Source organism: Mycolicibacter sinensis (assembly GCF_001667945.1).
GTDB classification, from domain to species: Bacteria; Actinomycetota; Actinomycetes; order Mycobacteriales; family Mycobacteriaceae; genus Mycobacterium; species Mycobacterium sinense_B.
The window spans coordinates 1-115343 of record NZ_LZJK01000020.1 but is presented as its reverse complement, the minus strand read 5'-3'; the positions used below and the strand labels follow the sequence as shown (position 1 = coordinate 115343).

Annotated in this window: 111 protein-coding genes, 2 tRNA genes and 1 pseudogene (1 of these 114 running past the window's edge); 61 read left to right on the top strand and 53 right to left on the bottom strand. The window is 67.8% G+C overall.

Annotated features, from left to right (window positions below):
• The 6 genes in view from A5694_RS01890 to A5694_RS01865 are tightly spaced (each overlapping or abutting the next) and all read left to right on the top strand, a layout consistent with a single transcriptional unit that may run on beyond the window.
• Positions 1-1036, top strand: the 3' end of a protein-coding gene (locus A5694_RS01890) for a Na+/H+ antiporter subunit A (RefSeq protein ID WP_064920152.1). The gene continues 1868 nt to the left of window position 1, outside the view; only the last 1036 of its 2904 coding nucleotides appear in the window; the start codon falls outside the window, past its left edge; its stop codon occupies positions 1034-1036.
• Positions 1033-1476: a Na(+)/H(+) antiporter subunit C gene (locus A5694_RS01885; RefSeq protein ID WP_064920151.1), complete on the top strand. Its 444-nt coding sequence runs from the start codon at positions 1033-1035 to the stop codon at positions 1474-1476. The genes A5694_RS01890 and A5694_RS01885 overlap by 4 nt, the downstream gene beginning before the upstream one ends.
• Entirely contained in the window at positions 1473-3071 is a 1599-nt protein-coding gene (locus tag A5694_RS01880; protein ID WP_234786475.1) for a Na+/H+ antiporter subunit D, read from the top strand. Before A5694_RS01885 ends, A5694_RS01880 begins: the two co-directional genes overlap by 4 nt.
• On the top strand, positions 3068-3595 hold the full coding sequence (locus tag A5694_RS01875; protein WP_064920150.1) for a Na+/H+ antiporter subunit E: 528 nt from the start codon (positions 3068-3070) through the stop codon (positions 3593-3595). The genes A5694_RS01880 and A5694_RS01875 overlap by 4 nt, the downstream gene beginning before the upstream one ends.
• Entirely contained in the window at positions 3592-3870 is a 279-nt protein-coding gene (locus A5694_RS01870; RefSeq protein ID WP_064920149.1) for a monovalent cation/H+ antiporter complex subunit F, read from the top strand. The genes A5694_RS01875 and A5694_RS01870 overlap by 4 nt, the downstream gene beginning before the upstream one ends.
• A complete protein-coding gene (locus tag A5694_RS01865; RefSeq protein ID WP_064920148.1) occupies positions 3867-4214 on the top strand; it encodes a monovalent cation/H(+) antiporter subunit G in 348 nt (115 codons plus the stop codon). The genes A5694_RS01870 and A5694_RS01865 overlap by 4 nt, the downstream gene beginning before the upstream one ends.
• Here A5694_RS01865 and A5694_RS01860 read toward each other — a convergent pair.
• From A5694_RS01860 to A5694_RS01835, 6 genes are all read right to left on the bottom strand, one after another.
• Entirely contained in the window at positions 4199-4828 is a 630-nt protein-coding gene (locus A5694_RS01860; RefSeq protein WP_064920147.1) for a class I SAM-dependent methyltransferase, read from the bottom strand. The two genes, A5694_RS01865 and A5694_RS01860, sit on opposite strands and share 16 nt — an antisense overlap.
• A gap of 23 nt (positions 4829-4851) precedes the next feature.
• Complete coding sequence (locus tag A5694_RS01855; RefSeq protein ID WP_064920146.1) at positions 4852-5358, bottom strand: LpqN/LpqT family lipoprotein; 507 nt, start codon at positions 5356-5358, stop codon at positions 4852-4854.
• 18 nt (positions 5359-5376) lie between these two features.
• On the bottom strand, positions 5377-5604 hold the full coding sequence (locus tag A5694_RS01850) for a hypothetical protein (protein WP_125226059.1): 228 nt from the start codon (positions 5602-5604) through the stop codon (positions 5377-5379).
• 90 nt (positions 5605-5694) lie between these two features.
• Positions 5695-7170, bottom strand: a complete 1476-nt coding sequence (locus A5694_RS24435) for a hypothetical protein (RefSeq protein WP_064920144.1) — start codon at positions 7168-7170, stop codon at positions 5695-5697.
• Positions 7167-7484 carry a DUF2563 family protein gene (locus A5694_RS01840; RefSeq protein ID WP_064920143.1) on the bottom strand — a complete coding sequence of 106 codons (318 nt, stop codon included), beginning with the start codon at positions 7482-7484 and terminating at the stop codon, positions 7167-7169. Before A5694_RS01840 ends, A5694_RS24435 begins: the two co-directional genes overlap by 4 nt.
• An 81-nt stretch (positions 7485-7565) precedes the next feature.
• Positions 7566-8477: an oxygenase MpaB family protein gene (locus A5694_RS01835; protein WP_064920142.1), complete on the bottom strand. Its 912-nt coding sequence runs from the start codon at positions 8475-8477 to the stop codon at positions 7566-7568.
• 77 nt (positions 8478-8554) lie between these two features.
• Here A5694_RS01835 and A5694_RS01830 point away from each other — a divergent pair, with 77 nt between their 5' ends.
• Positions 8555-9181: a TetR/AcrR family transcriptional regulator gene (locus A5694_RS01830; protein WP_109535563.1), complete on the top strand. Its 627-nt coding sequence runs from the start codon at positions 8555-8557 to the stop codon at positions 9179-9181.
• On the opposite strand, the gene A5694_RS01825 is transcribed toward A5694_RS01830, so the two are convergent.
• Genes A5694_RS01825 through A5694_RS01795 form a run of 7 tightly spaced genes read right to left on the bottom strand, consistent with a single transcriptional unit; the run spans position 9178 to position 18237 of the window.
• A complete protein-coding gene (locus tag A5694_RS01825; protein WP_064920140.1) occupies positions 9178-9777 on the bottom strand; it encodes a DUF1707 SHOCT-like domain-containing protein in 600 nt (199 codons plus the stop codon). The genes A5694_RS01830 and A5694_RS01825 overlap by 4 nt on opposite strands.
• Positions 9778-9833: 56 nt before the next feature.
• Positions 9834-10613 carry an enoyl-CoA hydratase family protein gene (locus A5694_RS01820; protein ID WP_064920139.1) on the bottom strand — a complete coding sequence of 260 codons (780 nt, stop codon included), beginning with the start codon at positions 10611-10613 and terminating at the stop codon, positions 9834-9836.
• The gene (locus A5694_RS01815; protein ID WP_064920138.1) at positions 10613-11791 is read right to left on the bottom strand and encodes an acyl-CoA dehydrogenase family protein; all 1179 of its coding nucleotides are present in this window, start codon (positions 11789-11791) and stop codon (positions 10613-10615) included. The genes A5694_RS01820 and A5694_RS01815 overlap by 1 nt, the downstream gene beginning before the upstream one ends.
• Positions 11788-13779, bottom strand: a complete 1992-nt coding sequence (locus A5694_RS01810) for an acetyl/propionyl/methylcrotonyl-CoA carboxylase subunit alpha (RefSeq protein WP_064920137.1) — start codon at positions 13777-13779, stop codon at positions 11788-11790. Before A5694_RS01810 ends, A5694_RS01815 begins: the two co-directional genes overlap by 4 nt.
• Before the next feature lie 8 nt (positions 13780-13787).
• Positions 13788-15377 (bottom strand): acyl-CoA carboxylase subunit beta, encoded by a 1590-nt coding sequence (locus A5694_RS01805; RefSeq protein ID WP_185746735.1) that lies wholly within the window; start codon positions 15375-15377, stop codon positions 13788-13790.
• Positions 15377-16525 carry an acyl-CoA dehydrogenase family protein gene (locus A5694_RS01800; RefSeq protein ID WP_064920135.1) on the bottom strand — a complete coding sequence of 383 codons (1149 nt, stop codon included), beginning with the start codon at positions 16523-16525 and terminating at the stop codon, positions 15377-15379. The genes A5694_RS01805 and A5694_RS01800 overlap by 1 nt, the downstream gene beginning before the upstream one ends.
• Entirely contained in the window at positions 16522-18237 is a 1716-nt protein-coding gene (locus A5694_RS01795) for an acyclic terpene utilization AtuA family protein (protein ID WP_064920134.1), read from the bottom strand. Before A5694_RS01795 ends, A5694_RS01800 begins: the two co-directional genes overlap by 4 nt.
• 250 nt (positions 18238-18487) lie before the next feature.
• Between A5694_RS01795 and rpmF the strand changes: the two genes are divergently transcribed.
• The 6 genes from rpmF (at position 18488) to A5694_RS01765 (ending at position 23489) form a co-directional block, all read left to right on the top strand.
• On the top strand, positions 18488-18661 hold the full coding sequence (gene rpmF / locus A5694_RS01790) for a 50S ribosomal protein L32 (RefSeq protein ID WP_064920133.1): 174 nt from the start codon (positions 18488-18490) through the stop codon (positions 18659-18661).
• Between the two features lie 63 nt (positions 18662-18724).
• Positions 18725-19417: a response regulator transcription factor gene (locus A5694_RS01785; protein WP_064920132.1), complete on the top strand. Its 693-nt coding sequence runs from the start codon at positions 18725-18727 to the stop codon at positions 19415-19417.
• On the top strand, positions 19417-20871 hold the full coding sequence (locus A5694_RS01780) for a HAMP domain-containing sensor histidine kinase (protein ID WP_064920131.1): 1455 nt from the start codon (positions 19417-19419) through the stop codon (positions 20869-20871). Before A5694_RS01785 ends, A5694_RS01780 begins: the two co-directional genes overlap by 1 nt.
• 45 nt (positions 20872-20916) lie before the next feature.
• Positions 20917-22284: a S1C family serine protease gene (locus tag A5694_RS01775; RefSeq protein ID WP_064920130.1), complete on the top strand. Its 1368-nt coding sequence runs from the start codon at positions 20917-20919 to the stop codon at positions 22282-22284.
• Positions 22285-22332: 48 nt separating this feature from the next.
• On the top strand, positions 22333-22827 hold the full coding sequence (locus A5694_RS01770; protein WP_064920129.1) for a MogA/MoaB family molybdenum cofactor biosynthesis protein: 495 nt from the start codon (positions 22333-22335) through the stop codon (positions 22825-22827).
• A gap of 230 nt (positions 22828-23057) precedes the next feature.
• Positions 23058-23489 carry an MscL family protein gene (locus A5694_RS01765; RefSeq protein ID WP_064920128.1) on the top strand — a complete coding sequence of 144 codons (432 nt, stop codon included), beginning with the start codon at positions 23058-23060 and terminating at the stop codon, positions 23487-23489.
• A gap of 4 nt (positions 23490-23493) precedes the next feature.
• Here the strand turns inward: A5694_RS01765 and A5694_RS01760 are convergent, their stop codons facing one another.
• The 3 genes from A5694_RS01760 to A5694_RS01750 form a co-directional block, all read right to left on the bottom strand.
• Positions 23494-24138, bottom strand: a complete 645-nt coding sequence (locus A5694_RS01760; RefSeq protein ID WP_064920127.1) for an SAF domain-containing protein — start codon at positions 24136-24138, stop codon at positions 23494-23496.
• Between the two features lie 66 nt (positions 24139-24204).
• The gene (locus tag A5694_RS01755) at positions 24205-24552 is read right to left on the bottom strand and encodes an FmdB family zinc ribbon protein (RefSeq protein ID WP_064920126.1); all 348 of its coding nucleotides are present in this window, start codon (positions 24550-24552) and stop codon (positions 24205-24207) included.
• 44 nt (positions 24553-24596) lie between these two features.
• Complete coding sequence (locus tag A5694_RS01750) at positions 24597-25223, bottom strand: 5-formyltetrahydrofolate cyclo-ligase (protein ID WP_082952463.1); 627 nt, start codon at positions 25221-25223, stop codon at positions 24597-24599.
• A gap of 77 nt (positions 25224-25300) precedes the next feature.
• Between A5694_RS01750 and A5694_RS01745 the strand changes: the two genes are divergently transcribed.
• From A5694_RS01745 to A5694_RS01725, 5 genes are all read left to right on the top strand, one after another.
• Positions 25301-26212 carry a UTP--glucose-1-phosphate uridylyltransferase gene (locus A5694_RS01745; RefSeq protein ID WP_064920125.1) on the top strand — a complete coding sequence of 304 codons (912 nt, stop codon included), beginning with the start codon at positions 25301-25303 and terminating at the stop codon, positions 26210-26212.
• Positions 26213-26259: 47 nt separating this feature from the next.
• A complete protein-coding gene (gene glp, locus A5694_RS01740; protein ID WP_064920124.1) occupies positions 26260-27528 on the top strand; it encodes a molybdotransferase-like divisome protein Glp in 1269 nt (422 codons plus the stop codon).
• 10 nt (positions 27529-27538) lie between these two features.
• A complete protein-coding gene (locus tag A5694_RS01735) occupies positions 27539-28201 on the top strand; it encodes a GNAT family N-acetyltransferase (protein ID WP_019735458.1) in 663 nt (220 codons plus the stop codon).
• Between the two features lie 146 nt (positions 28202-28347).
• Positions 28348-29430 (top strand): divisome protein SepX/GlpR, encoded by a 1083-nt coding sequence (sepX, locus tag A5694_RS01730; protein ID WP_064920123.1) that lies wholly within the window; start codon positions 28348-28350, stop codon positions 29428-29430.
• A gap of 50 nt (positions 29431-29480) precedes the next feature.
• Positions 29481-29553, top strand: a tRNA-Ala gene (locus A5694_RS01725).
• A 34-nt stretch (positions 29554-29587) separates the two neighbouring features.
• Here A5694_RS01725 and A5694_RS01720 read toward each other — a convergent pair.
• Entirely contained in the window at positions 29588-30160 is a 573-nt protein-coding gene (locus tag A5694_RS01720) for a TetR/AcrR family transcriptional regulator (RefSeq protein ID WP_019735460.1), read from the bottom strand.
• 184 nt (positions 30161-30344) lie between these two features.
• Between A5694_RS01720 and A5694_RS01715 the strand changes: the two genes are divergently transcribed.
• A complete protein-coding gene (locus A5694_RS01715) occupies positions 30345-31556 on the top strand; it encodes a cytochrome P450 (protein ID WP_064920122.1) in 1212 nt (403 codons plus the stop codon).
• Between the two features lie 6 nt (positions 31557-31562).
• On the opposite strand, the gene A5694_RS01710 is transcribed toward A5694_RS01715, so the two are convergent.
• The 3 genes from A5694_RS01710 to A5694_RS01700 form a co-directional block, all read right to left on the bottom strand.
• Positions 31563-32387 (bottom strand): hypothetical protein, encoded by an 825-nt coding sequence (locus A5694_RS01710; RefSeq protein WP_064920121.1) that lies wholly within the window; start codon positions 32385-32387, stop codon positions 31563-31565.
• Positions 32384-32992, bottom strand: a complete 609-nt coding sequence (locus A5694_RS01705) for a TetR/AcrR family transcriptional regulator (RefSeq protein ID WP_064920120.1) — start codon at positions 32990-32992, stop codon at positions 32384-32386. Before A5694_RS01705 ends, A5694_RS01710 begins: the two co-directional genes overlap by 4 nt.
• A 76-nt stretch (positions 32993-33068) precedes the next feature.
• Entirely contained in the window at positions 33069-33635 is a 567-nt protein-coding gene (locus A5694_RS01700; RefSeq protein ID WP_064920119.1) for a hypothetical protein, read from the bottom strand.
• 540 nt (positions 33636-34175) lie between these two features.
• Between A5694_RS01700 and A5694_RS01695 the strand changes: the two genes are divergently transcribed.
• Entirely contained in the window at positions 34176-35213 is a 1038-nt protein-coding gene (locus A5694_RS01695) for an EcsC family protein (RefSeq protein WP_064920118.1), read from the top strand.
• Between the two features lie 25 nt (positions 35214-35238).
• Here the strand turns inward: A5694_RS01695 and A5694_RS01690 are convergent, their stop codons facing one another.
• Both A5694_RS01690 and gdhA read right to left on the bottom strand, forming a co-directional pair.
• Positions 35239-35568, bottom strand: coding sequence for a DUF732 domain-containing protein (locus A5694_RS01690; protein ID WP_064920117.1), 330 nt, complete (start codon positions 35566-35568; stop codon positions 35239-35241).
• Between the two features lie 89 nt (positions 35569-35657).
• Positions 35658-37007: an NADP-specific glutamate dehydrogenase gene (gdhA, locus tag A5694_RS01685; protein ID WP_064920116.1), complete on the bottom strand. Its 1350-nt coding sequence runs from the start codon at positions 37005-37007 to the stop codon at positions 35658-35660.
• A 155-nt stretch (positions 37008-37162) separates the two neighbouring features.
• On the opposite strand from gdhA, the gene A5694_RS01680 reads away from it, so the two are divergent.
• A complete protein-coding gene (locus A5694_RS01680; RefSeq protein ID WP_064920115.1) occupies positions 37163-38176 on the top strand; it encodes a GNAT family N-acetyltransferase in 1014 nt (337 codons plus the stop codon).
• 43 nt (positions 38177-38219) lie between these two features.
• Positions 38220-38876, top strand: coding sequence for a DUF5642 family protein (locus tag A5694_RS01675; protein ID WP_064920114.1), 657 nt, complete (start codon positions 38220-38222; stop codon positions 38874-38876).
• Between the two features lie 4 nt (positions 38877-38880).
• Here A5694_RS01675 and A5694_RS01670 read toward each other — a convergent pair whose 3' ends face one another.
• On the bottom strand, positions 38881-39480 hold the full coding sequence (locus A5694_RS01670; RefSeq protein ID WP_185746634.1) for an alpha-ketoglutarate-dependent dioxygenase AlkB: 600 nt from the start codon (positions 39478-39480) through the stop codon (positions 38881-38883).
• 40 nt (positions 39481-39520) lie between these two features.
• Positions 39521-41080: a dolichyl-phosphate-mannose--protein mannosyltransferase gene (locus A5694_RS01665; RefSeq protein ID WP_064920112.1), complete on the bottom strand. Its 1560-nt coding sequence runs from the start codon at positions 41078-41080 to the stop codon at positions 39521-39523.
• Positions 41081-41104: 24 nt separating this feature from the next.
• Between A5694_RS01665 and rsmI the strand changes: the two genes are divergently transcribed.
• A complete protein-coding gene (gene rsmI / locus A5694_RS01660; protein ID WP_064920111.1) occupies positions 41105-41941 on the top strand; it encodes a 16S rRNA (cytidine(1402)-2'-O)-methyltransferase in 837 nt (278 codons plus the stop codon).
• A 9-nt stretch (positions 41942-41950) separates the two neighbouring features.
• Here rsmI and A5694_RS22310 read toward each other — a convergent pair whose 3' ends face one another.
• Entirely contained in the window at positions 41951-42331 is a 381-nt protein-coding gene (locus A5694_RS22310) for an ESX secretion-associated protein EspG (RefSeq protein WP_234786473.1), read from the bottom strand.
• Between the two features lie 638 nt (positions 42332-42969).
• Between A5694_RS22310 and A5694_RS01645 the strand changes: the two genes are divergently transcribed.
• Positions 42970-43980, top strand: coding sequence for a hypothetical protein (locus A5694_RS01645; RefSeq protein ID WP_131809476.1), 1011 nt, complete (start codon positions 42970-42972; stop codon positions 43978-43980).
• A gap of 27 nt (positions 43981-44007) precedes the next feature.
• Here A5694_RS01645 and A5694_RS22305 read toward each other — a convergent pair whose 3' ends face one another.
• The 6 genes from A5694_RS22305 to metG form a co-directional block, all read right to left on the bottom strand.
• The gene (locus A5694_RS22305) at positions 44008-45864 is read right to left on the bottom strand and encodes a PPE domain-containing protein (RefSeq protein WP_082952461.1); all 1857 of its coding nucleotides are present in this window, start codon (positions 45862-45864) and stop codon (positions 44008-44010) included.
• Positions 45865-45874: 10 nt separating this feature from the next.
• Entirely contained in the window at positions 45875-46174 is a 300-nt protein-coding gene (locus A5694_RS01640; protein ID WP_064920107.1) for a PE domain-containing protein, read from the bottom strand.
• A 90-nt stretch (positions 46175-46264) separates the two neighbouring features.
• Positions 46265-47506, bottom strand: a complete 1242-nt coding sequence (locus A5694_RS01635; protein ID WP_064920106.1) for an aminodeoxychorismate synthase component I — start codon at positions 47504-47506, stop codon at positions 46265-46267.
• A 12-nt stretch (positions 47507-47518) separates the two neighbouring features.
• The gene (gene sigJ / locus A5694_RS01630; RefSeq protein ID WP_234787893.1) at positions 47519-48382 is read right to left on the bottom strand and encodes an RNA polymerase sigma factor SigJ; all 864 of its coding nucleotides are present in this window, start codon (positions 48380-48382) and stop codon (positions 47519-47521) included.
• A gap of 152 nt (positions 48383-48534) precedes the next feature.
• Entirely contained in the window at positions 48535-49713 is a 1179-nt protein-coding gene (locus A5694_RS01625) for an NAD(P)/FAD-dependent oxidoreductase (RefSeq protein ID WP_064920105.1), read from the bottom strand.
• A gap of 213 nt (positions 49714-49926) precedes the next feature.
• Positions 49927-51465 carry a methionine--tRNA ligase gene (metG, locus tag A5694_RS01620; RefSeq protein WP_064920177.1) on the bottom strand — a complete coding sequence of 513 codons (1539 nt, stop codon included), beginning with the start codon at positions 51463-51465 and terminating at the stop codon, positions 49927-49929.
• Between the two features lie 18 nt (positions 51466-51483).
• Here metG and A5694_RS01615 point away from each other — a divergent pair, with 18 nt between their 5' ends.
• The 3 genes from A5694_RS01615 to rsmA all read left to right on the top strand — a co-directional run bounded on the left by A5694_RS01615 (position 51484) and on the right by rsmA (position 54523).
• Complete coding sequence (locus A5694_RS01615; RefSeq protein ID WP_185746632.1) at positions 51484-52329, top strand: TatD family hydrolase; 846 nt, start codon at positions 51484-51486, stop codon at positions 52327-52329.
• A gap of 119 nt (positions 52330-52448) precedes the next feature.
• Positions 52449-53567, top strand: a complete 1119-nt coding sequence (locus A5694_RS01610; protein ID WP_082952459.1) for a resuscitation-promoting factor — start codon at positions 52449-52451, stop codon at positions 53565-53567.
• A complete protein-coding gene (rsmA, locus tag A5694_RS01605; RefSeq protein WP_082952467.1) occupies positions 53540-54523 on the top strand; it encodes a 16S rRNA (adenine(1518)-N(6)/adenine(1519)-N(6))-dimethyltransferase RsmA in 984 nt (327 codons plus the stop codon). Before A5694_RS01610 ends, rsmA begins: the two co-directional genes overlap by 28 nt.
• Here the strand turns inward: rsmA and A5694_RS01600 are convergent.
• The gene (locus tag A5694_RS01600) at positions 54469-55287 is read right to left on the bottom strand and encodes a serine/threonine-protein kinase (protein WP_109535562.1); all 819 of its coding nucleotides are present in this window, start codon (positions 55285-55287) and stop codon (positions 54469-54471) included. The two genes, rsmA and A5694_RS01600, sit on opposite strands and share 55 nt — an antisense overlap.
• 162 nt (positions 55288-55449) lie before the next feature.
• Here A5694_RS01600 and A5694_RS01595 point away from each other — a divergent pair, with 162 nt between their 5' ends.
• The 3 genes from A5694_RS01595 (at position 55450) to A5694_RS01585 (ending at position 59811) form a co-directional block, all read left to right on the top strand.
• The gene (locus tag A5694_RS01595; RefSeq protein ID WP_064920102.1) at positions 55450-56928 is read left to right on the top strand and encodes a PE-PPE domain-containing protein; all 1479 of its coding nucleotides are present in this window, start codon (positions 55450-55452) and stop codon (positions 56926-56928) included.
• 35 nt (positions 56929-56963) lie between these two features.
• Positions 56964-57926 (top strand): 4-(cytidine 5'-diphospho)-2-C-methyl-D-erythritol kinase, encoded by a 963-nt coding sequence (locus A5694_RS01590; RefSeq protein ID WP_064920101.1) that lies wholly within the window; start codon positions 56964-56966, stop codon positions 57924-57926.
• Positions 57927-58176: 250 nt separating this feature from the next.
• Positions 58177-59811 carry a fatty acyl-AMP ligase gene (locus A5694_RS01585; RefSeq protein WP_064920100.1) on the top strand — a complete coding sequence of 545 codons (1635 nt, stop codon included), beginning with the start codon at positions 58177-58179 and terminating at the stop codon, positions 59809-59811.
• 87 nt (positions 59812-59898) lie between these two features.
• Here A5694_RS01585 and pth read toward each other — a convergent pair whose 3' ends face one another.
• The 9 genes from pth to glmU all read right to left on the bottom strand — a co-directional run bounded on the left by pth (position 59899) and on the right by glmU (position 66634).
• The gene (gene pth / locus A5694_RS01580; protein ID WP_064920099.1) at positions 59899-60483 is read right to left on the bottom strand and encodes an aminoacyl-tRNA hydrolase; all 585 of its coding nucleotides are present in this window, start codon (positions 60481-60483) and stop codon (positions 59899-59901) included.
• A gap of 12 nt (positions 60484-60495) precedes the next feature.
• Positions 60496-61128, bottom strand: coding sequence for a 50S ribosomal protein L25/general stress protein Ctc (locus tag A5694_RS01575; RefSeq protein ID WP_064920098.1), 633 nt, complete (start codon positions 61126-61128; stop codon positions 60496-60498).
• A 137-nt stretch (positions 61129-61265) separates the two neighbouring features.
• Complete coding sequence (locus tag A5694_RS01570; RefSeq protein WP_064920097.1) at positions 61266-62138, bottom strand: oxidoreductase; 873 nt, start codon at positions 62136-62138, stop codon at positions 61266-61268.
• A 199-nt stretch (positions 62139-62337) separates the two neighbouring features.
• Entirely contained in the window at positions 62338-62604 is a 267-nt protein-coding gene (locus A5694_RS01565; RefSeq protein ID WP_064920096.1) for a hypothetical protein, read from the bottom strand.
• A complete protein-coding gene (locus tag A5694_RS01560) occupies positions 62604-62972 on the bottom strand; it encodes a heme-binding protein (RefSeq protein WP_064920095.1) in 369 nt (122 codons plus the stop codon). Before A5694_RS01560 ends, A5694_RS01565 begins: the two co-directional genes overlap by 1 nt.
• A gap of 59 nt (positions 62973-63031) precedes the next feature.
• Positions 63032-63691 (bottom strand): LpqN/LpqT family lipoprotein, encoded by a 660-nt coding sequence (locus A5694_RS01555; RefSeq protein WP_234786477.1) that lies wholly within the window; start codon positions 63689-63691, stop codon positions 63032-63034.
• Entirely contained in the window at positions 63691-64035 is a 345-nt protein-coding gene (gene arsC / locus A5694_RS01550) for an arsenate reductase (glutaredoxin) (RefSeq protein ID WP_064920094.1), read from the bottom strand. Before arsC ends, A5694_RS01555 begins: the two co-directional genes overlap by 1 nt.
• Complete coding sequence (locus tag A5694_RS01545; RefSeq protein ID WP_064920093.1) at positions 64036-65016, bottom strand: ribose-phosphate diphosphokinase; 981 nt, start codon at positions 65014-65016, stop codon at positions 64036-64038.
• A gap of 109 nt (positions 65017-65125) precedes the next feature.
• Positions 65126-66634, bottom strand: coding sequence for a bifunctional UDP-N-acetylglucosamine diphosphorylase/glucosamine-1-phosphate N-acetyltransferase GlmU (gene glmU, locus A5694_RS01540; RefSeq protein ID WP_064920092.1), 1509 nt, complete (start codon positions 66632-66634; stop codon positions 65126-65128).
• A 450-nt stretch (positions 66635-67084) separates the two neighbouring features.
• Here glmU and A5694_RS01535 point away from each other — a divergent pair, with 450 nt between their 5' ends.
• The 12 genes from A5694_RS01535 to A5694_RS01480 all read left to right on the top strand — a co-directional run bounded on the left by A5694_RS01535 (position 67085) and on the right by A5694_RS01480 (position 82887).
• Entirely contained in the window at positions 67085-67384 is a 300-nt protein-coding gene (locus A5694_RS01535; protein WP_064920091.1) for a PE family protein, read from the top strand.
• An 18-nt stretch (positions 67385-67402) separates the two neighbouring features.
• The gene (locus A5694_RS01530; protein WP_064920090.1) at positions 67403-68869 is read left to right on the top strand and encodes a PPE family protein; all 1467 of its coding nucleotides are present in this window, start codon (positions 67403-67405) and stop codon (positions 68867-68869) included.
• 53 nt (positions 68870-68922) lie between these two features.
• Positions 68923-69219 carry a WXG100 family type VII secretion target gene (locus A5694_RS01525; RefSeq protein WP_064920089.1) on the top strand — a complete coding sequence of 99 codons (297 nt, stop codon included), beginning with the start codon at positions 68923-68925 and terminating at the stop codon, positions 69217-69219.
• A gap of 16 nt (positions 69220-69235) precedes the next feature.
• The gene (locus tag A5694_RS01520) at positions 69236-69520 is read left to right on the top strand and encodes a WXG100 family type VII secretion target (RefSeq protein WP_064920088.1); all 285 of its coding nucleotides are present in this window, start codon (positions 69236-69238) and stop codon (positions 69518-69520) included.
• A gap of 30 nt (positions 69521-69550) precedes the next feature.
• Positions 69551-71071, top strand: coding sequence for a sugar transferase (locus A5694_RS01515; protein WP_064920087.1), 1521 nt, complete (start codon positions 69551-69553; stop codon positions 71069-71071).
• A gap of 80 nt (positions 71072-71151) precedes the next feature.
• Complete coding sequence (locus A5694_RS01510) at positions 71152-71763, top strand: SIS domain-containing protein (RefSeq protein ID WP_064920086.1); 612 nt, start codon at positions 71152-71154, stop codon at positions 71761-71763.
• Complete coding sequence (locus tag A5694_RS01505) at positions 71760-72365, top strand: D-glycero-alpha-D-manno-heptose-1,7-bisphosphate 7-phosphatase (protein ID WP_125225552.1); 606 nt, start codon at positions 71760-71762, stop codon at positions 72363-72365. Before A5694_RS01510 ends, A5694_RS01505 begins: the two co-directional genes overlap by 4 nt.
• A complete protein-coding gene (locus A5694_RS01500) occupies positions 72346-73077 on the top strand; it encodes a transaldolase (RefSeq protein ID WP_064920084.1) in 732 nt (243 codons plus the stop codon). Before A5694_RS01505 ends, A5694_RS01500 begins: the two co-directional genes overlap by 20 nt.
• Positions 73078-73135: 58 nt before the next feature.
• Positions 73136-74158 (top strand): GDP-mannose 4,6-dehydratase, encoded by a 1023-nt coding sequence (gmd, locus tag A5694_RS01495; RefSeq protein ID WP_064920083.1) that lies wholly within the window; start codon positions 73136-73138, stop codon positions 74156-74158.
• Positions 74159-74166: 8 nt separating this feature from the next.
• Positions 74167-75129, top strand: coding sequence for a GDP-L-fucose synthase family protein (locus A5694_RS01490; protein WP_064920173.1), 963 nt, complete (start codon positions 74167-74169; stop codon positions 75127-75129).
• Entirely contained in the window at positions 75126-76496 is a 1371-nt protein-coding gene (locus tag A5694_RS01485; protein WP_082952458.1) for a glycosyltransferase family 4 protein, read from the top strand. Before A5694_RS01490 ends, A5694_RS01485 begins: the two co-directional genes overlap by 4 nt.
• A 49-nt stretch (positions 76497-76545) precedes the next feature.
• The gene (locus A5694_RS01480; protein ID WP_064920081.1) at positions 76546-82887 is read left to right on the top strand and encodes a type I polyketide synthase; all 6342 of its coding nucleotides are present in this window, start codon (positions 76546-76548) and stop codon (positions 82885-82887) included.
• 19 nt (positions 82888-82906) lie between these two features.
• Here A5694_RS01480 and A5694_RS01475 read toward each other — a convergent pair whose 3' ends face one another.
• From A5694_RS01475 to A5694_RS01465, 3 genes are all read right to left on the bottom strand, one after another.
• Complete coding sequence (locus tag A5694_RS01475; RefSeq protein WP_234786557.1) at positions 82907-83551, bottom strand: acyltransferase; 645 nt, start codon at positions 83549-83551, stop codon at positions 82907-82909.
• A gap of 224 nt (positions 83552-83775) precedes the next feature.
• Positions 83776-84507 carry an acyltransferase gene (locus A5694_RS01470; protein ID WP_234786556.1) on the bottom strand — a complete coding sequence of 244 codons (732 nt, stop codon included), beginning with the start codon at positions 84505-84507 and terminating at the stop codon, positions 83776-83778.
• A 117-nt stretch (positions 84508-84624) separates the two neighbouring features.
• Positions 84625-86364, bottom strand: coding sequence for a PE-PPE domain-containing protein (locus tag A5694_RS01465; RefSeq protein ID WP_131809472.1), 1740 nt, complete (start codon positions 86362-86364; stop codon positions 84625-84627).
• A 232-nt stretch (positions 86365-86596) separates the two neighbouring features.
• Between A5694_RS01465 and A5694_RS01460 the strand changes: the two genes are divergently transcribed.
• A complete protein-coding gene (locus A5694_RS01460) occupies positions 86597-87337 on the top strand; it encodes an FkbM family methyltransferase (RefSeq protein WP_064920077.1) in 741 nt (246 codons plus the stop codon).
• Positions 87338-87427: 90 nt separating this feature from the next.
• Positions 87428-88171, top strand: coding sequence for a class I SAM-dependent methyltransferase (locus tag A5694_RS01455; RefSeq protein WP_064920076.1), 744 nt, complete (start codon positions 87428-87430; stop codon positions 88169-88171).
• A 29-nt stretch (positions 88172-88200) separates the two neighbouring features.
• Here the strand turns inward: A5694_RS01455 and A5694_RS01450 are convergent, their stop codons facing one another.
• The gene (locus tag A5694_RS01450) at positions 88201-88821 is read right to left on the bottom strand and encodes a hypothetical protein (RefSeq protein WP_131809470.1); all 621 of its coding nucleotides are present in this window, start codon (positions 88819-88821) and stop codon (positions 88201-88203) included.
• Positions 88822-89010: 189 nt separating this feature from the next.
• On the opposite strand from A5694_RS01450, the gene A5694_RS01445 reads away from it, so the two are divergent.
• From A5694_RS01445 to A5694_RS01415, 7 genes are read left to right on the top strand one after another with little or no spacing between them, the layout of a single operon-like run.
• Entirely contained in the window at positions 89011-90150 is a 1140-nt protein-coding gene (locus A5694_RS01445; RefSeq protein ID WP_082952457.1) for a glycosyltransferase family 4 protein, read from the top strand.
• A gap of 30 nt (positions 90151-90180) precedes the next feature.
• Positions 90181-91128 (top strand): NAD-dependent epimerase/dehydratase family protein, encoded by a 948-nt coding sequence (locus A5694_RS01440; protein WP_207515893.1) that lies wholly within the window; start codon positions 90181-90183, stop codon positions 91126-91128.
• A 25-nt stretch (positions 91129-91153) separates the two neighbouring features.
• Positions 91154-92011 carry an SDR family NAD(P)-dependent oxidoreductase gene (locus A5694_RS01435; protein ID WP_064920072.1) on the top strand — a complete coding sequence of 286 codons (858 nt, stop codon included), beginning with the start codon at positions 91154-91156 and terminating at the stop codon, positions 92009-92011.
• Between the two features lies 1 nt (position 92012).
• Entirely contained in the window at positions 92013-92990 is a 978-nt protein-coding gene (locus A5694_RS01430; RefSeq protein WP_064920071.1) for a Gfo/Idh/MocA family protein, read from the top strand.
• 17 nt (positions 92991-93007) lie between these two features.
• Positions 93008-93970, top strand: a complete 963-nt coding sequence (locus A5694_RS01425; RefSeq protein WP_207515891.1) for a hypothetical protein — start codon at positions 93008-93010, stop codon at positions 93968-93970.
• On the top strand, positions 93967-94683 hold the full coding sequence (locus tag A5694_RS01420) for a nucleotidyltransferase family protein (RefSeq protein ID WP_064920069.1): 717 nt from the start codon (positions 93967-93969) through the stop codon (positions 94681-94683). The genes A5694_RS01425 and A5694_RS01420 overlap by 4 nt, the downstream gene beginning before the upstream one ends.
• Before the next feature lie 3 nt (positions 94684-94686).
• On the top strand, positions 94687-95034 hold the full coding sequence (locus A5694_RS01415) for a hypothetical protein (protein WP_064920068.1): 348 nt from the start codon (positions 94687-94689) through the stop codon (positions 95032-95034).
• On the opposite strand, the gene A5694_RS01410 is transcribed toward A5694_RS01415, so the two are convergent.
• The 3 genes from A5694_RS01410 to A5694_RS01400 all read right to left on the bottom strand — a co-directional run bounded on the left by A5694_RS01410 (position 95020) and on the right by A5694_RS01400 (position 98964).
• Positions 95020-96213, bottom strand: coding sequence for an NHL repeat-containing protein (locus A5694_RS01410; protein ID WP_064920067.1), 1194 nt, complete (start codon positions 96211-96213; stop codon positions 95020-95022). The genes A5694_RS01415 and A5694_RS01410 overlap by 15 nt on opposite strands.
• A 261-nt stretch (positions 96214-96474) precedes the next feature.
• Positions 96475-97746, bottom strand: a complete 1272-nt coding sequence (locus tag A5694_RS01405; RefSeq protein WP_064920066.1) for an O-antigen ligase family protein — start codon at positions 97744-97746, stop codon at positions 96475-96477.
• Positions 97747-97758: 12 nt separating this feature from the next.
• A complete protein-coding gene (locus tag A5694_RS01400; protein ID WP_065019444.1) occupies positions 97759-98964 on the bottom strand; it encodes a YveK family protein in 1206 nt (401 codons plus the stop codon).
• Positions 98965-99077: 113 nt separating this feature from the next.
• Between A5694_RS01400 and A5694_RS01395 the strand changes: the two genes are divergently transcribed.
• Both A5694_RS01395 and A5694_RS01390 read left to right on the top strand, forming a co-directional pair.
• A complete protein-coding gene (locus A5694_RS01395; protein ID WP_065019445.1) occupies positions 99078-99701 on the top strand; it encodes a YveK family protein in 624 nt (207 codons plus the stop codon).
• Positions 99701-100747: a beta-galactosidase gene (locus tag A5694_RS01390; protein WP_064920063.1), complete on the top strand. Its 1047-nt coding sequence runs from the start codon at positions 99701-99703 to the stop codon at positions 100745-100747. Before A5694_RS01395 ends, A5694_RS01390 begins: the two co-directional genes overlap by 1 nt.
• Positions 100748-100771: 24 nt before the next feature.
• On the opposite strand, the gene A5694_RS01385 is transcribed toward A5694_RS01390, so the two are convergent.
• The 4 genes from A5694_RS01385 to A5694_RS01370 form a co-directional block, all read right to left on the bottom strand.
• The gene (locus tag A5694_RS01385; RefSeq protein ID WP_064920062.1) at positions 100772-101527 is read right to left on the bottom strand and encodes an SGNH/GDSL hydrolase family protein; all 756 of its coding nucleotides are present in this window, start codon (positions 101525-101527) and stop codon (positions 100772-100774) included.
• A complete protein-coding gene (locus A5694_RS01380) occupies positions 101524-102687 on the bottom strand; it encodes a lipopolysaccharide biosynthesis protein (RefSeq protein ID WP_131809700.1) in 1164 nt (387 codons plus the stop codon). Before A5694_RS01380 ends, A5694_RS01385 begins: the two co-directional genes overlap by 4 nt.
• 91 nt (positions 102688-102778) lie before the next feature.
• Positions 102779-103627, bottom strand: coding sequence for a glycosyltransferase (locus A5694_RS01375; protein WP_234787892.1), 849 nt, complete (start codon positions 103625-103627; stop codon positions 102779-102781).
• 122 nt (positions 103628-103749) lie between these two features.
• Positions 103750-103821, bottom strand: a tRNA-Gln gene (locus A5694_RS01370).
• Between the two features lie 87 nt (positions 103822-103908).
• On the opposite strand from A5694_RS01370, the gene A5694_RS01365 reads away from it, so the two are divergent.
• The 3 genes from A5694_RS01365 to A5694_RS01355 are packed head-to-tail and all read left to right on the top strand — an operon-like array spanning position 103909 to position 109189.
• Entirely contained in the window at positions 103909-104511 is a 603-nt protein-coding gene (locus A5694_RS01365) for a TetR/AcrR family transcriptional regulator (RefSeq protein WP_064920059.1), read from the top strand.
• A gap of 59 nt (positions 104512-104570) precedes the next feature.
• On the top strand, positions 104571-108248 hold the full coding sequence (gene mfd / locus A5694_RS01360; protein ID WP_064920058.1) for a transcription-repair coupling factor: 3678 nt from the start codon (positions 104571-104573) through the stop codon (positions 108246-108248).
• Positions 108245-109189, top strand: coding sequence for a nucleoside triphosphate pyrophosphohydrolase (locus A5694_RS01355; RefSeq protein WP_064920057.1), 945 nt, complete (start codon positions 108245-108247; stop codon positions 109187-109189). Before mfd ends, A5694_RS01355 begins: the two co-directional genes overlap by 4 nt.
• Positions 109190-109349: 160 nt before the next feature.
• Here the strand turns inward: A5694_RS01355 and A5694_RS01350 are convergent, their stop codons facing one another.
• Positions 109350-110876, bottom strand: coding sequence for a PPE family protein (locus A5694_RS01350; protein ID WP_064920056.1), 1527 nt, complete (start codon positions 110874-110876; stop codon positions 109350-109352).
• Positions 110877-110981: 105 nt separating this feature from the next.
• Between A5694_RS01350 and A5694_RS24430 the strand changes: the two are divergent.
• The 5 genes and pseudogenes from A5694_RS24430 to A5694_RS01330 all read left to right on the top strand — a co-directional run.
• Positions 110982-111668 (top strand): annotated as a pseudogene (locus A5694_RS24430) (DUF2275 domain-containing protein); the annotation flags it as partial.
• A 135-nt stretch (positions 111669-111803) separates the two neighbouring features.
• Positions 111804-112364, top strand: a complete 561-nt coding sequence (gene sigC, locus A5694_RS24425) for an RNA polymerase sigma factor SigC (protein ID WP_234786559.1) — start codon at positions 111804-111806, stop codon at positions 112362-112364.
• A gap of 123 nt (positions 112365-112487) precedes the next feature.
• A complete protein-coding gene (locus tag A5694_RS01340) occupies positions 112488-113222 on the top strand; it encodes a lytic transglycosylase domain-containing protein (protein WP_064920055.1) in 735 nt (244 codons plus the stop codon).
• A gap of 86 nt (positions 113223-113308) precedes the next feature.
• Positions 113309-114598 carry a phosphopyruvate hydratase gene (gene eno, locus A5694_RS01335; protein ID WP_064920054.1) on the top strand — a complete coding sequence of 430 codons (1290 nt, stop codon included), beginning with the start codon at positions 113309-113311 and terminating at the stop codon, positions 114596-114598.
• Between the two features lie 18 nt (positions 114599-114616).
• Positions 114617-115343 (top strand): FtsB family cell division protein (locus tag A5694_RS01330; RefSeq protein WP_109535558.1); only part of this gene is annotated, 727 nt, incomplete at its 3' end.

The following is a 115343-nucleotide window of genomic DNA, read 5'->3' as shown; positions in this document are numbered from 1 at the left end:
CCGGTTGTCGGCGGTGCTGATGGTCGGTGTGACCGGCTACGGCTGCGCCGCGGCGTTCGCCTTCCACGGCGCACCCGATCTGGCGTTGACCCAGTTGCTCGTCGAGACCGTGACACTGGTGATCTTCGTGCTGGTGTTGCGCACGCTTCCCGCGGAGTCGGAGCGGCCCACGATGGCGCGCAACCGGCTGCCGCGCATAGCGCTGGCGGTGTCGGTGGGCATCAGCGTCGCGGTGCTGGCGGCCTTCGCGATGGCGGCCCGCAGCCAGGACGGTGTCTCGGTGGCGTTGGGGGAGGCCGCGTATGTCCGCGGCCACGGCGCCAACACCGTCAACGTGCTGCTGGTCGACGTCCGGGCCTGGGACACCCTCGGCGAGATCTCGGTGTTGCTGGTGGCCGCGACCGGGGTGGCCTCGATGGTCTTCCGAACCCGGCGGTTCGGCCGGGCACCACGCATCGCCGATGCCGGTGCGCACCGCACGGCCGGCCTGGTCGTCCCGGCCACCCCGTACAGTCCGGCGATCGGATCCACCACCTGGCTGCGCGGCAGCGCCTACCACGATCCCAACCAGCGGTCGCTGGTGTTGGAGGTCGCGACCCGCGCCATCTTCCCGCTGATCATGGTGGTCTCGCTGTATTTCCTGTTCGCCGGGCACAACTATCCGGGCGGTGGTTTCGCCGGCGGGCTGGCCGCCGGGCTGGGGCTGGTGCTGCGTTATCTGGCGGGCGGGCGATACGAGCTCGGCGAGACGCTGCCGCTGGACTCCGGGAAGATTCTCGGCGTCGGGCTGAGCCTGGTCGGCGGCACGGCGCTGGGGTCGCTGCTGCTCGGTGCTCCGGTGCTGTCCTCGGCGGTGCTGTCGTTCAGCCTGCCGGTGGTGGGCGACGTCAAGATGGTCACCGCATTGTTCTTCGACATCGGCGTCTACCTGGTGGTGGTCGGCATGGTGCTCGACGTGTTGCGCAGCCTGGGCGTCCGGCTCGACCAGGAGCTGGAATCGCAGGCCCGCGCCCGATCGCTGGCAGGAGTGTCATGACCGCGCATCTGGTTCCGCTGCTGATGGCCGCCGGCCTCACCTCGTGCGGGGTGTACATGCTGCTGGAACGCAGCCTCACCCGAACGCTGCTGGGCCTGATGATGATCGGCAATGCCATCAACCTGCTGATCATCGATGTCTCCGGGCCGGGCGGCAGCCCGCCGATCTACAACAGCACCGAGGGCATGGAGACCGACGCCGACCCGTTGGCGCAGGCCATGGTGCTGACTGCCATCGTCATCACCATGGGCATCGGCGCGTTCGTGCTGGCGCTGACCTACCGCTCCTACCACCTGACGACGACCGAGGACATCGGCGACGACTGGGAGGCGACCCGGGTGTCTCAGCTCTCCGACGAGGAGATCATCGCCGCCGAGGAGGACCCCGGTGTGCTGGTGCCCGCCGGTGAACTGGACGCCGTCAGTGAGGAGCCACGGTGAGTCTCGCCGCCGTCTTGATGCCGCTGCCGGTGCTGCTACCCACGCTGGGTGCCGCCCTGACCCTCATCGTCGGCCGGCGTCCCAGGGTGCAGCGCCCGATCACCATCGCGGTGCTGTGCGCGGTGGCCGCCGTCAGCGCCGCCTTGCTGTACCTGACCGACCGGGACGGGACGCTGGTGTTGCACGTCGGCGGCTGGGGGCCGACGGAGCAGAAGCTCGGCCCGCTGGGCATCACCCTGGTGGTCGACCGACTCTCGGCGCTGATGCTGGTGGTGTCGGCGATCGTGCTGCTGACGGTGATGGTCTACGCGATCGGGCAGGGCGTGCGCGACGGCGACGACCGCCAGCCGGTGTCGATCTTCCTGCCCACCTATCTGACCCTGGCCACCGGCGTCTCGCTGGCCTTTCTGGCCGGTGACCTGTTCAACCTGTTCGTCGGCTTCGAGATGCTGCTGGCCGCGAGCTTCGTCTTGCTGACCATCGGGGCCAGCGCCGAACGGATCCGGGCCGGCATCGGCTACGTGATGGTGTCGATGGCGTCATCGTTGATCTTCCTGTTCGGTATTGCCCTGGTCTATGCCGCGACCGGCACGCTGAACCTGGCCGAGCTGGCCACCCGCACCGGCGACCTGCCCGCCGGGACCCGCAGCGCGGTGTTCGCGGTGTTACTGGTGGCGTTCGGCATCAAGGCCGCCGTCTTCCCGCTGTCGGCGTGGTTGCCCGACTCCTATCCGACCGCGCCGGCACCGATCACCGCGGTGTTCGCCGGGATCCTGACCAAGATCGGTGTCTACGCGATCATCCGCGCGCATTCGCTGCTGTTCCCCGATGGCGGACTGGACTCGGTGTTGTTGGTGGCGGCGTTGTTGACCATGCTGGTCGGAATTTTCGGCGCCGTCGCGCAGAGCGACATCAAGCGGCTGCTGTCCTTCACGTTGGTCAGCCACATCGGCTTCATGATGTTCGGAGTGGCGCTGTCGAGCCGGTTGGGCATGACCGGCGCCATCTTCTACGTGATGCACCACATCATCGTGATGACGACACTGTTCCTGGCGGCCGGATTGATCGAACGCCAGGGCGGTGCATCGTCGATGCAGCGCCTGGGCGGCTTGGGCGCCAATCCGCTGCTGGCGTTCGTGTTCTTGATTCCGGCGTTCAACCTCGGTGGTATCCCACCTTTTTCAGGTTTCATCGGCAAGACCGCGGTGCTGCAGGCCGGAGCCGACGACGGTTCGGTGCTGGCCTGGTGTCTGGTGGGCGGCGCTGTGGTCACCAGCCTGCTGACGCTGTATGTGCTGGCTCGGGTGTGGACACGGGCGTTCTGGCGCCGGCGGGTCGATGCCCCCGAGGCTGCGCTGGTCAACGCCACTCCGCCGGTGCTGCTCGACGACGTCGCCGAGGTCGCCTACGACGACCGCGACGACGTGGGCCGGATGCCGACCTGGATGCTGGCCCCCACCCTCGCCCTGATCGGGTTCGGGCTGGCGATGACCGCGCTGGCCGGCCCGATCTTCGCCTACAGCGAGCGTGCCGCGGCCGAGGTCCTCGACCGGGGCGAATACATCTCGGCCGTGCTGTCGGGGGGTGACTCGTGAGGGCGATAGCGCTGCGGATTTTCGCGGTGTCGGCGTTGGCGACCATCTGGACGCTGTTATGGGGCCGGTTCACCATCCCCAACATCGTCGTCGGGGTGGTGGTCGCGACGCTGATCCTGGTATTGCTGCCGTTACCGCCGGTGCCGGTCCAGGGCCGCGTGCATCCGCTGGCGATGCTGCAGTTGGCGGGGCTGTTCGCCTGGTATCTGCTGGTCTCGAGCTTCCAACTGATGTGGTTGGCGATCAAGCCCGGCCCCCCACCACTGACCGGGGTGCTGCGGGTGCCGGTGAATATCAAATCCGATCTGGTGCTGGTGCTGGCTTCGGCCATCACCACGTTGATCCCCGGGTCGATCGTGCTGGAGATCGACCAGGTGCGCCGGATTCTGTATTGCCACGTGATCGATGCCGGATCGGCGCGGTCGGTCGAGCGGTTCCTCGCGCAGGTCGCCCAGGTAGAGCGACTTTTGATAGCCGCTTTCGAGCGCGACGACGAATGGCAGCCGGCGGGAGGAACTGCATGACCGTCATCTGGGCAACCGCGGGCGTGTTGCTGGGGGCCGCCGCGATCATCACCATGTATCGGCTACTGGCCGGGCCCAGCACGCTGGACCGACTGGTGGCGCTGGACACGCTGGCCGCGATGACCATGTGCGGTATCGGCATCTGGGCCGCGGTCAGCCGGGACACCACGGCGACCTACAGCCTGGCGGCACTGGCGCTGGTCGGCTTCATCGGATCGGTGAGCGTGGCCCGGTTCCGGGTGCCCGACGATCCCGAACTGCGGAGGCAGCCATGATCGTTCTCGACGTGATCGCCGGAGTGCTGGTGCTCGCCGGGGCCGTGCTGGCGCTGACGGCGGCGATCGGGGTGGTGCGGTTCGGCGATACGTTGGCGCGAATGCACTCGGCCACCAAACCGCAGGTGCTGGGCCTGCTGTTAGTGCTGGCCGGTGCGTTGATCCGGCTGCGCGGCAGCCACGACGCGGGGATGGTCACCGTGAGCATCATCTTCACGCTGATCACCGCGCCGGTCGTTGCGCACCGGGTCGGCCGGTTGGCCTACCAGGAACAGGACATGACCGAGGTGCTCAGTTTCGACCAGTTGGGCGAACTCAGCGAGGAGGATCAGGCCTCGCGCTGAGGGCGGCGCTGACCTGGCCGCAGCACCGCGACCAGAAAATCCGAATCGCCGGTGAAGGGCCGCAGGTCCCAGGTGCCCAGCAGCAGATCGGTGGTGAGCCCGGCGGCCGCGGCGTCGTCGAAGAACTGGTCGAACCCGTAGTCGCGGTCGGCGCCGAAACCGATGACGACGCGCCCGTCTTCGGCGCAGTGGCGGTGCAGCCGGCGCAGGATCTCGACGCGGGTGCTCGGGGCGACGAACGTCATGACATTGCCGGCCGACACGATCACGTCGAACGGCTCGGCGATGCCGCGGGCGGGCAAGTCGAGTTCGGCCAGGTCGCCGACGAGGTAGCGCGGCCCGGGATGATCCTGCTCGGCGGCCGCGATGAGCTCCGGGTCGACATCGACACCGACCACGTCATGACCGGCCGCCGCCAAGACGCCCGCCACCCGGCCGGGACCGCAGCCGGCGTCGAGGATGCGGGCGCTGCGCGGGGCCATCGCGTCGACGAAACGCGCTTCGCCCGCCAAATCCTTACCGGCACGGGCCATTTGGCGGAAACGTTCGATGTACCACTGGGAGTGCCCGGGATCGGCGGCGACTTTCTGCATCCAGAGGCTCTGCTCGACCATGGGTGCATTGTCGCAGGGCGGGGTCACTGGACGGGCAGGCGGACTTCCAGCGAATCGAGGATGGCCTGCTTGGCGGCGATGTAGTGCGGGTTATCCGGGTCGGTGGTCTGGATGGTGAGGGTGAGCGCCCAGATCCGGTCCTTGGCGTTCTGCACGGCGATGATCAGCCCGGTCGCCGGCCGGCCCTGCAGGTTGTAGGTGATCGTTCGGCTCGCAAATCCCGACACCGTGCCGGGGACATCGGTGTCGAGTTCGCCGACGACGTTGGCGACCGCGGCGCGCTCCTTGGCCAAAGCCTGCGCGGGAAGCCCGACCTGGCCGGTGAGTTCCTCGAGGGTCACCACCGCGTTGGGGGTGAAGCCGTGCCGGCGCAGCTCCTGGTTGAACAGCACCCCGCGCAGCGGCGGGGAGTCGTTGCTGGGCATGAACTCCCAGCCGGGCGGGCGGGGGAGGGTGATCGTCGGTTCGTCGGCGTCGCGGGGATCCAAGGTGATCGATCCCTCGCCGGGCGGCTGGTCGACGGCTTCCATGAAGGTCCTTTCGGTACGTCAAGAACGAGAACCAGGCCAGCGCCCGATCGGCCAGCGCTTGCGGACGTAGCCAGCGCCGAAGCCCAGGTAGGCGAAGATCGCCCCGGCGACGACCGCACCGATCAGGTCCGTCGTCTCGGACTTGTTCATCGAGCTGTAGAACGCAATCGCCAGGAATGTGGCGGACACCATCGGCCCGACGACCCAGTAGAGCCACTTCGACCTTGCGTCCTTGTGAGGGTCCACCGGAATCCCGATGAAAAGCATGACCAGCAGGGCGACCCCGATGAAGCCGTTTGCGTTACTGATGGTGATCGATCTCCCTTGCCGTGCAGGTCAGCCGAACAGGCCGTGCCAAGCATTCGAAATGCCCTCGCCCACATTCTTTCCGAACTCGCTGCCGACGAAGCCGCCGACCACCGCCCCGGCACCGGCACCGACGACCGCCCCGATGGCGGTTCCGGGCCCGGGGCCGAAGAAGGTACCGATCGTCGCGCCGATCTCTGCGCCGGTCTGGGCTCCCAGGCCGGCGCCCACCAACCCTCCGGTGACATCACCCGCGGTTTTGGGAACGACATCGACCAGGGCGGTGCTCAAGGAGGCTCCGTTGCTCACATCGTTCTGGATCTCCATCGCCCCGTTCGCCACCGTGATGAGGTTCCCCGCGAAACCCAAACGTTTGCCGAACTTCTCGACGCTCTCCATGGCTTGCGGCATCGGCAGGCCGCCACCGGGAATCCCGGGGTTCGGTGAGCCGCCCGGCGCGAAGGCGGGCAAGTCGGGACGGACCCAGGGGGCGTTGGCTTGGCCACCTGCCGCCGCCAGGCCGTCGCCGACGTTGCCCCACTTGCCGTTGATCTGGGTGGGTTGGCTCGGCGGCGCCGGTGGGGCACCGGGGCGGGTCATCACCGGTGTACCGGGCGGAATCCAGGGCGGGATGGGCCCGGGGGCGCCGGCGCCACCGTCACCCGCTTTGCCATCGGCCGGCGCACCGGGCGCGTTGCCGGCGTCGCCTACCGGGGGCGGGGTGCCATTGGGCGCGCCGCCGTTGCCTCCGGCCCCGCCGTCGGCATTGGTCGGGGCGCCGGAGGGAGCAGACGCCCCGTTGCCGCCGGCGCCACCATCGGCGCCCGGGCGGCCGTCGGGGGTGCCGTTCGCAGCCCCGGCCCCGCCGTCCGCCCCGCCGGCCGGTGCCGCCTCGGCGTCGTACTTGCGGATATCGGGGTCGTAGCCGTCCTTGACCCGCAGGTTGGTCAGCGCCTGCTGCAGGCTCGTGGAGTAGTTGTCGCGGATGTATGTGGCGTTGTGCAGCGCTGTTGCGGCGTCGTTATTGGCCAGTTGACGAGCCTGCTGGATGTCGGCGTCGTGGTTCTGGCCCTGGCTCGCCTGACTGAGGTAGACCCCGATCTGGGCGTCGAGCACCAGCAGGTTGGCGTTGAGCGCGGTGATGTTGGCCTGTGAGGCGGCACGGGCCTGGGCCAGATCCCCGGCAATGGTCTCCAGGTCGGCGGCGATCTGGCCGAGCTGCTCTTTGGTGGCGTGCAGGCCATCTTTGACGCGTTGCACTTCGGCGCCGTTGTTGATCGGCTGTTCACCGTTTTCGCGGTTGTACTGCTGGAAGTGCTGTTGGGCGGTTTGGAAGGTCTGCTCGGCGGCGGTGGCCGAGCCGGCGGCCTGATGGAACGCCTGGGCCAGGAAGTTGATCTGGGTGGGGCTACCGGCCTGCAGGCTGTCGTCGACCGCCCACGGGTCACCGCCGGCGTGGGCGATCAGGTCGGCGATCTGCAGGTGTTGCAGGGCCGGGCGGCTCACTGGCCAGTGCCGTCGGCGGTGATGTCTCGCAGCAGCTTGGCGTTGTGGTCGTCCATCCGGGTGAAGGTGCTGGCGGCGGTGCGCACGTTCTCGGCGATGCCGGTGAGGTTCTGGTGGTGATTCTGCAGCGCCTCGCGGTGGCCGTCCTTGGCGGTGCCGAGCGCCGCGTGGAAGCTGTGGGCGGCATCGAAATCACCGAACATGCCGGTGCTCACCCCGGCCAGCCCGAGGCGCTGCGCACCCGTATCGGCGTGCCCACCGGCGTCATCGGACACATTGGCTCCGGTGCGCAACACGTGGGGGTTGACGTCCATCGCCTGTACCTTCCGTCGGCCTGGTCGGGGTAGTCAAAGATTACCGACGGACGGGGCCGCGTCAATTCACCTCGGCAGCTGCTACACCAGCGGACGTCCGGTGCGGATGCGCCGGTCCAGATCCCACAGGATCACGTTGAACGGAAAGGCGCGCAGGAACGGCGGCAGCAGATTATTGACGCCACGGAGCAGGCGCATCAACCGGTCGAACCTGCGTTGCCGCTGCGCGTCCCACGGCAGCCGCATCTCATCGCGGAAGCGCTGGGGCAGAAAGCCGGTGGTGATCAACAGCGCAAGGCGTTCGTTGGCCCGCTGCAGCGGTCCGGGCAGGGTCAAGCCGCGCAGCCGGCTGGCCGCGATCGGCTCAAGGTAGGCGCGGACCGCGTCGTCGATGTGCACCTTGTCCAGCTGCTCCTGCCAGTACCGGTCGAAGGCGGCCCGGTCCGGCGGCCACATGTCCTCGGGAACCTGGAGCATGGTGGCCATGGCCTTGCCCTCGTTGTGGTAGTGCCGGTCGGCGTGCTCGTCGTCCATCTCACCGAGGAAGATGCGGTGGATGTCGACGTTGCCCTTGTACAGGCAGGCGCCGACCCACAACTGCAGATCACGGTCGAAGGCGTTGTACTTCACCGGGCTGTCGTTCGTCGAGCGAACCTGGCGGTGCGCACTGTTGACCGCCTCGCGGAACGCGGCCTGCTGTTCGTCGGTGCCCTGGGTTGCGACCACCAGATAGGTGAACGTGGTGCGTGCCCGCTTGATCGGGTGCAGGTCGACGCGTCCGCTTTCCACGCGGCTCTCCAGCACGCCATAACCCACCTCGGGACGCGCTAGTTGCATGATCACGTTGGCCGGCCCGGCCAACAGCGCCACGCCCATCATCATGTTGTCGGTGCAGGAGACCTGCGGCAGCCAGGAACGCCGACGAGGCGCGAGTGCGCTTGGAGAATCGCTCACCGAACGCTCCACCAGGGGAATCGGCTCGCTGATCGTCATGGCTGCACCTCGCAAATTGTGAGAACGTCGGTTTCCTGATATTGCCGAGCCCCGGGGCCGATGTCAACATGGGGGACATGGGGACCGCCGTGCCGGAGCGCCCGTATCGGGGGGTGCAGGCAGCCGAACGGCTGGCCGAGCGGCGGGAACGCCTGCTGGCGGCCGGCCTCGATCTGCTCGGTGCTCGGGACCTGACCGAGCTGACCGTGCGTGGAATATGTCGGCGCGCCGGTGTGGCATCCCGCTACTTCTACGAGAGCTTCACCGACAAGGACGAGTTCGTAGCCGCGGTCTTCGACTGGGTGGTCAACGACCTGGCCACCAGTACCCAGGCCGCCGTGGATGCGGCACCCTACGCCGAACAGACCCGCGCCGGCATGGCCCACCTGGTGGCGGCCATCGCCGGGGACGCCCGCGTCGGCAGGATGCTGTTCAGCACCCGGCTGACCAACGCGTTGCTGGTGCGCAAACGGGCCGAGTCGAGCGCGCTGTTTGCGATGCTGTCCGGCCGCCACGTCCAGAATGTCCTGCAGGTGCCGGGCAACGACCGGATCAAGGCGGCCGCGCATTTCGTGGTCGGCGGGGTGGCCCAGACGATCGGCGCCTGGCTGGCCGGGGAGATCCACCTGCAGCCCGCCCAGCTCGTGGACCAGCTGACCGCCCTACTGGGTCAGCTCGACGACCCGGCGCTGTACCGGGATTAGCTGCGCCGCTTGCGCTGCCTGCGCTTGATGCCCACCCCGCCCCACAGCGAGAAGCCGCGGACGCGCACCGTCGGCGCGCCCGGAGTGCCTCGACCCTCGACGTGTTGGTCGAAGCCGCCCATCACCCCGTGGCCGTGGATGTCGACGTTGACTTCCGGCGGCAGCAGAATGGTCTGCCCGCCCATGATGGAGTAGGCGTTGATCTCGACGTCCGTCGCGGTGAAGTCGGCGTAACGCAGGTCGATGACGCCGCCGCCCCACAGCGAGAACGTGGTCAGCCGCTTGGGCACGTTCCAGCGTCCGCGCCGCTCGAACGAGCTCAGGATCGCCAGCAGCAGCGTGGAGGGTGCGGGTTTGCAGTCGCCACCGCGGTGCGGGCACACCGAGGAACCCGGAAGGTCGGCGCGCAGCCCGTCGAGCTCGTCGTAGGTCTGCGCCGCGTAGGCCTTGGCCAGCCGGTCCTCGTACTCGCTCATCGGCAGTTGGCCCTGCGCAGCGGCGTCGCCGAGCAGCTGCGCCAGCTGGATCCGGTCGGTGTCCGCGGCACGCGCGCGCATGCCGGGGGTGTCGTTGCTTCGCCGGGCTGAGTTTCTCATCGGCTAAAGAGCCTACGACGAACCGATCGGGACGCAAGCACGGTTGCCCACAGTAGCTAACCCGCCCAGCTGGGGGGACGCTTCTGCAGGAAGGCAAGCATCCCTTCCCGGGCCTCGTCGGAGACGAACATCCGTGCCGAGGCCAGGCTGAGCCGCTCCGCGTCACGGTCGAAGCCGGCCAGCACCGCCGCGGTGGTCAGTGCCTTGGAGGCCGCCAGCCCCTGCGGGGACCCCAGCCGCAGGTCGGCGACCAGATCCGCGACGGCCGCTCCGATGTCCTCCACGGCCAGGGTGATCAGCCCGATATCCGCGGCTTCGGCCGCGCCGAACTTCTCGCCGGTCAGGTAGTAGCGGGCCGCGGCCCTCGGCGACAGCTTGGGCAGCAGCGTCAGCGAGATGATCGACGGCGCCACGCCGATCCGGGCCTCGGTCAGGGCGAAGGTACTGGCCGGCCCGGCGACCGCGATATCGCAGGCCCCGACCAGCCCCATGCCGCCGGCGCGCACGTGACCGTCGACCGCGGCGATCACCGGCCGCGGGCACTCGACGATGGCCCGTAGCAGGGTTGCCAGCTCGCGGGCCCGGTCAGCGGCCAGGTCGCCCGGGTCACCGCCGGAGGCCTCACTGAGATCGGCACCGGCGCAGAACGTGTTGCCGGTGTGGCCGAGCACGATCACCCGCACGTTGGGGTCGGCGGCGGCGTCGCGCAGGCCGGCATGCAGTTGCGCGACCAGCCGGCTCGACAGTGCGTTGCGGTTGTGTGGCGAATCCAGGGTCAGCCGGGCCGAGCCGTCTTCGGTGTGCTCCGGCCCGGTGTAGGAGACCAGGGTGTCCATCAGTACGACCGGGGCAGGCCCAGCGACGTCTGGGCGACGAAGTTGAGGATCATCTCCCGGCTCACCGGCGCGATCCGGGCCAGCCGGGACGACGCGATCGCCGCAGCGATGCCGTACTCCTTGGTCAGGCCGTTGCCGCCCAGGGATTGCACCGCCTGGTCGACCGCCCGCGTGGAGGCCTCGCCGGCAGCGTACTTGGCCATGTTGGCCGCCTCCGCGGCGCCGAAGTCGTCCCCGGCGTCATACAGTGTGGCCGCCTTCTGCATCATCAGCTTGGCCAACTGGATCTCGATGTGGTTCTGGGCCAACGGATGCGACAGGCCCTGGTGCGACCCGATCGGGGTTTTCCAGACCTGCCGGGTGGTGACATAGGCGACGGCCTTGCCGATCGCGAAGCGGCCCATGCCGACCGCGCTAGCCGCGCCCATGATGCGCTCTGGGTTGAGTCCGGCGAACAGCTGCGCGATGGCGGCGTCTTCGGAACCCACCAGGGCATCGGCGGGCAGCCGCACGTCGTCGATGAATACCTGGAATTGGCGCTCCGGGCTGATCAGCTCCATCTCGATCGGGGTGTAGGTGAATCCGGGGGTGTCGGTGGGCACCACGAACAGCGCTGGGCGCAGGTTACCGGTCTTGGCGTCCTCGGTGCGGCCGACCACCAGCACCGCTTGCGCCTGGTCGACGCCGGAGATGAACGTCTTCTGGCCCTTGAGGATCCAGTCCGAGCCGTCGCGGCGCGCGGTGGTGGTGATCTTGTGCGAGTTCGATCCGGCATCGGGTTCGGTGATGGCGAACGCCATGGTCAACGAGCCGTCGGCGATGCCGGGGATCCACCGCTTCTTCTGCTCGTCGGTGCCGAACTTGGAGATGATGGTGCCGTTGATGGCCGGCGAGACCACCATCATCAGCAGCGCGCAGCCGTTCGCCGCCATCTCTTCCATGACCAGCGACAGCTCGTACATGCCTGCCCCGCCGCCGCCGTACTCCTCGGGCAGGTTGACGCCGATAAAGCCGAGTTTGCCCGCCTCGTTCCACAATTCGTCGGTGTGCTCACCGGCGCGGGCCTTCTCCAGGTAGTAGTCCTGACCGTAGTTGCGGGCCATCGCCGCGACCGCCTCACGCAGTGCGCGACGTTCGTCGCTTTCGATGAAGCTGGTGTCGCTCTTCGGATCGGTCACAGTGGGTCTCCTTCTGCTTGCTGTTCGGGATGTGCCCCCGCTTCCAAGCGGGCCAGCACGGCGCCGACCTCGACCTGATCGCCGGGTTTGACGTTGAGTTGGGTGAGTACCCCGTCGGCCGGTGCGCTGATCGTGTGCTCCATCTTCATGGCTTCCAGCCAGATCAGCGGCTGGCCGGCGGTCACCGGGGCGCCGAGCTCGGCGCCCACCCGGATCACGTTGCCGGGCATCGGCGCCAACAGAGACCCTTGCGCGACTGCTGACTCGGGATCGGGGAAGCGCGGCAACGCCACCAGGTGCACCGGACCGGCGGGGGAGTCGACGTAGACATCGGCACCGTAGCGGGCAACGGTGAATGTGCGCGCCACACCGCAGGAATCGGCCAGCACCACCTCGTCGGGAGTCGACGAGACCAGGCTGACGTCATCGTTGATGACCAAACCCGTTCGGGTGAACCGATATTCGACCCGGTGTTCGGTGCCGTCATCGTCGGCGTAGGTCTTCGTCTGGTATCCCGACGCCAGGTTGCGCCAGCCGCCCGGAAGGGAGCCGAATGCCTGCGCGGTGGCCCGGTTGTGCCCGGCGTCGGCCAGGGCGGCTGCGACCGCCGAAGCCCGGACGGTCGCGGCGTCGGCCAGCGGTGCCGACAACTCGGCCAGGCCGTGGGTGTCGAAGAACGCCGTGTCGGTGGCACCGTCAAGGAACGCCGGATGCCGTAGCACGTTGACCAGCAGGTCGCGGTTGGTGCGCAGCCCGTGCAGCCGGGCGCGGGCCAGCGCACCCGCCAGCACGGCGGCCGCCTGACGGCGGGTGGGCGCATAGCTGATGACCTTGGCCAGCATCGGGTCGTAGTGGATCGACACCGTCGAGCCGGCCTCGATGCCGGAGTCCAGCCGGACCCCGGTGCGCCGGCACAGGGTGTGGAACCGTGCGGCCACCCCGGGGATGTCGATGGCGTGCAGCAGGCCGGCCTGCGGCTGCCAGCCCCGGGCCGGATCTTCGGCGTACAGTCGCGCCTCGATCGAATAGCCGTGCGCTGCAGGCGGTTCCGGGTCCAGCCGGGCGCCGTCGGCCACCGCGATCTGCAGCTCGACCAGGTCGCAGCCGGTGGTCTCCTCGGTGACGGGGTGTTCGACCTGCAGCCGGGTGTTCATCTCCAGGAAGTAGAACGCCCCGTCCTCGTCGGCGAGGAACTCCACGGTCCCTGCGCCGGTGTAGCCGATCGCGGTCGCCGCCAGGCGGGCCGCCTCGAAGAGCTTGTCGCGCATACCGGGGATGCGTTCCACCAGCGGCGAGGGGGCCTCTTCGATGACCTTCTGGTGGCGGCGCTGAATCGAGCACTCCCGCTCTCCGACCGCCCACACCGTGCCGTGCGCATCGGCCATCACCTGAACCTCGATGTGGCGGCCGGTCGGCAGATAGCGCTCACAGAACACCGTCGGGTCCCCGAATGCCGCGGCGGCTTCGCGCTGGGCGGCCGCGACCTCATCGGCCAGCGCGGACAGCTCGGTGACCACCCGCATACCGCGGCCACCGCCGCCGGCCGAGGCCTTGACCAGCACCGGCAGCTGCGCTGCGGTGACGCCTGCCGGGTCGAGCTCGTCGAGGACCGGGACGCCGGCCGACGCCATCAGCTTCTTGGCCTCGATCTTGGAGCCCATGGAGGTCACCGCGGCCACCGGGGGGCCGATCCACGTCAACCCGGCGGCCTGGACGGCGGCGGCGAATTCGGCGTTCTCGGAAAGGAATCCATAGCCCGGATGCACGGCGTCGGCGCCAGCGGCGCGCGCGGCGGCGATGATCGCCTCCGCCGACAGGTACGAGGAGGTCTCCGGCAGGCGCACCTTCGCGTCGGCTTCGGCCACGTGCGGCATGCCCGCGTCGGGATCGGTGTAGACCGCGACCGTGCCCAGGCCCAGCCGGCGGCAGGTGGTGAAGACCCGCCGGGCGATCTCGCCGCGATTGGCCACTAGAACATTGCTGATCATGGGAGTCCTCACATCCGGAAGACGCCGAAGTTCGACGTCCCCTCGACCGGGCCATTGGCGATGGCGGACAGGCACATTCCCAACACGGTGCGGGTGTCGCGGGGGTCGATGACGCCGTCGTCGTAGAGCCTGCCGGAGAGGAACATCGGCAGCGACTCGGCTTCGATCTGGGCTTCGATCGCCGCACGCAGCGCCGCGTCCGCGGCCTCGTCCACCTGCTGCCCGCGGGCCTCGGCGGCGGCGCGGCTCACGATCGAGATGACGCCGGCCAGCTGTGTGCCGCCCATCACCGCCGCTTTGGCGCTGGGCCAGGCGAACAGGAAGCGCGGGTCGTAGGCCCGCCCGCACATGCCGTAGTGCCCGGCGCCGTAGGAGGCGCCGATCAGCAGCGAGATGTGCGGCACTGTCGAGTTGGATACGGCGTTGATCATCATCGAGCCGTGCTTGATCATGCCGCCCTCTTCGTAGGCCTTGCCGACCATGTACCCGGTGGTGTTGTGCAGGAACAGCAACGGGGTGTTGGACCGGTTGGCCAGTTGGATGAACTGGGTGGCCTTCTGGGATTCCTCACTGAACAGCACGCCGCGCGCGTTGGCCAGGATCCCTACCGGGTAGCCGTGCAGCCGGGCCCAGCCGGTGATCAACGACGAACCGTAGAGCGCCTTGAACTCGTCGAACTCCGAACCATCGACGATGCGGGCGATCACCTCGCGCGGGTCGAACGGGATGCGTAGGTCGGCCGGCACGATGCCGATCAGTTCTTCGGCGTCGAATTTCGGCTCTACTACCGGAAGTGGTTTCGGGCCCTGCTTGACCCAGTTCAGCCGGGCTACGATCCGCCGGCCGATCCGCAGCGCGTCGAGCTCGTCGTTGGCGAGGTAGTCGCCCAGACCCGAAGTGCGCGAATGCATTTCTGCGCCGCCAAGCGACTCGTCATCGGACTCCTCACCGGTGGCCATTTTGACCAGCGGCGGCCCGGCCAGGAACACCTTCGAGCGCTCCTTGATCATCACCACGTGATCGGACATGCCGGGCACGTAGGCTCCGCCCGCGGTGGAGTTGCCGAAGACCAGCGCGATGGTCGGGATACCCGCGGCCGAGAGCCGGGTCAGGTCGCGGAACATCTGACCGCCGGGAATGAAGACTTCCTTCTGGGTGGGCAGGTCCGCGCCGCCGGACTCGACCAGCGAGATCACCGGTAGCCGGTTCTGATGAGCGATCTGATTGGCCCGCAGGATCTTTCGTAGCGTCCACGGATTGGAGGTGCCGCCCTTGACCGTCGGGTCGTTGGCGACGATCATGCACTCCACGCCTTCGACGGCACCGATCCCGGTGACCAGGCTGGCCCCGACCTGAAAATCGCTGCCCCACGCCGCCAATGGGCACAGTTCCAGGAACGGCGAGTCGGGGTCGATGAGCAACTCGATGCGCTCGCGTGCGGTGAGCTTGCCGCGGGCGTGGTGCCGCTCGACGTACTTGGTGCCGCCGCCGGCCAGGGCCTTGGCCAGCTCGGCGTCGAGCTCGCTGAGTTTCTCGGTCAGCGCCGCGGCGGCTTCGGCGTAGGCGGGAGACGCCGGGTCGAGCGTGGATTTGAGAATCATGATTGGTATCCAAGCGTTTTGGCGGCCAGCGAGGTGAGGATTTCGGTGGTTCCGCCGCCGATCCCGATGATCCGCATGTCGCGGTACTGGCGCTCCACCTCGGATTCGGACATATATCCCATGCCGCCGAAGAGCTGCACCGCCTGGTTGGCCACCCACTCGCCGGCCTCCACCGCGGTGTTCTTGGCGAAGCACACCTCGGCGATGAGGTTGACCTCCCCGGCCAGCTGCCGTTCGACGACGTGGTGGGTGTAGACCCGGGCCACGTCGATGCGGCGGGCCATCTCGGCGAGGGTGTTCTGCACGGCCTGGCGGGAGATCAGCGGACGGCCGAAGGTCTCCCGGTCCCGGCACCAGGCCAGGGTCAGCTCCAGGCAGCGCTGCGCACTGGCATAGGCCTGCGCGGCCAGGCCGACCCGTTCGGAGACGAACGCCGCGGCGATCTGGGCGAAGCCGGTGTTCTCGACGCCGACCAGGTTCGCCGCCGGCACCCGGGCGTCGACGTAGGACAGTTCCGCGGTGTCCGAGGACCGCCAGCCCATCTTGTCCAGCTTGCGACTCACCTCGAAGCCGGGCGTGCCCTTCTCGACCACCAGCAGCGACACCCCGGCCGCGCCGGGCCCGCCGGTGCGCACCGCCGTGACGACATAGTCGGCGCGGACCGCGGAGGTGATGAAGGTCTTGGCACCGTTCACCACGTAGTGGTCGCCGTCCCGGCGCGCCGTGGTGCGCAGGTGCCCGACATCCGAGCCGCCACCCGGCTCGGTGATGGCCAGCGAGCCGACCTTCTCCCCGGCCAGGGTGGGAGCGACGAACTCCTCGATCAGCCTTGTGTCACCGGAGGCGATCATGTGCGGCACCGCGATACCGCAGGTGAACAGGGAGGCGAACACCCCGCCCGGGGCTCCGGCCTGATGCATCTCCTCGCAGACGATCACCGCGTCGGCGGCGTCGCCGCCACTGCCGCCGACTTCCTCGGCGAAGCCCGCACCCAACAAGCCGACCTCGGCGGCCTTGCGGTGCAGCTCGCGCGGCAGCTCGCCGGTGCGTTCCCACTCGTCGACGTGCGGCAGAATCTCGCGCTCGACGAAACCACGCACGGTCTTGCGCAGCGCCTCGCGTTCGGGGGTGGTCCAGATACTCACGGTGTCCCTTCTGGTAGCAGTCGCTCCGGAATCTCGAGGTGACGGCTGCGTAGCCATTCGCCCAACCCTTTGGCCTGCGGGTCGAACCGGGCTTGGTAGGCGACCCCTTGACCGAGGATGCCCTCGACGACGAAGTTCACCGCGCGCAGCTTCGGCAGCAGATGGCGGGTGACCGGCAGGTCGGCGGTCTCGGGCAGCAGTTCGCGCAGCTTGGCCACGGTCAGGGTGTGGGCCAGCCAGCGCCACTGTTCATCGGTGCGCACCCAGACCCCGACGTTGGCCGAGCCGCCCTTGTCGCCGCTGCGGGCGCCGGCGATCAGGCCCAACGGGGCGCGCCGGGTCGGGCCGGGCGGCAACGGCTCCGGCACCTTCGGCTCGGCGGCCGGCTCAAGTGCGAGGGTCTCGGCCGCGGGCGAGATGTCCACCCGGGTGCCGTCGGCGTGCACCGCGATGTGCGGCACCTTCGCGGCGTCGACGTAGCCGGGGGTGAACACCCCGTAGACCTGGCCGTCGCCGGGCGGGGCGGTGACGCAGAACCCGGGGTAGCTGGCCAGCGCGAGCTCGATGCCGGCCGCGGAGAACTTGCGGCCCACGTTGGCGGGGTCCGGATCGCGCACCACGCAGTGCAGCAGGGCGCTGGCGGTTTCTTCGGTGTCGGCGTCGGGGTGATCGGTGCGCGACAGCGTCCACTCCAGCTCGGCTGGCCGGACCGTCATCGCCGCCTCCAGCTGGGTGCGCACCAGCTCGGCCTTGGCCTCGACGTCCAGGCCGGTCAACACGAACGTCGTGGAGTTGCGGAACCCCCCGATGCTGTTCAGCGACACTTTGTAGGTGGGCGGCGGTGGCTCGCCGGTCACGCCGGAGATCCGCACCCGGTCCGGCCCGTCGGCGGCCAGTTCAATGCTGTCCATGCGCGCGGTGACGTCGGGATTGGCGTAGCGGGCACCGGTGACCTCGTAGAGCAGCTGCGCGGTGACGGTGTCGACGCTGACCAGCCCGCCGGTGCCAGGATGTTTGGTGATCACCGACGACCCGTCGGCGTGGATCTCGGCGAGCGGGAACCCGGGGTGCAGCAACTTCTCGGTGGGAATCTCGGTGAAGAAGGCGTAGTTGCCGCCGCTGGCCTGGATGCCGCACTCGATGACGTGGCCGGCCACCACTGCCCCGGCGAGCCGGTCGTAGTCGGTGCGAGCCCAGCCGAAGTGGGCGGCGGCCGGACCGACGATCACCGAGGCATCGGTGACCCGCCCGGTGATCACGATGTCCGCGCCCCCGGCCAGGCACTCGGCAATGCCCCAGGCGCCGAGGTAGGCGTTGGCGGTCAGCGGAGAACCCAAGTCCAGCTCGGCGGCCCGGGGCAGCAGGTCGTCGCCCTCGACGTGGGCCACCCGGGTCGGCACCCCGAGGCGGTCGGCGAGCTCGCGCACCGCGTCGGCCAGACCGGCCGGATTGAGCCCGCCGGCGTTGGCGACGATGCGAACCCCCTTGTCATGGGCGAGTCCGAGGCACTGCTCGAGCTGGGTCAGGAACGTCTTGGCGTAACCGCGCTCGGGGTTTTTCATCCGGTCACGGCCCAGGATCAGCATGGTCAGCTCGGCCAGGTAGTCGCCGGTGAGATAGTGCAGCTCACCGCCGGTGAGCATCTCGTGCATCGCGGCGTGGCGGTCGCCGTAGAAGCCCGAGCAGTTGCCGATCCGAACCGCTGCTGTCATCCCCAAATCCCATCCCTCAACCAACCGGTAGGTTATCCGGTACCGCTGGTGTCGCGTCAAGGCGGACAGCCGCCGGTGAAGCTCGCCCGCCCCCCGGGCGGGGGTTCCAGCTTCGGCTGTGCTTCGTCGAGCCTCGCTGAACCGCGGGCCAGTGTCATTTTGGAGTCGGCCCAGGTAACCGGTTATCCTTTTGCAGAAGTCCCGCCGTTGGTTCTGGCGGCAACCCGCACTATCGAGGAGAGGCTCGACCATGGCCGTGCCGAAGCGCAGAATGTCGCGCGCGAACACCCGTTCCCGCCGCGCGCAGTGGAAGGCTGAGGCTACCGGCCTGGTCAACGTGTCGGTCGCCGGCCGCGCCTACAAGGTGCCGCGTCGACTGCTCAAGGCCGCCCGCCTGGGCCTCATTGATCTCGACCGCCGCTAAAAGGGCTCCGACACGACCGGTGCCTGCCCCTCCAGATCGCCTATCGATGATTGGATAGCACGCATGGCTACCCGGGTACTGGTTGTTGATGATGACCGCGCGGTGCGCGAGTCGTTACGCAGGTCACTGTCGTTCAACGGTTACTCCGTCTCGTTGGCCACCGACGGCGTCGAGGCGCTCGAGGCGATTTCCAGCGACCGGCCGGACGCGATGATCCTGGACGTCATGATGCCCCGGCTGGACGGCCTGGAAGTCTGCCGTCAACTGCGCAGCACCGGTGACGACCTGCCGATTCTGGTTCTGACCGCCCGTGACTCGGTCTCCGAGCGGGTGGCTGGCCTGGACGCCGGCGCCGACGACTACCTGCCCAAGCCGTTCGCCTTGGAGGAACTGCTGGCGCGGATGCGTGCCCTGTTGCGCCGCACCACCGCCGAGGACCTGTCCGAGTCGGTGGCGATGTCCTTCGAGGATCTGACGCTGGACCCGGTGACCCGCGAGGTGACCCGCGGTGACCGGCAGATCAGCCTGACCCGCACCGAGTTCGCGCTGCTGGAGATGCTGATCGCCAACCCGCGCCGGGTGCTCACCCGCAGCCGCATCCTCGAGGAGGTGTGGGGCTTCGACTTCCCCACCTCGGGCAATGCGCTGGAGGTCTACATCGGATATCTGCGTCGCAAGACTGAAGCCGAAGGGGAGCCGCGGCTGATCTACACCGTGCGCGGGGTGGGTTACGTGCTTCGCGAGACCCCGCCCTGATGCAGTTTTTCCACCGGCGGCAGGACGGCGCTTCGGCGCAGAACACGTCCCTGTCGCTGCGCTGGCGGGTGATGCTGCTGGCGATGTCGATGGTGGCGCTGGTGGTGGTGTTGATGGCCGTCGCCGTCTACGCGGTGATCTCGGCGGCGCTGTACAACGACATCGACAATCAGCTGCAGAGCCGCACCGAGATGCTGATCGCCAGCGGTTCGCTGGCCGCCGATCCCCGCAAGGCGATCGAGGGCACCGCCTACTCCGACGTCAACGCCATGCTGGTCAATCCCGGCCGGTCGATCTACACCGCCAACCAGCCCGGGCAGCGGCTGCCGGTCGGACCGCAGGAGAAGGCCGTCATCCGCGGCGAACTGTTCTTGTCGCGGCGCACCGCGGCCGGTCAGCGGGTGCTGGCCGTGCACCTGCCCAACGGCAGCACGCTGTTGATCTCCAAGAGCCTGGCGCCCACCCGCGCGGTGACGATGAAGCTGCGCTGGGTGCTGCTCGTCGTCGGCGGTGTCGGTGTCGTGGTGGCCGCGGTGGCCGGCGGGATGGTTACCCGGACCGGTCTGCGGCCGGTGGGCCGATTGACCGAGGCGGCCGAACGGGTGGCCCGCACCGATGACCTGCGACCGATTCCGGTCTACGGCAGCGACGAATTGGCCCGGCTCACCGAGGCGTTCAACGCCATGCTGCGGGCACTGGCCGAATCGCGGGAACGCCAGGCACGGCTGGTCGCCGACGCCGGTCACGAGCTGAAGACCCCGCTGACGTCGCTGCGGACCAACGTCGAGCTGCTGATGGCCTCGGCGGAGCCGGGCGCCCCGCAGTTGCCCGAGGAGGAGATGGCCGAACTGCGTGCGGACGCAATCGGTCAGATCGAGGAATTGTCCACGCTGGTCGGCGATTTGGTGGACCTCACTCGCGACGACCAACGCGAGGTCACGTTCGAACAGGTCGACCTCAACGAGGTCGTCGACCGCAGCATGGAGCGGGTCCGTCGGCGGCGCAACGACATCGAGTTCGACATCCAGGTGGTGCCCTGGCACGTCTACGGCGACGCCGCGGGCCTGTCGCGGGCGGTGCTGAACCTGCTCGACAACGCGGCCAAGTGGAGCCCGTCGGGCGGGGTCGTCGGCCTGCGGATGCGCCAGATCGACCCGACGCACGTCGAGATGGTGGTGTCCGACCAGGGGCCGGGAATCCCGGAGAACGAGCGGGAATTGGTGTTCGAACGCTTCTTCCGGTCCGACCAGGCCCGCGCGATGCCCGGGTCCGGCCTGGGGCTGGCCATCGTCAAACAGGTGGTGCTCAAGCACGGCGGTGCCATCACCATCGAAGACACCGTGGTCGGAGGTCAACCGCCCGGGACGTCGATCCGGATGGTGCTGCCCGGCGGGCCGACCTCCGCCGGCGAGATACCGGCCACGGCCGTCACAGGCGGTTCTCAGTCCACCTAGGCATGGTGGTGAGGCAACTTCACGTCTCGAGGAGCAGGCAGCAACATGATGAACCACCCGGGGTACCCCCCGCCGCGTCAGCAGCCGGAACGGCCCAATCCGGCGGGTGCGTCTGCGGGGGAGCAGCGTGGACCCAACGGCTATCCGGGCCCGGGGGCGCAGAACCCGTACTCGCAGGCGTACGACTGGCGCTATGCCCAAGCGCCGGCCCACCAGGGGCAGCAGCCGTCCTACCGCTCCGCTTATGACGGCTCCTACGGCCGGCCGCCGCTTGCGGGTGCGGGCGGGCCCCCGAGGCGCTCACGCACGGGCGCGCTGCTGCTCGGTGCGGCCGCGATCGCTGCCCTGTCGGGTGTGACCGGCGGTGTGGTGGGTTCGGCGCTGCACTCCGACCACAAAGCGCTCGCCAGCGGTGGCCGCACCAGTCTTCAGGCACCGGGTGTGCCCGCCGCGGTCACTCTGCCGGACGGGTCGGTCGAGAAAGTCGCCGCGAAGGTGGTGCCCAGCGTGGTCATGCTCGAGACCGATCTGGGGCGCCAATCCGAGGAGGGATCCGGCATCATCCTGTCCGCCGACGGGATGATCCTGACCAACAACCACGTGGTCGCCGCCGCGGCCAAGGCGGATGCGACCTCCAAGGCGCCGCCGAAGACCACGGTGACGTTCGCCGACGGACGCACCGCACCGTTCACCGTGGTGGGCACCGACCCGGCCAGTGACATCGCCGTGGTGCGGGTACAGGGTGTCTCGGATCTGACCCCGATCACGCTCGGCTCCTCGGCGGACCTGCGGGTGGGGCAGCACGTGGTGGCGGTCGGGTCGCCGCTGGGCCTGGAGGGCACGGTGACGACCGGGATCGTCAGCGCCCTCAACCGGCCCGTCTCCACCAGCGGTGAGGCGGGCAACCAGAACACCGTGCTCGACGCGATCCAGACCGATGCCGCGATCAACCCGGGCAACTCGGGCGGGGCGCTGGTCAACATGAACGGCGACCTGGTGGGAATCAACTCGGCGATCGCGACGATGGGCGGCGACTCCACGGAAGCCCAGAGCGGCTCTATCGGCCTGGGCTTCGCGATTCCGGTGGATCAGGCCAAGCGGATCGCCGACGAACTCATCAACTCGCCCGATCACACCGCGACCCACGCCTCGCTGGGGGTGCGGGTCACCAGCGAGCGCAGTCTGCACGGCGCGAAGGTGGTCGAGGTGGTGCCGGGGGAGGCGGCGTCGAAAGCCGGCCTGCCCGAGGGGGCGACCGTGACGGCGTTCGACAAGCGTCCGATCGGCAGTGCCGACGCGCTGGTGGCCGCCGTGCGGTCCAAGGCGCCCGGGGACCAGGTGACGCTGACCTACCTCGATGCGGGCGGAGCGACCAAGACCGCGCAGGTCACCCTGGGTAAAGCCCAGCAGTGACGGGACTGGTGGGGCCGCCCGGGTTTTACGCGATATACGGTTGCAGGCATGGAACAGACCCCAGAACTCGCCGGCCGGGCGCTCGTCGTCGTCGTCGATGACCGCACCGCGCACGGCGATGAGGACCACAGTGGTCCGTTGGTCACCGAACTGCTGGCCGAGGGCGGGTTCATGGTCGACGGCGGGGTCGCCGTCGCCGCCGACGAGGTCGAGATCCGCAACGCGCTCAACACCGCGGTGATCGGCGGAGTCGACCTGGTGGTGTCGGTCGGCGGCACCGGGGTCACCCCGCGCGACGTCGCCCCGGAGGCCACCCGCGACATCCTGGACCGCGAGATCCTCGGCATCTCCGAGGCGCTGCGTGCATCCGGCCTGGCGGCCGGGATTCCCGACGCCGGGTTGTCGCGCGGTCTGGCCGGGGTTTCGGGCAGCACCTTGGTCGTCAATCTGGCCGGTTCCCGGGCCGCGGTGCGCGACGGGATGGCGACGCTGAACCCCCTGGCGGCCGCAATCATCGGCCAGCTGTCCAGTCTGGAGATCTAGGCGCGCCATGCCCGGACTCGGCGAGCACCAGTCCTCCTCCGACGAGCGCGATCCGGATGACGCTCGCGAGATCGAGGAGCGCGAGCGGTGGCTGCGGGACAACGTCCCGCCACATCACGGTTGAGATTCGACTTCGCGCAATCACCCGCGCCCACGCGCCGGTGGCCATTACGGTTCGCTTGGGCGGTGCAGGGCTGCCCGCAGGGATTCCGGGCGGAAGGGGTGCACGGGTGTTCAAAGGATTCAAGAATTTTCTGATGCGCGACGACGTCATCACCGTCGCCATCGGTCTGGTGGTGGCGCTGGCGTTTTCCAACCTGGTCAAAGCTTTTACCGACAGCGTGATCAACCCGCTGGTGGCAGCCGCGCAGCCGGACACCTCCGGGCTGGGGCTGGGCTACCAACTCGGGGCGGAGGGCAACGAGGCGACCTTCGTCGACCTCGGGGCATTCATCTCGGCGATCATCTACTTCATCGTGTTCATGGCGACCATCTACTTCTTCATCGTCTTGCCCTACAAGCACATTCAGAAGCGGCGCGGCAAGACGGTGTTCGGCGACGCGCCGCCCACCAAGACCTGCCCGGAGTGCATGTCCGAAATCGCCGCCGAAGCGACCAAGTGCAAATTCTGCGCCAGCCCGCAGCCGGCCGCTGCGGCTTGACGATTCAGCGCAGGGTGAGCGTCACCGCTTGACCCAGTGCGGCACCGGCCACCGCCACCGCGGCGGTGGCCGGCAACGCCACCAGCACCACCCGATCGTCGTGGTTCTGTTTGTCCGACACCAGCACCACAATCCCGCCGGACGCCACCACCTTCGGCGCGCCCGGGGGGTCGGCCCCGTCGTCGGCGGTCACGACGTCGACGACGTCGCCGGGGCGAACCAGGTCGACCAGCGCGGCGTCGGCTGGGTGAACTCCCACGATGCGGGCGTCCGGCCCGGCGACCGCGTCGGTGAGCCGGCTGCCCAGAAGACGGACATCGGTGAGGACCTCGCCGCGGCGTGCCGGACCGGCCAGCGTGGCGGCCAACACCGACGACAGATCGGTCGCGGCACCGTCGGGAACCGTTCGCGCCGAGTGGTTTTCCAGCGCGACGTCAGCGGCGGTCAACGCCGTGCCGGGGGCCAGGTCGCGACTGGCTACCACCACGTCGACCCGGTCACCCTGCGGGTCGGAGCGGATCGCCGCGACGCCGGCCAACACGACCAGGGCGCCGGCGGCCGCCCGTCGTGCGCGCACCGTGCGGGCCCAGTCCGGGCGTAGCGCCTGCGAGACACGGGAGATCAACGTCGGGTTGAGCGACTCGCCCATGGCGACACGGTAGGTGGCCGGCCCGCCCGGGATCGTCGACCCGGGCGCCGGCTTGTGGATAACCCGTTACGCCGAGGCGGCAGCCGGGGTGGATGCGGCGTCGGCCTTGGGCTTGTCGGCGGACTTCGCGCCGCCGTCGCTGGAGGCCTTGGTGCCACCATCGCCGGAACCGCCGCTGCCGGAATCCGTTGACGTGGCCTTGGCCGAGCTGCTGCCGTTCGAGGACGTCTTCCCCGCATCCCGGCTGTCGGTGCGGTAGAAACCGCTGCCCTTGAACACGACACCGACCTTGCCGAAGATCTTGCGGAGGCGACCGTTGCACTCCTCGCAAGTGGTCAACGCGTCGTCGGTAAAGGCCTGGACCACGTCGAAGCGGTTGCTGCACTCGGTGCAGGCGTAGCTGTAGGTGGGCACGCGAACCTCCGTGGATCGAACAATCGGGTTAGCACTCTACCGTGCTAAGTGCTAGAACCGCTATCTGGCTGTCGGCATTCCAGCACCACCAGGCCTTTCCCCGGCATCAGGGCGTGGGTCATCGGCACGTCATGCGGTTCGGCGGGCAGATTGTCGAGCAGCTCCTCGTCACGTACGACGGCCACCAGCGGGATCTGCGGGCGGCGCAGCAGCAGGGAGCGGTCGTAGAAACCGGCACCGCGGCCCAGCCGCGCGCCCCGGCGGTCCAGCGCCAGCGCCGGGACCACGACCAGATCCGCTTCGGCCAGCGCCTCCGCCGGAAGCCACGGCGGCGCCGGTTCGAGCAGCCCGAACCGGGCGGGCACCAGGCTCCCGGTTCGGTAGTCGCCCCACATCAGCGCCAGCGGTGTGCCGTCGTCTTCGGTGCGCACCACCGGCAGCAGCACCCGGATTCCACGCTGCGTCAGCCCGTCGAGCATGGCGGCCGAACCGGGCTCATCGCCCACCGGCAGGTACGCGCAGACCATGCGGGCACCATCCGCCAGCCGCTGCAGGTGGCCGGCCAGCGCGCGGGCTTCGGCATCATGCACTTGAGGCGGTACCGCGCGGCGGGCTGCGAGCATGCGTGCGCGCAGCGCAGACTTAGCGGCCGCCACCCCGTTGTCGGTCACGCCTGTCAGCCTGTCAGCACCGGCTCGCCCGCCGCCAGGGGGAGGAGGCGGAGTCGATTGCGGTTATCGTGTGAGCAATGCCCACGCCGAAGGTTCCGATTCCGCGCACCGCCATTGTGCCCGCGGCGGGTTTGGGTACCCGCTTTCTGCCGGCGACCAAGACGGTGCCCAAGGAGTTGCTTCCGGTCGTCGACACCCCGGGAATCGAGCTGGTTGCCGCCGAGGCGGCCGAGGCCGGAGCCGAGCGGCTGGTGATCGTCACCTCCGAGGGCAAGGACGGCGTCGTCGCGCATTTCGTCGAGGATCTGGTGCTGGAAGGCACGCTGGAGGCGCGCGGCAAGAAGGCCATGCTGGCGAAAGTGCGGCGGGCCCCGCAGTTGATCAAGGTGGAGTCGGTGGTGCAAGCCGAGCCGCTCGGGCTGGGCCATGCCATCAGCTGCGTGGAACCCACCTTGTCCACCGACGAAGATGCCGTCGCCGTGCTGCTCCCCGACGACCTGGTGCTGCCGACCGGAGTATTGGAGACGATGTCGGCGGTGCGGGCGCGCCGCGGCGGCACCGTGTTGTGCGCGATCGAGGTCAGTCCCGACGAGGTCAGCGCCTACGGCGTTTTCGACGTCGAGCCCGTCCCCGACGGTGACAACCCGGATGTGTTGCGGGTCAAGGGAATGGTCGAGAAGCCCAAGGCCGCCGACGCCCCGTCGATGTATGCCGCTGCCGGCCGCTACGTGCTGGATCGGGCGGTGTTCGATGCGCTGCGGCGTATCGACCGCGGGGCCGGCGGGGAGGTGCAGCTCACCGACGCCATCGCGCTGCTGATCGCCGAGGGCCATCCGGTTCACGTGGTCGTACACCGCGGATCGCGACACGACCTGGGAAATCCGGGCGGCTACCTCAAAGCTGCGGTTGACTTTGCCTTGGATCGTGATGACTACGGTCCGGATCTGCGCCGGTGGCTGGTGGCGCGGCTGGGTTTGGCGGAGACCTGAGCAGACGCCGGCCCGGAATCGGACCCAGGCTTTGAGAAAGGCGCATCGTGCGTTCGGTTGAGGAGCAGCAGGCCCGGGTTTCGGCTGCCGCGGTGGCTCCGCGCCCGGTCCGGGTGGCGATCGCCGAGGCGCAGGGCTTGATGTGTGCCGAAGAGGTCATCGCCGAGCGGCCGATGCCCGCCTTCGATCAGGCGGCCATCGACGGGTACGCGGTACGTAGCGTCGACGTCTTCGGTGCCGATGCCATCGGTGACAGCTCCGAGGCGGCCGATCGCGATGCCGCCGCGGTCACCCTTCCGGTGCTGGGCACCATCGAAGCCGGGGCGCGCACACCCACCCGACTGCAGCCCAAACTGGCCACCCGGATCCAGACCGGCGCTCCGATGCCCACTTTGGCCGATGCGGTGCTGCCGTTGCGCTGGACCGACGGTGGCAATTCCCGGGTCCGAGTGCTGCGCGGCGTGCGCCCGGGCGACTACGTGCGCCGCGTCGGCGACGACGTGCAGCCCGGCGACGTCGCGGTACGCGCCGGCACGGTCGTCGGCGCCGCCCAGGTCGGGCTGCTGGCCGCCGTCGGCCGCGACCGGGTACTGGTCCACCCGCGTCCCCGGCTGTCGGTGATGGCGGTGGGAGGAGAGCTGGTCGACGTCACCCGCACACCCGGTAACGGTCAGGTCTACGACGTGGACTCCTACGCGCTGGCCGCCGCCGGCCGGGACGCGGGGGCCGAGGTGAACCGCGTCGGCATCGTCAGCAGCGAACCCAAGAAACTGCGCGAAGTGGTCGAGGGACAGCTCAACCGCGCCGAGATCGTGGTGATCGCCGGAGGGGTGGGCGGTGCGGCGGCCGAGGAGGTGCGGGCGGCGCTGTCGGACCTCGGCGAGATGGAGGTCGCCCGGATCGCGATGCACCCCGGTTCGGTCCAGGGCTTCGGGCAGCTGGGGCCGGAAGGGGTTCCGACGTTCCTGTTGCCGACCAACCCGGTCAGTGCGCTGGTGGTGTTCGAGGTGATGATCCGTCCGCTGATCCGGCTGTCGCTGGGCAAGCGCGAGCCGATGCGCCGGATGGTGCGGGCCCGCGCCCTGGGGCCGATCAGTTCGATGCCCGGGCGCAAAGGCTATCTGCGGGGCCAGCTGATGCGCGACCAGGAGACCGACGAGTACCTGGTGCAGGTGCTCGGGGCGTCCGGTGGCACCTCGTCGCACCTGCTGGCGACCCTGGCCGAGGCGAACTGCCTGGTGGTGGTTCCCGAGGAGGTCGAGCAGATCGCCACCGGCGAGCTGGTGGACGTCGCCTTTCTGGCGCAACGGGGCTGAGTCCGGGTAGATGCTGGTCAATCTGTGGCCCTTCAAGGCCGTCCAGCACCCCGGCTGGCCGACGGTGCTCGGGCCGTTGCGGGTTCCGGCGGGGGTGCTGCGGTTGCGCCCGGTGCGGATGCGCGACGGCGTGGCCTGGAGCCGGATCCGGTTGGCCGACCGGGCCCACCTGGAGCCGTGGGAGCCCAGCGTCGAGGCGGACTGGACCACCCGGCACAGTTCGGCCGCGTGGCCGCCGGTGTGTTCGAGCCTGCGCACCGAGGCCCGTTACGGCCGGATGTTGCCGTTCGTGATCGAGCTCGACGGCCGGTTCTGCGGTCAGCTGACGGTCGGCAACATCGCCCACGGTGCGCTCCGGTCGGCCTGGATCGGCTACTGGGTGTCCAGTTCGGTGGCCGGCGGGGGCGTGGCGACCGCAGCGGTGGCGCTCGGCCTCGACCACTGCTTCGGGCCGGTGGGGCTGCATCGGGTGGAGGCCACCGTCCGGCCGGAGAACGGGGCCAGCCGGGCGGTCTTGGCCAAGGTCGGCTTTCGGCAGGAGGGTCTGCTGCAGCGCTACCTCGACGTCGACGGAGCGTGGCGGGACCACATCCTGGTGGCGATGACGGTCGAGGAGGTGACCGGGTCGGTGACCGCGACCCTGGTCCGGTCGGGTCGGGCCGCGTGGACCTGAACGAATTAAGCCCTCGTGTTGCCCGTGTGATAGTTGTGACTATCGAGGTCAGCGAGTAAATTACAACTGTGTAATTGGCTCGGCGCGCCAACCGGGGCCGTGTGGGTCAGGAGACCTAGCCTTGGCTGGGAAAGGAGCAGGCCACCATGCCCAGCATCCCGCAATCGTTGCTCTGGATCTCACTGGTCGTCCTCTGGCTGTTCGTACTGGTGCCGATGCTGGTCAGCAAACGAGACGCGGTGCGGCGCACCAGTGACGTGGCATTGGCGACCCGTGTGCTGACCAGCGGCGCCAGCGCCCGTCTGCTCAAGCGCGCCGGCCCGGCCGCCGGTCACCGCAGCGACCCCGACTGGCAGCGCAGCGCTGCCGACGCCGAACTCGACGACATCGAGGACTCCGACGACGACGCGCCCGCCGAACCGGCCGGCAGCGGATCGCGGGTGTTCGCCGCCACCGTCGGCGAGCAGGGCGAACTCGACTACCTCGACGTCCTGGACGTCGAAGTCGTCGCCGAGGACCCCGACGTGTTGCCGTTGTCGGAAGCGGGTCTGGCTGCCGAGGCCGAAGCCCAGGCACGCGCTCAGGCCGAAGCTCGGGCGCAAGCCGAGGCCGAGGCTCAAGCTCAAGCCGAAGCCGAGGCTCGGGCGCAAGCCGAGGCCGAAGCGGAAGCCGAAGCCCAAGGCGAGGCCGAGCCGGAAGATGTCGCCGAGACCGAGGGCTACGAGTACGAATACGTCGAGGACAGTTCGGGTTTGGAGGCCGAGGCCGACACCCCGACGCCTGCGGCGGCGCGGCCGCGCCGTTACGACACCAAGACGGCCGCCGCTGTCAGCGCCCGCAAGTACGAGTTCCGCAAGCGGGTGCTGATGTCGCTGGCGGTGGTCCTGGTGTTCTCGGCGCTGATGGCGTTCACCGTGGTGCCGAGCGCGTGGTGGGTCTGCGGCGGTGCGGCCGGGGCGACCGTGCTCTACCTGGCCTACCTGCGCCGGCAGACCCGCATCGAGCAGCAGGTGCGCGCGCGGCGGGCACGGCGAGCGGAGCGGCCACGGGCGCAGCGCGAGAACGTCCACCCGGAGGCGTTCGAGGTGGTGCCGTCGCGGCTGCGGCGGCCCGGCGTAGCGGTGCTGGAGATCGACGACGAGGACCCCGTCTTCGAGCACCTGGAGTACACCGCGTCCGCCCGCGAGTACGACTGGCGCGGCGACCTGCCCCGGGCATCGGGTCAATAGCGTCTCGGTTTCAGGAGACCGGCCGGGGGCTGGTAGCCTGCTAGCGGTCAGGGGCTATGGCGCAGTTGGTAGCGCGACTCGTTCGCATCGAGTAGGTCAGGGGTTCGATTCCCCTTAGCTCCACAGAGTTTGATCGGGTCACGACGGCGCCGCGCCGTCAACCTTGCAAGGCCCGGTCCGCATCGTAGGGCGGGCCGAGGAATCGCCGTACCGCAGCCTTTTCCGCGTCGCCGTCCTTGAGCGGCCAGTACCAGAGCGCCAGGAACACGCGGATGAGCCACTGCGCGGCCAGCGGGTCGGGATTGTCGGCGCCGACCATTTCACCGGCGAAGCGGGCGATGACGGGCGAATCGGTCAGCCACCCGGTACCGGGCGGGCCGGTCATGGAGCCCATGATCTTGGCCAGCGGATCGGCCCGCATGCGCTGCAAGGCGACGGTGGTGGCGGTAACGATGCGCTCCGAGCCGGTCAGCCCGGTGATGGCGTCGCGCACCGAGTCGAGGATGCGTTCGGCCTGCCTGCTCAGCACCGCGTCCCGGATCGCGGCCTTGCCGCCGACATGGCGGTAGATCGTCGCCGGCGAACAGTGAACCCTGGCCGCCAGCGCGTCGATGGAGAAGCCGTCGTAGCCCTGCCGCGACATCAAATCGGCTGCCGCTGCGTAGATCCGTTCCGCACCCGCGCTGCGCCGATCCCGGCCGATCAGCCAGTCGTTCGCCACCGCGATCACCCACTTTCCCGCGGCGGAATCATGACGTGATTTTCTCACAATGAGAAGAATTTCAAGTGAATTCTCAGCGCCGGTGCTGGTCGGCGCGGCGGGCTGAGAACGACGATCCGCACCGAACCCGCACGGGTTTGCAAGTTCGGCCCACAGCGTTGACGCAGGTCACGGGGCCATTCAGCCTTAGGGTATGCGTGCAGTGGTGGACCCCAACGACTTCTTCGGCACCGCCATCCAGGACCCCTACCCGCTCTATGAGGCCATGCGCAGCCGCGGCGGAGTGAATCGGATCGGCGACTCGGTGTTCTACGCGGTCTGCGGCTGGGACGCCCTGGTGGAAGCCGTCGAGCGCGTCGAGGACTTCTCGTCGAACCTGACCGCGACCATGGTCTACCACGACGACGGGACCGTCACACCGTTCGAGATGGGCCAGCTCGGTGGGCCGATGCAAGTGCTGGCCACCGCCGACGATCCGTTGCACGCGCAGCATCGGAAGTTGCTGCTGCCGCATCTTTCCGCGAAGCGGGTGCGCGTGATCGAGGAGTTCGCCGAGGCCACCGCGAAGCGGCTGTGGGCCGAGGCCAGCGGTGACGGGCGCATCGAGTGGATGAGCGCGATGGCCAACCGGCTGCCCATGATGGTGGTCGCTCGCCTGCTCGGGCTCCCCGACGACGACGTCGACGAGCTGATCCGGCTGGGATATGCGACCACCACGCTGCTCGACGGAATCGTCAGCGAGGATCAGCTCTCAGCCGCCGGCGTGGCGGCCATGGAGTTGTCCGCCTATGTGCTCGAGCACTTCGAGAAGGCCACCGAGAACCCCCAACCGGGCCTGATCGGTGATCTTGCCGCGCGGACTAAATCCGGTGAGCTGGAACAGCTTCCGGCGCTGGCCGTCATGATCACGTTGTTCAGCGCCGCCGGTGAGTCCACCGCTTCGTTGCTCGGCAGCGCCGCCTGGATTCTGGCTGAGCGCCCCGCCGTGCAGGAGCAACTGCGGGCCCATCCCGAACTGCTGGGGGCGTTCATCGAGGAGACCCTGCGATTCGAGTCGCCGTTTCGCGGCCATTACCGCCATGTGGTCAAAGACACCACCCTGGCCGGTGTCGAGCTGCCCGCTGATTCGCGCCTGCTGTTGGTGTGGGGCGCCGCCAATCGCGATCCCGAGCACTTCGACACCCCCGAGGAGTTCCGGCTCGACCGCAGCGCGTTGAAGGGGCACGTGGCCTTCGGCAAGGGGGCGCACTTCTGCGTCGGCACCCCGCTGGCCCGCCTGGAGGCTCGGGTCGTCCTGCAAACGCTGCTCGAACAGACCACCTGGATCGAGGCGGCCGAGGTCGGCCGGTGGTTGCCCAGCATCTTGGTGCGCCGCCTCGAACGACTGGAGCTGGACCTGCGCTGACGGCGCTCAGGGGTGCGCGGTGAGATAGGTCGGATTGTCCAGCCCGGCTGTCAGTTCCGTCACGTCGAACGCCCGGTCCAGTCGCGAAGCCAAGGCCTTCGGGTCGATCAGCAGGCTGATCTCAGCGGTCTGCCGGGCGATCAGGCGCCCGATCAACGGGTAGAGCCGGCGCATGATCGCCCGCTCGACCGACGTACAACGCGACGCGCAGTAGCCGACATGGCCGATCTCATCGGTGAGGATCTCGCTGTAGAGCAACGTGATTCGCTGCGCGACGTCGGGTTCGTCGGCGAACAACTCGACGCCGACACGGCGTAGCTCGTCGAACATGATGCAGCCCGCCATCTCTGCGGCCCCGACGAACATGAAGCCCAGCCGTTCGGGGAGAAACACGCTGGTTTTGACGAACTGGCGCATCACAAACGGCGGGGGGACGACCTGGAAGGGCAGGCCGAATACGTCGAGCGCGTAGGCCAGCAGCCGGGTGTGATAGTGCTCTTCCAGCTCGAGGTAGACGTTCTCGGGCGGCAGGCTCTCGTCGCTGTTGCGCCCGTAGGTCTCACCGAGTCCGACACCGAACCGCTCCGCCTGGTTGAGTTTGGCCGTCGCCAGCAGGAACAGCATCTTCGGGTCCAGGCCCGGTTCGGGCCGTCGGCGTCGCAGGTTGCGAAGAAAGGTCGGGCGGTCGGCGGGGTGAGCCGAACGCACGGGATTGGCCTCAAGCTCGTCGAAGAACGTTTCCCGGTTGGACAACCGCCGGTTGAGTAGGTCCGCTTCGCCATCACGTTCGGCCAAGTAGTCCCGGTAGCCCTCGATGCCGCTGCGATTCATCGGATCTCCATTCCCTTGACGATCGTCGTGACGTAACGGTCCAGCTGCGCAGCATCGTGCGCACCGGTGGCCAGCAGGGCGAACAGCCCGGTCAAAAAGAAGGTTCCGAGTTCGGCCGCATCGAGCTCCGGGGAGACTTGCCCCGACTTCTGCGCGCGGCCGATCAGGCCCACCAGAAACTCCGCGAGGGGGTGTTGCGCCAACTCGTCATCGACGGGGCGGGCGGAGGAGAAGTGCAGGCCGAGCATGTCCCGGAAGACCACGGCTCCCAACCGGCGTTTGGCTTTCAGGGCGTGCTGGACGAGTTGCGAAAGCACGGAAGCCAAATCGCCGTCGGCCGCGCCGAGTTCGCGGACGATCCGGGTCTCCGCGTTGCGCTCGACCTCGATCAGGACGTGCTCCTTGGTGGGGAAGTGGAAGTAGAACGTTCCCCGCACCACACCCGCTGCCGCGGCGATGGCGCTGACATCGGCGCCGGCCAGCCCGTGTTGCGCGATCTCGGCCAGCGCGGCATCGAAGAGGCGTGCGCGGGTCTCGAGGCGCCGCGCCTCGCGGATACCCCCGGTTACCGATGGCGGCGCGCTCAGCTCACCCGGTGCCTGCATGCCCGCACCGTACGCCTATTGCTGACGACCGTCAATGACAGGCGTCAGTGTATTGGTGGCTGCAGCCCCGGCCGGCTCACACCGCGTGGGTGAGCGCGGAAATCAGCAGCCCGATCAATTCTTCGGACCACACGCCGAACCCGTCGACCGTCATAGTGCCGTCGATGAGGTCTTTGGTGTGCTCGAAAAAGGAAGTCGGATCTCCGAGGAATTGGAGAGTGACCAGGCTGTGGAGATCGTCGTTGAGCTGCGTTTCGATCGGCTCCTGATCGAGCCCGACCATTCCGTAGTAGCCGTACATCGTGAAGTCCCAAGCGGTCGCAAGTCCCCAGCTGAACACCCCGCCCGTGATCGGATCGTCGGTCATTGCGTGGAAGAACGTGCCGATGTCTCTGACCAGCGGGTAGAAGATGCCCAACTGGTCTGCGGCCTCCGAGTACATCTGGTGGCCGCTCTGCCCGATCTCGTCTCCCAGGTCGGGTAGGGGCACCGAGTCGTTCGGGTTAGGCAGGTGAGCGTTCGGAATGAAATCCACCCAACGCACGAAATAGGAATGGTAGTAACTGAAAACGGCCGTCGGTGAATAGTCGTGCAGCTCCAGGAGTATGTTCTGCGGCCCGCCGGTGTTGAGGATGTTATACATCTGGTCTGTCGTGTAGCCAAAGTTGTAGCCGTCTAACGCTATTGCTTCGGCGAGTTGGTGCGTATCCGCCAGCGTGGTTCCCGGGTAGCCCGCGTCGATGTAGATCCAGTGCAGTGATTTGGCGATACCGTCGATAGCGCTCGCGACTTCAGTGGCGTCGGGCAGCGCGGTGAGGTTGACCGGGGCGCTGAAGAAAAGCGGTGCGCCCGCTGACGTCGAGGCCGCGCCGGCTCATGGCGCCACGATCGCCGCGGCGAGCGCGGCCGCGGTGGCGGCCCGCGTCCACCGCCGCGCATTCCCAACTGCGGCCCACGCTCCAAGTTTGCTGATGTTTGTGCAGTTCCCCACGTCCCCCGCCCTTCAAAGTAGACAAATTTCTGTTATTGGGTAGCACGCTACTGAGCAGTAGGCAAGGATTTCTCAGCTGAAGCTTTGCGAAAAATAGGTTGGATGGAGAGGCTTGATTCGGGCCTCCTGCCGGTCGCCGGGCCGACGTTCACGACGGCGTTCCCTGGGCCTGCGTCGGTAGGCTTTCAATTCGTGGCCACCAAGCCGGGCATGTCCGAGTACGAGCGCAAGGCCTGGGAAGCGCTGCTGGATGCGGCCACCGGCGCCGAGCGATCCGGCCGGTTCGCAACCCTGAGCCAGGGCATCAGGCAACGCGCCGTGCAGGTGGCCGCTCAGGCCCGCTCGACCGTCGAGCAAGTCCCGGGCGCCACCGCGGCTATCGGCACGCTCGACGATCTGATGACCAAGGCGATGGAGACCCTGCACACCGTGCTGGTGCAGCGGGGACTCAATTCGGTCAAGCCGGACAACGTGTTTGCGATGTTCGCCGACGAGGGTGTCGTGGTGGCGTCCTACGACCAGGTGCGGCAACTCGACCTGCAGCAGTGCGACCGCTCGGTTCCGCGGCGCAAGGAGCGCTACCTCGCGCTCGCGGTGGCCGGAGGTGCCGCGTCGTCGCTGGCGGTGACGGGTTCGGTGGTGTCGAGCGCGGTCACCGGCGGTACCAGCATGACGGTCGCGGCGTCGGCGGTCGTCGCCGACGTCACCGCCGTCATGGTCGGGATGGGCCGCATCGTGGCTTTGGTCGCGGCGCACTATGGTTACGACGTCCGCGAGCCGGACGAGCAGGCCTTCGCCTCGGGGGTGCTCGCCTATTCCGTCGCCGGTGACTCGGTGGAGAAGGCCGCGGCGCTGGCGTCGCTGTCACGGTTGACCCAGCAGATGATGCGTCAAAGGTCATGGCGCCATCTCAAGCCGCAGCAAGCGGACAACGTGATCCAGCAGGTCTCGGTGGCGCTGGGATTTCGGATGGCCAAACACAGGCTGGCGCAGGCGGTCCCGGTCTTGGGTGCGGTCGTCAACGGCGGGCTCAACGCCCGGATCGCCCATCGGACATTCGAGCGGTCCCAGCAGGCCTATCGGTTGCGGTTTCTCACCGAGAAGCACGACCTCGACGCCGGTCAGTGGGCACCGGTGGAGGTAGCAAGCAGCGTCGTCGACATCCCGCTGGTCGACGAGGTGCTCGATGCGGAGCTCGATCCGAAACCCGGTGACGCCGAGGGTGTTTAGCCGGGCAGGCTCCGGCGAAGACGAATCAGGTCAGGGTGTCAGGGCACAGTTCGTGTTGGGCGATGTCGATCACCGGGCGCAGATTCACCGTGAGGTCATCGACCATGGACGGCCCCCCGAACGACGGCCGGCGCGGGAACGTCGCGATGATCTGGTCGACCGTGGCGCCGCTGCGCAACTGGTTGCAGAAACGGTGCCCCGCCGACAGCCGCGCATTGGGCGGACCGGACCGGTAGACCCCGTTGGCATCCAGGGCGGCGATGTAGCTGGCGTCGTCGGCGTAGGCCGGTGCGCTGCCGAGCAAGGCGATGGCGGCGCTCCCGACGAACACGGCCGCAACCAGAATCCGATTCATACCGGCGATGCTAGGCGAAACGACGTTGACTCTGCGTCCATGGCGCAAAAGTGCGAGTGCACCGCGCCATGGACGCAGAGTCAACAGGGTTAAATCAGGCCGAGCGCGGTCATCGCGTCGGCAACCTGGATGAAGCCGGCGATGTTGGCGCCGACCACGTAGTTGCCGGGCGCACCGTACTCGTCGGCGGTCACCAGGCAGCGGTGGTGGATGCTCTGCATGATCGCGGCCAGGCGCTGCTCGGTGTACTCGAAGCTCCAGGAGTCCCGCGAGGCGTTCTGCTGCATCTCCAGCGCGCTGGTGGCCACCCCACCGGCGTTGGCCGCCTTGCCCGGGGCCACCGTCACGCCGGCTTCAGTGAACAGCTTGACGGCCTCCGGGGTGCACGGCATGTTGGCACCCTCGGCGACGATCTTGCAGCCGTTCTTGGCCAGCGTGGCGGCGTGGCTGCCGTCGAGCTCGTTCTGGGTGGCCGAGGGCACCGCGATCTGGCAGGGCACGTCCCAGATGGAGCCGCCGTTGACGAACTGCGTCGCGCCGCCGCGGGCGGTGGCGTAGGCCTCGATCCGCTCGCGCTTGACCTCCTTGATCTCCTTGAGCAGCTCCAGGTCGATGCCCTTCTCGTCGACGATGTAGCCGCTGGAGTCCGAGCAGGCCACCACGGTGCCGCCCAGCTGGTGGATCTTCTCGATCGCGTAGATCGCCACGTTGCCCGAACCGGAGACCACGGCCCGCTTGCCCTCAAACGAGTCCTTGGCCGTCTTGAGAATCTCGTCGGCGAAGAACACCGCGCCATAACCGGTCGCCTCGGTGCGGACCTGTGAACCGCCCCAGCTCAGGCCCTTGCCGGTCAGCACTCCGGACTCGTAGCGGTTGGTGATGCGCTTGTACTGGCCGAACAGGTAACCGATCTCGCGGCCGCCGACGCCGATGTCACCGGCCGGGACGTCGGTGTATTCACCCAGGTGCCGGTACAGCTCGGTCATGAACGACTGGCAGAACCGCATGATCTCGTTGTCCGAGCGGCCCTTGGGGTCGAAGTCCGAGCCGCCCTTGCCGCCGCCGATCGGCAGGCCGGTCAGCGAGTTCTTGAAGATCTGCTCGAAACCGAGGAACTTGATGATCCCCAGGTACACCGACGGGTGGAAGCGCAGCCCGCCCTTGTACGGGCCCAGGGCCGAGTTGAACTCCACCCGGAATCCGCGGTTGATCTGCACATTGCCGGCGTCGTCGAGCCAGGGCACCCGGAAGATGATCTGGCGTTCGGGTTCGCACATCCGGCGGATGACCGCGCTGTCGACATAATCGGGGTGCTTGGAAACCACCGGCCCGAGGCTGCTGAGCACCTCGAAGACCGCCTGGTGGAATTCCGCCTCACCGGGGTTGCGCCGCAGCACCTCGTCATAGATGTCGTGCAGCTTCGGATTCAGTTCGCTCATATTTTGTGATCTCTTCCTCGCGTGTCGCTGTCAGCGGGCACAGGCTAGCCGCCAAAATCGCGAACGCCGAATCCTGTCCGTTACGTCGCTGTTAAATCATTACCGGTCCCGGTGCACCGGTTAGCCTGGATTGGCGAACAAAGGCGGAGCAATCCATGGTGATGTCGCGGCGAGACCGGGTGATTAAGACGCTACCCGTCATCGAGCTCGCGGCGATGGAGATCTTCGCCGGATGCACCGACGCAGACCTGAGGCCGCTGGCCACCGACCTGCAGCCGCTGCAGGCCACCGCCGGAATCGAACTGATGCGGCAAGGCGAGCGGGCCGTGTCGTTCCTGCTGATCTCGTCCGGTTCTGCCCAGGTCAAACACCTGGGAGACGACGGCGCGGTGGTCGTCAACGAGGTCTCGGCCGGGATGGTGGTCGGGGAGATCGCCCTGCTGCGCAAAGGCCGCCGAACCGCGACGGTCACCACCTCGACACCGCTGACCGGCTGGATCGGTGACGAGCGGGCCTTTCACGCCATGGTGCAGATCCCGCAGGTGATGGACCGGCTGGTGCGCACCGCGCGCCAACGGCTGGTCGCCTACATCGAGGCCGTGCCGATCCGGGCCCGCGATGGCAGCGAGTTGTTGCTGCGGCCGGTGTTGCCCGGCGACGGTGCGCGCACCGTCGCCGGCCATGTCAAGTTCTCCAGTGAGACGCTCTACCGCCGGTTCATGTCCACCCGCATCCCGAGTCCGGCGCTCATGCACTACTTGTTCGAGGTCGACTACGTCGACCACTTCGTCTGGGTGGTCACCGAGCCGGACGGCTCGATCGTCGCCGACGCGCGTTTCGTCCGGGACACCGAGAACCCGACCGTCGCGGAGATCGCGTTCACCGTCGGCGACAGCTATCAGGGCCGGGGGATCGGCACCTATCTGATGGGGGCGGTGGCTGTCATCGCCCGGTTGGAGGGCATCGAGAAGTTCAGCGCGCGGGTGCTGTCGGAGAACGCCCCGATGCGCGCCATCCTGGATCATTTCGGCGCCTACTGGGTACGCGACGACCCCGGCATCGTCACCACCGTGATCGACGTACCCGGCAACGATCAGCTGCCATTCGGTCCCGATGTCGCCGACCAGATCAAAGAGGTTGGCCGCCAAGCGATCCAGGCCGTGGGGTGACCGTCGCCACTGGGCAGGTCGGGCGTTGGGTAGATTAGCTGCGATGTTGAACCTTCGCGCGGTGCTGGCAATCGGTTGTGTCAGTTTGCTCGCCGCCTGCAGCTCCGGCCCCGGTGAGGTGACCGCCGACATCAGCAAGGTGGCCGACATCAAGTCCTCCTTCGGCCCGGAGTTCCAGGTCAAGAACATCGCGCGCACCGGGCTCGACCCAAAGTTGCTGGCGGGCAACACGTTGCCGCCGGGCCTGAAGTTCGAACCCGCCGACTGCTCGCGGTTCGCGGTCAGCCAACAGCTGCCGCAGGGTGTGCAGGGCAACATGGCCGCCGTGGCCGCTGAGGGCAACGGAAACCGCTTCATCACCATCGCGTTGGAGACCTCTGAGCCGGTCTCGCTCAGCGAGCCGGGACGATCCTGTCGCCGGATCGGGTTCGCCGGGGACCGGATGCGCGGCTTGGTCGAAACGGTCGAGGCGCCGCGCATCGACGGGGTGCAGACCCTGGGGGTGCACCGGGTGGTTGAGGCCGTGGCCGGCGGCAAGGCACGGATCGGTGAGCTCTACAACTACTCGGCGTATTTCGGCCCCTACCAGGTGCTCGTCACCGCCAACCCGCTGGTGGCGCCCGACAAGCCCGTCATCCCCGTGGACACCCAACGCGCCCGCGACCTGCTGGTGGCCGCGGTGAACGCGATCCGGGGCTAGGCGGTCAGCGCACGCCGCGTGGTCGGAACTGGATGCTGATCCGCGGGCCGGTCGGGGTAGCCGTCTTCGGAATGGAATGCTCCCAGGTCCGCTGGCACGAGCCGCCCATCACCAGCAGGTCGCCGTGGCGCTGAGGTAACCGCAGCGCAACACCCCCGCCGCGGGGGCGCAGCGCCAACGTGCGGGTGGCGCCGATGCTGACGATCGCCACCATGGTGTCGTGGTGGGCGCCGCGGCCGAGGGTGTCGCCGTGCCAGGCCACGCTGTCGGCGCCGTCGCGGTACAGGCACAGCCCCACCGTGGTGAACGGCTCGCCGAGTTCCCCGGCGTAGATGTCGTTGAGCCGGCGGCGCAGCCTGGCGATCGCGGGATGCGGCGCTTCCTCGGCGGCCAAGTCGTGGAAGCTGACCAGCCGGGGCACGTCGAGCACCCGGTCATACATCCGGCGGCGCTCGGCCCGCCAGGGGATGGCTTTCCCCAGTTCGTTGACCAAGTCGGCGTCGGCCTCGGAGAGCCAGCCCGGGCGGACGTCGAGCCAGGCGCCGTCACCCAGCTGCCGGCGTTCGCTCAGGTCGAACAGCGACTCCTGTACCGGTATCGCCACGACCCGCAGTCTATCGCACACCAGTTCGATTGGCGAGCGGCTACGACCAGCTGGGCAGCCAGATCTCCATGTTCCAGGTGGCCGGTGAGATCGGCACTCCGGTCAATATCGGGTACAGCCAGGCGAAGTTGGTCAGCACGACAGCGACGTAACAGCTCACCGCGAGCAGCCCGAGGGTCCAGCGCTCCGGCGTGCCGCTGCGCCCGTCTTGGATGATGTCGCTGCAGATCAGCGCCAGCAGCACCGCCAGGAACGGCGCCATTGGCACCGCGTAAAAGAAGTACATCTGCCGGTCGATGTCGGCGAACCACGGCAGCCAGCCGGCGCAGTAGCCGACCAGCGCGGCGGCGTAGCGCCAGTCATGCCGCACCAGCGTTCGCCACAACGCGTAGCCCAGCACCGGCACGGCGAGCCACCACATCGCCGGCGTGCCCACCAGCATCACCGCCTTGACGCAGGACTGGGCGCCGCAGCCGGGAACGTCGTGCTGGTCGATCGCATAGAGCACCGGGCGCAGCGACATCGGCCACGCCCACGGCTTGGACTCCCACGGGTGGTGGTTGCCGGCGGCGTTCGTCAGGCCGGCGTGGAAATGATACGCCTGATAGGTGTAGTGCCACAGCGAGCGCAGCGCGTCCGGCACCGGGAACCGGCTCTCCAACCCGATCGACTGGCCTTCCTCGTGGCGATCCACCCCGGTCTCGGAGGCGAACCACGCCGCATACGACGCCAGGTACACCCCGAGGGGAATCAGCGCCATGGCATAGACGGTGGGCACGACATCACGGCGCAACGTCCCCAGCCACGGCCGGCGCACCCGGTACTGCCGGCGGGCGGCGACGTCGAACGCCAGCGACATCGCCGCGAAGAACACCACGAAATACAGCCCGGACCACTTGGTGGCGCAGGCCAATCCGAGCAGCACCCCGGCGCCGAAGCGCCACCAGCGCACGCCCAGCCGCGGGCCCCAAGGCGTTGCGCCGCAACGGCCCTCGGTCAGCACGGCGTGCATCCGCATCCGCACCTGGTCGCGGTCGACGATCAGCGCCCCGAACGCCGCCACCACGAAGAACGTCAAGAAGCCGTCCAGCAGCGCGGTGCGCGCGGCGACGAAACTGACCCCGTCGCCGACCAGCAGCAGCCCGGCGACCCCGCCGGCCAGCGTCGAACGGGTCATCCGCCGCACGATCCGCACCAGCAGTGCTATCGCGAGCACCCCGAGCAGGGCACTGGTGAATCGCCAGCCCAGCCCGTTATAGCCGAACAGTGCTTCGCCGATCGCGATCAGCTGCTTGCCGACCGGCGGGTGGACCACCAGGCCGTAGCCGGGGTTGTCCTCGACGCCGTGGTTGTGCAGCATCTGCCAGGCCTGCGGCGCATAGTGCTTCTCGTCGAAGATCGGTGTGCCGGCGTCGGTCGGGGTGTAGAGGTTGGCGAACCGGGTCACCGCCGCCAACGTGGTGACCGCCGCGGTCACCGCCCAGCCGCGGGCGCGGTCGGTCGGCCCGAAATCGGCCACCGGCACCAGCAGTCCGGGGCTGATCACGGGGGCGGTGCGCTCCAGCACGGCCGCGGAGCTGGTAGCGGTCGGAGCGCTCATCCCCACGATCGTAGGCTGTGCGCCATGCCCGATGGTCGATTGCTGCTCGGTGCCACTCCGCTCGGGCAGCCCGCCGACGCGTCGCCCCGGCTGATCGCGGCACTGAGCACCGCCGACGTGGTGGCCGCCGAGGACACCCGGCGGGTGCGGACGCTGGCCAAGGCCCTCGATGTGCAGATCGGCGGCCGGGTGGTCAGCCTGTTCGACGCCAACGAGGCGACGCGGGTGCCGACGCTGCTCGCCGACATCGAGGCCGGTGCCACCGTGCTGGTGGTCAGCGACGCCGGGATGCCGCTGATCAGCGACCCGGGGTATCGCCTGGTGGTCGCCTGCGTCGACGCCGGCCTGCCGGTGAGCTGCCTGCCCGGCCCGTCGGCGGTGACGACGGCGCTGGCGGTGTCCGGCCTGGCCTCGGAGCGGTTCTGCTTCGAGGGATTCGCCCCGCGCAAGCCGGCGGCGCGGCGGGCGTGGCTGGCGTCGCTGGGCGACGAACGGCGCACCTGTGTGTTCTTCGAATCGCCGCGGCGGCTGGCCGACTGCCTGCGTGATGCGGTCGACGAACTCGGCGGCGACCGGCGGGTGGTGGTGTGCCGGGAGCTGACCAAGACCCACGAGGAGGTGCTACGCGGGACGCTGGCCGAGCTGGCCGAGTGGGCCCTCGGCGGCGTGCTGGGGGAGATCACCGTGGTGCTGGCCGGGGCGACCCTGCGCGCCGATCTGGACACGCTGGTGGACGAGGTCAACCGGCTGGCGGGTGACGGCATGCGGGTCAAAGACGCCTGCGCGCAGGTGATCTCCGCAGCGCCGGGGGCGGTGTCACGACGCGCACTCTACGACGCGGTGCTGCGTTCCCGGGACTGATCGGCGGGGTTAGAAGCTGCGCCGGTAGGAGTGCCAGTCGTCCGCTGCCGGGAGGCGCGCGACCATCCGGTTCACCGCGGTTGCGATATTGTCTGCGGTTCCCGGAGCTACGACCATCCATTGCCCGCCCGCTGAAGCGGTGTGCTCGACGACCACGCGGCCCTCCGGGGTGTCGATGATGGTCACTGCACCGGGTTCAACGTGGGTTCGCGTGGGGCGGCCGGTTTCAACGCCCGCTTGCAGCGCGACGATCGATGTCTGGTTCGACTGCTCGGGGTCCGCGGCGCTCTGCAGAATCCGCAACTGCGCAGCGCCCATCGGTTGCTTCGTGAGAAACGTGTGGAGGCTGTCCGGACTGGCCGCTGCGGCTCTCACCTCGGCCGCGTCCAAGGGATCACGCCCTGAGTACACAACTCGTGGGCCACGGGATGCGCCATAGCCATCCGTGCGGTCTCGATGTCCGGCAGTGTCGGCCGCAGTGCCAACTCCGGGGGCAGCGACTCGACACCTGCCAGGACCTGCAGCACCCACAGGCCGTCAATAGTCGTTGTCAGCACAATCGTTTGCTCGTTGTCGTCACCGCGTTGCCAGCCGAAATCCACTGTAGTGGCTGGAAATCAGCAGTCCGGACAAATGCGCGACTTGTACTCGCTCGTTCTGCTCGACATCGGTCTCTACGATGGCAGCATATTGGCAGGATGAGCTCACGTTGCCGGAAGGGCAGGAGGTCCTGCTGGAGGGCCCAGATTCTTGATCTTGGATTCGACCTTGGAAGAGCCGCTGGCCGCGGACCTCGCTGCTCTGACTGATACGGCGCGCGAGTCGTTCATTGCCGCGGCCATCGCGGGCTGATAGCGCCACCCCGGCGAGCAGACCGAGGGGTTGTCGAGACAGTGAGGGTCTGTTCCGGCTTGGGTGCCTCTACCGACGGCAAATGAATGGTAGGCCGACCCGGCTTTATAGCTGTGGTTGGTGTAACACCCACATCGCCTGCTCACCCGAATCCGCCAGCAGCCTACGATGGCTGTGTGACTGCGACAGACGGGGAGCGAGCATTCTCGGCACGTGAGGAGGTGCTGCTCCGGAGCCTTGATGACACGGTTGAGCTCGGTCTGGTCCATGAATGCGTCGCGCAGGCCAACCCGGACGAGGTCCTGTCAGTCGTCCAGGAGAAGACCTTGGGATTGATTCGCTCGCTGGTCGACGATGGGTTATTTGAAATCGGCGACGAAGGCAATGGGCTTTTTGTCGTCTGGGATTTGTCGGTGGACGAGGCCATTCGGCGGATCCGCGACGTCTACGTCGGCCAATTTGATGATCAAGATGCATGGTATTTCTTCAGTAGGCTAAAGCCCACTGTCAAGGGCGAACAGGTCGCTGAGGGGCTTGGAGAAAATGCCGGATATTTCGCGCCACCCTCAGCCGAAGAAATACACAGCGAGCAGCAGCGACTTGCTTCAGCAGCGTCCTTGGTCGGCGTCTTGGCAGACTATGTTGACGATTTGAGCGTAATCGATGCCGGCGCGGTACCTATGTGGTTGACACAATTGGATCTTCCCGCGAGGTGGCAGTTTGCCCGAGCTGACTACGATGGCGTCGGCCCCGCCCGGTTTGCGGTTTACGGCCCGCAGGCTGACGGTCGCTGGAGTGCTTGTGAAACACTTGCCCTGTTCAGCTTCACCGGTTGCCCACCGGCACAAGTCGTCTACGACAATTCTGCCTGCACGCTGCGAGATCTCAGAGCGCCGCTGGGAGATGCGTTGAGCTTTCTTGAGCCCACAATTACCGAGCCGCTGAGTAACGGTTTCCCACCGGACATGATCGCCGTGCGCACGAGCGGATCCTTCGTATTCTGTCAGCGCTGGATGTGGGCGCAATTCAACACCTATATCGCTTGCTCGGCCGCAGCTGGCCAGAGTCGTATGCTTCAGCAGGTGCTGTACGTTGATTCGACACTGCAAAAATCGCTGGCCGCCGACATCGCCTACCTCGGCCATACCGTTCGCCAGGTATTCACCGCTGCAGCCAGCGCGCCCTGATGTCACAGGGCAAGATTCTCGGTGAAGCTATGCCGGTGATAGTGCCGCCGCAGCGAGCAGGCCGAGGATCGCCCAGATGGTGAGGGTTTGTTGCGGCGGCGGGGGCTCTACCGTCGGCAGACGAACGACGGGGCCTCCGGGATCTGGCTGCACCGGTATGGGTGCGGGTGCCGGCGCCGGCGCGGGAGCCGAAGCTGGTGGTGGAGGCCTCTTCTCCATCGGTAGGTGGACCTTCATTTTTTCGCCATCTGGGTAAACGATGTCAATCGTCACACCTCCGGAACCACTCTCGGTGCGAATGCCGATCCTGGTCCCATCTTCAAGGATTTGCCATTCTCCTTTATATCCGGGTTTGAGGGGAAGCGGTGTCGCATTCTCGGTTAATTCCCGATAAAGCTCCCAAATTTCTGCGGGCGTATTAAGTTGTTTTGAAATTTTCGGGTTTCTGCCGGGCGGGAGCGGATCTACCCGGCTGTGTACGTCGTCGGCGTTATGTACCGACAGCCCATGCACAGAGCCTTCCGAGGGGTCGATGGTGTGCGGAGGCTCGCTTGGGGGTGGCGGTGGCGGTGGCGGTGGTGGCTGTGGCGCCTCAGCCGGCGGCACAACCAGGGCTTGCGGAACCGGTCCAGGCGTGCCGAAGCCGGGTATCGGGCTACTGCCTGACCCACCGGGGGTCAGCAGCGCGCCAGGAGCCGGGTAGGTGTAGGAGAGCGGAGGAGGAGGCGATTCCGGCAACGGCGGGCTGGGCCGCGGTGGTGGACTGGGTGTGGCGGGCGATGCCGGTGCGGGGGTAGCCAGTGCGGGGGCCGGAGCTGGTGACTGCGGAGTCGGCGGAGGGGACGGCTGCGGTGGCGGGTTGAGCGGTTGCAGTTCGGTCGGGCTGGGCTGGGGGAGCGGATGTTGCTGCAAGGCAGCGGCACTGAGCATTTGTGGCAATCCGCCCACGGTCGCCGGCATCGAGAACGGCTGGGCGGGACGGGCAAATTGTGTCAAGCCGGCGCCGGGGTAGCCGCCGGAACTCGGCCCGATGCCCATCGCGGGCCGCGCAACCGCTGTGGCTGGTGCCGACGCGGTCTGTGGTGCCAGGGCAGTCGTATTCGCCGGGCCGTTGATAACAGCGGTTGGTGGCGGCTGTTGATACATCCCCACCGGCGGCGGATGCGGTGATGTTGGGGATGGCGGTCGCAATTCTTGCAACTGTTTCGGTGGTGCGGGCTGCACCGGCGGGGTGGGTTTCAGGTGGGCGGCTTGGCTCATCGTGTCGGTTGCCGATCGGTGAGCCAGGCGCATCGCGGCTCCTGTGACTCCGTCGTCGTCGGGAACCGCTGCCTCCGGCGAGGTCGCCGTGGTGGCCGTCGGGGGCGGAGTCGCCAGCGCCGCCATGCTTGACCGCAGCACGGTGCCGTAGCTTGCGCCCGCTGCGGCGTTGGTGGGCCACATGTGCCCGAAGTAGTCGCCGTTGAGCGCCGCGATCCGCGGGGTCAGCGCACCGAAGCATCGTGGATTGGCCTCCACGTCGCTGGCCTCCTGCTGACGGTTGGCCAGCGCGTCCTTCGCCGGAACCATCGTGCTCACCGCACTGTGGTAGGCCTGCACCGCCGCCATGATGATCGGCGGTTTCTCCGCGGCCCAGTCAGCCAGCGCCGCCAGGTCCGTATTCATCCGCTGATGCGAACCTTGGGCAGCCGTCGCGCCCGATCCCGCCCAGGCCGTGCCGAAGGTGGCAGTCGCGTTCGCCCGTGATGTCGCCACGACAGCCTGCAACCGTTCGGCATGTGCGCTCAATTGCTCGGCGTGTGCCACCGTCGGTGTTGAACCCGCTCCCGAGGTCAACACCGCATGGTTTTCCTCTGGGCTGAAAGCCGGCCACAAATGCGACACGAGAGATCCGCTACAGCGCCACCGCCGCTGCTCTCGCAGCCTCGCTCACCACGGTCGCCGCCACTGCGGTCGACTGGCTTGCCGCAAACATCTCGCGACTTATGCCATGTTCGGCGGCAGCGGCCAGGAACGCCGCACCCAGTGCGTCCAATACTGCGGCGAATTCCACAGAATCCGCATCAGCGCCCATCGGGATAGCTCCCAGCAACCCCGGCGCACCCGCTGCGGTGCCTGCCCCCATGACCGAGGCCAGTCCCGACTCAGCATTGGCCGACGCTGCCACCACCGCGGGCTGCATCGAAAACGTCATCGCCCGGCCCTCCCGTGTCGGTGTGCGCCTGTGGTTTGGTGCTCGACTTTACCGTGTTAAAACTTCGGGTGCGGTGTCCCGCCGGGAGCTCTACGACGCGGTGCTGCGTTCCCGGGACTGATCGGCGGCGACGATCGACGCGGCCTTGTGTAGGCACTCCTGCCATTCGGCGTCGACGTCGGAGTCCGCGGTAATCCCGCCGCCCACCCCGAGAACCGCGCCGCCGTCGGCGTCGAACTCCACGGTGCGGATCGCCACGTTGAGCTCACAACCGGCCACCGGGGACGCCAAACCAACGGTTCCGCAGTAGATTCCGCGACGACTCGGCTCCCACTGCGAAAGCAGCTGGCGGGCACGGAGTTTGGGGGTCCCTGTCACCGATGCGGGCGGGAACGCCGCATCCAGCAGGGCCGCCATACCCAGCTGCGGCGGCACCCGGGCCGACACCGTCGACACCAGATGCCACACCCCTGGCGCGGGCCGCACCGCCAACAGTTCGGGCACCGTGACGGTGCCGGTGATCGCCACCCGGCCCAGATCGTTGCGCACCAGGTCCACGATCATGATGTTCTCCGCGACGTCCTTGGTCGAGGCGCGCAGCGCCGACGGGCGGGCATCGGCCGGCAGCGTGCCCTTGATCGGGCTGGAGGCCACCACCTCGCCGCGCCGGCGCAAGAACAGCTCCGGGGACAACGAGGCCACCGCGCCCCAGTCACCGCCCAGATAGGCCGCCCGCGCGGGACCGGTGCGGGCCACCGCGTCGGCGAAGAAGTCCAGCGGGGCACCGGTGACGGTTCCGGTGAAGCGGGTGCACACGCACGCCTGATAGACCTCACCGGCCCGGATGGCCTCCAGGCAGGCCAGCACGCCGGCGCGGTGCGCCCGTCGATCCGGGGTCTCCCAGAAGATGCGACAGCCGCGGGCCGGCGCGGGCGTCGTGAGCGCCTCGGTCAGCCAACCCGGCATCGGCGCGCCGGACAGGCTCTCGAACCACCACTGTCCGCCGGCGTCCTGACGCAGCACACAGTCGGTCCAGCCCCCGGCCGCCTCCGGGATCCGGGAAGCCCGGCCGTCGGCGCCGGGATCGGGGTAGGCCAGGTAGCCGATCCAGCCGCCGCCCACCGCATCGCACCCCGCACCGGTGGGCACATCGAAGACGGCCGCCGCGTCCACCGGTTCGACCGCCACGCTGGGCGCGATCACCGCCCGCGCGTCGAACCATTCGCCGGTCAGCGCGGCCGGCGGCGGCAGCCCGCACCGCCCGGCGGCGTCGCCGAGCGCGCGCAGCACCTCCGGTGCCGTACCCAGGCCGCCGAGCCGCTCGATTCGCACCGCACTAGCTTGTCAGACGTTGGCGCTGCGGGTGATCTCCCGGGCGGCCGCCAGCGCCACCAGCTTGTCCGGGTTGCGCATCGCGTAGAAGTTGGTGATCAGGCCGTCGACGATCTCGACGGTGAACACGCCCTCGAGGCGGTCGGCGCTGTAGAGCAGCACCGCGGGCGCGGAGTTGCAGACCCCCAGATCCACCCGGACGTCGGGTAACTGCGCCCCTTGCCGCAACAGCCCGATGACGGCCCGGGCGACCTTGTCGGCGCCGACGATCGGCCGGCGCGCCGCGCTCGCCTTGCCGCCGCTGTCGGCGGTCCACACCACGTCGGGGGAGAGCATCGACAGGACGGTCGCGATGTCTCCGCCCGCCGCCGCCGTCATGAACTGCTGCGTGATGCGCGCGTTCTCCGCCGGGTCCGCCGGGGTGAAGCGAGGTCGCCGGGCCTGAACGTGGCCGCGGGCCCGATGTGCGACCTGACGCGCCGCGGTGGGTGATTTGCCCACCGCGGCGGCGATCTCGTCGTAGTCGAACCCGAACACCTCGCGCAGCACGAACACCGCGCGTTCGTCAGGGCTGAGCGTCTCCAGCACCACCAGCATCGCCATCGACACCGATTCGGCGAGCACGACGTCGTCGGAGGGATCCTGCTCGTCGAGCAGCAGCGGCTCGGGCAGCCACGGGCCGATGTACTCCTCGCGGCGGCGGGCACCCGCCCGCAGCGCGTTGAGCGCCTGGCGGGTGACCAGCTGGGCCAGATAGGACTTGGCGTCGCGAACCTCGGCCAGCTCCACCTCCGCCCACCGCAGATAGCTGTCCTGCAGGACATCATCGGATTCGATTGCCGAACCGAGGATTTCGTAGGCGATGGTGAACAACAGCGGCCGCAGCTCGGTGAACCGCTCGGCTTTAGCAGCGGTCCCAGCTTCGCCTCTCCTTCGTCGAGGCTCGCTGAACCGCTGGGCTTTAGCAGCGGTCCCAGCTTCGCCTCTCCTTCGTCGAGGCTCGCTGAACCGCTGGGCGTGTTCGTTGCTCACACCGCCGCCTCCTGCTCGGCCTGCCCTTGCGCGATCTGGGCCGTCCGGGTGCCGCCCTTGAGCCAACGGTACGAGCCGGGCTTGGCGCCCTCGCGGCGAATCCCCCAAACGGTGGCCTTGCAGATCGCCTCCTTGACCGCCGCAGCGAGGCGACCCCCGAGATACGCCTTGACCGGGGTGTCGTCGCGGCGGGCCAGCTGGACCGTGGCGTAGCTGCGGCCCACGCTGATGCACTGGCCGGTGAACGCCTGGTCCAGGGCGGTCGGCGAGGTGCCGGCGATGCGGGCCAGCACGGTGTCGGCGGCCTGGGCGCCCAGCGGTATCGCCGCCTGGCAGCTCATCCGCAGGGGCCGGCCCGACGGCGCCGCCGCGTCCCCGGCCGCCACGATCCACGGGTTGTCGACGCTGGTCAGGGTCTCGTCGGTGAGCAGCCGGCCCAGTGCGTCGGTGGCCAGCCCACTGACCGCAGCCAGCTCCGGGACACCGAAGCCCGCCGTCCACACGGTCAGCGCGCTGGGCAGTACGCGCGCGTCGTGCAGCACCACCGCATCGGGGCGCACGGCGACGACCGCGGCGGCCTCCAGCAGTTCGACGCCCAGCTTGCGCAGCGCCTTGGCCACCGACCGGCGACCCGATTCGTTCAGTGAGGGGCCCAGCGTTCCACCGCAGACCAGCGTGACGGTCCGGCCCCGCCCGGCCAGTTCGGCGGCCGCCTCGATCCCGGTCAGTCCTCCGCCGACCACGGTCACCGGAGCGTCCGGCGCCAGTTCGTCGAGCTGCGCCAGCAGTCGTTCGGCGGACTCGAATTCACTGACGGAATGGGCGAATTGGGCGGCTCCGGGCACGGCGGTGGTGATGGCGCCGGTGCTGCCGACCGCGTAGATGAGGTAGTCGTAGCGCAGCACGGTGCCCGACGCCAGCTGGATGCGGCGGTCGGCGGCGTCGATCCGCTCGGCGGAGTCGACCAGCAGCCGGACGCCGTCGCCGAGCAGGTCGCGGTAGTCCCGGTCGGCCCGGTAGTTTCCGGCCACGTGCTGGTGCAGCCGGATCCGTTCGACGAACTGCGGCCGCGGGTTGACCAGGGTGACGTCCACACTGGGGTGCTGGCGCAGCCGGTTGGCTGCCATGGTGCCGGCGTAGCCGCCGCCGACAATCACGACCTGTATGCGAGTCATCAGTTGCTCCTGTCTGTGAAGGTGGTTATGCCCTCAAGACACCGCGGACGGCCCCGATGTGACACGGCGTGAGCTAAGTCACGGCGATGTGAGCAGTTGGCGGGTCGCCAATCGGAATTCGGCGACGTGACACCGGCGTGTCGCGTCGTGAAATTCCTAATCGCGGCCAGCGGGGCCCCGGGGCCGGCGCCAGCGGTCAGCGACGCCGAGCCGTCACTGGTAGCGCGGAAACACCCCGGACGGCGGCGGTAGGGAAAGCCCCGGCCTCAGGCGCTCGGCCACCGCGGTGAACATCCGCTGGTCGCTGGGCTGACCCAGCAGGTCCAGCAGCTTGGCCGCGGAATCGGGCATCACCGGCTGCACCAGCAGCGCGGCGATCCGCACCGACTCCAGCGTGGTGTACAAAACGGTGCCGAAGCGGGCCTGATCGGCCGCGGACTCGCTCTTGGCGAGCTTCCACGGTTCCTGGGCGGAGAAATACCTGTTGGCCGCGCCCAGCATCAGCCAGATCGCCTCCAAGCCCAGGTGCATGGCCTGGGCGCCGAACGCCGCGCGTGCCTTCTCCAGCAGCCCGTCGGCGGTCGCCAGCAGCTCGGCGTCGTCGCCGGTCGGTGCGGTCGGCTCGGGCACCACCCCGCCCAGGTTCTTGGCCACCATCGACAGCGACCGCTGCGCCAGGTTGCCCAGCTCGTTGGCCAAGTCGGCGTTGACGCGGCTGATCATCGCCTCCTCGGAGATGCTGCCGTCCTGCCCGAACGGGATCTCGCGCAGCAGGAAGTACCGCACCTGGTCGACGCCGAACCGGTCCACGAACTCGACCGGGTCGATCACGTTGCCGACCGACTTGCTCATCTTCTCGCCGCTGTTGAGCAGGAAACCGTGCGCGAAAACCTTGCGCGGCAGTTCGATCCCCGCCGACATCAGAAACGCCGGCCAGTACACGGTGTGGAACCGGATGATGTCCTTGCCGATCATGTGCAGATCGGCCGGCCAGTAGCGGCGGAAGGGCTCGGAGTCGGTGTCGGGGTAGCCGACGCCGGTCAGGTAATTGGTCAGGGCGTCCACCCAGACGTACATCACGTGGTCGGGGTGGCCGGGCACCGGCACCCCCCAGTCGAACGAGGTGCGGGAGATCGACAGGTCGCGCAGCCCGCCGGAGACGAAGCTGATCACCTCGTTGCGGCGCACCTCCGGGGCGATGAACTCCGGGTGCGCCTGGTAGTGCGCCAGCAGCCTGTCGGTATAGGCCGACAGCCGGAAGAAGTAGGTCTGCTCCTCGGTCCAGGTCACCGGTGCCCCGGTCTCGGCGGCCACCCGTGAGCCGTCTTCGGACACCCGGGTCTCGCCCTCGGTGAAGAACCGCTCGTCGCGCACCGAGTACCAGCCGCTGTAGGCGTCCAGGTAGATGTCGCCGGCGTCGACCATGCGCTGCCAGATCGCCTTGGACGCCTCCAGGTGATCGGCGTCGGTGGTGCGGATGAACCGGTCGAAGGAGATGTTGAGCTTTTCCTGCAGGCGCTGGAACACATCGGAGTTGCGCCGTGCCAGCTCCGCGGTCGGAATCCCTTCGGCAGCCGCGGTTTCGGCCATCTTGAGCCCATGCTCGTCGGTGCCGGTCAGATACCGCACGTCGAACCCGTCGAGCCGGTGGAACCGGGCGATCGCGTCGGTGGCGATGTACTCGTAGGCGTGACCGATGTGCGGGTCACCGTTGGGGTAGGTGATCGCGGTCGTGACGTAGAAGGGCTTCATCATCGTTCACCTTATGGTGTGCCAGTGAGTTCGAAACGGTCAGCCAAAACTCCACCGCCCGCGCCGGAGCCGCTGAGTCCGCTGGTCGACGCGCACACCCACCTGGATGCCTGCGGCGCCGAAGACGACACGATGCTGCACGCGATCATGGACCGGGCCGCCGCCGTCGGGGTGCAGGCCGTGGTCACCGTCGCCGACGACCTGGCCTCGGCGCGCTGGGTGACCCGGGCCGCCGAGGCCGACGAGCGGGTCTTCGCCGCGGTGGCGCTGCACCCCACCCGTGCCGGCAGCCTGACCGACGACGCCCGCACCGAGATCGAGGCGCTGGCCGCCCACCCGCGGGTGGTGGCGATCGGCGAGACCGGGCTGGATCTGTACTGGCCGGGCCGCCTGGACGGCTGTGCGGAGCCAGCCACCCAAAAAGAGGCGTTCGCCTGGCACATCGACTTGGCCAAACGGACCCGCAAGCCGCTGATGATCCACAACCGTGACGCCGATGACGCCGTCCTCGACGTCTTGCGCGCCGAGGGCGCACCCGAGACGGTGATCTTCCACTGTTTTTCGTCGGCGCCCGAGATGGCTCACACCTGCGTCGACGCCGGGTGGATGCTGAGCCTGTCCGGCACCGTCAGCTTCAAGAATGCTCGTGACCTGCGGGAAGCCGTGCCGTCGATCCCGGCCGAACAGCTGCTGGTGGAGACCGACGCACCGTTTCTGACCCCGCATCCCTATCGCGGCGCGCCCAACGAGCCGTACTGCCTGCCCTACACTGTCCACGCGCTAGCTGAGCTGCTGGGGGGGTCGGCGGCCGAGCTGGCGCGGGTCACGAGCCGCAACGCCCGTCGGGTCTACGACTTGCCGTGAAAGTCGAGCAGGTCACATTCGGTTGCCCGAACGCTGATCGGTTCGTTACCGTCTCGTTATCAAACAGGGGCACCGCAAGGGCCCCTTTGCCGTGCCTTCAACGTCGTTAGGTTTTTGGCTTGAACACTTTGACCAGGCTGCATCAGGCCCCCTCGCCGATGCTGCGGATGCTGGTCGGCGCGCTCTTGCTGGTGCTGATCTGCGCCGGCGGCTTCGCAGTCGCCAGCGCGAAGACGCTGACGCTGGATGTCGACGGCACCCCGGTAACGGTGACCACGATGCGGTCGCGGGTGATCGACGTCGTCGCCGAGAACGGGTTCGACATCGGCGAGCGCGACGACGTGACCCCCGCCCGCGACGCCCGGGTGCACGACGCCGACACGATCGTGGTGCGCCGCAGCCGGCCGCTGCAGCTGTCCCTGGACGGCCGCGAGCCCAAGCAGGTGTGGACGACGGCCCTCTCGGTCGACGAGGCCCTGGCGCAGCTGTCGATGACCGACACCGCCCCGGCCGCGGCGTCCCGCGGCAGCCGGGTGCCGCTGGCCGGCATGGCGCTGCCGGTCCTGAGCGCCAAGAACGTCCGGATCGACGATGGCGGCGTGGTGCGCACGGTGCGGCTGGCCGCACGGAACGTTGCCGAACTGCTGGCCGCCGACGGCGCCCCGCTGGAACAGGCCGACAAGGTCAGCCCCCCGGCGTCGACCCCGATCACCGAGGGCATGGAGATCCAGGTGACCCGCATCCGGGTCAAGCAGGTCACCGAGCGGGTGCCGCTTCCCCCGGCTGCCCGGCGCGTCGAGGACCCCACGATGAATATGAGTCGGCAGGTCGTCGAGGACCCCGGCACCCCGGGCACCCAGGACGTGACCTACTCGGTGGCCACGGTCAACGGCGCCGAGACCGGCCGGCTTCCGGTGTCCAACGCCGTGGTGGCCCCGGCCCGCGACTCGGTGCTGCGAGTCGGCGCCAAGCCGGGCACCGAGGTGCCGCCGTCGGTTTACGGCGCGGCGTGGGACCGCATCGCCAACTGTGAATCCCACGGAAACTGGGCGATCAACACCGGCAACGGCTTCTACGGCGGCGTGCAGTTCGACTACGGCACCTGGATCGCCAACGGCGGGCTGAAGTATGCCCCGCGTGCGGACCTGGCCACCCGCGAAGAGCAGATCGCGATCGCCGAGGTCACCCAGGCGCGGCAGGGTTGGGGCGCCTGGCCGGTGTGCAGCGGGAGACGCTGACCATCGGGCTGCTCGGGGCCGGTGACATCAGAGCCCTGGCGAAAGAACTCGACCTGCGGCCCCGTAAAGCGCTGGGGCAGAACTTCGTTCACGACGCCAACACGGTGCGCCGGATCGTCGCCGGCGCCGGTATCACCCCCGCCGATTACGTGCTGGAAGTCGGGCCCGGACTGGGCTCGCTGACGCTGGCCTTGCTGGAGCACGGCGTCGGCGTCGTCGCGGTCGAGAAGGATCCGGTGTTGGCCCAGCGCCTGCCGACAACCGTCGCCGAGCACGCTCCCACCTACGCCGACCGCTTGGTGGTGCTGGGCCGCGATGTACTGACCTTGCGCCACGGCGAGGTGGCCACCGAGCCGACGGCGGTGGTCGCCAACCTGCCCTACAACGTGGCCGTCCCGGCCCTGCTGCACCTGCTGGCCGAGTTCGCCTCCATCCGCACCGTGACGGTCATGGTGCAGTTGGAGGTCGCCGAGCGGCTGGCCGCCGAGCCGGGCGGCAAGGAGTACGGGGTGCCCAGCGCCAAGGCGCGGTTCTTCGGAGGGGTACGCCGCTGCGGCACGGTGCCGCCGAGCGTGTTCTGGCCGGTGCCGCGGGTGAACTCCGGTCTGGTCCGCATCGACCGCTACCACCCCGCGCCGTGGCCGGTCGACGAGGCGTTTCGCCGGGAGGTCTTCGCGCTGATCGACATCGCGTTCGCCCAGCGGCGTAAGACCTCCCGCAACGCCTTCGCCGACTGGGCGGGATCGGGCGCGCAGGCCGCCGCGTTGCTGGAGGCGGCCGGTATCGACCCGGCCCGACGCGGTGAGACCCTGTCGATCGACGATTTCGTGCGGCTGCTTCAGGTTTCCGGCGGTTCAGCGAGGCTCGACGGAGGAGAGAAGGCGAAGCTGGTACCGCCGCATCAACCCGACAGCGCCCGGGACAGCCGTTCGACGAACTCGGTGCAGGAGCCGTAGCGCCGCGCCGGGAACTTCGCCAGGGCCCGTTCCACCACCACGTCGAGCGCCCGGGCAGCCGGACCGAACGCCCCCGAGACCGGCGGCGGCAGTCGCCGCAGGTGCGCATCCACGAGTTCGGCTGCGCTCGCGGCGGGGAAGGGTGGCGCCCCGGTGAGCAATTCGACCGCGGTACAGGCCAGTGCGTATTCGTCGGTGGCGGCCGACGGGGCCTTGCCGCACAGGATCTCCGGAGCGGTGTAGGGCAGTGAGACCTCGGGACTGCCCGGTCTCCGGGGCCGTGACCAGACGTCCTCGACGACGGCGTGGGCCGAGCCGAAGTCGGTCAGCACCGCCCCGGCGCGGGGGAAGTCCGCGGGGATCAGGATGTTGGCCGGTTTGACGTCGCAGTGCACGATGCCGCTGTGGTGGGCATAGTCCAGGGCTGAGGCGATCTGGGCCAGGGCAGCCAGGCGATCCGGCACCGTCTGCAGGCCGGTCGACTTGCCGCCGTCGACGAACTGCATCGCCAGCCAGAAGGGCCCGTGGCGGTAGACCGTCACGATGTTGGGGTGGTCGAGCGCGCGGGCGAACTCGAACTCGCGGTCCAGCCGGGCCTGCTGAGCGGGGGTGCGGTGCGATTCGTCGAGGACCTTCAGTGCCACCAGCGGAGCCGGGCCGGCCCCGGAGTTCGCAGGATGAGCCTGATACACCGTGGCGTGCCCCCCGCGCCCGACCTCTCGATCGATCAGGTAGCCGCCGAAGTCCCCGCCGGCCTCACCCATGCTCACCAGGTTATGGCGACGGCACCGTTCTCGGCCGCGAAGCACGCCGGTGGCGCGCCGATGCCGCAAAACTAAGAATCAGATGATTGAATAGCAAAAATCGAATGACATTTCGCTGGCACAGAGTGATAATCATCCGGTCGTCATCCTGGGAGGTTCGCCATGACCACGCTGTCCGGTCCTAACCTGCGAACGTTGGGCGCCGTGCCCCTGGCTGTAGCCGGCGCCCTGGCGCTCGGGGTGGTGCCTGCGGTAGCACCCGGGGTGGCCGGGAGCGCGAAAACCGTGGTGGCCCAGGCGAGCTTGCTGGACACCGAGTCGTGGATCATGGGCGGCAGCGGGCTGCCCATCCCGCCCCCGCAGTACCTGACCGCCCTCACCGACCGGTTCCTGGACCCCGCGACGCCCAAGTTCGCCGGCCAGCCGCTCTTCCCGGTGGACGTCACCAACCCGCTGTTCACCCCGGAGGGGCTGTACCCGCTCACCGGCGTGAAGTCGCTGCCACTGGACACCTCGCTGGACCAGGGCGTGGAGATCCTGCACCAGAAGATCATGGAAGAGACCGCCGCCGGCAATAACCTTGTCGTGCTGGGCTATTCGCAGAGCGGTGTCATCAACGCGCTGGAGATCAAGCAGCTGCTGAGCCTGCCCGAGGACCAGCGGCCGGACGCCGACCAACTGTCCTTCGTGATGCTGGGCAGCCCCAGCACCCCCGACGGCGGCCTGCTGTCCCGCTTCGACCTGACCAGCATCAACCCGAACCTGCCGGAGCTGACACTGCCCAGCCTGGGCGTCACGTTCAGCGGCGGAACCCCGGCCGACACCCCTTGGGAGACCGCGTTTTACACGCAGGAGTATGACGGCTTCGCCGACTTCCCCAAGTACCCGCTGAACTTCTTGTCGGACCTCAACGCCTTCATGGGCATCATGTACGTGCATGGCACTTACCCGACGCTGACCGACGCCCAGCTGGCGACGGCCATCGAGCTGCCGGTCAGCGAGGGCTACACCGGCAACACCCACTACTTCATGATTCCCACCGAGGACCTGCCGCTGCTGCAGCCGTTGCGGGGCAGTGGATTCGGCAATGCGATCGCCGACCTGCTGCAGCCGAGCCTGCGGGTGCTGGTCAACCTCGGCTACGGGGACATCGAGCACGGCTGGTCGCAGGGGCCCGCCGATGTGTCCACCCCGTTCGGGGTGTTCCCGGATGTCAGTCTCACCGACGTATTCACCGCCCTGGTCAACGGTGCGCAGCAGGGCTGGACCGACTTCACCGAGGACCTGCAGCACCTGTCGTCGGGCAGCGCGGCGGACCTCTGGGATTTCGGCACCGGCAGCTCCGAGTTCGTCATGCCCAGCCTGACCGACATCGTCAACACGTTCACCAGTGCCGGCGCGACCCTGTACAGCACGCTGCTGCCGACCGCCGACATCCTCAACGCCTTGGTCACCACTCTGCCGGCCTACAGCGCGACGTTGTTCGCCCAGGAGCTGGCCTCTGGTGACCTGCTCAACGCGATCGGTCTGCCGCTGGCGGCCAGCACCGGGCTGGTCACCATGGCGGCCGGCTTCGAGTTCATGGTGATGAGCAGCGCGCTGAGCTCGATCCAAGCGGACTTCGCCGACCTGTTCGGGTAGCCACCCGCACGGATGTACCCGTTAGTCTCATCGGCGTGACCGCATCCGACGGAAATGCCGCCGCCGAGTGGTCCCCGACCGGGTCGGTCACCGTGCGGGTGCCGGGCAAGCTCAACCTCTACCTGGCGGTCGGCGACCGCCGCGACGACGGTTACCACGAGCTGACCACCGTCTTTCACGCGGTTTCCCTGGTCGATGAGGTGACGGTCCGCGACGCCGACGTGCTGTCGTTGCGGATCGCCGGTGAAGGCGCCGACGTGCTGCCCACCGATGACCGCAACTTGGCCTGGCGCGCCGCCGAGCTGATGGCCGAGCACGTCGGGCGGGCCCCCGACGTGGCGATCACGGTCGACAAGTCCATCCCGGTGGCCGGCGGTATGGCCGGCGGGAGCGCCGACGCGGCGGCGGTCCTGGTCGGGATGAACGTGCTCTGGGAACTGGGCGTGCCGCGCCGCGACCTGCACGCCCTGGCCGCCCGGCTGGGCAGCGACGTGCCGTTCGCGCTGCACGGCGGTACCGCATTGGGCACCGGCCGCGGCGAAGAACTGGCGACGGTGCTCACCCGCGAGACGTTCCACTGGGTGCTGGTCTTCGCCGAGGGCGGCTTATCCACGCCCGCGGTCTTCGCCGAGCTGGACCGGCTGCGCGACACCGGGCGCGCCCTGCCGGAGCTGGGTGAGTCCGAGCCGGTGCTGGCGGCGTTGGCCGCCGGTGATCCCCAGCGGTTGGCCGGCCTGCTCGGCAATGACCTGCAGGCGGCCGCGGTCAGCCTCAACCCCGCGTTGCGGCGCACGCTGCGTGCCGGTGTGGAGGCCGGTGCACTGTCGGGCATCGTGACCGGTTCCGGGCCCACGTGTGCGTTTCTGTGCGCCTCGGCGGCCTCGGCGGCTGACGTGGCCGTCGAGCTGGCTGCGGTGGGGGCCGGGCGCGCGGTGCGGGTGGCCAGCGGCCCGGTCTACGGCGCCCGGGTGGTGCCGTCATCGGTGACCGGAGTGTGACGGCGACCCCAATCGGGCGCCGGATTTGCCCCTCGATTAAGAGGAGTTTAAGATACAGCGCGGTGACTAATCGCGGCCAGGACGTTCCCGCCAACCAGACGCAACGCCGAGCTGGTGGGCCGCACATTACGGTATCGAGATGCAACCGCCACCTATTTGTGTCGCGCGCCTCTCGCCAAGTGGTCTCCAGCAGGTGGAACATGAAATTTCAGCCCGTTGGCAAAGTACCGGTGCCGGCTAGGAGGCCGTCGTGAGCAGGTTTACCGACAACATGTTCCGCAGCGCCCGCGAATCCACCAAGGGCATGGTCACCGGTGAGCCGCACCACCCGGTCCGGCACACCTGGGGCGAGGTCCACGAGCGCGCGCGCCGCATCGCCGGCGGTTTGGCCGCGGCCGGCGTCGGGCCGGGCGACGCGGTCGGTGTGCTGGCCGGCGCCCCGGTCGAAATCGCCCCCACCGCGCAGGGCGTGTGGATCCGCGCCGCTAGCCTGACCATGCTGCACCAGCCCACCCCGCGCACCGACTTGGCGGTCTGGGCCGAAGACACCATGACCGTCGTCGACATGATCGACGCCAAGGCGGTGATCATCTCCGATCCGTTCCTGGCCGCGATGCCGGTGCTGCAGGAGAAGGGGCTCAAGGTCCTGACCGTCGCCGAGCTGCTGGCCGCCGACCCGATCGACCCCGTGGAGGCCGGTGAGGACGATCTGGCGCTGATGCAGCTGACGTCCGGTTCCACCGGGTCTCCGAAGGCCGTGCAGATCACCCACCGCAACATCTACTCCAACGCCGAGGCGATGTTCGTCAGCGCCGAGTACGACGTCGAGAAGGACGTCATGGTGAGCTGGCTGCCGTGCTTCCACGACATGGGCATGATCGGCTTTTTGACGGTGCCGATGTACTTCGGCGCCGAGCTGGTCAAGATCACCCCGATGGACTTCCTGCGCGACACGCTGCTGTGGGCCAAGCTGATCGACAAGTACAAGGGCACCATGACCGCGGCCCCGAACTTCGCCTACGCGCTGTTCGCCAAGCGGCTGCGCAAGCAGGCCACACCGGGGCAGTTCGACCTGTCCACGCTGCGGTTCGCGCTGTCGGGCGCGGAACCGGTCGAGCCGGCCGACGTCGAGGACCTCATCGACGCGGGTAGGCCGTTCGGCCTCAAGCCGTCGGCGATCCTGCCGGCCTACGGTATGGCCGAGACGGTGCTGGCGGTGTCGTTCTCCAAATGCGGCGCGGGACTGGTGGTCGACGAGGTCGATGCCGACCTGCTGGCCGCCCTGCGCCGCGCGGTGCCGGCCACCAAGGGCAACACCCGGCGGCTGGCCTCCCTGGGGCCGCTGCTGGAGGGCATCGAGATCCGGATCGTCGACGAGCACGGCAATTCGCTGCCGCCGCGCGGCGTCGGCGTGATCCAACTGCGCGGCGAGCCGGTGACCCCGGGTTATCTGACCATGGCCGGCTTCCTGCCGGCGCAGGACGAGCACGGCTGGTACGACACGGGCGACCTGGGCTACCAGATGGAGAACGGTCACGTCGTGGTGTGCGGCCGGGTCAAGGACGTCATCATCATGGCCGGCCGCAACATCTACCCGACCGACATCGAACGGGCCGCGGGCCGCGTGGAAGGCGTGCGGCCGGGCTGTGCGGTGGCGGTGCGCCTGGACGCCGGGCACTCGCGAGAGACGTTCGCGGTCGCGGTGGAGTCCAATGCCTGGCAGGATCCGGCCGAGGTACGCCGGATCGAGCATCAGGTGGCCCACGAGGTGGTCACCGAAGTTGACATGCGGCCCCGCAATGTGGTGGTGCTCGGGCCGGGCAGCATCCCCAAGACCCCGTCGGGCAAGCTGCGCCGGGCCAACTCGGTGGCCCTGGTCACCTAGCCCCGGCTTCCCCCGCCCCGCGAGCGTGAAGTTGGGTTCACGCTCGCGCCCGAACGTGAACGCAACTTCACGCTCGGCGGAAAAGGGTTAGCCCCAAGCGTGCACGAGGTTCTGCGCCGGCTCCAATCCCAACTCGATCAGCAACTCGGTGGCGTCGGCCGCCTGCTCACAGATCGTCGGCACCTGCTCGCGCTCTCGCGCACCGAACGCCTGCAGCACGAACGCTGCTGGATCCTGACGTCCGGGCGGCCGGCCGATGCCCAGGCGAACCCGCTGAAAATCCTTGCTGCCCAACACCGTTGCGATCGAACGCAGCCCGTTGTGGCCGCCTTCGCCGCCGCCCTGCTTGAGCCGGATCCGGCCGAAATCCAAGTCGAGATCGTCGTGGATCACCACCAGGCCGCCCGGCGGCACCGAATAGAACTTGGCCAACGGCCCCACCTGGCGCCCGGATTCGTTCATGTAGCAGCGCGGGCGGGCCAGCACCACCGGCTGCCCGCTGAGCCGCCCGGTGGCGATGTCGGCACCCGACTTCTTGTGCAGCTTGAACGCGGACCCGATCCGCTCGGCGAGCAGGTCGACGACCATGAAGCCCATGTTGTGTCGGGTGCGGGCATAGTTGGGGCCCGGGTTGCCCAGGCCGACCACCAGTATCGGCGGTGACTCGGCCACGCCGCGCTCGGTCTACTCGGCCTCGGCGGCCGCGCCCTCGCCGGCCTCCGCGCCGGCTTCCTCACCCGCCGCCTCGGCCGGCTCCTCGGCGGCCGGCGCCTCGATCACGTTGACCAGCAGCAGCTCCGGGTCCGAGATCAGGCTCACGCCCTTGGGCAGCTCGAGGCCGCCGGCGGTGAACTGGGTGCCGGCTTCGGCGCCCTCGATCGACAGCGTCAGCTGTTCGGGAATCGACAGCGCCTCGGCCTCGATCTCCACCGCGGTGGCATCCTGGGTGACGAGGGTCCCGGGGAACGGTTCGCCCTCGACGACGACGTTGACCTCGACGACGACCTTCTCACCGCGCTTGACGACCAGCAGGTCGGCGTGCTGGATGGTGCGACGGATCGGGTGGATGTCCAGCGCCTTGGTCAGCGCCAGCTGCTCCTTGCCGTCGATGTCGAGGGCGAGCACCGCGTTGGTGCCGGAGTGCCGCAACACGGCCGCGTAGTCGTGGGCCGGCAGCTCCAGGTGCTGCGGCTCGGTGCCGTGACCGTAGAGGACCGCGGGGACCTTGCCCTGACGACGGGCCCGCCGGGAGGCGCCCTTGCCGGTCTCGGTCCGCACCGAGACGGTGAGCTGGTTGCTGGTCGGGGCCTTGGCCATTGTTACTCCTACGGTTGCTACGGCATGCATGAGGCACGGCCAGATCGCGACAACCATCTAGGAGGTCCTCGCCGATAACGGCGGCCGGAACGGGCCACCCTCGCCGTGACGCCTGGTCAGGCTAGCGCATCAGCACCTCAGAGCGGAAATTGCACCCCGGTGAGCTGCTCGGAGCGCTCCCACAGCCCGGCAGCGGTGGAGCCGCGCTTGGCCGGCCGACTGCGACCCACCGGCCCGCTGCGGCCGACGATGCCGAAGCGCGGACCGATGAAGGTGTTGCCGGACAGGTCCTGCGACGCCGCGTACAGGGTCTGGCGCGCCCCGAAATCGGGGCTGGTGGCCAACAGGCCGTTGCCGAAGGTGCGCATCACCAGGTCGCCGATCCGCTTGCCGGTCTGGCCCTGCAGGTTGGTGCTCGAATACCCCGGATGGGCGGCCAGCGCGCGCAGGGGTGAACCCGCCGCCACGAGCCGGCGTTGCAGTTCGCTGGTGAACAGCAGATTGGCCAGCTTGGACTGGCCGTAGGCCGACCACGCCGAATACCGCCGGGACTCCCAGTTCAGGTCCTCGAGGCTGAGGTAGCCCATCCGGTGCATGGCCGACGACACCGTCACCACCCGGTCGGTGATTTTGGGCAACAGCAGGTTGGTCAGCGCGAAATGACCCAGGTGATTGGTGCCGATCTGACTCTCGAAACCGTCGACGGTCTTGGTGTAGGGCACCGCCATGATGCCTGCGTTGTTGATCAGCACATCAACTCGCGCGGTGTCCTCGGCGAACCGCCGCACCGAGGACAGGTCCGCCAAATCCAGGGCACGAACAGTCACGTCGCCGGGCATGCCCGCCGCCGCGGCCCGGCCCTTGGCGGTGTCGCGCACCGCCAAGGTGACGCTGGCGCCGGCTCGGGCCAATTCGCGTGCGGTCACCGCACCCAAGCCGCTGTTGGCGCCGGTGACGATGACGGACCGGCCGGCGAACGACGGCAGATCGGTGGCGGACCAGGAGGGCATGGCTGACACTCTAACGAGGCGCCCGACCCCGCCAGCTTGCCCATGCTGGACTCGCCGCCGGTCAACTCGCCGGAGCTGACCCGTGACGGCGGAATCACCGTCTCGGTGCAGAACCAGCCCCCCGCGCGGGCCAGAAATCCAACGGGCAGCCCGCCCCGAGGGACACCGCCGAAGGCGGTGAGGAGCTAGCCGCGCAGGCTTAGTTGCAGTTGTTGGCGTGCACCCAACGGCCGTTGTAGCCCACGCAGGTATTGATCGGCGGCGGTGGGGGTGGTGGCACGTCCTCGGGCAGCGGCGCGTAGTAGGCCGGCGGGGGAGCCGGGTCGGCGCATCCGCTGACATACACGCGGCGGCCCACGCCGATGCAACCCTGGGCGCCGGCGGTTCCGGCCGGTGTGAACACGACCACGGTGCCGGGCAGGCTGGTCAGGGCCAGCGCCGCGACGGCCCAGATCCGGCGAGCCATCACTGGTCCAGCAGCGGGCGCTCGGGCTGGGGCAATCCGCAGCGGGCGCGGAAGTCGGTCAGCGGCTGGCGCAGCCCCAGCAGGTCGGAGTGGGCCTGCGGGTTGTCGGCGAAGAAGCTGCGGACCGCTTCGGGCACCTCGTCGTCGGGCCGGTTGTGCAGGCCGGTGTAGAACTCGTTGACGTCCGGATGGGCGTAGAGGTAACCCGACGTCGAGGCGGCGACGCCGGTGGCCACGTTGGCCATATCGGCGGCCGTGCAGCCCGGCTGCGGGTCTGCCAGCGCCGTGGCCGGCGCCAGCAGGCTGGTAGCGACGGCAGCGACGCCGACGCCCGTAAGGCCCAGCGATGACAGGGGGACAAGGGACATGGCCGAACTCCCTTCAGCGGGTGCGTCGCACTCTAGCAAGACCCGGCGCCGGTGCGGGATCACTTGGCCGCGACGGTGAATCCGTTCATGATCGCCTCGACGTCGGCGGCCTGTTTGGGCGCCTCGTCATTGAGACCGGTGACCGCCAGCTGCACCAGGTAGCGTTGGTCGGCCGGCGCCGACCCGGTGGCGATGACCATCCGGAACCAGCTGTGCAGCCGCTGACCGTTCATGTCGTAGGTGCCCTGCACCATCGACGACGGAAAGCCCTGGTAGTCCTCGTTGGAGGCGTCCAGCAGCCGGAAGTTCGGTGAGAGTTGGGCGTCGACCACCCCATGCTTGATGGCCTCGTGTGAATCGAAGTTCCCGGTGAGCTTGACCACGCTCAAAATCGCCCGCGGAAACTTCTCGCCTTTGCCGATAACCAGTGTGGTCGGCGGCAACGTCGGACTCTCCTTTTTCGTCCAGCCCGGTGGTGTCGGAATCGACACGGTCAGGTCGGTCGGGGCGTTGGGCGCCACCGCCTCGGCGGCCACCCCCTGATCTTCCAGATAACGTCCCACCGTCACCGGGGCCTGCGGCTCCTCCGATGTGGTGGCGGTGCTGCCGTTGGCCCAGATCGACTGGTAGTCAGGTGTTTTGGTGCCGCATCCGGTCGCCGCACCCGCCAGTGCCGTGCACGCCAGCGCCGCGGTGCACGCCAGGGCCCACCGGCGGATCACAGGATCTCGCGGACCGCGTCTATCGGGCGAGCCAGCCGGGTTCCGTTGTCGGTGACGACGAACGGCCGCTGGATCAGAATGGGATGGGCGGCCATCGCGTCGAGCAGCTCGTCGTCAGAAGCGTCAGCCAGGTTCAGTTCGGCATACACCGCCTCGCCGGTGCGCACCGCGTCGCGCACACCAATGCCTGCAGCGCGGATCATCTCCGCCAGCTCCGCGCGCGACGGCGGGGTCTTCAGGTACTCCACGATCGTCGGCTCGATACCGTTGTCGCGCAGCAGTTCCAGCGTCTTGCGGGAGGTGGAGCAGCGCGGGTTGTGGTAGATGGTCCCGTCGGTCATTTAGGCGTCTCCGTCGAAAAGTCCAGTGACCGAGCCGTTTTCGAATACCGCCCGGATAGTGCTGGCCAGCAGCGGGGCGATCGAGAGCACGGTCAGCTGCGGGAACACCTTGTCCTCGGTGATCGGCAAGGTGTTGGTGACGATCACCTCGCAGGCGCCGGAGGCCGCCAGTCGCTCGGCCGCCGGGTCGCTCAACACCCCGTGGGTGGCGGCGATGACGACGTCCTTGGCGCCGTCCTCACGCAGCAGGTTCACCGCCGCCGCGATGGTGCCGCCGGTGTCGATCATGTCGTCGATCAGCACGCAGGTCTTGCCCTGCACTTCACCGACGACACGGTTGGACTTCACCTGGTTGGGCACCAGCGGGTCGCGGGTCTTGTGAATGAAGGCCAGCGGCACCCCGCCCAGGGAGTCCGCCCACTTCTCGGCGATGCGCACCCGGCCGGAGTCGGGGGAGACCACCACGACGTCGGAGTTGCCGTAGTTTTCCTTGATATAGCCGATCAGCAGCGGCTGGGCGCGCATGTGATCGACCGGGCCGTCGAAGAACCCCTGGATCTGGTCAGTGTGCAAGTCCACCGTGACGATCCGGTCAGCGCCGGCCGTCTTGAGCAGGTCGGCCACCAGGCGAGCCGAAATCGGCTCGCGGCCACGGTGTTTCTTGTCCTGGCGAGCGTAGGGGTAGAAGGGCAGGATCGCGGTGATCCGCTTGGCGCTGCCTCGCTTGAGCGCGTCGATCATGATCAGCTGTTCCATCAGCCACTGGTTCAGCGGCGCCGGATGCGACTGCAGCACGAAGGCATCGCAGCCGCGTACCGACTCCTCGAAACGCACGAAGATCTCGCCGTTGGCAAAGTCACGGGCGGTCTGCGCGGTGACCGGGACGTCCAGTTCTTTGGCGACCTGATCAGCCAACTCCGGGTGCGAGCGACCAGCGAAGAGCATCAGGTTTTTGCGGTTGTCTGTCCACTCGTGGCTCACGTGCTGCCCCCGCCGTCGGAGATTTTGGAAAATGGTCGAGTTAACTCGGGCCTTATGGTACGTAGCCCGACGTGTGATTTCGCCTCGGGCTGCCTCAACGCGACCAACCTCACGATGGTTCGCCGGGTTCGTCCGGCGGTTCCAGCGGCTGAGCTGCGCCGGGACCACCGGCCGCCTGGGCTTTCTCGGCCGCCGCGGCGGCCGGGCTGCCGGGCCGCTTGTGCTGTACCCAGTTCTCGATATTGCGCTGCGGGCCGGCCGACACCGCCAGCGCACCCGGCGGCACATCGTCGCGCACCACGGTCCCGGCGCCGGTGTAGGCGCCGTCGCCGATGGTGACCGGCGCCACGAACATGGTGTCCGAGCCGGTGCGCACGTGCGAGCCGACCCTGGTCCGCCGCTTGGTCTGGCCGTCGTAGTTGACGAAGACACTGGAGGCGCCGATGTTGGAGTGCTCGCCGATGTCGGCGTCGCCGACGTAGGTCAGGTGCGGGACCTTGGTCCCGGTGCCGATGGTGGAGTTCTTGGTCTCGACGAACGCGCCCAGTTTGGCGTCGGCGCCCAGCGCGGTGCCGGGCCGCAGATAGCTGAACGGGCCGACCGTCGCCCCAGCCCCGATCGACGACGAGGCGGCGTGGCTGCGGATCACCGAGGCGCCGTCGCCCACCGTGACGTCGGTCAGCGTGCTGTCCGGCCCGATTGCGCAGTGCGTGCCGATGCGGGTATTGCCCAGCAGCTGGGTTCCGGGTGCGACGGTGGTGTCGCGCCCGATGGTCACGTCCATGTCGATCCAGGTGGTGGCGGGGTCGAGGATCGTGACACCGGCCCGCTGATGGGCGGCGATCAGCCGGCGGTTGAGTTCGGCGGCCAACTCGGCCAGCTGCACCCGGTCGTTGACCCCGGCCACCAAGGCGGCGTCGTCGACGTGACGGGCGTGCACCGCCTGGCCGTCGCCGCGCACGATGCCGATCACGTCGGTCAGGTACAGCTCATGCTGGGCGTTGTCCGAGCCGAGCCGGCCCAGCGCTGAGCGCAGTGCGGTGATGTCGAACGCGTACACCCCGGCGTTGACCTCGCGGATCTCGCGCTGGGATTCGGTGGCGTCGGCCTGTTCGACGATCGCGGTCACGGGGTTCTCCGCGCCGTCGCGCTCCCGCAGGATGCGCCCGTAACCCGTGGGGTCGGCCAGCGTCGTGGTCAGCACCGTGACCGCGGCCGGGGCGCTGCGGTGGCTGTCCACCAGCGCCGCCAACGTGGCGCTGTCCAGCAACGGAATGTCACCGGAGGTGACGACGACGGTGCCGGCGAAGTCTTGCGGCAGGGCCGACAGGCCGCACAGCACCGCGTGCCCGGTGCCCAGCTGCTGGTCTTGCCGGGCGATGTCGATGCGGCAATCCAGGGCCTGCGCCAGCTCGGCGACCGTACCGGCGATGCGTTCGTGGGCGTGGCCCAGCACCACCACCAGGTGGCGGGGACTGATCCCGGCGGCTGCACGCAGGCAGTGCGACAGCATGCTGCGCCCGCCGAGGGTGTGCAGCACCTTGGGGGTGTCGGAGACCATCCGCGTGCCGGCGCCGGCGGCCAGCACCAGGACCACGGTGTCGTCGTGTGATTCCATCGAGCCCCACCTCTTCGCCGCGACTATGCATGATTGCGGTGCGCGTTGGTACGGCGCCACCTCGCTAAGCGTTTCATCGCCGTACCGTCGTAGCAAAGTCGTCGCCGCACCTGTCGTGCTCAGCGACAGAGGTGGCGGATCGACTGGGCCGAGTAGTGCTACCGCGTTGGTCGAGTACCGCTCCGGAGTCATTAGCGTAGCCGAGTACCCTAGCGCCTCGGCGCTGTCGGGTCTAGAAATCATCCATGGCCAATGCGCTGTTTACGCGGACCTGGCGACCACGCGGGGAGACGCCCCTGCTTGCCCGGGCCGCGGCAGACGCTCAAGGCGGCCAGGTACCCGCCGTGTGCGCGTTCCTGCCCGCTCACTGAACCAGCTTCTTGAGATTTTGTCCTGCGCAACACAAAGGCGTGCAACGGCAGAACCGTTAGGAACCGTTAGGAGAAGCACATGTCGTTTGTGACCACACAGCCGGAGGCGCTGGCGTTCGCGGCCGGCAACTTGCAGAACGTCGGCTCGGCGATGACGGCCGAAAATGCCGCCGCAGCCGCACCCACGACCGGGGTGGTGCCCGCGGCCGCCGACGAGGTATCGGCGCTGACGGCCGCTCAGTTCGCCGCACACGCCGAGATGTACCAGGCGGTCAGTGCCCAGGCCGCAGCGATCCACGAAATGCTCGTGCACACACTGGGTATCAGCGCCGATTCCTATGCCCTCACCGAGGCGGCCAACGCGGCCGCGTCGACCTAAGCATGCCGAGGCCCAGCCATGGATTACGGAGCGTTCCCGCCGGAGTTCAATTCCGCGCGCATGTATGCCGGACCGGGGTCGGGATCGATGCTGGCCGCCGCGTCGGCTTGGGATGGTTTGGCCGTCGAATTGCAGTCGGCCGGCTCGGCTTACGGATCAATGGTCTCGGAGTTGACCGACGGGCAATGGCTGGGTCCGTCAGCGATGGCGATGGCGGCGGCGACCGCGCCGTATGTCACATGGATGAACGCCACTTCCCTGCAGGCCGAAGAGGCGGCCACGCAGGCGAAGGCGGCCGCAGCCGCCCATGCGGCGGCGTTCGCGATGACGGTGCCACCGCCGGTGATCGCGGCCAACCGGGCGTTGCTGATGGCGCTGGTCGCAACGAATTTCTTCGGCCAGAACACCCCGGCGATCGCGGCCACTGAAGCCCAGTATGCCGAAATGTGGGCGCAGGATGCCGCGGCGATGTACGGCTACGCCGGAAGCTCAGCTGCCGCTACGAGGTTGACGACGTTCACCTCACCGCCGTCGCCGGCCAACCCGGCGGGGCCGGGCCTGCAAAGCGCCTCGGTCGCCCAGGCCGCCGGTGTCTCTGCCGGTACCGCACAGGGGACGCTGTCCCAACTGGTGCCCACCACGCTGCAAAGCCTCGCATCTCCTGCAGCGTCCACGGCGTCGTCCGGCTCGGGGTTGTCGGGGCTGCTGACCCAGTTGGCGAATGCGTTGGGTTCGGGCGGGTCTACTGCGTCGACCACGGCCTCGACCGTGACCTCGCCCTTCGGCGGGCTTGACGCGGGAAGCATCATGGGCACGCTGTTCTCCGAGTATGCTTACCTGCCAGGGTTTTTCGGCCTGTTTATGGCGGTTCAGGCGTTGGGCCCGATGATGAATCCGGCAGCCCTGGCCTCCCTAACCGGCGCTGCGGGCGCTGGGGGACTGCCCTCTTTGGCCTCACTAGCGGACGCGGCGACCGCAGCGGGCGCATCGGCGGGTGCGTCGGCAGGTGCGGCGATGGGGGCGGCGGCCGCCGGGGGCGTGATGGGGTCCGGGTTCGGTGCAAGCCTGGGGACTTTGGCGGGCATCGGTCGAGCGGCCTCGATCGGGGCGTTGTCGGTGCCGCAGACCTGGGGCTGGGCCGCGGCGGCTCCGGTGGGGACATTGGCTTCCGCCACAGCCCCGATGGCGTTGTCGGCTGGCGAATTCGGCGGCGGTATGGGCGGCATGGGTGCGCCGCTCATCTTCGGCGGGCTACCACGGGCCGGAACCGTGGGCGCTGCGGCCGGCACCGACCCGGTCGCTGCCAAATACATGCCACGCCTGAAGGTGCTCGGCGGTTCACCGGCCGCGGGGTACCCGGCTGAGCCGGTCGAAGCGTTGGCCGCCGAAACTCCGGTTCCCGCCGGATACGGCAAGCCGCCACCTGGATACCGGTGTGCGGTCGTGTATTTGCCGGTCAATGGACACGAACCGGCGGTCATATAACGGGCCAAGGCCTTTGGCCCCAGCGCAAGTATTCAACACGGAGGTCACCGAAAATGCCTAGTCGTTTTATGACGGACCCGAACGCCATGCGGGACATGGCGGGTCGGTTCGATGTGCACGCTGCGACTGTGGAGGACGAGGCTCGCAGGATGTGGGCGTCGTCGACCAACATCTCCGGCGTCGGGTGGGGAGGGCTCGCCGAGCGCACCTCTTACGACACCATGGGCCAGATGCAGACCGCGTTTCGCAACATCGTGACCATGCTGCACGGCGTGCGCGACGGATTGATTCGCGATGCAAACCACTACGAGACGCAAGAAGCGGCCTCGCAGCAGATCTTGAGCAGCTAGGAAAGGGCGTCGAGCGATGTCTATCAACTACCAATTCGGTGACGTCGATGCCCATGGGGCGTTGATTCGTGCCCAGGCGGCGTCCTTGGAGGCCGAACACCAAGCAATCATCCATGATGTATTGGCGGCCGGGGATTTCTGGGGCGGTGCGGGTTCGGTGGCTTGCCAGGAGTTCATCACCCAGCTCGGGCGCAACTTCCAGGTGATCTACGAGCAGGCCAACGCCCACGGCCAAAAGGTGCAGACGGCAGGCAACAACATGGCCGCCACCGACTCCGCCGTCGGGTCCAGCTGGGCCTGAGAGCATCCCCGGTGGAAGCGCAGGCATGCCATGACCGCTCAGGTAACCGCACTCCGCTCGGCACCGGTAGCGGTCTCCGACCCGATTGCGACGCTGCCTGCGACGCCGAGGTCCCTTCGTGCGCGGTGGCAACATCGTTACGCCGATTGGCTTCTGGCCTCTGACGTCAGCGTGTTGAGCGGCGTCGTAGCGCTGGCACAGATCGTGCGGTTCGGAACGGTGACGAGCGGGAGTTTGTGGGCGGGCTACGGTTCCGTGGCTTACTCGGGGGTCTCGGTACTGATCGTCTTCGCGTGGGCTGTGGGTCTGGCGATCTATCACACCCGTGCGCCGCAAGTGATCGGAGCCGGGCCCGAGGAGTTCCGCCGGGTGTGGACGGCCACCTTGTCGGTTTTCGGAGTCCTCGCCGTCGTCTCCACCCTGTTCAAGCTGGACATTGCCCGCGGTTATCTGGCGATCGCGTTTCCGCTCGGTTTTGTCGCGCTGTCCGTCAACCGCCGGCTGGCCCGCGCGTACGTGTCGGCGCAGCGTCGCCGCGGGCGCTTCCTGACTGCCGTGCTCGCGGTCGGAGAGCTTCGATCGGTCACCGCCCTCGCACGGTCGCTGACGCGGCATCCGGCCGATGGCTACGCCGTGGTCGGGGTTTGTACACCCGGCGGCCCGCAAGGCGGTGAACTCGTCGTCCCGGATCTCGGGCGGCTGCGGGTGTTTCCCTACGAAGACGACATCCGCCACGCGATCGCGGCGTCGCAGGCTGACACCGTCGCGTTGACCTCGGCGGCAGTGCTGGGGCCGGACGGGATCCGCGACCTGTCGTGGCAATTGGAGAAGCTCGACGTCGACCTGGTCGTCTCGCCGGGGATCGTCGATGTGGCCGGCCCACGACTGACGGTGCGCCCCGTGGCCGACCTCCCGCTGATCCACGTCGACAAGCCGCAGTACCAGGGCGCCAAGCGATTTCAGAAGCGCCTATTCGACGTGTGCTTCGCTCTGCTGGCGCTGCTTGCCGCCGGGCCGATCCTGATCGTTGCCGCCGTGGCCGTGAAGGTGACCAGCCCCGGGCCGGTCTTCTATCTTTCCGAGCGGACCGGTCTGGACGGTTTGCCATTCCGAATGATCAAGTTCCGCACCATGGTTGTCGATGCAGACCGCCAGCTGGCGCAGTTGGTCGACCTCAACGACAGCGTGGGCGGCGTGCTGTTCAAAATCCGTAACGATCCCAGAGTCACCCGGGTAGGCAGGGTCCTGCGCCGGTACAGCATCGACGAACTCCCGCAGTTCATCAACGTGCTCCGGGGAGAGATGAGCGTAGTCGGCCCCCGGCCGCCGTTGCCCCGCGAGGTCGCCACCTACGACCAGCGGGTTCGTCGCCGGCTTCTGGTGCGTCCGGGCATCACCGGACTGTGGCAGATAAGCGGTCGATCCGACCTGTCTTGGGAGGATTCGGTGCGGTTGGACCTTTCCTACGTGGAGAACTGGTCGATGCTCAGCGATCTGGTGATCGCTGTGAAGACCGTCAGCGCGATCGGCCGTGCGTCGGGCGCATATTGAGCGCCGCATTGGAAACACAAGGAATCGAGGTGTCAGGTGAACCGTAACCGTGTTCTTCGCCAGGCTAAGGCGCGCCGATCATGAGTACCGTCGCTTCCGCCTACACCACCCAGTATCTGGAGGAGGTGAACAAGATTGCCGCACTGGTTGATCCGGCCAAGATCGACCAGATGATCGAGTTGCTGCGCGGCGTCCGGGAAGGCGGGGGACGGTTGTTCATCCTGGGCGTGGGCGGCAGCGCCGGTAACGCCGGACATGCAGTCAATGACTTTCGCAAGATCTGCGGCATGGAAGCCTATGCACCCACCGACAACGTGTCGGAGTTGACCGCTCGGGTCAACGACGACGGCTGGGACAGCTGCTTCGTCAATTGGCTGAAGGGCAGCCGCCTTGGCGCCGGCGACGCGGTATTGGTGTTCTCCGTCGGTGGCGGCGATCTGGAAAAGAACATCAGCGGCAACATCGTCCACGCGGTGCGGCACGCCAAAGAAACCGGCGCAACAGTCCTGGGCATCGTGGGCCGCGACGGTGGATACACCGCGCAGCAGGCCGACGCCTGCCTGGTTATCCCCACGATGAGCCCCGAAACCGTGACGCCTCATGCCGAGTCCTGGCAAGCGGTGGTCTGGCACCTGATCGTCTCCCACCCGGGCATGAAGGCCTACGAAATGAAGTGGGAGTCGACCAGATGACCGCGGCCGTCTTCCTGGACCGCGACGGAGTGTTGAACGAGTTGATCTTCAACCCGAAAACGGGCGAGTACGAGTCCCCGCACGCTCCAGAGGACCTGGTCATGATCGACGGCGTTATTCCGGCGCTGCGACGTTTGGCGGGCGCCGGATTCGCGCTGTTCGTGGTGTCGAACCAGCCCAGCTATGCCAAGGGTAAGACCACACTAGAGAACATCCAGGGCGTCCACCGCCGGCTGGAGGGATCGCTGAGCGCGAACGGAATCGCCTTCGGCGAGTACTTCTACTGCTACCACCACCCGCACGGAATTGTACCGGGGTATTCGGGAAACTGCCTGTGCCGCAAGCCAATGCCGTACTTTCTGCTGAAGGCCGCCCGCGAGCGCGGCGTCGATTTGGCCGCGTCGTGGATGGTGGGGGATCAGGACACCGACGTGGAATGCGGCCGCAGTGTCGGCTGCAAGACCGCGCTTGTGATGAACGCTCATTCGGCTGCGAAGCGAGGTTGTTCACGGCCCGACATCACCGTGTCCGCATTGTCACAAGCTGTGGACCTGATCATCCATTGGAAGGGGGGTGGGGACAATGGCCCCACTGACGATTGACATCTACGCTGATGGCGCCGATGTGAACGAGATGCTGGCCGCGCTCGAGCAGCCCTACATCAAAGGCTTCACGACCAACCCGACGCTGATGCGCAAGGCCGGTGTGACGGACTACGAAGCCTTCGCGTCAAATGTGCTGGCACACATCAAGCACCTGCCGATCTCCTTCGAGGTGTTCTCCGACGATTTCGATGAGATGGACCGGCAAGCGCGTTCCATCGCCTCGTGGGGGCCCAACGTTTACGTCAAGATCCCTGTCACCAATACAGCAGGCGTCTCCGCGGCCGGGCTCATCCGCACCTTGGCGATGGACCACATCAAGCTGAACGTGACTGCGCTGTTGACCGTAGACCAGGTGTGGGAGATCGCCGGCGAGCTGCACCCGGACGTGCCGGCCATCGTGTCCGTCTTCGCCGGGCGCATCGCGGACACCGGCGTGGACCCGGTGCCGCTGATGAAGGAGGCATTGCAGATCCTCAAGCACCGGCCTAAAGCGAAGCTGCTGTGGGCGAGTCCGCGTGAGCTGCTCAATCTCGTTCAGGCCGACCAGATGGGCTGCCACGTCATCACTGTGACGCCCGACATCCTCAAGAAGCTGCCGATGCTCGGCAAGGACCTGGCGCAGCTGTCCCTGGAAACGGTCCAGATGTTCTACAACGACGCCCAACAGGCCGGGTTCTCGCTGCGGACGCACAGCGATGTCTACATCTGAGGCCCCGCCCCCCTCGGAGACCCTCGAATATCCGGCGCGCGAAGGAGGTGGCAATCCCGTGAAACGAGCGCTGATCACCGGGATCACCGGTCAAGACGGCTCCTATCTCGCCGAATTGCTGTTGAGCAAAGGTTACGAAGTCCACGGGCTCGTCCGTCGGTCCTCGACGCTCAACACGTCGCGGATCGACCACCTCTACGTGGATCCGCACGAGCCTGGCGCAAGGCTGTTCTTGCACTACAGCGATCTCACCGACGGTGCCCGCCTGGTGACCTTGCTGACCACCATCGAGCCGGACGAGGTGTACAACCTCGCGGCGCAGTCCCACGTGCGAGTCAGCTTCGACGAACCGGTGCACACCGGCGACACCACGGGTATGGGGTCCATGCGACTACTGGAAGCCGTCCGCATTTCGAAAGTGGGATGCCGCTTCTACCAGGCGTCCTCATCGGAGATGTTCGGCGCATCGCCGCCACCACAGAACGAGGAAACCCCCTTCTATCCGCGGTCACCATACGGCGCAGCAAAGGTGTACTCGTACTGGGTGACCCGCAACTACCGGGAAGCGTACGGCCTGTTCGCAGTCAACGGCATCTTGTTCAACCACGAGTCACCCCGGCGCGGCGAGACCTTCGTGACCCGCAAGATCACCCGAGCCGCCGCGTGCATCAAAGCCGGCATACAGTCCCACCTCTACATGGGCAACCTCTCCGCTGTTCGTGACTGGGGGTACGCCCCGGAATATGTCGAAGGAATGTGGCGGATGCTGCAGGCCCCCACCCCCGACGACTACGTTCTCGCCACCGGGTTCGGCTACAGCGTAAGCGATTTCATCCAGGCCGCATTCGACTACGCCGGACTCGATTGGCAGAAGCACGTCAGATTCGACGAACGCTACCTGCGGCCCAGCGAGGTGGATTCGCTGATCGGTGACCCCACCAAGGCGGCGAAAACGCTGGGGTGGACGGCCTCCACACACACCGCCGAGCTGGCACAGATCATGGTGGATGCCGACATTGCCGCCCTGGAGTGCGCGGGCCAGCCATGGATTGACAAGCCTACGCTCGCCCTGCGGACATGAGCAGCCCAATGAGTACATCACCGCGTCCCCTCGACCGTGCTTCCCCGGTTTACATCGCCGGGCACCGTGGGCTGGCGGGCTCCGCCCTGTTGCGCAGGTTCCAAAAAGCGGGATTCACCAACATTGTCCTGCGATCGCACGACGAACTCGACCTGACGAATCGGGCCGCGACATTTGACTTCATCGTCGGGTCAAAGCCTCAACTCGTCATCGCCGCCGCGGCCAAAGTCGGTGGCATCATGGCGAACAACACCTATCCCGCCGACTTCCTATCGGAGAACCTGCAGATCCAGCTCAACCTGCTCGACGCAGCAGTCGCCGCGCGGGTGCCGCGCCTGCTGTTTCTCGGCTCCTCCTGCATCTACCCGAAACACACCCGGCAGCCCATCACCGAGAGCGCGCTGCTCACCGGGCCCCTGGAGCCGACCAACGACGCCTACGCAATCGCCAAGATCGCCGGAATCCTTCAAGTGCAGGCCGTCAGACGTCAATACGGCCTGTCGTGGATCTCGGCGATGCCGACCAACCTCTATGGCCCCGGCGACAACTTCTCCCGCGTCGGCTCACATCTGGTGCCGGCCCTCATTCGCCGGTATGAAGAAGCCCGAGCCAGTGGTGCTCCGGAGGTGACGAACTGGGGCAGCGGAAACCCACGGCGGGAGCTGCTGCATGCCGACGACCTGGCGAGTGCGTGCCTGTACCTGCTGGAACACTTCGACGGCCCCAACCACGTCAATGTGGGCACCGGCGTCGACCACACCATCGCAGAGATCGCCGCCGTCGTCGCCGACGCGGTGGGCTATGGCGGTCAAACCCGGTGGGACACCAGCAAGCCGGACGGGATGCAGTGCAAACGGTTGGACGTCTCTGTGCTGACCGACGCCGGGTGGCGACCGGAAATCCGGCTGCGTGAGGGGATCCAGGCAACCGTGGCGTGGTACCGCGAAAACGCCGACATGGCGAGGAGATGACCATGCGCATCTGTATTGCCAGTATCAATTACGAGCCGGAGGAGTCCGGTATCGCCCCGTACACGACCGGTATGGCTGTCGGCCTGGCGGCGCGTGGGCATGACGTCGAGGTTCTCACCGGACTGCCGCATTATCCCCAGTGGCGCGTCAACCCGGCGTACCGCGGCTTGTCCGGAACCGTGAAAGCAATGGACGGCGTTGTCGTGCGGCGTTTCGCGCACTACGTTCCCGCCGAATCGACACTGCGCAACCGGCTGAAGTTGGAAGCCACCTTCGGTGTGCGGGCGGTGTCGGCGGGCTGGAACAAACCGGAACTCGTTCTCACCGTGAGTCCGTCACTGATCGCGAGCGCGATGGTCATCGCCCGGTCGAGAACGGCCAACATCCCGGTGGGACTTATCGTCCAAGACCTCTACGGAATGGGCGTGGTCGAGACCGGTGCCATGCCCGCCCGGATGGCTGCGCTGGCGGTGCGGTTTGAAGCTGCTGTCCTCAACCACGCAACGGGCGCGGCCGTCGTCCACGACCGTTTCGCGGACGCGGCGATCAGGATGGGTGTGCGACCGAGGCGTATCGCCGTCATACGGAACTGGGTGCACATCGGATCAGCACAGGCGGTGAACCCGGCGGAGGTGCGCCGGAGGCACGGTTGGCAGCCGCGGGAACGCATCGTTTTGCACAGCGGGAACATGGGTTTGAAGCAAGGCCTGGAAAACGTGGTCGCGGCGGCCCGATTGGCCGACGAACGCGGGGTTGACATCCGGTTCGTGCTGTTGGGCGACGGCAACCAGCGCAAGCTTCTGCAACAGTCGGCCAAAGATGTGCAGCGGCTTGAATTCAAGGACCCGTTACCGGCTGATGAATATCGTCAGCTGTTGTCGTGCGCCGATGTTCTCTTGGTCAACGAACGTCCGGGCGTGGGTCAGATGGCTGTACCGAGCAAGTTGACGTCCTACTTCTCCGCGGGCCGGCCGGTCCTGGCGGCAACCGACGCCAACGGTGTGACCGCTGCCGAGGTCCGGGACTCGGGGGCGGGCGTCGTGATCTCGGCCGGCGATCCGGCGGTGCTGCTCGATACCGCTGTTCGTTTGGCTGACAGCGTGGAAGTCGGGGTAGGGCTTGGTCTCTGCGGCCAGCGCTACGCTCAGCGTCTGCTGGGTCGGGAACGAGCGCTGGACGCTTACGAAGCTTGGTGCCACCGGTTGACCGAAGGTCCGCGCGCGGCGGCGCCGGCTCGCCGCAGCGACGCCCCCCTTCCCATGACGCGACCCGTGCGCCGGCAGACGGTATTACCGGCGTGGGGGGTTGAGCGCAATCCGGTGACGCGTCGCTTCGAACAGCCGTCGGGAAGCCCAAGTCGGCATTGACGCAAAGGCATTCACGCTGAAGCCCCTTTCAGCAGCGAGAGGAATCGAAATGATTGACGTGGCCATCGTGGGCATCGGTTGTCGGTTGCCGGGCAAAGTGAGTGGTCCCAACCAGCTCTGGGAATTCCTGCTCGCCCGTGGCGACGGGATCATCGAGGTACCCGCGGATCGGTGGCGGCTGGACCGCTACTACGACCCCGAGCCGGACATGCCCGGCCGGATGTACGTTCGCAGCGGCGGGTTTCTGCAGGAATCGTTGTGGGACTTCGATCCCGAATTCTTCGGGATCTCGCCGCGCGAGGCCGCGATCATGGACCCGCAGCAGCGGCTGCTCCTCGAGGTCAGCCAGGAAGCGATGGACGATGCCGGGGTGTCCGGCCGAGTGGCCGGCCGGCCCGTCGGCGTTTACGTCGGCGGCTTCACCGCCGACAACATGACACTCCGCCGCCAGTCGATCAGCCGGACGGCGATCAATTCCCACACCGCCACCGCAGGCTCGTTCACCATGCTGTCCAACCGGATCTCCTACGTGTATGACCTGCGCGGGCCGAGCATGACGATCGACACCGCCTGCTCGTCTTCGTTGGTCGCCTTGCATGAAGCCACCCAGGCGATCGCTCGCGGCGAGATCGAGTTGGCTCTGGTCGGAGGGGTCAACGCGATGCTGACCCCGGAGACATTCGTCGAGATGTGCAAGGGCCGGTTCCTCTCCGCTGACGGCCACTGCAAAACCTTTGATGCCGCGGCCGACGGCTACGCGCGGGGCGAAGGAGCCGCGATCATCGTGCTCAAGCCGCTTGCGGACGCGACCCGCGATCACGACCGGGTCTACGCCGTTGTCCGGGCCACCGGTGTCAATCAGGACGGACGCACGTCGGGCATCACGGTGCCCAACCCGACCGCGCAGGCTGAGCTCATCCGGCGGGTGACCGCCGCGGCAGGTCTGCGCCCCGAGCAAATCGGCTACGTCGAGGCGCACGGTACCGGCACCGCCGTCGGCGATCCGCTGGAGATGGCTGCTCTTGGCGAGACCCTGGGGCGCGTCGAGGGCCGCACCACCGACCTGGTCGTCGGATCGATCAAGAACTCGATCGGCCATCTTGAAGCCGCGGCCGGAGTCGCCGGCGTGATCAAGGCCGCACTCATCCTGCACCACCGCCAGCTGGCGCCTCAGGCCAGCCTGAACCGGCTGAATCCGGCCATACCGTTCGCCGAGCACCGGCTGCGGGTGATCACCGAGGCCGAACCCTTCCCGGCCGACTACGCGATAGCGGCGGCGTCGGTGAACGGCTTCGGCTACGGCGGCACGAACGCGCACGCGGTGTTGGTGGAGGCAGCCAACCGAACCCAGGCGATCGTCCGGACGCCGCCGGCCCGGGTATTGCCGGTGTCGGGGCGTAACGCCGACAGTGCCCGTCGGCTGGCCGAGGAATTGCTGCCGCTGGTCGCCGATCCCACCGTGGACCCGGTTACCTTGGCGGACACCATGTGGTCGCGTCGATCGCACCACCATTACCGGTTCGCCGTACCGTTCGGCGATCGTGACGACCTGCTTGCCCAGCTGGCGTCGGTGGTCGACGGCTCGGCGACCGGTGGCCGCACCGTCACCGAGGGCACCGCCCCGGTCTTCGTGTTCAGCGGGATGGGCCCGCAGTGGTGGCGGATGGGCCGCGACTTACTCGCCGCCGGTGGACCTTTCGCTTGCGCCGCAGCCGAGATCGACGAGTTGTTCACCGACCTGTCCGGCTGGTCGCTGATCGACGAACTGCGCCGGGATGAGGCCGATTCCCGGGTGACCAGCACCGCTGTCGCGCAATCGGCGAACTTTCTCGTACAGATCGGCCTGGCCGCGGAACTCGCGCACTACGGGGTCCACCCGCAGGCCGTCGTCGGGCACAGTGTCGGCGAGGTCAGCGCGGCCTACGTCAGCGGCATGCTCAGCCTGGACGACGCGGTCAAGGTCAGCTACTACCGCTCCTGCCTGGCCACGCAGGCCGCCGGTTTGGGAGGGATGCTCGCCGTCGGGCTCAGCGAAGCGGAGGTGCTGGAGTGGATCACCGACCGCGCCGAGGTGTGCATCGCCGCCGTGAACAGCCCGTCGGGGGTGACGCTGGCCGGAACCCAGTCGGCGATCGGGGAATTGGGGGAGAAGCTGACCGATCTGGGTGTGTTCGCCCGGCAGCTCCGGGTCGACGTGCCCTACCACTCGCACCTGCTGGATCCGCTGCTGCCGCAGCTGAGTCGGGACCTGGCGGGCCTGGCACCGAAGACGCCGAGTATCGCGTTGTATTCGACGGTGACGTCCACCCAGGTAACGGGACCGGACTGGGGGACCGAGTACTGGCGGGAGAATGTTCGCCGGCCGGTGCGATTCGCCGACACGATCGCTGCGATGAGCGACTCCGGCGCGCGGGTGTTTGTGGAGGTCGGCCCGCATCCGGTGCTGTCGGGCAACATCCGGGAGATCCTGCTTCACGAGGGTGTCACCGGAACCTCGATCGGGACGCTCAGCCGCGACACCGAGGACGCGGTCAGCATCCGCACCACCCTGGCCGAGCTCTACGTTGCGGGCGCCCTGAGCACCGAGCGTGCTCCCGGGGCCTGCGATGGCCTCCCCGCGCATCGTCCGCTGCCGGCGCACCGGTTCCAGCGGCAGCGTTTGTGGTCGATGGAACAGCCGGTCGTCGACGGCTACCTGGGCACCGGTGGCGCCCGGGTGCTGCCCGGTGATCTCACCGACGCCGGTCAGCCCGAATGGCGGACCGAGTTGGCAAGCGCTCGGTTGCCCTGGCTGCGTGACCATGTCGTCGCCGGCATGGTGGTGTTGCCGGGAGCGGCCTACCTCGATGCCGCGCTGGCCGCGGCGGCCCACACCACGGGCCGGGCTGCACCGGCGTTGGATGGCGTCCGGTTCATCGCGCCGCTGGTGGTGGAAGACACCGAGATCCCGACCATGCGGCTGACGGTGGAGTCATCCAGCGGCCGGTTTGCGGTCAGCTCGCGAAGCGGTTCGGCCACCAGCTGGACCCGTAATGCCAGTGGACGCATCATCGACGCCCTGCTGCGGCCGACCCTTGCGGTGACCGAGGCCGCCGGCGCGGCCGCCGTCACCGCCGACGAGGTCTATGCGCAGCTGGCCGACCGCGGCCTGAGCTACGGGCAGTCGTTCCGGCGAATCGTGGAAGTCTGGGCGAACGGCACGCAGGTGGTGGCGCGTATCGACGCGGACGGGGCCGGTGTCGCGACCTCCAACCACCAGGCTCATCCGGTCGTGCTCGACGCCGCCCTGCAGTCCGTCGCCCTTTTGGCCGATGCCGGTGCGGCCGCCGCCGGCGGGGCGGTGGTGCCCGCCGCGATCCAGCATGTTCGCCAGTTCGCCGCTATCCCCGACCAGGTCATCGTCGGCGTCACCCGCGTTGCGCCACAGCCGGGCGAGGCGGACCTGGTCGCCGATGTTGTGCTCACCGATCCCGAAGGCCACGTGGTGCTCGAGCTGCACCGAGCCCAGTTCCGGCCGATCAGTCCGCGTCCACCGGTGCTCAGCGAACTCGAACGGCATTGGGTTGAGCCGGTTTTCGAGCCGCGCAAGGGCCGCGACTGCAGCGGCCAGGACCAGACCGCGGCCGCCGAGCGGGTGCTGGTGGTCGCGGCGGGCCAGGAGTCGGCCCGGTGGGCCCTGGACTACGCGACCGCACGCGGCGCCCAGCAAGTACTCGTCATCCGCGGCGGCGACCCGGAACGCATCTGCACTGATACCGAAGCCGAACTGCGCCGAGTGCTGGCTGACGACCGCGACGACACCCGCCCAATGGTGGTCACCGTGATCGCGGCGACGGCAACCGGCGACGGCGAACCGTCGCCCAACACGATGCTGCGGGTTGGCGAGTTGCCGGCGATGCTCGCCGGCGCAGCCCGTGCGATGCAGAACGTGTACGACGAGGCGATGCGCGAGGACCGGGAGCTGCCGTTACACGGGTTGGTGATCACACGGGGGGCGTTGCCGGTGCCGGGTGACCAGCAGCCGCTGGATGTGGCGGCCGCGGCGCTCGTCGGTGCGCGCCGGGTACTGCGCAACGAGCAGGCGCTGCTGAATTGGCGACTGATCGACGTCGACCACGACAGTCAGCTCACCACCGTGGTTTTGGAGTCGTTGGTCAGCGGTGCCCACGCACACGATGACGCGGACGAGGTCGCGCTGCGCCATGACCGACGGATGGTGATCGTCAACCAGGCCAGCCTTCCCCGTCGGCTGCAAGCGCTCGAAGAAGCCCGACTGCTGCATGACGCGGAGGCCAACTTCGAGATCGACGTGCCGCAATCCGCGCAACTCGCCGACCTGGCGCTGCGGGCGATCCCGCGGCGGGCCCCCGGGCCAGGTGAGATCGAACTGCGCATCGACGGCATCGGGCTCAACTTCAAGGATCCGATGAAGGTGCTCGGTGTGCTCGGCGCGAACGAGCTGGCCGGCACCCACTTCGGGCTGGGCGTGGGGATGGAGGGTATCGGGGTCGTCACCCGGGTCGGTGCCGGCGTCGATGACGTCACCGCCGGCACGTCGCTGTTGGTCTCCATCCCGGGGATGGCGAGCCGCTACGTCACCACGTCGGTGGACGCCGGGTCGATGGAACCCGCCGACGGCTTGCCCATCGCCGCCTGCGGGTCGGTGGTGGTACTGATGACGGCCCATTACGCGCTCCGGCACGCCGCCCACCTTGGACCCGACGACTGGGTATTGGTGTCTGCCGGCGCGGGCGGTGTCGGGATGGCCGCGGTGCAGATCGCTGCCAAGGCGGGTGCTCGGGTGATCGCGACCGCGTCCACCCCGGAACGAGCCGAACTGCTTCGAACGCTCGGAGCCAAATACGTCGTCGACTCCCGCGCGCTCTCGGCGATCGATGAGGTGCGCGCAATCACCGGCGGACACGGCGCCGACATCGTGGTGAACTGCGCCCCGGGTGAGGCGGTGGTGGCCAACTTGGAGGTGGCCGCCGAGTTCGGCCGGGTGGTCGAGATCGGCAAGACCGAGATCTTCGCGGGCCGGCTTGTCGACCTGGCGGTCTTCAACAAGAACCTCTCGGTGACCTCCATCGATCTGGATCGGATGATGGCGCACCGCAGGGATCTGCTGCGCCAGGTACACCGGGAAGTGCTCGGCCTGCTGCGCCTCGGGGAATACGAGCTCCTGCCCACCCGGATCATGCCGGTCTCACAGGTGGCCGATGCCTTCGACCAGGTTGCCCGGTCTACCCACCTCGGCCGGATCGTGCTGGACTTTGCCGAGCCGGCACCGCCGATCAAGCCGGCGCGGCCGGCCGCCGGCATCCGGCCCGACGCGACCTATCTGGTTACCGGGGGTCTCGGGGCGCTGGGGCTGGCCACCGCCAGGTGGCTGGCTGCCAAAGGCGCCGGCCGGATCGTGTTGGCCGGCCGCCGCGGGGTGTCCAGCGCCGACCAGCAGGCTGCGGCGGCCGCCCTGCGCGCCACCGGTTGCGACGTACGGGTGGAACGGGTCGACGTGGCAGACATGGCCAGCGTTGTCGCCCTGCTCGAACGGCTGTCCGATGGCCCGCCGCTGCGGGGCGTGTACCACGCCGCCGGCGTCCTGGCTGATGAACCGGTCGGCGAGTTCAGCCCGCACGGCCTGAACTCGGTGCTGTGTCCGAAGGCGCGAGGGGCGTTGATTCTCAGCGAGGCCCTGGCCGAAACCGAACTCGACCACTTCGTCCTGTACAGCTCGGTGAGCAGCCAGGTCGGTCTGGTGCCGCAGCTGAGCTACGCCGCGGCCAGTGCCGTGCTGGACACTTTGGCCCACTACCTGGTCCGCGCGGGGCGGGCCGCGCTATCGGTGAACTGGGGAGCGCTCGCCGGCGGGATGGCCACCTCCACCGAGGAGATCTCGACCTCCCTGGCGCTGAACGGTCTGCGCCTGCTCCCGCTGGACGCCGCCAACGAGTACCTGGACGTGGCGATCGGATTGAAACCGACCCAGGTGAGCATCGTCGACATCGACTGGGCGGTGTGGGGGGCGATGCACCCGGCATCGGCAAGCACCCCGAGGTTTGCCGGCCAGGTGAACGCCGCCAAAGGTTCCACGGCGGCAACCGATTCGGTGCGCGCCCAGCTTGCCGCAATGCCCGACGACCAGCGAGTCGAGACGCTCACCGACCTACTGGCCGAACAGGTGGGCAAGGTGCTCGCGATCCCGGCCGACTCGATCGACCGGCACACGCCGTTACCCGACCTCGGACTGGACTCGCTGTCGGCTGTGGAGTTGCGCGCCCGGATCAATGTCACATTGGACCTGGGCATCTCGACACTGGAACTGAGCCGCGGTGGAGGGATCTTCTCGCTGGCCTCCCGGCTCGGTGACCAGCTGATCGCCGGCCGCTGAGTGCCGGCAAGCCCGGTGGCTATGCCAGACGAAACTCTTCGTCGTCGAAAGCGACCACCGGCGTGTAGTTGTAAGCGCGATGCCAGAACTCCAAGTCTTTGATCTCTCGCAGGAAACGCGCGGGGGCGCCACCGTAAAGCGCGGAGACCGCCATGCTGTCGCGGTCTTTTGCCCTCGAGAGCACCGAACCCGCCGCGAGGATCGATCGCTCGGGCAGATATGAGTCCTTGAGCAGGATGCAACCCGTCCCGGTCATCGCGTTGCGCCCCAAGATGATCCGGCCCGGCTTCGATGTGTTCTCGACAAGATCGGCCTCGTGACTCTGGATGGTGCTCTTGATCCCGCCCACGACGGCATATGGCCGAAGGATGACTTGCCCGGAGCAATCGATGTAGTGCCGGTTCGTGATGTATCCGAATTCGCCGACGATGAGCTTACCCACGAGTGCGCTGTATCGCTGATAGTCGGGGGCCGCGGTGAATTGGTTGAATCTGCCGATCACGCTCTGCGGACCCAGCTCGACGCCGGAGAGCTGTTTGAAAATGTTGAAGCTCATGATCGCTGCGCCATCGGCGATCGTGAAGCGGCCACAATTGAGCACCACGGTGGGCCCGAGAACCACATCGTGGCCGATAGTGTTGCCCAAAGCCCTCAACGCCCACATTTTGAAACCACTGCTCGGCAAGAGCCAGGCCAGTAGCGAAAGCCACTTGTTAGGTCGATGATCTGACACGGCCCCTCCGATCCCCGCCGGTCGATGCGATGACCGTAGCACTGTGCGTGTGGCAGGAGAAGTTGTCTGCACTATTTCGTCCGCGCTGAGCCTGGGCCGCGGCGCGAGCTTTCTATCGGATCGGTCAAAAATTCGCAATGACTCGCTCGCTTACATTACTCCGCGCGAAGTTGAAGTTTTGCGTCGTCGAACGGGGCGACCGCAGTATTGGTCTCGGCACGATCCCACCAGTCGATTTCGTTGAGCTCGCGAATGAAACGCGCGGGCGCACCGCCGTAGAGGCTGGAGGCCGGCATGTCGTGGCCCTCCTTCGCCTTGGTAAGCACCGACCCTGCCGCCAGCACCGACCGCTCCGGCAGGCACGAGTCCTTGAGCAGGATGCAACCGGTCGCGGTTACCGCATTCCGGTGCAGGACGATCCGCCCGGGGTTGGTCGTGTTGTCGGCGAGATCGACCTCGTGGCTTTGAATTATGCTCTTGATTCCGCCAATGCCTGAGAATGGCTCGAGAATGACCTGACCCGAGCAGTCGACATAATGACGGTTCGTAATCAGGCACGACCCACCGAGGGAGAGCTTGCCCACCCATGGGCTGTACCGCTGATAGTCGGGGGCCGCGGTGAATTGATTGAATCGACCGATGGAACTCTGCGGGCCCAGCTCGACACTTGAGAGCTGCTTGAAGATGTTGAAGTTCATGATCGCCGCGCCGTCCGCAATCGAGAAGCGCCCGCAATTGAGGACGAGGTTGGGCCCGAGGACGACATTATGTCCGATGTGGTTGCCCAAAGCCCTCAAAGCCCACAGTTTGAAGCCGCTGTTCGGTAACAGCCAGGTAAGCAACGAGAGTAATTTGTTGGGCCGACGATCTCGCACGGCCTCCTCCAATTTTCGGGCTTCTTCAATCTGACCAGAATATCATTGTGGCTACACGCGGCGGTAGCGATAGCGGGCAGAATTCTTTGCGCTTAACTGAGGCTCCCTTCATCCGTTGGGGCGGCTCGGCTATGCCCCGAACAAGTGGAAGACGTCAAATGCGGCTCCCGTCAGGTCGATCAGGCCCTGGCCGGGTATCAACGGCCCATCGAGCACGGCGTCCGGTCCGATGACGTCACCCAGCCCCATCGCATTCGCCGCGTCGTTCCATGCCGTGAGCAGCGCGTGGTCGATCGAATTGATCAGGGTGTAGCCGGTGATGTTCTGCAATGTGTCGATGACGCCGTTGATTGTGTCGATCTCGCTTGGTGACAGCGGGCCACCGGCGGCCACCTCGGCGTCCACCCAGGGGCCGACGATGCTCTGGATGAAAGCGTTGTCCAGCCCGGCCAGCATCTGCAGCGGATCCATCTTCTCGAAGAACCCGGCGATGCCGAAGCCGGCGACGTCGGTCCCGGCGGGCAGCATGCCGTCGGAGCCATAGAGCTCGCCGAGCGGTGTTTCGGCCCAAGGTCCCCCGGCCACCCCGAAGTCCTGCTGGAAGGGGCTGCCGCCCGAGATACCGGGCCCGGCCGGGATGGGGTAGAGCCCGTCGACCGCCGGATCGCCGGCGTTGCCGTAGCCCCAGTCGATGAACAACCTGGCCCACGGCGACAAGAAATCGCCGAGGGCCTGCCCGGCGGGCCCCTCGGCATACACCAGCTGCAGGATCGGCAGGTTCTGGGGAATTATGTAGAAGTTCGTGTCGCCGATCGTGCCGATATCAATGGCCGCTGCAACCTGCTCCGGCGTATAGCTCGGGTAGAAGCTGTGCACGGTTTGAATGCCGATCATGGCGTTGATGCCGCCCAGGAAGTTCAGCTGGTCCTGCGGGAAATTGGCGTAACCGTCGTACTCGCCGGTGTAGATAACTGTCGGGATGGTATCGGTGGGGGTCGGCGGAATGCTGAGCGGGATACCCGCGAACGGAAGGATTTGCGGCGCAGGGTTTGAGCCGAAAGCGTGGCTGCTGTCAGGGAATTGGAAGCGGTCCAGGACGCCGCCAACCGGACTATTGGGGTCGCCGAGCAGCACAACGTGCAGGTTGTTCAGCTCGCCGGTGGTCAGGCCGGCCCCCGCGGGATTGCTGATGAGGCTGTTCATGACCTGGGTGGCGAGGACAGCGCTCTGCGAATAGCCCAACACCGCCACGTTCTCGCCGGCCTGCAGGTGCGGCACGAGTGCGTTGGTCAATTGGGTCTGGCCCTGGGTCAGCGAGTCGACCAAATTCAGCTGCGGGTTCGGCGGGGGCAAACAGGCGGTCGGACAAGCTTGTTCCGGGGTGCTGAGGCCTTGGAAGCTGTACGTATCGAAGACCGGTTGACCGGAAAACAACGGCGAGGTGGGCTGCAGGTAAAGACTCGCCACATCACCCTGATAGACCGGGTCCGGCTCCGGGTTGCCGGTGCCGCCCATGATGAAGCCGGCACCGGCCACCAGTTCGACGTCGGCGATGAGCCGTTGCGCCCCGACCATGAACGCCGACGTCGGCATCGACGTCAGCCCGAGCGCGACAGTGCACGCCGCCGCCACCGGAGCGGTAACCGGCGAATGCTGTCGCAGAGCCGTCATCAGACCTCCCCCGACCTGTGGCTCGGATTGATACTGTGCGTTGATTCTTTCGCGGTAATCAGATTTGCTGAATTGTTCCCTTAGAAAGGTCCGCGTTGAGCAGCGCGCGGCGACCCAGTTGTTGACCGTGATATCCCAATCGTCACAATCGCCACAATGGTTCCCTTGCGCTACTCTGTGCGCAGTTTTCGCGGTCAAAACGGGACCGCAGCGCTATTGGCCTCCGCGATTCCGCTACCCGAATTCGTTGAGCGCTCGAAGGAGCCTTGACCGGCACCGAACCATCGCGTCCGATGCAGCTTTGTGCGCGTTGCGGTGGTGGTAGCGTCGCAGGAATTCATCGCCAAAACTGCGGTGACCTCGGCGGGCCGCGTCGATGGGCTCGGCGTTGGCCGGCGGCAGCCGGGGCGATCGGGAAAGGCGGCGCTGTATGAGGCGCTCGGCGAAGCTGATTGCCATCCTGCGGGTGCGGACTTATCGCGCGGCGTTGTTGCGGCATGGGGTTGCGGCGGCCGTTGAACACGCCGCGGCGCTGGGTGGGCTCAAGCTGCGTACCGTGATCGATGTCGGCGCCAATCGCGGCCAGTTTTCGCTCTTTGCCCTGCACGCCTTTCCGGCCGCGACAATCGTCGCGCTGGAGCCGCTTGCGGTGCCGGCAGCTCGCTTTCGCCGGGTCTTTGCCGGGGAGCGCCGGGTCACGCTTCATCACGCCGCGCTGGCTCCGGAGAGCGGACGGTCCACCATGCACGTGTCGGGCCACGATGATTCGTCTTCTCTGCTGCCGATCACCGCCACACAGGGGCGGATTTTCCGGGGCACCAACGAAGTACGCACCGAGACGGTCCGGACCGGTCCGCTGCATGAGTTCCTTGACGGCAACTCCATCGTGGCGCCGGCATTGCTGAAGCTCGACGTCCAGGGCTACGAGCTGGAGGCGTTGCGCGCGTGCGGAGAGCTGCTGGAGAAGTTCGCCTACATCTGCGCCGAGGGCTCGTTCATGGAGCTCTACGCAGGGCAGGTGCTGGCCGATGACCTGGTGAGCTGGTTGGGTGCGCGCGGTTACGCGCTCGTCCGCAGCTACGGAGCCGTCAGCGATGAGCGTGGCCGAACCATCCAGACCGACATGTTGTTCAAGAGGAGTCCAGACCGGCAGCACGGTGCGCCGCAATGATGTCCAGCCCGTAAGCGTAGTTATTTGCGGCTGCGCAGGATGCTCATCAAACGAGGGATCGTGCTAGTGGCTGGGTCCTAGACTGGCGCGATGGCGACGACCGAAGAATTGCTGGAGCGCTTTTATCCGGAATGCAATGTCGGCGGCTTCAGCCATGTCGACGGCACGGTCGTATTCTTCACCCAGATTGCTGCGTTGCTCCGGCCAACCGATCGGGTACTTGACTTCGGCGCTGGGCGCGGCGAGCCGATCGTGGATGACACGGTGCCATATCGGCGTTACCTGAGCAATCTGAAGGGGCGATGCGCCCAGCTATACGGGTGCGATGTCGATGACGTCGTCCTCGACAACCCCTATCTGGACCACGCCGAGGTGATACGCCCCGAGGGGGCGTTGCCGTACCCCGATAACCAGTTCGACCTCATCGTGGCTCGACACGTCTTCGAGCATGTCGACGACCCGGATCATGTTGCGCACGAGTTGTTGCGAATCGTCAAGCCGGGGGGTTGGATCACAGCTGTCACACCGAACAAGCTGGGCTACATCGCACTGGGAGCACGCCTGGTACCCAACCGGTTACACGTACGTGCGCTGAAAAGGGTGCAGCCGGAGCGCAAGTCGCAAGATGTCTTCCCCACGCGCTATCGCCTGAACACGCGGCGGGCCCTTCGGAGAGCATTCGGCGGCGGCGCGGAGGTCTTCACCGCAGGCTGGGCCTCTGAGCCGTGCTACCACTTCGGTAGCCCCTCCCTGTATCGGTCGTTCAAGTGGGCGCATAAATTTTTGCCGGCGGTGCTGCAACCAACACTTTTCATTTACATCAGAAAACGCTAGTCGTGAATTTTCTCAGCCGGCCTGGGTGCTCACCGAGGCCGAATGCTGTCTGCCCAGATTTCGGTGAATCCGACCCGTGAATCCGTCAAGCCGTGCTCCAGGGATATTTCGAATGTGGCGAACGGTCCCGCCCAGTCGGCGATGCGGCGATCCCGGATAATCTGCTGCCGGCCGTCCGGTAGATCGATGATCGCTCGCTGGCCCCGCAGCTCGACCTGCGTCTCGTAGATGTGCTCGCCGTCCTGTTTGAGCGGCACCGGGAAATGCTGCCATTGCAGGGTCTGTAGCCCGTCGGGCGCCGCGCGATCGGGCGGCCAGATACCGAAGGTCCACACCTCCGGCGTGATGACCAGATGCACCGGAAACCCCGGGCGCAGCCGGTGCTGAGAGACCAACAATGCCAGTGCGCCCGAAGTCCCGCCCCGTGGGGTGAAAGCCCAGCGAGCACCGATGACGGTGATCGGCGCTCCCAAGCTCGCCGACGTGTAGTAGCCGGCCGCGCGACCATCGACCGTGGACTCGTTCGTCAGCTTGCCGTCTATGACTCGCAGTTCCGTCGGCCGGTCATCGGGTGGGTTGGTGGTCAGCAAGGCTGGGCCGGGACCGAAGTTTTCAGGTGCCGGGCCATCCGGAACACCGTGGAAGTTCAACCGCGCCGCACCGGCGACGTACCGGTCGCTCATTGGCGACCGCAGCCGCGCGTTTTGGTCAGCGGCGCGGCAGCTCGAATTGCGCGCATCAGCTGTCCTTTCTGCCGCATGGTAGCGATCACGGCAAGGAGCCACCCATAATGGGTGAATTGTTTCGGAAACTGTGGGCGCCGGTTAGCATATGTTGGGATGAGAATCGTCATCGATAATGTTTCCCCGGGGGACTCCACGTCTGCCGGCACTATCGGCGGGATGCGGACGTATCTGGAGAGTTTGCTGACGGCGATGTTGCAGGTTGCCGGTCAGCATCACTTTGTGCTCTTGACACCCGACTGGAACGCCATCTTCGACCTTCCCCCGGATCCGCGTCTTGAGATTGTGCATCTGCGTTCGGTGCCGCGACGCCGGCTCGGTCGGGTTCTCTACGAACGGACTGCCTACCCTTCCGTCATTCGCCGCACGGGTGGCGATGTCTACCTGGGTCTGTGCAACACCCTGCCGCCGGCGGTGGGCATGCCCTCGGCGGTGGTGATTCAGTCGACGCAATTCCAGTTCGTCCCGGAGTCGTACGGCTTCTTGCAGCGGAACTACCTGCGCTGGGGCGTGGCCAGGGCGGTACGCCAGGCGGATGCGGTGATCACCGTATCGGAGCATTCCCGACAGGACGTGATCCGTTGGCTTGACGCGGATCCCGGGAAGGTCCATGCGGTCCACCATGGCCTCATCTTCCCCCCGAAAGAGATGGGCTGCCCGGCGCCGAACTCCCACCGGCCTTACATCCTGTCTGTCGGGGCTTTCTATCCCTACAAGAACCCGTTGCGCCTCATCGAGGCGTTCAGCGTGTTGCGGCAGGACGGATTTCCGCACGCACTGGTGATCGTCGGCAGCGAGACCCCGGGAATGACGCGCGATGACTTGTCCCGCCACGCCCGGTCTTTCGGCGTGGGCGATGCGCTGCGGCTTCCAGGCCGAGTGCCGCGGGACGACTTGGAGAATCTTTACGCCGGGGCCGACGTCTTCGTCATGCCGTCGCTCTACGAAACGTTCGGGCATCCGGTGCTGGAAGCCATGGCGCTGGGTTGTCCTGTGGTGGCGGCCCACGCGTCCAGCCTGCCGGAGGTGGTCGGTGACGCCGCCGAGCTGGTAGATCCCACCAGCCCGGCCTCGATCGCCCGCGGGCTGGCCGACGTCCTTACCGTTCCCGGTCGCCGGGCTGAGCTGGTCCGCTTGGGCAAAGCCCGCGTGAACGCGTTCTCGTGGACGACGACTGCCCAAAAGACTCTGAAGATCCTGGAAACAGTGGCGGCTCAGCGAAATGCTGGAAGTTAACCGGCAAGGGACCGGCGAATGAAGGCCTTCGTGACCGGCGGAGCGGGATTCATCGGCAGCAGCCTGGTGGACCGGTTACTGCAGCGCGGAGACGAAGTGGTGGCCTACGACAACCTGTCCACCGGGATCGACGAGTTCCTGTCCGAGGCGCGGAAGTCGGCAAAGTTTTCCTTCGTGCAGGGCGACGTGCTGGACGAGACGACCCTGACCCGGGCCATGAGCGGGATGGACATCGTCTTTCACCTGGCCGCCAACGCCGATGTGCGCTTCGGCACCCGGCACCCCCGAAAGGACTTGGAACAGAACACCATCGCCACCCACAATGTGCTGGAAGCCATGCGGGCCAACGGCATCAAGAAGATCGTCTTCAGCTCCACCGGCTCCGTCTACGGGGAGGCCGCGGTGATCCCTACGCCCGAAGCCTGTCCGTTTCCCGTGCAAACCTCGCTTTACGCCGCCTCCAAACTGGCCGGCGAGGGGTTGATCTCGGCGTATTGCGAAGGCTTCGGGTTCCAGGGCTGGATCTTCCGTTTCGTCTCCATCCTCGGCGAGCGCTACACCCACGGTCACGTGTTCGACTTCTACAAAAGCCTGCTGGACAACCCCGGCCAGCTGCCGGTGCTGGGCGACGGCAAGCAGCGGAAGTCGTACCTCTATATCCAAGACTGCATCTCGGCCATGTTCACCGCGCTGCAGCGGGCACGCGACAACGTCAATGTCTTCAACCTCGGGACGGACCAGTACTGCGAGGTGAACGACTCCATCGGCTGGATCACCGAATCCCTGGGGCTGTCACCCCAGCGCGTATATGCTGGCGGCGACAGAGGCTGGGTCGGCGACAATCCGTTCATCTTCTTGGACACGACGAAGATTCGCTCCTTGGGTTGGGCGCCAGCGCTCACCATCCGGGAGGCCGTCTTGCGCACCCTGACCTATCTCGAGGCCAACCGCTGGGTGCTGGAAAGGCGCTCATCGTGACGACCGGTCGTCCGGGAATGTCGCAATGAGGCTGGACGGGCGCGCGGCCGTGGTGACCGGGGGCAGCCAGGGGCTGGGGCTGGCCGTGGCTCGGGCTTTCGCGGCCGAGGGGGCCGACGTGCTGATCTGCGGCCGCGGGGAAGAAGCCCTGGAGAATGCTCGTGCATCACTGTCTGCCGGCACCGGTTGCAGGGTTCTGGCTGCCGTGGCGGATGTATCCCGGCCCGACGACGCCGAGCGCTTGGTGAGCGCTGCCCTCAACGCTTTTGGGCGCTTGGACGTACTGGTCAACAACGCGGGCGTGTACGGGCCGATGGGCCTGCTCGAAGATGTGGACTGGGGCGAATGGGCCCGGGCAGTCGAGATCAACCTGTTGGGCACGGTGCTTCCGTGCCGGGCCGCGTTGCCGCACATGAAGAGCGCCGGGCGGGGGAAGATCGTCAATTTGTCGGGCGGCGGCGCCACAGCGCCGATGCCGCGCATCAGCGCCTACGCGGCATCCAAAGCCGCGGTGGTCCGGTTCACCGAGACCCTGGCCGAGGAGGTCCGTCAGGAGGGCATCGACGTGAACGCCGTGGCGCCAGGGGCCCTCAACACGCGGCTGTTGGAACAGGTCTTGTCCGCCGGCGCGGACAAGGTGGGGGCGGATTACTACCGGAAGTCGGTGAAGCAGAAGGAGGAAGGTGGGGCATCGATGGACCGGGCCGCGGCGCTGTGTGTGTTTCTGGCGTCCGCGGCCTCCGACGGGCTGACCGGCAAGCTGATCAGCGCCGTGTGGGACCCGTGGGACACCTTGCCCGCGCACGCGGCGGTGCTGGGCGAGAGCGACATCTACACGCTGCGCCGCATCGTGCCCCAAGACCGTGGCGAGGACTGGGGTTGAGATGGACGTCGCGATCGTCGGCTGTGGATTGATCGGGCACAAGCGCGCGAAGCTGCTGGGTGCTCACCGCCTGACCGCCGCCGTCGACGCTGATCCCGACAAGGCCCAGGGACTAGCAGCGCTGCACCCCGGGGCCACTGCGCTGACCGATTGGCGGGCCGCGGTAGCCCGCGCGGACGTGGATGCGGTGCTCGTCTCCACACCGCACCACCTTCTGGCGCCGGTTGCCACCGCCGCGGCCGAGGAAGGCAAGCACGTTCTGGTCGAGAAGCCGGGCGCGCGGAGCGCCGCCGAGCTGGCGCCGCTGGCGGCGGCGGCTCAACGCAAGCAGGTCGTGGTCAAGGTGGGCTTCAACCACCGGTTCCACCCAGCGTTCCGGAAGGCACGGGAGTACGTCGATGGCGGCGCCGTGGGGGAGCTGATGTTTGTGCGCGCGCGCTATGGCCACGGCGGCCGCGTCGGCTATGACAAGGAGTGGCGCGCGGACCCGCGCATCGCAGGCGGAGGTGAGCTACTGGACCAAGGAATGCACCTGATCGATCTGTCGCGGTGGTTCCTGGGCGATTTCACCCGGGTGGAGGGCTTCACCCACACCTATTTCTGGGACATGCCCGTCGAGGACAACAGCTTCATGGCGCTGCGCACGGCGGCGCAGCAGATGGCCTGGCTGCACGTGAGCTGGACGGAGTGGAAGAACACCTTCTCGTTCGAGTTGTACGGCAAGACCGGCAAGTTGCACGTGGAAGGCTTGGGCGGCAGCTACGGCACCGAGCGACTGTCCTATTACCGGATGTCGCCGCAGATGGGGCCGCCCGAGACCGTCATCCATGAGTTCCCGGGCCCGGACCAGTCCTGGGCGCTGGAATTCGCCGATTTCGCCCGCTCCGTCGAGACGGGCGGGGCCGGCTGCGGCGGCGTGGAGGATGCCTTGAAGGCGCTGGACGTGGTCGACGCGATCTACCGGGCGAACACGCCGTGATCATCAGCCGAAGTCCCTTGCGTATCTCCCTCGGTGGCGGTGGCACCGACCTGCCGTCGTATTACCGGGATCATGAAGGCTTCCTGGTGGCCGCGGCCATCGACAAGTACGTTTACCTGACGCTGCACCAGACCTTCGGGCACGACATCATCATCAAGTACTCCCAGATGGAGCTGGTGCCGTCGGCTGACCAGATCCAGCACCCCATCATCCGTGAGGCGCTAAAGATGTTGGGAATCAACGAAACCAACCTGGAGCTGACCAGTATGGCCGACATACCGGCCGGCACCGGCCTGGGCTCGTCGGGCAGCTTCACCACGGCGCTGCTGAAGACGCTGCACACCTACCAGAAGAACCTGGTGCATCCCGAGGAGCTGGCCGAGCAGGCCTGCCACATCGAGTTGGACCTCCTGAAGGACCCGATAGGCAAGCAGGACCAGTACATCGCGGCCTATGGAGGCTTGACGTGCTTCACCTTCCGCCGGGACGGCAAGGTGGAGGCCGCCCCACTGAAGGTGTCGACGGAGACCTTGTACAACCTGGAAGACAACCTGCTGCTGTTCTTCACCGGCTACTCCCGCGCCGCGTCGTCGATCCTCAAAGAGCAGGATGATCAGAGCAAGAAGAAGGCCGACGACATGCTCCAGAACCTGCACTTCGTCAAGGAGCTCGGCTTCAAGAGCCGCGACGCCCTGGAGAGCGGGGACCTCCACGAGTTCGGCCGTCTGATGAACACGCACTGGGAATTCAAGAAGCGGCGGTCCGGCTCGATGTCGAACACCACGATCAACGACTGGTACGAACTGGCTCTCCGCAACGGCGCCGTGGGGGGGAAGCTGATCGGCGCCGGTGGCGGCGGATTCCTGATGTTCTACGCCGAGGACAAGGTTCGCCTGCGGCACGCCTTGATGGGCGCGGGCATGCAGGAGGTGCGGTTCCGGTTCGACTTCGAGGGCACGAAGATCGTCGTGGCGTCATGACCGGCCTTCCCCCGGTGGCGGTCCTGGCCGGCGGTCTGGCCACGCGCATGCGGCCTCTGACCGGGTCGGTGCCCAAGTCGATGCTGGAGGTGGCCGGTGAGCCTTTCATCGCCCACCAACTTCGGCTGTTCAAACGACAGGGGCTCTCGCAGGTCGTGCTGTGCCTTGGGCATCTGGGCGTGGCCGTGCAGGACTTCGTCGGGGACGGATCGGCGTTCGGTTTGTCGGTTGCCACGTCCTTCGACGGACAGCGGCTCCTGGGCACCGCGGGCGCCCTCAAGAACGCGAGCGCGCGGCTGGGCGATGTCTTCTTTGTCACCTACGGGGACTCCTACCTCGACCTGGATCTGCGTCCGATCTGGGCGTCGTTCGAGTCGGACGCAAGACCGGCGCTGATGACTGTGTGCCGCAACGAGGACAGGTGGGACAAGAGCAACGTGCTGTTCCGGGACGGCCGCATCCTCGCCTACGACAAGAAGAGCGCCGACCCCGCCATGAAGCACATCGACTTCGGACTGCTGCTGTTGCGCCGCCAGGCACTCGAGGCGGTGCCGGCCGGGGAGAAGTCCGATCTGGCCGACGTGTTGTGCACGCTCGTTCACCAGGACGCCGTGGCGGGTTTCGAGGTGTGCCAACGCTTCTACGAAATCGGCTCGCTGGCGGGTCTGCGCGAGACGGATGCGCACCTGCGCCGAATCCACCGAGAAGGATGAGCCATGTCTGCTGCCGTCGCTTCGCTCTTCTCCAACGACCAGCAGCTGTTCTACAGCATCGTGGCAATGAATGCGCTCTTCTCGTCCATGGCGTGGTGCGCCGCTAAGCCGGATCGCTGGTCGATACTGGCGGTCTTGGTGTTTGCGTTGATTTGGCCACTCGCCGACGCGGCCCTGGAAGGCGATGTCCTGCTGGCGATCAGCAGCACGACGGGGATAACAATGTCGAACTTGTTGTCTTGCGTGGCAGTGGTTCTCGCACTCGGTCAGGCGATCAGGATCCGCCGAGTCGCGCGCCGCGATCGGTCCGCCACCGAACAGGCCGCGGCCCCACGTTTACCGCGCCGGTAGTTTGAGCACCCGATAGTGGTCGGCGACGTAAACGTTGCCGGCGGTATCGACCGCCACGCCACCGCGGGAATTGCCGGCGGCGGTGCCGAACACCCGCTCCACCTGGCGGGTCGACTTGGCTGGAAGCTCGACCACGCGCTGGTGAAGACCGTCGACCACGTAGACGTCACCCGCGGAATCGACCGCTACGCCGTTGGGTGGGTGCGGGCCGGTGAAGCCGGTGAACGGCAGCGCAACCGGGGTATGCGATCCGGCCGGCAGTTTCAGCACCTGGGCGGCGCCGTAACCAGTGACATAGATGTTGCCGGCGTAGTCCACTGTGATGCCGGTGGGAGCTTTCAGCCCGATGAACGGCAGCTTCAGTTCGACCGGCGCCTTCGAACCGGCCGCCAGGCTCAGCGCCCGATGGTTGCCGTAGTCGGTGACGTAGACCCTGCCGGCCGTGTCCACGGCGATCCCGGTGGGAGCTTTCAGCCCGGTGAACGGCAGCTTGGTCTGGGTGGCCGTCCCGGCCCGCAGCTTCAGCACCGAGTTGTTTCCGTAGTCGGTGACGTAGACGTTGCCGGCGGTGTCCACCGCCACGCTGTCCGGATTGAGCAAGCCGGTGAACGGTAGGGTGACTTGGCTATTCGACCCCACCGGCAGTTTCAGCACCCGGGCGTTACCGCTGTCGGTGACGTAGACGTTGCCGGTCTTGTCCACCGCCAGACCGCCTGGGCTGTTCAGGTCGGTGAACGGTAATTCGACCTGCGTCGTCTCACGGCCAGGCTGCACGGCGGCGGCCTTGGAGGCGACCGCGGCCGACGGCGGCTCCGGTTCGGGCTGGTCGGTTGCTGCCGAGGTGTCCCACGGCGGCCCGCACAACCGGAGCCCCTCGTTGATGAAGTCGGACATCGATGCTCGCAGCGCGGCACGAGTGCCGGGGCGTCCACCGGCCGAGGTCAACCAGACATGCTCGGGATTCGGCTGCCAGTTCTTACCTGCAGCTTTGGCGGCAAGCGCGTTCACCGCGTAGGTGTCGTGGGTGGCGGTGGAGGTGAAGGTGACGGCACCGCTCTCGCATGCCAGGACTCCGGAGTCCGGGATCAGCGGCCACGTGCCTTTGAACGTGGACTTGCTGATTTTCTCGGTGTGGACCTGCGTGTTGCTGTTGCCGCAGCCGGTTGCGTACAGAGCCACGAAGACAAGAACTGCGGCGATCAAACCTACATGCCTTGCGGTGCTTGACCACCGGGGGCCGGAGGCCCTCCTCGGACTCGGCGCAGGCGCGGACGAGCGGGGCAGCTGTGGTGCGTTCATGGCGCCGCAGCGTGGCTGCGCGGCATCGCCAGGGGTGCCGTCGCGGGTATGCGTACCATCCGGAAATTGTTGAGCGCCGCTACCCGCACCACAAGCGTGGTGGACTGCTCTAATTCAGCTCGGGCGCTACTCTAAGCGCCGTCACGTCTGATGGTCGAACGCGTCCGTCAGGGCGGCTTCGCGTTCTCGATCGGCGGCCGGCTTGGATTCGTAGAGCATCAACGGAAGTAGCGCCGCAATCGGCATAATGCCCAAAAAGTATGGAACGTAGACAGATTCGAACACGTTGATCGACAAGACACACGCGTAATAGGTGAAAAGGTACGGCAGCGCGGCACTCGCCGTCGTAGCAAGCTGCACGATCACGCCGACGACGATGACCAGCACTCCCCAGGCGCCCACCGAGATCACGATGTCGTACCACCCGTTGTGCGGCGAATAGTTGACGTCAAAAAGTGCATTCTGGGCGATCAGCCACCAGTAGCTGGGTCCATGACCGAAGAGCGGTGCCTGCCCGATCGCCTCGCGCCCCGCCTGCCAGACGTAGCCGCGTTCGGCGTACGACGAGCCGCTGAAGTTGACCACGAGCGGAAAGAACGATGCGCAGAACCCGACGGCCAGGGCGGTGGACGCCACCGCAAGCTGCCACCGCAAGCTCTGCCTCGACTTGATGAGCAGCAGCGCGACGGAGGCCGTCATGAGCGCGAAGATCGCGGTCCTGCTCATGGTCAGCAGTTGAAAGGCCCCGACGCCGGTCAGCAGCACCAAGCAGCGCCGCAGCGTCAGGCTCGCGCACGCGAACGGGATGAGCAGCACCGTCGCTATCCCCAGCACATTGCCGTTCGCGGACAACGATGACGTCAGCACCTGAGTGACGACGCCGCACTTGTCGAGGCGGCAATGGGTCAAGACGCGCCCGGGGTTGACGACAACGGCGAAGGTGACGGCGGCCGACATCGTGGACAGCGACACCAGGGCGGCCACGCTCAGCGTGCGCACCGGCGTCACGCCGCGTTTGAGGACGACGCCCATGAACAGCGCTCCGGCCATCAGGAAATTGAGCACCTGTACCCGCCCCGAGAACCACACCGAAACGGCCGCGAACAGCAGTGTGGTGCCGGTGAGCACTGCGGGCAGGCTGACTTGGGTGCGCGAATCACGCAGCCCGCGCACCACCCCCACCACGGAGCAGATCGCCCCCGGTGTGTACTGCAGCGCCGGAAAGAGTCGACCGGCCTGGTCGGGTGACGCCCAAATCAGCGGGCCCACAACATAAACGGTGATGAAGGGCCAGGCAGCGACGAGGAACACCCACGCGACGGTGAACCGATCTTCGCCTCGCAGTAGGACGCGCGGGTCGCCGACCGCCATCCAGATCGCCGCTGTTGCGGCCAGAAGAATCAGGAGCGTCATCGCGTCGCCTTGTCATCCCACCGTCGACCGTGACCTGATGGGCGCACTATCCACGCTCTGGCCGTCGGCGCTCATGCGTTCGATGACCTTCACCCCGTGGACGATCACCAAGACCGCCTGTCGGCCGTTCTCATTGAGTTCGTCGGCGAATCGCCGTGCTTCGTCCCATCGCGATTCCGCCGAGATCATGCCGACGTGCATCGGGCGCGCTGCGGTGCCCACCGCAGCCAACGACATCGCCGCGTGCGCCGCCAACCGTGATTCGCTGATCCGGAGGGCCAGCAAATCACTCAGCAGCACCTCCCAGCGGCTGTGCTGGTATTTGCCGATGTCCGGTTCTCGACTCACGGCGACGATGAGCCAGCCCTCAGCGTCGCCGAAGCAAGCCCGCAGGTATCGCAGTGCTGGACGTGCCGGCAGCGGACGGGTGGCTTCGTGCTCCGGGAGATCGAGCTCCACGGACGTTCCCGCCGCGACCAGCCGCTCGGCGATGCGATCCACCCCCTGGCTGAGCTGGGCTGCCTGCTGACGCCTGGACCGCCGCCCCGCCAGGCGGGCGCGGCCGCCGACCGTGATAGCTCCGATCACCGGCACGCCGCCAACAGTGCGGATGCCGGGCAGGCAACCCAGTTTGGGGTTGCGCCGTGCGCGGTAGAAACTCGTTACGACCGCCACCCACGCCAGCGCCAGCGCGGCGTTGACCATGTTCTTGGCCGTTCGCGGACGTGAGCGGTACGGCGGGACGGCGGCGGTGTCGACGACTCGGACATGAACGGCCCCCTGCTTTTCCAATTCCGAAGCTGCCGTGACGAACTCCTGCGCGATGGCGTTGACGTAGTCGGTGGCGAGCTGGCTGGTGGGGGCGGTGACCGTGATATCGATCAGCGCGGTATCCCGCGGCGACGTGATCGTCAGATTGTCCTTGAGAGATTCTGCGGTGGTGGGCAGGCCATAAACGACGACCGCCCGCTGCAGCAGGGCCGGGCTGGTCAGTAGGGACAGGTGGTCACGCGCGCGCCGTTGGGAAAGAAAGAGTGCGGCGAGATCACCGAAGGGTCTCTGGTCGGGATCGGCCACCACGATGACGCGGGCGGTTGTGGTGTAGACCGGCTGCTGGCGCAGCGAATACGCCAGCCCGGCCAGGGCACCGAGCACGAGGGCGACGGCGACTGCGCGTCTGCTGTCCAGGAGGACTCGGCCGAAGACGCTGCGCTGCACACCCCACCTGCCTTCGACGTGGTGTTGAGATCTTGTTATTGTGCGCCGCCAAGCCACCCTTGTGAACAGAAAACTCGACTGGTGACGGTCTCGGGTGGGTAGGATTAGAGGCTGTGCTCAGGCCGTATATGGTCCTGCTGATTGCGGCAACGATTGTTGGCGCCGGCGCCGGCGCCCTGTACAGCTGGACGGGCGCCAATGAATACCGTGCAACCACCCGGCTGTTCGTCACCACCAACGCGGTCGACGTCAGCGACGTGTACCAGGCGACGCTGGCCGGCCAGCAACGTGTGCTGACCTACAAGGTGCTGGCATCGGATCCGAAGGTCCTCTCCAATGCGGTTCGCCGGGCCGGGGTGAACACCAACCCGGTCGTATTGGAGCAGCATCTGCATGTCGACGTGCCGCCTGCCACCATCATCTTGGACATCGGCGTCGATGACACCGATTCCGGCTCGGCCGCCACGCTGGCTAACGCGGTGGCCGACGAACTGATCGCGACGATCAACGAGCTGGAACGTCCGCTCGGCGGTGGCCCGCCACCGGTCGGCGTGACGGTGGTGCAGCGCGCGGCCGCGTCTGCTGCCACATTGCAGGCGAAGCTCAACCCGGTATGGGTCGCCGTCGGCGCCATCGCCGGGTTGATCGTCGGCCTCGCGGTGGCGTTGGCCGTCAAGCGCCGTTTACTCCCGGATCTCCGTGCCGCGCGCGGAGAGCTCGTCCAGCCGCGCAGCTGATGAACGCGAGTCGTCGGCTGCTCATCGCGGTGGCGCCGGTGGTGTTGACCTTGATGCTGTTCGCGTCGGAGTTGCCGCTTTCCCAGCGGGTGCGTGCGGCTGTGGTGCCTTTCGGGGTGGCCAGCGTTGCCACCATGTGGAGCGATTCCCCGCAGGGTTACCTCGACGAGGCACACGCGATCCGCATCGCTGGTGCGGGCTGGATCCGAATTATGGTGCAGTGGCACAAAATTGAGCCCTCGATTGGCAATTACGACTGGTCGACCGGCGACAACGCGGTGCAGGCCGCCCGCGAGGCCGGACTCAGCATTTTGCTGTGCATATCCGGTCCGGCGCCGGTGTGGGCACAGGCGCCGGGCGCCGATCCCAACGCGGTCGGCAGTCCGCCGGCGGATCCGGCGGCCTTCGGCGAGATCACCCGTCTCATCGCTGATCGGTACAAGTCCGCGGTGGGTGCCTGGGAGATCTGGAACGAGCCCAACGCGCCGGAGTTCTTCACGCCGGTCGACGTCGGCCGCTACGCCGCCCTGTTGCGGCAGGCCTATGTGAACATCCACGCCGCCGCGCCACAGTCGATCGTGATGTCCGGCGGGTTGTCATCGACGATCAGCGGGATCGACTCGGTGGATTTCGTCCGCCAGCTCTACGCCGCCGGGGCAGGCGCCACGCTGGACGCCGTCGCCCTGCACCCCTATACCTATCCGTATTCGATCACCGAGGACCCGCTGCATCGAGGTGACGCCGTGGCGCAGGTGCATCAGCTGATGGCCGCGCACGGCGACGACCGCAAGAAGATCTGGGTCACTGAGTATGGCCAAGCCACCGGCACGTCGCAGTTTGCGGTTTCCGGTGAACGCCAAGCCGAGATCCTGGTGGATTTCTTGCAATGGGCGAGCCCCCTTGACTATCTGGGGCCGCCGTTCTTGTTCACCAGCCGCGACCTGAGCCCCGATACCGCGAACGCGGACTTCAACTTCGGCCTCTACGCGGTCGACTACGCACCCAAGCCCGCCGTCGACGCGATCAAAATGTTGGTGCAGTCCTGACCGGGGCCGCTGCCAGCTCCGGCCTCACCGGGAGCGCCCTGGCGCCGGATGTTGTTGACGCAACGCGGCGATCACCGGCGGGGCGAGACGATCGGCGACGACCTGCTGGCCGGCGTGGTTGAGCTGAAGATGATCAGGCGACACCAGGTCGTCGCGCCCGGCGAACCAGCCATCGGCGATCGGGTCGATGAATGGGGCACCGGCTTCGTCGGCGGCGTCACGAATGATGTTGCGGGCAGCCAGGATCGCACTGTCGGGGGGCTCGCGCCGATACCAGCTCGGCCCGACTACCAGCATGCCCGCCCGGGGCGCAATGGCCTTCACCTGGTCGAGGGTGCCGACGGCGGCATCGTGCAAGGACGGCAGCGAGTCGACATCGTTGGTTCCGCCCGCCAGCAGCACCAAGTTGGTATCGGGGTTGACGCCCCGAGCCACCTGCTCGCCGAACGTGGGGGAGTCCGGATTGGTGGCGGTGTATCCGGCGCCGCCGCGGCTGAAGTTGCGGACATACACATCGATTCCGGACCGCCCGGCCCGCCGTTGCAGGTCGGCAGTCCAGTTCTTGCTGCCGAACCCGCCCGAGATGGTGCCGGAAGCGAATTCGTCGCCGACCACCACAGCCTGCAGGGCCTCAGCCTCAGTGCGCGATGGTGTTTCGGCGGGCGGCGACGGCGCTGCCACCTGCGGCTGCTGCCGCGGCGCGGTTTGGCCGGCGCACGCGGCGGTCAGAACAGCGGCTGAGAAACACAGCGCCGACCGTACCGACACGGACCGCGTCATGGCACCACATTAGCAGCGCGAAGACGTCGCACCGCCAGCATCAATCCGGGTAGCACCACCAGTTCGGCCAGCGGTTGCACTATGGCCAGCGACTCGATGGGTCCCCATGCCGCCAGGGCGGCCAGAAGAGCCAACGCCACGCCGTTTCCCCCTGCGATGCAGGCGGTTGCCTGATTGGGGTAACCCGCGGCCACCAGCATTGCCGCGAACGACTGTGAGTACGCGGAAAGGCCTGCCGCGGCGACCATTCCGGCCACCAACGGAAGTGCCGCAGCGTAGGCCCGGCCGGCGATGTGTGTCACGATGATGCCGACCGGCCACGCGCACGCCACGGCGACGCCCATGTAGGCCAGGCACACTCGTGAGAGCTTGTGGTAGAGCTCCCAGGCGTGCCCGGTGTGCAGACGGCGCGACAGCTCGGGAATCACCACGGTCGCCATCGATGCCGGCAGCAGTAGCACCGGGCCGGTCACCTTGGTGGCGACCCCGTAGAGGCCGGCAACGGCGGTGCTGGCCACGGCGGCCACGACCGGTACCTGAAGCTGGAACAATATGTTGGACAGCGAAAGGCCCCACCAGCCCAGCGCGCCTCGGGTGGCGCCGATGAAGTCGCCCCGGGCGCCCGCCACCGAGGTCAGTGGCGTGGCCGCCGCGATCAGCAGGGGGATCGCGAACGCGGCCGCGATCAACGGGTAGTTCGCCGATCGGCCCGTCACCAGGTATGCCACGACGGCTGCGCACGGGACGATGCGCTGGGTGGCGACCAGCCAGCTCGAGAGCCGATGACTGCCGATGCCGGCGAAGTGGTTCTGCGCATACGTTTGCAACGTGTCGCCGGCACCCCAGACGATGCCGGCGACCACCGTGGCGGGGTGGTTGAGCAGCGCTGCGCCGGCCAGCATCACCGTGACCAGCGCGACGTTGCTACCGAGGTGCATGAGGTAAAGCGCGCGGATGAGGCTGACTGGTGTGAGACCTTGGCACTGCTGCCCCGGCTGGTGTTCGGCCGCCACCCGCAACACCCGCGCTGGTGCGCCGAACCCGAACACGATCCCGGCGATAGTGGTCACCGCGCCGGCCACCATGAACTCGCCGTAGGAACGCACTGGCGAGATCCGCGCGAGCAAGAGCAGGGTGGCGCCCAGCCCCACCGAGCTCACGATGCGCGATGAGAAGCGCCACGCCACGCTGCGCGCCGTGTGCGCTGGCCGATCGGTGGCCGGTCCGGTGTCCATCCGCGACCCGTGCGGGCTAGCGCAGCTGCGCCGACAGCCGCCGCCGGAGTTTTCGGTAGGTCGGGCTGAGCCGGAGTTTGAACACCGGTATCTGGGCCAGATGAAACGCGGCGCCACCCAACCCGTACAGCTTCTGGACCGGGGTATGCGCGTAACGCATCCGGATGTCGTAGGACTCCTTGACGAACGTCGGCCACATCTTGGCGGCTTTGGTTGCGTCGTGGAAGCGCAGCGCCCCTATCCCGAACGGCACGCCGACTTGGCGCAAAGTGCTCTGCGCGATCCGGACCTGCAGTTCGAAGTCCATCGAGCAGTGCAGGCTCTCGTCGATGCCGCCCAGTTCCCGCAGCGTGCTGTCGCGCATCACGATCGACCCGGAGAACGCCGTGGGGCCGAGGAGCAGCAGCTTTTCGAACTCCATCTTGCGCCCGGGGAAGAAATCGACCGACGTGCCGTCCTCACGGATCATGCAGCTGCCCCCGTAGAAGAGGTCGGCGTCGGGGTGCTCCACGACGGCTTTGCGCAGCCCGTCGAGGGCATCAGGAAGGAGTACGTCGTCGGAGTTCAGCCAAATCGTCCAGGACGGTTTAGCGCGTGCCAGCGCGCGGTTGAGGGCATCGGATTGCCCGCGGTCCGGTTCGATCACCGGCTTGACCCGCGGATCGGCCCGTGCGAGCTCGGCGATGATCTCCTGCGTGCCGTCGGTGGATCCCGCGTCTTGGATCAGCAATTCGTCGTCGGGGCCCATCTGATCGAGCGCGCTGCGAAATGCGGTCTCGGCGAATGGCGCCGTATTAAAGGACGGCACGAGGATGCTGAAAACCGGCATGGACCCGGGGTCATCAGCGCGAGGCTGGGTGCTCACCCTTCGGTTCCTTGCGCGAACGGCCGAAGCGATGCGGGAAACGCATCACCGCACGCTATCAGCTGTAAGCGCGCAACACTGGCGTTCGTCGCGGCCGGAAATGCGCCAAATGCGGATACAAGCTCCGTCGCCAGGACTCGAACCTGAACTATCTGAACCAAAATCAGAGGTGCTGCCGATTACACCACGACGGATCGGTGCTCGGCAGTGACTCTAGTCCAAACGGCTACGCTGGTTGCGTGGCTGGTCTGGACAAGGACGGCCGGGCGCCGCGAGCCCGGATGACCGGCAGCGAACGCCGGCACCAACTCATCGACGTCGCCCGGTCGCTGTTCGCCGAACGGGGCTACGAAGGCACCTCCATCGAGGAGATCGCGCTGCGGGCCAACGTGTCCAAACCGGTCGTCTACGAGCATTTCGGCGGCAAAGAGGGGCTCTACGCCGTGGTGGTCGACCGGGAGATGTCAGCGTTGCTGGACGGCATCACCACCTCGCTGACCAAGTCGACCAACAACCAGTCCCGGCTGCGGGTCGAACGGGTCGCGCTGGCATTGCTGACCTACGTCGACGAGCACACCGACGGTTTCCGGATCCTGATCCGCGACTCCCCGGCCTCGATCAGCTCCGGCACGTATTCGACCCTGCTCAACGATGCGATCGGCCAGGTGTCGTCGATTCTGGCCGGGGACTTCTCCCGGCGCGGCCTGGATCCCGAGACCGCCCCGTTGTACGCCCAGGCGTTGGTCGGGTCGGTGTCGATGACGGCTCAGTGGTGGCTGGATGTGCGCGAACCCAAGAAGGAAGTGGTGGCCGCGCACCTGGTCAACCTGTGCTGGAACGGCCTGACGCACCTGGAGGCCGATCCGACCCTGCACGACGTATAAGGCATGCACCGCAACACAAATCAGCGCCCGCAGCACCACCGCCTACAATTGCCCGCATCATGACCGCACCGGGGCACGCCAGCCCAGCCACCCCGATCGCGGGGCTCGTCGAAGCCGCACTGAGCGCGCCGACCTTCGCCGATCTCATCGAGCGCGCCGGTGACCGGCCCGCCGAGCTCAAACTGGTCGGCCCGGTCGCGGCGCGGCCCTTCGTCGCCGCCGCGCTGGCCCGCAACAGCGAGCTGCTGGTGGTCACTGCCACCGGCCACGAGGCCGAGGACCTGACCAGCGAACTGCGCGGGGTTTACGGCGACACGGTGGCGCTGTTCCCGTCCTGGGAGACGCTGCCGCACGAGCGGCTCTCCCCCGGGGTGGACACCGTGGGGGCCCGGATGCTGCTGCTGCGCCGGCTGGCGCGGCCCGACGACGCACGGCTCGGCCCGCCGCTGCGAGTGGTGGTGACCACGGCCCGGTCGCTGCTGCAGCCGATGACCCCGCAACTGGAGACGATCGAACCGGTCATGCTGGCCGTCGGCGACGAGACACCGTTCGACGCGGTGATCGCCCGGCTGGTCGAGCTGGCCTACACCCGGGTCGACCTGGTCGGCAAACGCGGCGAGTTCGCGGTGCGCGGCGGGATCCTCGACGTCTTCCCGCCGACCGCGGAGCACCCGGTGCGCATCGAGTTCTGGGGCGACGAGATCACCGAGATGCGGCCGTTCTCGGTGGCCGACCAGCGCTCCATCCCCGAGATCGAGGCGGGCACCGTGGTGGCGATGCCCTGCCGGGAGTTACTGCTCACCGACGAGGTGCGGGCGCGGGCCATGGAAATGTCGGCGCTGGCACGCGAGCAGCCGCACGGCGAGGGCAGCACCGTCACCGGCACCGTCGGCGACATGCTGGCGAAGCTCGCCGAGGGTATCCCGGTCGACGGCATGGAGGCGCTGGGTCCGGTGCTGCGTCCCGGCCCGCAGGCGCTGCTGACCGATCAGCTCGGCGCCGGCACCCCGGTGCTGGTCTGTGACCCGGAGAAGGTCCGCGCCCGCGGCGCCGACCTGATCAAGACCGGCCGCGAGTTTCTGGAGGCGTCCTGGTCGGTCGCGGCGATCGGCGGTGACGCGCCGATCGACATCGAGCAGCTGGGCGGGTCGGGATTCCGGGAGCTCGACGAGGTTGCCGAGGCCGCGGTGGCCGCCGGACATCCGTGGTGGACGCTGAGCCAGCTCTCCGACGAGTCCGCGATCCAGCTCGACGTGCGCCCGTCGCCGTCGGCGCGGGGCCGGCAACGCGATATCGACGAGATCTTCGCCATGCTGCGCGCGCACACCTCGACCGGCGGCGCCGCGGCGGTCGTGGCGCCCGGTGTGGGCACGGCAAGGCGGCTGGTGGAGCAGCTCGCCGAATCCGACACCCCGGCAACCATGTTGGAGCCCGGTGCCGCGCCCAAGTCCGGGGTGGTCGGGGTGCTGGCCGGCCCGCTGCACGAGGGACTGGTGGTCGCCGGCGCCAACCTGGTCATCGTCACCGAGACCGACCTGACCGGCAACCGGGTCGCCGGACCGGAGGGCAAGCGGCTGGCGGCCAAGCGCCGCAACGCCGTCGACCCGCTGGCACTGACCGCCGGCGACCTGGTGGTGCACGATCAGCACGGCATCGGCAAATTCGTGGAGATGACCGAGCGCACCGTGGGCGGGGCGCGCCGCGAATACCTGGTGCTGGAATACGCCTCCGGCAAACGCGGCGGTACGGCGAACAAAACCGACAAGCTCTACGTGCCGATGGACGCGCTGGACCAGTTGTCCCGCTACGTCGGCGGGCAGGCCCCCGCATTGAGCAGGCTCGGCGGCAGCGACTGGAGCCAGACCAAGACCAAAGCCCGCAAGGCGGTGCGGGAGATCGCCGACGAACTAGTGGCGCTCTACGCCAAACGCCAAGCCGCGCCCGGACATGCGTTCGCCCCGGACACCCCCTGGCAGGCCGAGATGGAGGACGCCTTCGGGTTCACCGAGACCGTCGACCAGCTCACCGCGATCAGCGAGGTCAAAGCCGACATGGAAAAACCGGTCCCGATGGACCGGGTGATCTGCGGCGATGTCGGCTATGGCAAGACCGAGATCGCGGTGCGCGCGGCGTTCAAGGCCGTCCAGGACGGTAAGCAGGTCGCGGTGCTGGTGCCCACCACGCTGCTGGCCGATCAGCACCTGCAGACGTTCAGCTCCCGCATGGCAGGGTTCCCGGTCACGGTCAAGGGATTGTCCCGGTTCACCGACCCGAAAGAGTCCAAGGCGGTGATCGACGGGCTGGCCGACGGTGCCGTCGACGTCGTGATCGGTACCCATCGGCTGCTGCAGACCGGGGTGCGCTGGAAGGACCTCGGTCTGGTGATCGTCGACGAGGAGCAACGGTTCGGTGTCGAGCACAAGGAGCACATCAAGGCGCTGCGCACGCACGTCGACGTGCTCACCATGAGTGCCACCCCGATCCCGCGCACGCTGGAGATGAGCCTGGCCGGCATCCGGGAGATGTCGACGATCCTGACCCCACCGGAGGATCGCTACCCGGTGCTGACCTATGTCGGCCCGCACGACGACAAGCAGGTCGCGGCGGCGCTGCGGCGAGAGCTGCTGCGCGACGGCCAGGTGTTCTACGTGCACAACCGGGTCAGCTCCATCGACGCGGCCGCCGCCCGGGTGCGCGCGCTGGTGCCCGAGGCCCGGGTCGTCGTGGCGCACGGCCAGATGCCCGAGGAACTGCTGGAGACCACCGTGCAGGGCTTCTGGAACCGCGAATACGACATCCTGGTGTGCACCACGATCATCGAAACCGGCCTGGACATCTCCAACGCCAACACCTTGATCGTCGAACGTGCCGACACCTTCGGGCTCTCCCAGCTGCACCAGCTGCGCGGCCGGGTGGGGCGCAGCCGGGAACGCGGCTACGCCTACTTCCTGTACCCGAAGGAAACGCCGCTGACCGAGACGGCCCACGACCGGTTGGCCACCATCGCCCAGAACAATGAACTCGGCGCCGGGATGGCGGTGGCGATGAAGGACCTGGAGATCCGGGGTGCCGGCAACGTGTTGGGGGTGGAGCAGTCCGGGCACGTCGCCGGGGTGGGCTTCGACCTGTATGTGCGGCTGGTCGGCGAAGCCGTCGAGGCGTACCGGGCGGCGTTCAACGGAGAGACCGTCACCAGCGAGGAGACCAAGGACGTCCGCATCGACCTGCCCGTCGACGCCCACCTGCCGCCGGAGTACATCAACTCCGACCGGCTGCGGCTGGAGGCCTACCGCCGGCTGGCCGCCGCCCCCGATGATGAGGCCGTGGGCGCGGTGGTAGAGGAGCTGACCGACCGGTACGGGCCGCTGCCCGAGCCGGCGGGCCGGCTGGTGGCGGTGGCCCGGCTGCGGCTGCTGTGCCGCAGCGTCGGGATCACCGAGGTTTCGGCGCCGTCGGCGACGACGTTGCGGCTGGCCCCGATGACGCTCGCCGACTCCGCCCAGTTGCGGCTCAAGCGGCTGCACCCGGCCGCCAGTTACCGCGCCACCACCGCCACCATCCAGGTCCCGATCCCGCGCGCCGGCTCCTCGGTCGGTGCCCCCCGCATCCGCGACGTCGAACTCGTCCAGATGGTGGCCGACCTGATCTCAGCGCTGGAGGGCAAACCGCAAGGCCACGTCGATGTGACCGGTCCGGCAGCCGTTGACAACGCCGCCGCGCCGGCCGGCCGACGATGACCGTCGTCCTGGTCGACCCCCGCCGGCCCGCACTGGTGCCGGTGGAGGCTTTGGCGTTGCTGACCGGCGACGTCGTCTACACCGAGGAGCTGCCGATCGCGGTGCCGTGGTCGCTGCCGTCTGCCCAGTCGGTGCTCTCCGGTGCCTTCGAGGGGCAGGCCCCGGTGCTGCTGTCCTCAGATCGCGATCATCCCGCCGTCGTCGCGCGCCTGGCGGCCGGCGAGACGCTGATCGCCGCGCCGGATGCGCCGCCGGGGGAGCGGTTGATCGATGCGGTCGCGATCATGGACCGGTTGCGCACCGCCGGACCGTGGGAGAGCGAGCAGACCCACGACTCGCTGCGCCGGTTCCTGCTCGAGGAGACCTACGAGTTGTTCGACGCGGTGCGCAGCGGGGATGCCGAGGAACTGCGTGAGGAACTCGGCGACGTGCTGTTGCAGGTGCTGTTCCACGCCCGCATCGCCGAGGACGCCCCGGAGCATCCCTTCGGCATCGACGACGTCGCCGACGCACTGCTGCGCAAGCTGGGCAACCGGGTGCCGGCGGTGCTCGCCGGTGAGGAGATCTCGCTCGAAGACCAGGTGGCGCAGTGGGAAGAACGTAAAGCGCTCGAAAAGCGCTCCCGGAACTCGATCATGGACGACCTGTCCACCGCCCAGCCGGCGTTGGCGTTGACGAGCAAGGTGCTGCAGCGCGTCACCCGCGCCGGCCTGCCCGCCGAGCTGATCCCCGACACCATCACCACAGTCACCGTCACCGCCGACGTCGATGTCGAAAACCAGCTGCGCTCAGCGGTTTTGGAATTCATGGACACCGTCCGTGCCGTGGAGAAGGAGATCGCGGTGGCGCGCGGCGGCGGCGTGGACGTCCTCGACGATCCCGCCCCGCTGGGCGAGATCAGCGAGCAGGAGTGGCGCGCTTACTGGGTGGATCAGCCTTAATTAGGAGGATATTGCGGCGCCTGCCGTTCCAACGGCAGGTCCGACTGCGCTTTTCGCGTGCGGACAGCGTGGGCCACGAGAGCGGGTCGCGCCCAGACGTGGATCCAGGCGCGTACCTGCTCGCGGCGGTCCTGTGCGACGACGTCTGCGGACGCTTGCGCTAGTTATGAGAATCGGAGTCCTCGCCCCAGCCGCCCGGCAGCATCGGCATCCGCGGCTCGGTGTCGAGCCCCTCGCCGGCGAGCACGGTGATTCCCGCCGCGCGGCGGCGCGCCTCGGTGGCGGTGCCGGCGAAGCCCAACGGGCCCGCGCCGGAATCCGAGGCTCCCGGCTGGCCCCAGTCCGGGGTCACGCCGACGTTCATGTCCATGTATTCGTCGCCGAACCCGTGCTGCTGGGCGCGGTGGCGGCGCCGGCGCTTGGCGGCCAGCGCCTGGGCCGCAGATTCTGCTGGGGCGCCCTGGCTTTCGGACGCCTCTTCTTCGGCGCTGCGGGAACGCCGCGCACCGCTGGAGCTGCGCGCCGCCGACGAGGCGCTGCTGACCAGGTACAGACACGAGGTCGGCCCGAAACCGACACCCGGGCCGCCGCCGGCTGCGCCGCCGCCGGCCGGCATCCCGCCGCTCACGGTGCCCGGAGCAGTCGGGCCGGCCGACGAGATCGGATCCGCGCAGGCACACACCTCCGCGCCGGCCGGTACCACGGCGCCCGCGGAGACCGGGATGCCGGCGCCGCCCGCCACCGGCAGTGGCGGAGTCGGCTCGACCGCCTGCTCGACCCCGCCCGCCGCGCCGATCGCGCCGAGCGCACCGAGCCCGGCGGCGGCAGCGGCGAGGCCGGGCGCCGCGGCCATGACGATCGGGATCGCCATCTGCACAGCGATCTGTCCCATCGGCCACAACAGCATCAACGTATGGAAAGTGGTCCATCCCAGCGACGCCGCCAGAATCGGGGACATCCCCGGAATCTGCGCCAGCATCTGGCCCACCGCGCTGGCAAACGGAAACGCCTCGATCGGATACCCGTCGACTCCCAGTTGCGCCCACAGCCACTTGGCGATCGGGTCGGCAAAACCCATGTTGAACTGCGTGAGCCAGTCGGCGACTTGTTGTTCCCAGCTCGTCCCCGCGGTGGCCTCAGCAGCGCCCGGGGCCACGATCGGCGGCGCGGGCGTGGCAGGCGGAACCGAGGCCAGCGCCGCTCCCGCAACACCCTGGTAGACGGTCATCATCTCCGCGGCCTGGACCCACATCCGGGCGTAGTCGGCTTCGTTCAGCGCGATCGGGATGGTGTTGATGCCGAAGAAGTTCGTTGCGACCAGCGTCGCGTGCACGGCGTGGTTGGCGGCAAGCTCGGCCAGCGTGGGCATACCGGCCAGCGCGGTGCTGTAGGCGGCGGCCGCCGTCTCGTGCAGGGCGGCCGCGCCTGCGCTCTTGGCGGCGCTCTCAGCCAGCCAGCTCAGATAGGGTGCGTGCGCGGCCGCGTACTGCTGGGCGCTCGGGCCCTGCCAGGCGCCGGCTTCCACGCCGGCCAGCACCGCATCGAGCTCGGCGGCGACCTCGGTGTACTCGGCGCTCATCGCTGACCAGGCCGATGCCGCCTCCAGCATCGGACCGGGTCCCGGGCCGGCGCTCAGCAGCGCCGAGTGCACCTCCGGCGGCGACGCCAGCCAGACCGGTGCGGTCATGAAACACCACCACTTCCAGCGATCGTGATCTTGTTCGGTCAACCAGTGGTCGCCTCGCCGCCCGGTTTGGTTCCCGGCTCTCGAATCTTTGTCTTCACGCACCGAATGAGCGACTATGTCGGCATGCGGTGCGAGGTGGTGCGCGAAACCCTGTCGGCCCTGCTCGACGGCGAACAGCAGGAGCTGCCGGCGCAGCAGGTCGACGCGCACCTGGCATCGTGCCGCAGCTGCCGACGCTGGCTGGTCGGTGCTGCCGCCCAGGCCCGCCGGCTGACCGAGATCGAGTCCGGGGCCGACGCCGCGGCGGGCCCTGACCTGGCCGCGCAGATTCTGGCGGCAGCCGGCGTGACATCGGTCACCGGCGAGATCACCGCCGGCACGCGGTGGACGCGCTGGGGCTATCGGCGGCTGTCCCTGATCGTGGTCGGGATGCTGCAGGTGGCGATGGCACTGGCCCAGATCGCCGGCGTGGACTTCGGCATGGTGTCGGCGCACGGGCACGGCGCGGCCACCGGGGCGCATTTGCTGCACGAATCCACCGCGTGGCTGTTGGCGCTCGGCGGCGCGATGATCGCCGCGGGTATCTGGCCGGCGGTCGCGCTGGGTGTTGCCGCAATCACCGGGGTTTATGCGCTGGCGCTGACCGGCTACGTCGCGATCGACACCTACCACGGGCAGGTGACGGTCGAGCGGATCGCCAGCCATCTGCCGGTCCTGGTGGGTTTGCTGTTCGCGTTGCTGGTGGCCCGCGAACGTACCGGTGGCACCGGCTCGCGCCGAGCCGCAGACGACTCCCGCGATGCGTCTCCGCCGGTCGATTCCAGCCGCGGCCGGAAGGGCCGCCATCTGCGGTCGGTCAACCAGTCGACCATCCCTACGACCATGCGTCGTAGTGGCGCCGCAGGGCCGGGTCTAGGGTGGTTTTCCATGGCGAGCGCGGACCGAGTCGACGATGACGTTGTCACCGCGCTCGCGCTGGCGGCGGCAGCCGGCGACACCCGGGCTCTGGAGGCGTTCATCAAGGCCACCCAGCGCGATGTCTGGCGGTTCGTGGCCTACCTCTTCGATGGCGTCAGCGCTGATGACCTGACCCAGGAGACCTTCCTGCGGGCGATCGGCGCGATCGGCCGGTTCTCCGGACGCTCCAGTGCCCGGACCTGGCTGCTGGCCATTGCGCGCCGGGTGGTCGCCGACCACATCCGGTACCTGCGGTCGCGTCCGCGCACCGCTCCCGGCGCCGACCCCGAACTGCTGCTCGACCGCGACCGGCCCAGCCGTGGCTTCGAGGACGTTGTCGAAGTCACCAGCCTGATCGCCGGCCTGTCGGCCGAGCAGCGTGAGGCGCTGCTGCTGACCCAGCTGTTCGGGCTGTCCTACCACGACGCCGCGGCGGTGTGCGGCTGCCCGGTGGGCACCATCCGCTCCCGGGTCGCCCGCGCCCGTGACGCGCTGCTCGCCGATCCGGAACGCGACGAGCTGACCGGTTAGCCCGACCAATATCCGCGCTGGCAGGCCGGGTTTTTCCGGAATGCGGGGCTACTGAAGGCCGTCCCTGGCGCTGGGGTCATGGAACGATGGACAAAGATCAGGGTTTCGAGGTTGGGGAGAGCGGTGTCGGCGCATCGTTGGCTGCGGACGACCGCCGTCGTGGCTGCGACGGCCGTGCTGCTGGCGTCCAGCTGCAGCTGGCAGCTCGGTAACCCCATCCCGCAGGGCGTGCCGCCACCGCCCGGGGACCCGGTCCCGCCGGTGAATACCGACCTGGTGGCGGGCCGTCCGGCCGATCAGCTCTACCACTGGGCCGCCGAGCGGGCCGCGATGCTCGATATCCCGGTCACCGCGCTGGAGGCGTACGCCTACGCCGCACGGGTCGCGGAGGTGGAGAACCCCAACTGCCACCTCGGCTGGACGACGCTGGCCGGCATCGGCCAGATCGAGAGTCATCACGGCCGCTACAACCACGCCACGGTGGCCCGCAACGGTGACGTGCGGCCGAAGATCCGGGGCGTGCGTCTCGATGGCACCGGCGGCACGCTGCACATCGTCGAGAACCTGCAGCCGGACCTGGCCGACGACGACGGCGTGGTCCGCGCGATGGGCCCCATGCAGTTCATCCCGGAGACTTGGCGGCTGTACGGCGTCGACGCCAACAACGACGGCATCGTCAGCCCGGACAACATCGACGACGCTGCGCTGTCGGCGGCCGGCTACCTGTGCTGGCGGGGCAAAGATCTGGCCACGCCGAAGGGCTGGATGACGGCGCTGATGGCCTACAACGAATCGGAGATCTACGCCCGCGCCGTGCGGGACTGGGCCGCCGCGTACGCGGCTGGCCGCCCGTTGTGACGTAGGTGTTGGGGAGCACCGTTAGGCTCCCAAGAGGCCCCCATAGGCTTATCAAGGCCAGCCCCACCCAGCTCAAGGAGAAGTCAGTGCCCATCATCCAGCAGGTCGGCGCCCGCGAGATCCTCGATTCCCGCGGCAACCCCACGGTCGAGGTCGAGGTGGCGCTGGAGGACGGGACGTTCGCCCGGGCCGCGGTGCCCTCCGGCGCGTCGACCGGTGAGCACGAGGCCGTCGAGCTGCGCGACGGCGGCACGCGGTACGGCGGCAAGGGTGTGCAGAAGGCGGTCACCGCGGTACTCGACCAGATCGCACCGGCGGTCATCGGGATCAGCGCCGATGACCAGCGGCTGGTGGACCAGGCCCTGGTGGATCTCGACGGCACCCCGGACAAGTCCCGGCTGGGCGCCAACGCCATGCTCGGGGTGTCGCTGGCAGTGGCCAAGGCCGCCGCGGACTCCGCGGCGCTGCCGCTGTACCGCTACCTCGGCGGTCCCAACGCCCACATCCTGCCGGTGCCGATGATGAACATCCTCAACGGCGGCGCGCACGCCGACACCGGTGTCGACGTCCAGGAGTTCATGGTCGCCCCGATCGGCGCCCCCAACTTCGCCGAGGCGCTGCGCTGGGGTGCCGAGGTCTACCACTCGTTGAAGGCGGTGCTCAAGAAGCACGGGCTGTCCACCGGGCTGGGAGACGAGGGCGGTTTCGCGCCCGACGTCGCCGGCACCACCGCCGCCCTGGACCTGATCAGCAGCGCGGTCGAGTCCACCGGCCTCAAGCTGGGCACCGATGTCGCGCTGGCCCTCGATGTGGCGGCCACCGAGTTCTACACCGAGGGCAGCGGATACGCCTTCGAGAAGCAGACCCGCACCGCGGCCCAGCTGGCCGAGTTCTACGCCAAGCTGCTCGACAGCTACCCGCTGGTGTCGATCGAAGACCCGCTGTCCGAGGACGACTGGGACGGCTGGGTGGCGCTGACCTCGGCGATCGGAGACCGGGTGCAGCTCGTCGGCGACGACCTGTTCGTCACCAACCCCGAACGCCTCGAAGAGGGCATCGAGCGGGGCGCCGCGAACGCGCTGCTGGTCAAGGTCAACCAGATCGGCACCCTGACCGAAACCCTGGATGCGGTGACGCTGGCCCACCACAGCGGCTACCGCACCATGATGAGCCACCGCAGCGGCGAGACCGAGGACACCACCATCGCCGACCTGGCGGTGGCCGTCAGCAGCGGACAGATCAAGACCGGTGCCCCGGCCCGCAGTGAGCGGGTGGCCAAGTACAACCAGCTGCTGCGGATCGAGGAGGAGCTCGGTGACGCCGCCCGCTACGCCGGCGAGCTGGCCTTCCCCCGCTACGCGCCGGAGAGCAAATAGCTCCTCGGGGCCGCTGCCATGTCCGATCCGAAACGGCCCGAGAAGCGGCGCACCGCGACGTCGCGGCCGGGTCGGGCCGGTGAAACCGCACGCGCCCGCCCGCGCCGCTCACCGGTGGTACGCCGCGGACCGGGCTCCTCGCGCAGCGCGCCGGAATCACCAGCCCAGCCGATCAAGCGATCCGCCTCGGCGGCAGCGGATCTGCGCTCGGAGCTGCGGGTCGGTTTCACCGCGCGGCGTGCGGTCATCCTGGCGGCGGTGATGTGCGTGCTCACCTTGACCCTCGCCGGACCGGTCCGCACGTTCTTCGCCCAGCACGCGGAGATGAAACAGCAGTCCCAGCTGGAAGCCACGCTGCACCGCCAGATCAACGACCTGCAACAGCAGAAGGCCAACATGGATGACCCAGCGCATATCCGGGCGCAGGCGCGGGAGCGGCTCGGCTTCGTCATGCCCGGCGAGATTCCCTATCAGGTCCAGCTGCCCGCGACCGCCGAGGTGCCGGGCGAGCCGGGTGTCGAGCCCGGGAACATCGGTCCCAGCGGTGACCCCTGGTACACCGCGCTGTGGCACACCATCGCCGATGTGCCGCACCCTCCGCCCGGTCCCGCGGGGGGGGCGGGGGGTGCCGCCCCCACCGCCGGGGCCTCCCGCCGTTCCCGTTCCGGTTGCGCCCGGTGGTTGACCCCGCCGACCTGGACGTGGTGGGCCGGCAACTGGGCCGAGAGCCGCGCGGCGGGCGGGG

Bases quoted from the DNA above. Each gene is read 5' to 3' on its own strand.
- metG (WP_064920177.1), bottom strand. From the start codon at position 51,465: ATGAAGCCCTTCTACGTCACGACCGCGATCACCTACCCCAACGGTGAC.
- A5694_RS01700 (WP_064920119.1), bottom strand. From the start codon at position 33,635: ATGTATAACATCCTCAACACCGGCGGGCCGCAGAACATACTCCTGGAG.
- A5694_RS01675 (WP_064920114.1), top strand. From the start codon at position 38,220: ATGTTGAACCTTCGCGCGGTGCTGGCAATCGGTTGTGTCAGTTTGCTC.
- A5694_RS01490 (WP_064920173.1), top strand. From the start codon at position 74,167: ATGAGTACATCACCGCGTCCCCTCGACCGTGCTTCCCCGGTTTACATC.
- A5694_RS01560 (WP_064920095.1), bottom strand. From the start codon at position 62,972: ATGTCCCTTGTCCCCCTGTCATCGCTGGGCCTTACGGGCGTCGGCGTC.
- glmU (WP_064920092.1), bottom strand. From the start codon at position 66,634: ATGGAATCACACGACGACACCGTGGTCCTGGTGCTGGCCGCCGGCGCC.
- A5694_RS01625 (WP_064920105.1), bottom strand. From the start codon at position 49,713: ATGACTCGCATACAGGTCGTGATTGTCGGCGGCGGCTACGCCGGCACC.
- arsC (WP_064920094.1), bottom strand. From the start codon at position 64,035: ATGACCGACGGGACCATCTACCACAACCCGCGCTGCTCCACCTCCCGC.
- A5694_RS01820 (WP_064920139.1), bottom strand. From the start codon at position 10,613: ATGGACACCCTGGTCTCCTACACCGGGCCGGAGCACACCGAAGACGGC.
- A5694_RS01690 (WP_064920117.1), bottom strand. From the start codon at position 35,568: ATGAATCGGATTCTGGTTGCGGCCGTGTTCGTCGGGAGCGCCGCCATC.
- A5694_RS01825 (WP_064920140.1), bottom strand. From the start codon at position 9,777: ATGAGAAACTCAGCCCGGCGAAGCAACGACACCCCCGGCATGCGCGCG.
- rsmI (WP_064920111.1), top strand. From the start codon at position 41,105: ATGCCCGATGGTCGATTGCTGCTCGGTGCCACTCCGCTCGGGCAGCCC.
- A5694_RS01680 (WP_064920115.1), top strand. From the start codon at position 37,163: ATGGTGATGTCGCGGCGAGACCGGGTGATTAAGACGCTACCCGTCATC.
- A5694_RS01770 (WP_064920129.1), top strand. From the start codon at position 22,333: ATGGAACAGACCCCAGAACTCGCCGGCCGGGCGCTCGTCGTCGTCGTC.
- A5694_RS01715 (WP_064920122.1), top strand. From the start codon at position 30,345: ATGCGTGCAGTGGTGGACCCCAACGACTTCTTCGGCACCGCCATCCAG.
- A5694_RS01575 (WP_064920098.1), bottom strand. From the start codon at position 61,128: ATGGCCAAGGCCCCGACCAGCAACCAGCTCACCGTCTCGGTGCGGACC.
- A5694_RS01710 (WP_064920121.1), bottom strand. From the start codon at position 32,387: ATGAATCGCAGCGGCATCGAGGGCTACCGGGACTACTTGGCCGAACGT.
- A5694_RS01705 (WP_064920120.1), bottom strand. From the start codon at position 32,992: ATGCAGGCACCGGGTGAGCTGAGCGCGCCGCCATCGGTAACCGGGGGT.
- A5694_RS01760 (WP_064920127.1), bottom strand. From the start codon at position 24,138: ATGGGCGAGTCGCTCAACCCGACGTTGATCTCCCGTGTCTCGCAGGCG.
- A5694_RS01460 (WP_064920077.1), top strand. From the start codon at position 86,597: ATGAGGCGCTCGGCGAAGCTGATTGCCATCCTGCGGGTGCGGACTTAT.
- A5694_RS01475 (WP_234786557.1), bottom strand. From the start codon at position 83,551: ATGTGGGCGTTGAGGGCTTTGGGCAACACTATCGGCCACGATGTGGTT.
- A5694_RS01385 (WP_064920062.1), bottom strand. From the start codon at position 101,527: ATGACGCGGTCCGTGTCGGTACGGTCGGCGCTGTGTTTCTCAGCCGCT.
- rpmF (WP_064920133.1), top strand. From the start codon at position 18,488: ATGGCCGTGCCGAAGCGCAGAATGTCGCGCGCGAACACCCGTTCCCGC.
- A5694_RS01795 (WP_064920134.1), bottom strand. From the start codon at position 18,237: ATGACAGCAGCGGTTCGGATCGGCAACTGCTCGGGCTTCTACGGCGAC.
- A5694_RS01885 (WP_064920151.1), top strand. From the start codon at position 1,033: ATGACCGCGCATCTGGTTCCGCTGCTGATGGCCGCCGGCCTCACCTCG.
- A5694_RS01355 (WP_064920057.1), top strand. From the start codon at position 108,245: ATGACCGTCGTCCTGGTCGACCCCCGCCGGCCCGCACTGGTGCCGGTG.
- A5694_RS01390 (WP_064920063.1), top strand. From the start codon at position 99,701: ATGAACGCGAGTCGTCGGCTGCTCATCGCGGTGGCGCCGGTGGTGTTG.
- A5694_RS01640 (WP_064920107.1), bottom strand. From the start codon at position 46,174: ATGACGTTTTCGATGCAGCCCGCGGTGGTGGCAGCGTCGGCCAATGCT.
- mfd (WP_064920058.1), top strand. From the start codon at position 104,571: ATGACCGCACCGGGGCACGCCAGCCCAGCCACCCCGATCGCGGGGCTC.
- A5694_RS01570 (WP_064920097.1), bottom strand. From the start codon at position 62,138: ATGCCCTCCTGGTCCGCCACCGATCTGCCGTCGTTCGCCGGCCGGTCC.
- A5694_RS01835 (WP_064920142.1), bottom strand. From the start codon at position 8,477: ATGACGATCAGCGAGCCGATTCCCCTGGTGGAGCGTTCGGTGAGCGAT.
- A5694_RS01455 (WP_064920076.1), top strand. From the start codon at position 87,428: ATGGCGACGACCGAAGAATTGCTGGAGCGCTTTTATCCGGAATGCAAT.
- A5694_RS01775 (WP_064920130.1), top strand. From the start codon at position 20,917: ATGATGAACCACCCGGGGTACCCCCCGCCGCGTCAGCAGCCGGAACGG.
- A5694_RS01735 (WP_019735458.1), top strand. From the start codon at position 27,539: ATGCTGGTCAATCTGTGGCCCTTCAAGGCCGTCCAGCACCCCGGCTGG.
- A5694_RS01535 (WP_064920091.1), top strand. From the start codon at position 67,085: ATGTCGTTTGTGACCACACAGCCGGAGGCGCTGGCGTTCGCGGCCGGC.
- A5694_RS01505 (WP_125225552.1), top strand. From the start codon at position 71,760: ATGACCGCGGCCGTCTTCCTGGACCGCGACGGAGTGTTGAACGAGTTG.
- A5694_RS01745 (WP_064920125.1), top strand. From the start codon at position 25,301: ATGCCCACGCCGAAGGTTCCGATTCCGCGCACCGCCATTGTGCCCGCG.
- A5694_RS01860 (WP_064920147.1), bottom strand. From the start codon at position 4,828: ATGGTCGAGCAGAGCCTCTGGATGCAGAAAGTCGCCGCCGATCCCGGG.
- A5694_RS01565 (WP_064920096.1), bottom strand. From the start codon at position 62,604: ATGGCTCGCCGGATCTGGGCCGTCGCGGCGCTGGCCCTGACCAGCCTG.
- A5694_RS01420 (WP_064920069.1), top strand. From the start codon at position 93,967: ATGACCGGCCTTCCCCCGGTGGCGGTCCTGGCCGGCGGTCTGGCCACG.
- A5694_RS01415 (WP_064920068.1), top strand. From the start codon at position 94,687: ATGTCTGCTGCCGTCGCTTCGCTCTTCTCCAACGACCAGCAGCTGTTC.
- A5694_RS01595 (WP_064920102.1), top strand. From the start codon at position 55,450: ATGACCACGCTGTCCGGTCCTAACCTGCGAACGTTGGGCGCCGTGCCC.
- A5694_RS01515 (WP_064920087.1), top strand. From the start codon at position 69,551: ATGACCGCTCAGGTAACCGCACTCCGCTCGGCACCGGTAGCGGTCTCC.
- A5694_RS01350 (WP_064920056.1), bottom strand. From the start codon at position 110,876: ATGACCGCACCGGTCTGGCTGGCGTCGCCGCCGGAGGTGCACTCGGCG.
- A5694_RS01405 (WP_064920066.1), bottom strand. From the start codon at position 97,746: ATGACGCTCCTGATTCTTCTGGCCGCAACAGCGGCGATCTGGATGGCG.
- sigC (WP_234786559.1), top strand. From the start codon at position 111,804: ATGGCGAGCGCGGACCGAGTCGACGATGACGTTGTCACCGCGCTCGCG.
- A5694_RS01855 (WP_064920146.1), bottom strand. From the start codon at position 5,358: ATGGAAGCCGTCGACCAGCCGCCCGGCGAGGGATCGATCACCTTGGAT.
- sepX (WP_064920123.1), top strand. From the start codon at position 28,348: ATGCCCAGCATCCCGCAATCGTTGCTCTGGATCTCACTGGTCGTCCTC.
- A5694_RS01530 (WP_064920090.1), top strand. From the start codon at position 67,403: ATGGATTACGGAGCGTTCCCGCCGGAGTTCAATTCCGCGCGCATGTAT.
- A5694_RS01435 (WP_064920072.1), top strand. From the start codon at position 91,154: ATGAGGCTGGACGGGCGCGCGGCCGTGGTGACCGGGGGCAGCCAGGGG.
- gdhA (WP_064920116.1), bottom strand. From the start codon at position 37,007: ATGAGCGAACTGAATCCGAAGCTGCACGACATCTATGACGAGGTGCTG.
- A5694_RS01665 (WP_064920112.1), bottom strand. From the start codon at position 41,080: ATGAGCGCTCCGACCGCTACCAGCTCCGCGGCCGTGCTGGAGCGCACC.
- A5694_RS01785 (WP_064920132.1), top strand. From the start codon at position 18,725: ATGGCTACCCGGGTACTGGTTGTTGATGATGACCGCGCGGTGCGCGAG.
- A5694_RS01365 (WP_064920059.1), top strand. From the start codon at position 103,909: ATGACCGGCAGCGAACGCCGGCACCAACTCATCGACGTCGCCCGGTCG.
- A5694_RS01780 (WP_064920131.1), top strand. From the start codon at position 19,417: ATGCAGTTTTTCCACCGGCGGCAGGACGGCGCTTCGGCGCAGAACACG.
- A5694_RS01830 (WP_109535563.1), top strand. From the start codon at position 8,555: ATGGGGACCGCCGTGCCGGAGCGCCCGTATCGGGGGGTGCAGGCAGCC.
- A5694_RS01870 (WP_064920149.1), top strand. From the start codon at position 3,592: ATGACCGTCATCTGGGCAACCGCGGGCGTGTTGCTGGGGGCCGCCGCG.
- A5694_RS01480 (WP_064920081.1), top strand. From the start codon at position 76,546: ATGATTGACGTGGCCATCGTGGGCATCGGTTGTCGGTTGCCGGGCAAA.
- A5694_RS01445 (WP_082952457.1), top strand. From the start codon at position 89,011: ATGAGAATCGTCATCGATAATGTTTCCCCGGGGGACTCCACGTCTGCC.
- A5694_RS01810 (WP_064920137.1), bottom strand. From the start codon at position 13,779: ATGATCAGCAATGTTCTAGTGGCCAATCGCGGCGAGATCGCCCGGCGG.
- A5694_RS01600 (WP_109535562.1), bottom strand. From the start codon at position 55,287: ATGGGTGAGGCCGGCGGGGACTTCGGCGGCTACCTGATCGATCGAGAG.
- A5694_RS01500 (WP_064920084.1), top strand. From the start codon at position 72,346: ATGGCCCCACTGACGATTGACATCTACGCTGATGGCGCCGATGTGAAC.
- A5694_RS01840 (WP_064920143.1), bottom strand. From the start codon at position 7,484: ATGGACGTCAACCCCCACGTGTTGCGCACCGGAGCCAATGTGTCCGAT.
- A5694_RS01520 (WP_064920088.1), top strand. From the start codon at position 69,236: ATGTCTATCAACTACCAATTCGGTGACGTCGATGCCCATGGGGCGTTG.
- A5694_RS01485 (WP_082952458.1), top strand. From the start codon at position 75,126: ATGACCATGCGCATCTGTATTGCCAGTATCAATTACGAGCCGGAGGAG.
- A5694_RS01865 (WP_064920148.1), top strand. From the start codon at position 3,867: ATGATCGTTCTCGACGTGATCGCCGGAGTGCTGGTGCTCGCCGGGGCC.
- A5694_RS01430 (WP_064920071.1), top strand. From the start codon at position 92,013: ATGGACGTCGCGATCGTCGGCTGTGGATTGATCGGGCACAAGCGCGCG.
- A5694_RS01525 (WP_064920089.1), top strand. From the start codon at position 68,923: ATGCCTAGTCGTTTTATGACGGACCCGAACGCCATGCGGGACATGGCG.
- A5694_RS01510 (WP_064920086.1), top strand. From the start codon at position 71,152: ATGAGTACCGTCGCTTCCGCCTACACCACCCAGTATCTGGAGGAGGTG.